Origin of the sequence: Burkholderia sp. Ax-1719, assembly GCF_011753055.1 — a bacterium.
Taxonomy (GTDB): Bacteria; Pseudomonadota; Gammaproteobacteria; order Burkholderiales; family Burkholderiaceae; genus Paraburkholderia.
On record NZ_VWWJ01000003.1, the window covers coordinates 288358 to 403258 of the forward strand.

Below are 114901 nucleotides of genomic sequence, written 5' to 3' on the forward strand. Positions count from 1 at the left end.
CTTCTTCCGCGTCGAGAACGCCGACGGCACGCTGGTCGCGCAGTTCTATCTCGACCTCTACGCACGCGAAGGCAAGCGCGGTGGCGCATGGATGGACGACGCGCGCTCGCGCCGCAAGCTCGACGCCAACGGCGTGCAGACGCCGGTTGCGTACCTCACCTGCAACTTCTCCGCGCCGGTGGGCGGCCGTCCGGCCTGCTTCACGCACGACGAAGTCATCACGCTGTTCCATGAGTTCGGCCACGGCCTGCATCACATGCTCACGCGTGTCGATGAACTGTCGGTCTCGGGCATCAATGGCGTGGAGTGGGACGCGGTGGAACTGCCCTCGCAGTTCATGGAGAACTTCTGCTGGGAATGGGACGTTCTCACCGAAATGACCTCGCATGTCGAAACCGCCAAGCCGCTGCCGCGCGAGCTGTTCGACAAGATGATCGCCGCGAAGAACTTCCAGAGCGGTCTGGGCACGCTGCGCCAGATCGTGTTCTCGATGTTCGACATGGCGCTGCACGTGGATTTCGATGCCTCGAAGGGCAAGAGCGTCAACGACCTCGCACGCGAGATCAACGAGCGCTATCACGTGATCGCGCAAGCGCCGTTCTCGCGCTGGCCGAATACGTTCAGCCACATCTTCGCGGGCGGCTACGCGGCGGGCTACTACAGCTACAAGTGGGCGGAAGTGCTGTCCGCCGATGCGTATGCGGCGTTCGAAGAAGCCGCGCAGGCCGCGAAGTCGAGCGTCCTCGATCCGGCCACCGGCACGCGTTATCGCCAGGAGATTCTGGAAGTGGGCGGCAGCCGCCCGGCGATGGAATCGTTCAAGGCGTTCCGCGGCCGCGAGCCGAATATCGACGCGCTGCTGCGTCATAACGGCATGGAGCAGCCGCCGGCGCAATAAACGCGCTGCGCTGTGTCGCTGCCAAATGAACCGCGCACTTCACCGTGCGCGGTTTTTTATTGCGTGGCGTTCTAGCGCTGCAGTTTGAAATCGACGCTATCGGGCCGCCCGTCGAGCGTCAACGACGCGCGTTGCGCCGGTTGCCGGCTCACGATCTTGCCGCGACTCACCACAGCCAGGCGCGCCGCGCGTAGCCGGATCGCTTCGATTGGATCGCGTGCGTCGAGCACCACCAGATTCGCTGCGCCGCCTGGCGCGACGCCATAGCCTTCCAGGCCGAGGATCTGCGCGGGATTCACCGTCACCGCATCAAAGCACGCACGCGACGCCTCCACGCCCGTCATCTGCGCAACGTGCAGCCCCATCTGCGCGACTTCGAGCATGTCGCCCGAACCCAGGCTGTACCACGGGTCCATCACGCAATCGTGGCCAAACGCGACCGTCACGCCCGCCGCCATCAATTCAGGCACGCGCGTCATGCCGCGGCGCTTCGGATAGGTATCGGCGCGACCTTGCAGCGTGATGTTGATGAGCGGATTCGCAATCGCGGCTACGCCCGATTCGCGCATCAGCGGAATCAGCTTGCTCACGTAGTAGTTGTCCATCGAATGCATCGACGTGAGATGCGAGCCCGTCACGCGCCCCTGCAAACCGAGGCGATGCGTGTGCGCCGCGAGCGTTTCGATATGGCGCGAGAGCGGGTCGTCGGATTCGTCGCAATGCATGTCGACGCGCAGGCCCCTCTCTGCCGCGAATTCGCACAGCAGCCGCACCGATTCCGCGCCATCGGCCATGGTGCGCTCGAAGTGCGGAATGCCGCCCACCACGTCGACGCCCATCGCGATCGCTCGCTTGAGATTGTCGAACGCGCCCGCGCTGCGCAGCACGCCATCCTGCGGAAACGCCACCAGTTGCAGATCGAGATACGGCGCGACGCGACGCTTCACTTCCAGCAGCGCTTCGACCGCCAGCAGTCGCGGATCGCAGACATCGACATGCGAGCGGATCGCCAGCAGCCCGCGCGCAACGGCCCAGTCGCAGTACTGCAGCGCACGCTCGACCAGCGCCTCCTGCGTGAGATGCGGCTTGAGTTCGCCCCACAGCGCGATGCCCTCCAGCAGCGTGCCGGATGCGTTCACGCGCGGCAGACCGTAAGAGAGCGTGGCGTCCATATGGAAATGCGCGTCGATGAACGGAGCGCTCACCAGCGAACCGGCCGCGTCGATTTCCTCGCGCGCCTGCGTATCCAGCCGTGCTTCGACGGCGGCGATGCGCCCCGCCTCGATGCCGATATCAACCGTGGCATGTCCAGCGGGATGGCCATGCGCGAGCACGGCGCGGCGAATGATCAGGTCCATGTGGGGCTCCTTGCGGGCGCGTTGTTCTGGCGTGTCGTTCTGGCACGGCATGTCGATTCTATCGGCGACAGAAATCATCGGCCAGATCGATTGTCCGCACTTGCACCCTTCACCGTATCGTGACAGCCCAGCGCAACCGTACCTGTACAGTCGACGCGCCACGCCTATACTCGTGCGGACACTTCAACCATTCGGTGCGGGCAATGAAGACAATCGGCGTGATTGGCGGGATGAGCTGGGAATCGTCCGCGGAGTATTACCGGCTGCTCAACAGCGGCATGAAGGCGCGCCTGGGCGGCCATCACAACGCGCGCAGCCTGATGGCGACCGTCGATTTCGCGGAGATCGAAGCCTTGCAGCGCAGCGGCGACTGGGACGCGCTCGGCGTGCTGATGGCGCAGGCCGCGCGGCAACTGGAGCGCGGCGGCGCGGGCATCGTACTGCTGGCGACGAACACGATGCATCGCGTGTGCGCGTCGATCGAAGCCGCGATCACGATCCCCTTCCTGCATATCGCCGATCCGACCGGCGCGGCCTTGCGTGCAGCAGGCGTCACGCGCGTGGGCTTGCTGGGCACGCGCTATACGATGGAGCAGGATTTTTACGTGGGCCGCCTGCGCGAGGTGCACGGCATCGAGGCCATCGTGCCCGAAGCCGATGGCCGCGACGACGTGCATCGCATCATCTACGACGAGTTGTGCCACGGCAAGGTGAAGGACGATTCGCGCGTGGTGTATCAGCGTGAAATCGACGCGCTGGCTGCGCGCGGTGCGCAGGGCGTGATTCTCGGCTGCACGGAGATTACCTTGCTGATCGGCGCGAAGGATTCGGCGCTGCCCGTATTCGACACGACCGCGTTGCACGCGCAAGCGGCCGTGGACTGGGCATTGCAGGACTGAGCGCAGCGGTTAGGGGTTCGTCGACACATCTTTCGACGCGCGCAGCGTGAAACGCTTGCCGTCGAATGCGTAGTAATAGGTGCCGTGTTCAGCGCTTTCGTTGCGGCTGCCGCGAATCACCAGCAGGCAACTATCGGCTTGATACTTTAGCGGCTCGGTCACGTCGAGCGGCCAGTCTGACACGCTGAACGGCAACGACGTCACGCGTCCTGTTGACTTGTCGATGGCGGCGGCCATGACGCAACCGCTGCCGCAGCCCCACTGCGCGAGAACATAGTGGCCCGCGAAATCGACCGGCTGCATAGATGCCTCACGAATCGCGCTGCGATATTGACGCGCACGCGCATCGGAAAACAGCAGAGGCGGCGTGGCGTGTTTCGCTTTGACGATGGCCGGACAATCGGAGAATTGGGGAGTGTGTGCGCACGCGATGCCTGACATCGCTCCGGCGGCCAGCACGGTCAGAATGCCGAATGTTCGGATCATGATGATCAGTCGCCGTAAGGGTGTTGGCGAAACACAAACTGGCGCGCAGAAAACAAAAAAGGGTTACACGCCGATGCGTTGTAACCCTTGATTGCTTCTGACAGAACAGCTTTGGTTGCGGGGGTAGGATTTGAACCTACGACCTTCGGGTTATGAGCCCGACGAGCTGCCAGACTGCTCCACCCCGCGTCCGTCAGAGAAAAGAATTATAGGGTGGCACTGTCATAACGTCAACACTTATTTTTGATAGGTCTTCTGGCGAGTGAAACATGCGCGCCTCCAACGACCGGCACGATTCACAATTACTTCGGATTCCAGACCATTATTTCGCGTCGTCGTTCAACAGCGCAGGCAACGCATCGGCCCATTCGAGCCACGTCTCCTGCGTGCGAATCCCCGCCTTGAGAATCGCATACTGCAACTGCTGCCCGCGCGTAAGCGATGGCGCGCCGAAGTCGCGTTGTTCGATGGCGCGATAGGTGTCGAGCCGCTCGCGCGCATCGGCGATCATCTGCTCCACTTGCGTGGCAAGACCCAGCGGCCCGATCACTGCATCGGCGCGTAGCTTGAGCAGCAGCAGATTGCGGTCGTCCACATCCAGACGCGTTTCGCGCGCCCATCGCGCCACCTCCTCGCGTCCGACCGGCAATACGCGATACACCTTTTTGCGCGTCGCCGCCGCGTCCTCTTCGACCACCGCCACCCAGCCCGCTTCCACCATGCGTCCGAGTTCGCGATAAATCTGCTGATGCGTGGCCTGCCAGAAGTACGCAATCGCGCGGTCAAAGCGCCGCGCGAGGTCGTAACCGGACGACGGCTTTTCCAGCAGGGCAATGAGGATGGCGTGGGGCGTAGACATGCGCCGATTCTAAACCACGCGTTCCGCGATACCGCCCCGGTTAAAACCCGAGCGCGCCTACTATGCAACCAGTTGCATAGTATTCGGCGCTTTGCTATGTTTGGCGACACCAACAACACGACGGCGGCCCGCCCAGACGCCAGGGCCGCCGGTTCCGTTCAGGAGATACGCATGTCCTTGCCCGCCGTCCTGCGCCGCGGCCTGTCGATTCCCGTCGTCGGCTCGCCGCTGTTCATCATCTCGAATCCCGATCTCGTGATCGCGCAGTGCAAGGCGGGCGTGGTTGGCTCGTTCCCCGCACTCAACGCCCGCCCCGAGCACGTGCTGGGCGAATGGCTCGACCGCATCACCACCGAACTCGCCGAATACAACGCGAAGCATCCTGACGCGCCGGCCGCGCCGTTCGCCGTGAACCAGATCGTCCACAAGTCCAACGACCGTCTGGAACACGATCTGGGCATCTGCGCGCAGTACAAGGTGCCCATCGTCATCACGTCGCTGGGCGCGCGCGCCGAAGTCAACGATGCGATTCACGCATGGGGCGGCATCGTGCTGCACGACGTGATCAACAACACGTTCGCGAAGAAGGCGATCGAGAAAGGTGCGGACGGCCTGATCGCCGTCGCCGCCGGTGCGGGCGGCCACGCGGGCACGCTTTCGCCGTTCGCGCTGATCCACGAGATCCGCGAATGGTTCGACGGTCCGCTGCTGCTGTCGGGCGCGATTGGCAATGGCAATGCGATTCTTGCGGCGCAAGCGGCGGGCGCGGATCTCGCGTATATCGGCTCGGCGTTCATCGCCACGCAGGAAGCCAATGCAGTCGAGGCCTACAAGCAGATGATCGTCGAGAGCAGCGCCGCCGATATCGTCTATTCGAATCTCTTCACCGGCGTCCACGGCAACTATCTGCGCCCGAGCATCGTGGCGAGCGGCCTCGATCCGGACGCGCTGCCGGAATCGGATCCGTCGAAGATGAGCTTCGCGTCGAGCGGCGCGAAGGCATGGAAGCACATCTGGGGTTCGGGCCAGGGCATCGGCGCGGTCAAGAGCGTGATGCCGGCCGCCGATCTGGTGGCGCGTCTGAAGCGCGAATACGAGGCGGCGCGCGAGCGGCTCGGTGTGGTGTCCGAAACGCAGGCGGCCGTTGCCTGATCGTCGCTAACGGGAGCGCCACACAGCGCTCCCGTCTTCCCGGACGCGAAACGCCCGGCCCACGCTGCGTGGCCGGGCGCGGCCCAAGCGGCTATAGTGCGGTATCCGCACATTTACCCGCTTGGCTTGTCCAACTGATCAACTCATGAAAATCGCGACCTGGAACGTCAATTCCCTCAAAGTCCGTCTGCAGCACGTTATCGACTGGCTCGGCGAAAGCAAGGTCGACGCGCTCTGCCTGCAGGAGCTCAAGCTCACCGACGACAAATTCCCGCGCGCCGAACTCGAAGCGCAGGGCTATCGCAGCTGGTTCGCGGGCCAAAAGACCTATAACGGCGTGGCCATTCTCGTGCGCGACACCCTCGCCGTCGACGACGTCACGGTCGTGCGCAACATTCCCGGCTTCGAAGATCCGCAGCAGCGCGTAATCGCAGCGACGGTAGACGGCGTGCGTCTCGTGAGCGCCTATTTCCCGAACGGCCAGGCGCCGGGCACGGAGAAGTTCGCCTACAAGCTGGCGTGGCTCGACGCAATGCACGACTGGCTCGCGCAGGAAATGCAGACGTATCCGAAGCTTGCGCTACTCGGCGATTACAACATCGCGCCGGAAGACCGCGACGTGCATGACCCGAAGGCGTGGGAAGGCCAGAATCTGGTGTCGCCCGAAGAGCGCGCCCAGTTCGAGCGGCTGATTGCGCTTGGCTTCGTCGATTCGTATCGACAGTTCGAGCAGCCCGAGAAAATGTTCACGTGGTGGGATTACCGCATGTTCGCGTTCCGCCGCAACGCGGGCCTGCGTATCGACCATATCCTTCTCTCGCCCGCGCTCGCACCCGCGCTCGTGTCGTGCGAGATCGACAAGGTGCCGCGCAAGTGGGAACAGCCGTCCGACCATACGCCGGTTATCGCGGATCTCAATCTCGCGGGCTGATCGCATCGATTGCGTCGGCAGTGCAATAAAAAACGGGCGGCCTTCAAAGCCGCCCGTTTCTCATTCATCGCGGTGAAATCACCACGTTCCGCCGAGCGTGGTCCACAGAAAGCGGAACACCAACGCGTCGTACTGCGCGCGCTCCAGCGCATCGCTGCCCGGCCCGTGGCCGCCATCCGTATTCTCCAGATACCAGACGTTCGCGTGCCCCTGCTCCTGCATGCGCGCGACCATCTTGCGCGCGTGCGCGGGATGCACGCGGTCGTCGCTCGTTGAAGTCGTGAACAGCACAGCCGGATACGCAACACCCGCTTTCACGCGCTGATACGGCGAGTACGCGGCCAGCGCCCGAGCTTCTTCGGCATCCTCAGGATCACCGTATTCGTCGATCCACGATGCGCCCGCGTGCAGCAGCGGGTAGCGCTGCATGTCGAGCAAAGGCACTTCGCAAAGCACCGCGCCAAACAATTCGGGGCGCTGCACCATGCACGCGCCAACCAGCAGGCCGCCATTGCTGCCGCCGCGAATGCCCAGTTGCGGCGCGCTCGTGAAGCCCTGCGTCACCAGTTCCTGCGCGACCGCGATGAAATCGTCGAACGAGCGCTGACGGTTCTCGCGCTGCGCCTCCACGTGCCACGACGACCCGTACTCGCCGCCGCCGCGAATGTGCGCAATCGCGACAATCCCGCCCTGCTCCAGCCAGCCGATCCCCGAGCCCACGAGATATTGCGGCGTGAGCGAAATCGCGAAACCACCGTAGCCTTCCAGCAAGCACGGCAGCGGCTTGCGCGCGCCGCCTTCGAGCGCATCACGCGGGCCGATCACCGTGAACGGTACCTGCGTACCGTCGGCGGAGCGCGCGTGCGAACGGATCACGGTAAGCGGCGCGGCGTTGAATTGCGTAGGCCAGCGATCGAGCAGCTCCCACGTTTGCAGATCGTCTTTCGCCAGGTCCGCGAGCCAATACTCGGGCGGCAGCAGGTAATCGTCGACATCGACGAACACTTCATCGTTGAGCGTGTCCTCGATGGGCGACACATCGACCTGCGAACTGGCGCGGCCCGGGAACAGGCGCGATTGCCACGTCCACGCGCCTTGCGCCTCCACCGGCTGCCACAGCATCGTGCGGCTTTGCACATCGTCGAGCCAGGACACGATCAAGACGTTCTTCGTATAGGTCCAGTCGCAGGCGGACGTGACCGGCGTGGGCGTGAAAAGCGCCGTTACATCGCGATTGCCCGCAACAAACGCGTCTTCGCGGATCGCCAGCAGCGAGCCGCCCGCATACGTCTGCGCGCCCAGGGTCCAGTCGAGACGCGGTTCGAGCAGCAGCCAGCCATGCCACGCGCCGACCGCCACATGCGAGGGCACGTCGTAGCATTGCCACTGTCCCTGCGCATCGAGACGATACGAATATGAATCGAAGAAGTCGACGCTGCGCACCACGTCGTGACGCTGCTCGATGGGATCGTAATCGCCTTCCACGCTGATATCGTCGAACTCGCCGCGGAACACCACGGTCGCGTCCGCCAGACGCGTGCCGCGGCTCCAGCGGCGCACTTCACGCGGATAACCCGAGCGCGTCAGCGTCTTCTTGCCGTGATCCCAGCCGACGTACACCGTGTCGCGGTCGATCCACGAAATCGTGTGCTTGCCTTCCTTCTCGATGGCAAAACCACCGTCGACGAACACGCGCCGTTCGAGATCGAATTCGCGCACGGTGACGGCATCGGCGCCGCCGTCGGAAAGCTGGATGAGCGCGCGGTCGCCATCGGGATAAAGAATGTCGATACCGGCGACGACCCAGGGCACGCCTTCTTCTTCACCGAGCGCATCGAAGTCGATCAGGCTGTCCCACTGCGGACGATGTGCGCGCCAGTCGGCCCATTTCGTGCGGCGCCACAGGCCCTTGGGATTGTCTTCGTCTTCCCACAGATCGTAGGCCCACTCCTGCCAGCGGGTGGGAATCACGGGCCGCTCGCGCGGCAGATAGGCCTGCGCCAGACGCTTCTCCAGCGCCTCGAAACGCGGGCCGCCCTGCCACGCGGCGCGCGTGCGCGCGTTCTGCTGCTCGACCCACGCCATCGCGGCGGGATCGTCGAGTTCTTCGAGGGACAGGTAGGGATCGGCCTCGGCGGGCCAGGGAGAAGTCACGGGCATATTCGTTCATCGACGGGAAAACAGCGTCGATTATGCCCCAGCGGGTTGGTACGCAGCGGTCTCACGGTTTGAAGTACCGTGAAGCCGCTGCGACCGTTGCGCTTACTCCAGGTTGAGTTCCTGGATCTTGCGCGTGATGGTGTTGCGGCCGATGCCCAGACGCTCGGCGGCTTCGACCTTGCGACCACGCGTAAAGTCGAGCGCTTCGCGAATGACAGCGGCTTCGAAGCGGCGCGACAGTTCGTCCATGACGTCGGCGCTATTCTCGCGCAGCAGGCGTGCGACTTCGGTACGCAGGCCGCTTTCCCAGACGCTGACCGGCAGCGAAGCCACGCCGTTCACAGCCGGGAATCCGCCCACGAGCGCACCGCCGACCACGCCACCCGCACCCGCCGCGCCGGGCAAACCGAGTCCGCTGGTCGCGCCCGTCGACAGGACACCAGCCGCGCCCGCGAGCACGCCATTGGCGGACGCACCGGCGGTAACGACGTCGCCCGCCATGGCATGGACGCCATCGGATGCGGCAACATGCGCGGGCACCAGATCAGGCGGCAAGTCCTTGATCTCGATGGTCTGTGCAGGCGCCATCACCGTGAGCCAGTTGGCGAGATTCTCCAGTTGGCGCACGTTGCCCTGAAACTGCAACGACGACATATACGCAAGCGCCTCGTCGGACACGCGCTTGGGCTCGACGCCCAGTTCGCGCGCGCTCTTCTGCAGGAAGTGACGCGTCAGCAGCGGAATATCCTCGCTACGTTCGCGCAGCGCGGGCAGACGCAGCCGGATCACATTGAGGCGGTGATACAAGTCCTCGCGGAACAGGCCCTGGCGCACGCGCGTTTCCAGATTCTGGTGCGTGGCCGCGATCACGCGCACATTGGCGCGCAGCGGGTTGTGGCCACCCACGCGATAAAACTGCCCGTCGGACAGCACGCGCAACAGACGCGTCTGCAGATCGAACGGCATATCGCCGATTTCGTCGAGGAACAGCGTACCGTTCTCAGCCTGCTCGAAGCGGCCCTGGCGCATCGCCTGAGCGCCCGTGAACGCACCGCGCTCATGGCCGAACAGTTCGGATTCCAGAAGATCCTTCGGAATGGCCGCGGTGTTCAATGCGATGAACGGACCGTTGGCGCGTGGGCTATGTCGGTGCAAGGCGCGCGCGACAAGCTCCTTTCCGGTGCCCGACTCGCCCGTGATGAGCACAGTCGCGGCCGAATGCGAGAGCCGGCCGATGGCGCGGAACATGTCCTGCATCGCGGGCGCCTGGCCCAGCATTTCGGGCGCTTCGGCGGGACGGTCGTCCCAGTGCTGCTCACCGCGCATGCTTTCGTCCACGGCGCGGCGGATCAGCTCCACCGCTTTGTCCACGTCGAAGGGCTTGGCAAGGTATTCGAATGCACCGCCCTGGAACGCGGCCACCGCGCTGTCGAGGTCAGAGAACGCCGTCATGATGATGACGGGCAGTCCCGGCAGACGCTCGCGCACGGTTTGCAGCAGCTCAAGTCCCGAGCCGCCCGGCATGCGAATGTCGGAGACGAGCACCTGCGGGCTATCGTGCTCAAGCGCGGCTGAGGCGTCGCGCACGTTCGAAAAGCTGCGGGTCGCGAAATTTTCGCGGGCGAGTGCTTTTTCAAGCACCCAGCGAATCGATTGGTCGTCGTCAACTATCCAGATCGGCTTCATAAGGTCGGTCAGAAGTCCTGGTGGCGTGCGGTAGCGTGAATCGGGAAACAGGTACAGCCTGGTGTTCTAACGGATCATGCTGCTTCAGGCATCGAGCGGCAGCAGGATCTGAAACTCGGTATGCCCTGGCCGGCTTTCCACTTCGATCAAACCGTCGTGCTGCTGCACGAAGGTCTGCGCGAGCGTGAGGCCGAGACCGCTGCCATCCTCTCGCCCCGAAACGAGCGGATAGAAGATGCGATCGCGGATGTCCTCGGGAATGCCGGGTCCGTTGTCGATGATATGCAAGTCCAATGCCAGCTTGCACAGGCGTTTTGAAATCGTGATCTTGCGCGCGACACGCGTGCGCAATTCGATGCGCGCATCGCCCTGCGAAATCCGTTCGCGCAGCGCCTGCGCCGCATTGCGCACGATGTTCAGCAGCGCCTGGATCAGTTGCTCCTTGTCGCCGCGCAGGTCGGGCACGCTCACGTCGTAGTCGCGCTCGATGGTGAGACCGCGCGGAAACTCCGCGAGAATCACGGCGCGCACGCGCTCGCAGACTTCGTGGATATTCACGTCGCCCACGATATGCGGATGCCGGTGCGGCTCCAACAGCCGGTCCACCAGCGTCTGCAGGCGATCCGACTCCTTGATGACCACCTGCGTGTACTCGCGCAACTCGCCGCGCTCAAGCGTGCCCAGCTCGAATTCGAGCAACTGGGCCGCGCCGCGAATCCCGCCGAGCGGATTCTTGATCTCGTGCGCGAGATTGCGAATCAGGTGTTTGTTGACGGTCGCGAGGTCGTGAATACGCTCCTCGCGATCGCTCTTGAGATGCCGCTCGTTCTCGAAGAGTTCGAGCAGCACGTAATCGGGTGCGCTCTCCAGAAAGCCGACGATCGCATGCACGTGCAACGATTCGCGGCCCGGGCGCTCAAGCGTGGCGTCCAGACGCGTCGCATGAAAGCGATGCGCGGCGATCGAGGCGATCGTCTCCAGCAGTTCGTCGGCGTTGGAGAACAGATCGGACCAGACCATCTGCGCAAGCTGACGACGCGAGAGATCGAGCATTGCTTCGGCCGAGGGATTCGCGAAGGCCACGCGCAGGCTGCGCTTGTCGAGCACGAGCACGACCGTGGGCAACGCCTCGAAGCCGGGCAAGAGGCCCGAGTCGACGAGCGGCGCATCGTCCGAGAGCGGGTCGGCGTGACCCTTTCTTGCCTTGATCAGATTCTTGAGCACCATGTTTCGGCGCCTGCGGCCAGAAGGCGCGCCGGCTGGCAGTCCATGTCGATGATGGTTGAACCGATGTTTACAGCAAATCCGCGGCGTCGTTGACGAACATGAAGCCAACAAAAAAGGGACGGCGCCGCCGTCCCTTCGTGACCAGTCGCCGACGTCGGACAGACGCTTCGCTGCGCACAGGCGAGCGAAGCGCCATCGTCGGTGACAGCGCGCTTTACAGCGAGTAGTACAGTTCGAACTCGACCGGGTGCGTCGTCATGCGCACGCGTTGCAGTTCGCTTTCCTTCAGTGCCAGGTACGCATCGATCATGCCGTCGGTGAACACACCACCGCGCGTCAGGAACTCGCGATCCTTGTCGAGCGCTTCCAGAGCCTGGTCGAGGCCGGCGCACACGGTCGGGATCTTTGCATCCTCTTCCGGCGGCAGATCGTACAGGTTCTTGTCAGCGGCTTCGCCCGGATGGATCTTGTTCTGCACGCCGTCCAGACCTGCCATCATCAGTGCCGAGAAGCACAGGTACGGGTTCGCGAGCGGATCCGGGAAGCGCGTTTCGATACGGCGGCCCTTCGGGTTCGAGACGTGCGGAATGCGGATCGATGCCGAACGGTTGCGTGCCGAGTAGGCCAGCTTGACCGGTGCTTCGAAGTGCGGAACCAGACGCTTGTACGAGTTCGTGCCCGGGTTCGTGATGGCGTTCAGCGCGCGAGCGTGCTTGATGATGCCGCCGATGTAGAACAGCGCGAATTCCGACAGACCTGCGTAGCCATTGCCTGCGAACAGGTTCTGGCCGTCCTTCCAGATCGACTGGTGAACGTGCATGCCCGAACCGTTGTCGCCAACGACCGGCTTCGGCATGAACGTCGCCGTCTTGCCGTACGTGTGCGCGACGTTGTGGACGATGTACTTCAGTTGCTGCGTCCAGTCGGCGCGTTGAACCAGCGTCGAGAACTTCGTGCCGATTTCGTTCTGGCCCTGGCCTGCGACTTCGTGGTGGTGCACTTCAACCGGGATGCCGATCTGTTCGAGCAGCAGGCACATTTCCGAACGGATGTCCTGGAACGTGTCGACCGGCGCGACCGGGAAGTAGCCGCCCTTCGTACCCGGACGGTGACCCGTGTTGCCGCCTTCGATTTCGCGACCCGACGACCACGGAGCTTCATCCGAGCCGATCTTCACGAAGCAGCCCGACTGGTCCGTGTTCCACTGGATCGAGTCGAAAATGAAGAATTCGGGTTCCGGACCAAAGAAAGCCGTGTCGCCCAGGCCCGTGCTCTTCAGATACGCTTCAGCGCGCTTCGCGAGCGAGCGCGGATCGCGTTCATAGCCCTTGCCGTCTGCCGGCTCGACCACGTCGCAGGTCAGCACGAGGGTCGGCTCTTCATAGAACGGGTCGATGAACGCCGTGTTCGCGTCCGGGACGAGCAGCATGTCCGAGGCTTCGATGCCCTTCCAGCCGGCGATCGACGAACCGTCAAATGCATGACCCGACTCGAACTTGTCTTCGTCGAATGCCGACAGCGGAACCGAAACGTGCTGCTCTTTACCGCGCGTATCGGTGAAACGGAAGTCGACAAACTTGACGTCTTCGTCCTTGACGAGTTGCATGACGTCGGCCACGGATTTACTCATAACCTATTCTCCTGATTAACGATTTCGGCGAACGCTGCCGCCTTCCCAATCTTCTGATCTCGCCGGTTGCCGCTGTGGCTTGCCCGCCATCACCTTTCGGGTGACGTCCGGCAGGCCGGTTGCGAAACGATCACGACATATAAAGCAGCTTCCGTGCCATGTTTGCGCCAGGCTGGCGCAAATTGCTTCCGGATGCGTCCCCAAGGGGCCAGCGTGGGGCAACCGCGAGCCAACCCGGGGCCAACTTCGGGGAACGCGCGGATAAATCCCGCCCCTCGCCCGAGCGTTTTCCCGGATCCCGGGCCGCTTCCGGGCACCAATTCCGTGCAATCCCGGATTTGGCGCGCGAAACTCACTCCATTATGGTGCATAAAGCCATCTACGCACCAATGCGGCGCAAATTTGCCGCGGCATGGGAGCCCGCCGCTCGCACCCATGCCGCGCGCTAGAATAAACCTTTCATCAGCCCCGGTGCGCCTACGCGCGCCGTGGACGCTTCAAGCCCCTACAACACGAGGAGATCCGCCGTCATGAGTACGCTCGAACAGTTGTACGCTCAGGCCGACACGCGCCGCGCCGAGAACCAGCTCCCCTACGCGGGCGCGGTCTCGCCCGCCGAGGCCTTCGAGCTTCTGCAACTCGATACGCGCGTGAAGCTCGTCGATGTGCGCACGCGCGCGGAACTGGACTGGGTCGGCCGCCCCGTGGTCGGCGACGGTCAGTATGCGCATGTCGAATGGACGCGCTACCCGGGCGGCGTGCCCAACGCCGAGTTCATCACGCAGCTCAAGAGCGTGGCCGACGCCGACACGCCCATCCTGTTCCTGTGCCGCAGCGCCGCGCGCTCGAAGCTCGCGGCCGTCGAAGCCGCCAAAGCCGGTTTCACGCACGCCTACGATCTGCTCGAAGGCTTCGAAGGCGACAAGAACAGCGAAGGCCATCGCAAGACCGTTACCGGCTGGTGTTTCCGCGGCCTGCCGTGGCTGGGCGCCTGAGCCCGCTCCATCAATAAAAAGCCCGCCAGCGCAATCCTGACGGGCCACTTTGAGCGCCGCATATGACAAGCCGATGATGCGGCTTGCGCGGTGGCGCGCGATTTACGCCGCCGCTTCCGGCGGCTCGACCACATCGCCGCCCAGCAGGTGCACGCCTTCGCGCAGCTTCACGAAGGCCACCGCCACGGCTTCCGGCTCGCCCTTCACGCCCAGATCGATGTGCCGGCGCGCATAGACGCCGCCACGCTCGCTGTCGCCCACGCTCGGCAGGCTGAACACGCGCACGCCCGGAAAATCGCGCTCGATGCTTTCCATCAGCGGTGTGAGCGTCGATTCGGGCAGCTCGAACACCAGCAGCGACTTCTCCGCATGCGGCGTCTGATGATGCAGATGCGCGTACTTCGTATCGAGCACCCATTCGATCATCGGCCACGCCATCACCGGAAAGCCGGGCACGAAATAGTGGTTGTTGATCGAAAAGCCCGGGATCTTGTTGTAGCCGTTCGGGATGATCTCGCAGCCCTGCGGGAACGTGCCCATCTGGAAACGATGCTGATTTTCCGGCGATTCGAAGGCGACCGGACCCTCGCCGGTGTGCATATCGCGAATGCGCTCGCTGATCGCCGTTTTCGCGTCCGGATGCAGCGCGAGCGGCACGCCCAGCGCCGCCGCCGCGCACTGGCGCGTGTGGTCGTCCGGCGTCGCGCCGATGCCGCCCGTCGAAAACACGATATCGCCCGAGGCGAACGAGCGCTTGAGCGTCGCGGTGATGCGTGCGGGATCGTCGCCGACGTATTCGGCCCAGTCGAGCGCGAGGCCGCGCGCGCCGAGCAGTTCGATGACCTTCGGCAGATGCTTGTCGGTGCGGCGGCCCGAGAGAATTTCGTCGCCGATGATGATGACGCCAAATGCCATGTGTTGCCTCGTCGTATGAATGTTCTTGAAATGGTCCGCGGGATCTCAGTGCACGATCGTCACTTCATGCCCCAGACGGTGCGCCTCTTCCGTGCGCAGGCGCTGCAGCGCGCGCAGGCAGTAATGGCCGAACCAGAGCGCCGTGAACACCAGAATAAAAGCGTAAATCCAGATCGTCAGCGCCGCGATCACCGGGAAGAACAGCAGCATCCACGCGGATGCGACCCAGATTGCGGTCGGCAGCGAACCGAGCAGGCCGCTTGCCACGCCAATCGCCAGCAGCGGCAGGCGATTGCGGCGCACCAGTTCGCGGCGCTCCTCGCTGCTCGCATGCAGCGCAAGCGCGTCGTAGGTCATGACGCGATACGTCAGCCAGCCCCACAGCAGCGGCGGCACCAGCACGCAGAACGGCGGAATGAACCACAGCGGCAAGGTCACGATCAGCAGCACGAGGCACAGCAGCGTGGTCCACAGCGAATGAAGCAGGCTGCCGTACCAGCTGCCGCCACGGCGCGCTTCGAGCGAGGCGTACTGGCGCGACGTCAGATGGCGAATGACGCGCGGCATCGCAATCGCCACGATCAATAGCAGTACGGTGATGACGATGAGCGGAATCGTCAGAATGATGACGACAAACGGCCCAATCACGCTGCGCAGCGAGCCGAAGCCCACCCAGTCGAACGCGTGATAGAGGTAACCCGTGGCGGGCCACGCGTCGAGCGTGCCGCGCACGCCGTCGATCAGCGGTTGCCAGAAGGCATAGAGGAGACCGCCCCACACGCCCGCCGCCACCAGAAACGGCACGAAGGTGAGGAACAGCATCGAGGGATGAAACGCGCTGGCAAGCGCGCGGCCAAACGAGCGCAACAGATCGTTCATGCGAGCGGAAAAACGGCGGAAAGACGGAGGACGTTCACGAAACCGGAATACCCAGTGTGGATTCAGCGCAGCAAAACCACAGCATAAACCACGGCGCGCCTGCCCGGCATGAGACGCCGCGAGCGCAATAAGCCGCAAGAGTCGGGGATAGCCTGATCAGGCAGCGCTGCCGCCGTCGCGCGATGCGGCCCTGCCCTGCCGGCGCGCCGCCAGCCGCCGCGCGATGCGGGAGAACGCCAGCGCCTGCTGCGCCCAGAAGCCCTCGCCGTAATGCGCGCCTTCCAGCTGGTCGCGGATACCGGTTGGCTCGATGCGCGCGTTGAAGGACGCGCTGCCGAACAGCATGTCCCACCACGGAAACAGCACGCCGAAGTTACAACCATACTTCGTGCCCTCGTGCCCGTAGCCGATGGCGTGATGACGCCGATGAAAGCGCGGGCTCACCAGCAGCCGCTCGCCCAGCCAGCCGAAATGCAAACGGACGTTCGCGTGCTGTATGTTCTGCACGAAGTTCGTGAGGGCCACCAGCACCACATACTGCGCGGGCGGCACGCCGATCACGAGCGCGACGCCCGCGAACATGCACGACTGCATCAGTACGTCGAGCAGATGATTGCGGTTATCGCACCAGAACGACATCTTGCGCTGGCTGTGATGAACCGCGTGCAACTCCCACCAGAGGCTATAGCGGTGCGAAAAACGGTGATACCAGTAGCCAAAGAAGTCGAGCACGACCAGATAGATCGCGAAGGCCACCAGCGGAATGGTGGTGACGCCGGGCCAGAGATTGTCGATATCGACGCTCATGACGCCGTGCAGGCGCAGCCAGCTCTGCGCGCGGTCGAACGCGGGCTGCATGGCGAAGAAAAAGAACAGATTGAGGATGCCCAGACGCGTGATCCAGGTATAGACGGCATCCACGCCCACACCTTTGCGGTCGGGCCATTGTTCGGCGGGAATGAGCGCTTCGAGCGGACGCAGCAGCGCGTACATCAGCACCATTTCCAGCACGCCGACGATCACCCAGTAGAGCGCGTCGAAGGTGTCTTCGTCGACGTCCATGAAACCGGCGTCAAACAGCGCCGGTTGCAGGACGTTGACGTAGAGGAGCGTCTGCAGCCAGGAGACGAAATCGTCAGTGCCGGAAGCCACCCAATGTGCGCAGGAACCGAGCAAGGCGAACATGGGCGGCGACGCTAAGAGCTTACTTATGCGCCGTTGGGCGACATGACCGGCGCGCGGTCGTAGAAGTAGATGCCGTGCGGCGAGCGGCCCACCGGAATCGTCTTCACGAGCTTCTTCGTCTGCATGTCGATCAGACCGATGTGTTTGGCGAAGCGGAACGTCACCCACAGCCAGCGCTTGTCGGCGGACAACTCCATGTCGTCCGGCCCAGGCATCAGGCCGTTGATCTCGCCCACTTTTTCGAGCGTTTCCTCGTCGATGATGCTGATGACGTTCGACACGCGGCTCGACACCAGCACATGGCGGCCGTCCACCATCGAGCGGAAGTTATGCGCGGCTTTGCCCACCTGGATCGTCTTGACGATCTTCTGGTTGCGCCAGTCCACCACGGCGACGTAATCAGCGCCGGTCATGCCCACCAGCAGGTATTTTTCGCCGGGCGTGAGCCACATGCCCGCGGGTGCGGGGCCAACTTTCATTTTCCACAGCACTTTCTGCGTCGGCAGATCGACGGCGGCGATCTCGCCCGAGACCTGCAGCGAGACGAACACCGTGTTGCTGTCCTTCGTGAACGCCAGGTGGCTGGGCATGGCCGAAAGCGGCAGGCGCTTGGCGACCGTGAAATTGCCCGCGCCGCCGTAGTGATAGATATCCAGGCGGTCCAGACGCAGGCCCGTGGTCACGAACCACTTGTTATCCGGCGAGAAACCCAGCTGATACGGATCTTCGATATTTTCGATCCAGCGCTGCGGCTTGCCCGTTTTCGGGTCGACGAACAACAGGTTGTTCGACACAGAATTCGCGACGATCAGCGAGGAATTGTCCGGCGTGGGAAACAGGTGATGCGGCTCCTTGCCGGTGGGCACGGTGCCAACGAGTTCATGCGTCTTGTCGTCGATGAGGCTCAGCGTGGCCTCGCCCGAATTGAGCACGATGATGTTGTTCGCGTGCGCGATGCTCGGCATCACCGTGGTGAGCGCTGCGCCGATCAGTGCGGAGCAGGCAAACATCGCGGCCTTTTTCGCAAAGCGTGCGGCGGTACGGCGGAATTCGTGTGTACGCATGAAGAGTCGTCCTGGGCAGATCTGTGATTGTAGAACGCTTGCCGCATCGCAAGGTTGACGTAGGGCCACTGAAATGTGGAAGGGGCGCAAGGTATCTCTCCGCGCGCCCCTTTTTTCGAACAAGTGTTATGGCCCGCAATGCGCGCGCCATCCAATTCCGCACTAACGCTGCATCGACTCCCAGACCTTGTAGAGCCGCTTGACCGACACCGGCATCGGCGTGCGCAACTCCTGCGCGAACAGCGAAATCCGCAACTCTTCGAGCAGCCAGCGGAACTCGCTCAGGCGCGCGTCGAACACCCCGCCGCGTTGCGAGAGCGCGCGTTGATACTGCTGCGCGAGCGGCTGGAATTCGGCGGCCTGGCGTGCGTCGCGGGCGGGATCGGCGCGCAGCTTGTCGATGCGCAGCGCCACGCCCTTGAGGTAGCGGGGGAAGTGCACCAGTTGCGCATACGGCGTTTCCAGGATGAAACGCTTGCTGATGAGCGCATCCACCTGCGCCTGCATGTCCGTGGCGGGCGCGCCGAAGGCCTTGGCCTGCACCAGTTTCTTCGCCAGCGACGCGTACTCGGCCAGAATCTGGCCGACGAGCCGCGCGATCTCCTGCGCCAGCAGCGAAAGCCGCCCGCGCCCTTCGTCCTTGCGCGCGTGGAAGCTCGCATCGTCGTCGGGCAGCGGGTCTTGCAGGCACGCGCGGTCGAGCGCGAGTTCGATCAGTTGATCGCGCAATTCTTCCTGCGTCGCGCGCGCCATGAACTGCATCGCCATTTCGCGCAGGCCCGGCAGGTTCCGCTCCAGATAGCGGATCGGCTCGCGCAGTTGCAGCCAGAACAGGCGCCGCAAACCCGCGCGATGAATGCGCGCGGCCTCCTCCGGCGAATCGAACACCTCGACATCGCAATGCGAGCCGCGATCGACCAGCGCCGGATAGCCAAACAACGTCTGTCCGCCGCGGCGGATTTCCAGCAGCTCGGGCAGCTTGCCGAAATTCCACGTCGTGAGGTTTTCGTAGAGCGCGGTGGCGCTTGCCTCGTTGTTCGTGGACGTGTGCGGCGCGTTGGGCTTCTTCGCCGCAGGCGCGTTCGGCGCCTGCGCCGCTGGATCCGCACTTTGCGCGCCCTCGCCCTGCGCACGCGTTTCCAGCGCCGCCAGCGCGGTCGCGCTCGCGAGCTTCTGGAACTGCTGCTGCGCCTGCGCGCCGAGTTCCGCGCGCAACTGCGCGAGATTGCGGCCCATCGCCAGCTGGCGACCGTGCTCGTCGATCACCTTGAAGTTCATGAACAGGTGCGCGGGCAGCGTCTCCAGCTTGAAGTCCGACGTCTTCAACTGAAGCTGCTTCTGCTCGCGCACATCGTTGATCAGCCCTTCGACCAGGCCGCCCGCACCAAAGCGTTCGCCGCCCACGCGATCGGCGAAACCGGCCGCGTAGTCGGGCAGCGGCACGCAATGACGACGAAGCTTCTGCGGCAACGACTTCAGCAGCAGATGCGCCTTCTCCTTGATCATGCCGGGCACGAGCCATTCGCAGCGCCGCGCATCGACCTGATTGAGCGCGTAGAGCGGCACCGCGAGCGTCACGCCGTCGCGCGGCGAGCCCGGCTCGAAGTGATACGTGAGCGCCATCGCCACGCCCGACATCGTCATGCGCTTCGGAAACAGCTCGGTTGTCACGCCCGCCGCTTCGTGGCGCATCAGATCGTCGCGAGAGAGGTAGAGCAGGCGCAGCTTGTCCTCGGACTCGCCGCTCTTCTTCACCTCATCGCGATACCAGCGCTCGAACGACGCGCCCGAATAGATGCCGTCGGGAATCGCCTGATCGTAGAAACCGAAAATCAGCTCGTCGTCGACCAGCACGTCCTGGCGGCGCGACTTGTGTTCAAGCTGCTCGATATCGGCGAGCAGCTTGCGGTTGTGCGCGAAAAACGGCAGCTTGGTATCGAATTCGCCTTCCACCAGCGCGCCGCGAATAAACAGCTCGCGCGCCCGCGCTGGGTCCTGCTTGCCAAATGCCACACGACGGCGCTGATACACCGGCAAGCCGTAAAGCACGCCGCGCTCGAACGCGCTGACCTGTGCCGCGCGCTTCTCCCAATGCGGCTCGGAGAGCGACTTCTTCAGCAGATGCGCGCCCACTTTTTCGAGCCATTCCGGTTCGATCTTCGCGATACAGCGCGCGTACAGACGGCTCGTCTCGACCAGCTCCGCGGCCACCACCCAGCGCCCCGCCTTCTTTACCAGCGCCGACCCCGGCCACAGATGGAACTTGATGCTGCGCGCGCCGAGGAAATGCGGTTCATCCTCGGCTTTCAGGCCGATATTGCCGAGCAGACCCGTGAGCAGCGCGTGATGGATCTGCTCATAAGTGGCGTCGGATTCGTTGATGCGCCAGCCGTGCTCGCGCACCACCGTCAACAATTGCGAATGCACGTCGCGCCACTCGCGCAGACGCAGATGCGAGAGGAAATTCGCGCGGCACGAATCGACCAGTTGCTTGTTCGACTTCTTGTGCGCGACGGCGTCCTCGAACCACGTCCAGATCTTGAGCCACTGCAGGAATTCGGAGCGCTCGTCGGCGAAACGGCGATGCGCCTGGTCGGCCTGCTCCTGCGCTTCGATCGGCCGGTCGCGCGGGTCCTGCACGGAAAGCGCGCTGGCGATCACCAGCACTTCGCGCAGCGACTGCTCGTCGCGCGCGGCCAGAATCATGCGCCCGACGCGCGGATCGAGCGGCAGGCGCGAGAGTTCGCGGCCGAGCGTGGTGAGCGCGTTGTCGTCGTCCACCGCGCCCAGTTCGTTGAGCAGCTGATAGCCGTCGGCGATGGCGCGGCCCGGCGGCGGCTCGATGAACGGGAAGGTTTCGATCGCCGTCAGATGCAGCGACTTCATGCGCAGAATCACGGCCGCGAGCGATGAACGCAGAATTTCCGGATCGGAAAAACGCGGCCGCGCGATGTAGTCGGATTCTTCGTAAAGGCGGATGCACACGCCATCGGCGACCCGGCCGCAACGGCCCGCGCGCTGGTTCGCGGCAGCCTGCGAGATCGACTCGATCTGTAGTTGCTCGACCTTGTTGCGGTACGAATAGCGCTTCACGCGCGCAAGGCCCGTATCCACCACGTAGCGGATGCCCGGCACCGTGAGCGAGGTTTCCGCGACGTTGGTCGCCAGCACGATGCGGCGCGCGTTCGACGCCTTGAACACGCGCTCCTGCTCCTGCGCGGACAGTCGCGCAAAGAGCGGCAGGATTTCGGTGTGCGGCGGATGATGCTTGCGCAGCGCCTCGGCGGCATCGCGAATTTCTCGCTCGCCGGGCAGAAACACCAGCACGTCGCCGGAACCTACGCGGCAGAGCTCGTCGACCGCATCGACGATCGCGTCCATCAGGTCGCGATCGGTGTCGCGTTGCGACTTCTTCGTCGGCGCGCTGCCCTGCGCGTTTTTCACCGCCGGACTGTCTTCCTGCACCGGGCGATAACGCACCTCCACCGGATACAGACGGCCGCTCACCTCGATCACCGGCGCGGGCTTTTCGTCGCTGCCGAAGTGGCGCGCGAAGCGGTCGGCGTCGATGGTCGCGGAGGTGACGATCAGCTTCAGATCGGGCCGGCGCGGCAGGATCTCTTTCAGATAGCCGAGCAGAAAGTCGATGTTCAGACTGCGCTCGTGCGCCTCGTCGATGATGATCGTGTCGTAGGCCTTCAGAAGCGGATCGGTCTGCGTTTCAGCGAGCAGAATGCCGTCCGTCATCAGTTTGACCGAGGCGCCGGGCGAGAGATTGTCGGTGAAACGCACCTTGTAGCCGACCACCTCGCCAAACGGCGTGCCAAGTTCTTCGGCGATACGACGCCCGGTTGCGGACGCCGCAATCCGGCGCGGCTGCGTATGGCCGATCAGGCCGCTGCCGCCCGCGCCCAGACCGCGCCCGAGCGAGAGCGCGATCTTCGGCAACTGCGTGGTCTTGCCCGAGCCCGTTTCGCCGCTGACGATCACGACCTGGTTATTGGCGATCGCGCGCGCGATTTCCTCGCGGCGGCCCGAGACGGGCAGCGCTTCGGGGAACGTGATCGGCGGGATCGGGTTCGGCGTGACGGGCGCGCGCGGGGCGCGGGGTTCGCGTGGCTCGCGCGGCGGACGCGGTGTGCGCGGCGGCTGTTCGCCAGTCGCTTGAGCCGTGGCACTTTCTGCGCGCGGCGGTCTTGCGGCTTGCGGCTTCGCGGGTCGCGGCGGGTTGGGACGCGTCTGCTTCGGCTGCTGTTGCTGCGCGCGCGGTTGCGCTTGCGGTGATTGCGGCTGCTGCGGATTGCGCGCGTGCTGCGGCTGCGTCCCGGCTTCGCGCGGCTTCTGACGCTGTTGCGGCGCATTTTGCGCTTCACGCGGCGCGGCGGGTTGAGGCGCGACGGCGGGAGCCTGCGCACGCTCTTCGCGCGATTCGCTGCGTGATTCGCTGCGTGATTCGTTACGAACCTGCGAATGCGGGGCCGGTTTCGTCGCCGCTTTCTCGACTTCGCGCGTTTCAACTCGCGTCACGGTTTGCGCTGCTGGCGCGGGCTTCTGCACCTGAGCAGGCGTCGTCTGGGCAGGCGTCGCCATGCGCTTATCCTGCACGCGCGCGCCACCGAGCGCGCCGCCCTTCATCAGCGCGGCCAGCCGGTCCGTCGTGGCGAGATTCTGCCCGTCGCCATACTTTTGCGACGCGCGCTTTTCCTTCGCGCCGCCGTGCTCCGCGTCTTTCCCGGCGGAGGTGTTGCTGCCCTGCGCCGAGGCAGGTCTTTTGGGTACATTCGACATGGGGGCGCATTATAATCCCGGGCATGAATTCCCAAACCGACCTCGTCCCCGCCACCGCGAATGCGCCGGCTTCCGCCGCCGCCGCGGAATCCGTATCTGAGCAAGCTTCTGAGCAAGCTGCCCAGCAGGCCGCGCAGCACGCGCAATTCGTCGACTGGATGCGATCGGTCGCGCCCTACATCCACGCATTTCAAGGCAAAACTTTCGTCGTCGGTTTCGGCGGCGAGGTGGTGCACCAGAATCTGCTCAACGCGCTGGTCGCCGACATCGCACTGCTGCAGGCCATGGGCATCCAGATCGTGCTGGTGCACGGTTCGCGCCCGCAGGTCGAAGAGCAGATGAGCCTGCACGGCGTGGAATCCGAGTTCTCGCACGGCATGCGCATCACCAATGCCCGCGCGCTCGAATCCGCCAAGGAAGCCGCCGGCGAAGTGCGTCTGGACATCGAAGCCGCCATCAGCCAGGGTCTGCCGAACACGCCGATGGCGCACGCGCACATCAGCGTCGTGTCGGGCAACTTCGTGACGGCGCGTCCGGTCGGTATTCTCGACGGCGTGGATTTCCAGCACACGGGCGTGGTGCGCAAGATCGACGCCGATTCGATCCGCCATTCGCTCGCCAGCCGCAAGCTCGTGCTGCTCTCGCCGCTCGGTTTTTCGCCCACGGGCGAGGCGTTCAATCTGTCGATGGAAGACGTGGCGTCGGCGGCGGCCATTGCGCTGCGCGCCGACAAGATCGTGTTCCTCACGGAAACGCAGGGTCTGATCGACGAGGAAGGCGAACTGATCCGCGAAATGTCGCTGGACGACGCCTACAAGCTGCAGGAAAGCGGCACGGTGCTGGGCGACGCCGGTTTTTATCTGAAGCATTCGATTCGCGCCTGCCGTGGCGGCGTGGGCCGCGCGCACATCATTCCCTATGTGCTCGACGGCGGTCTGCTGCTCGAACTGTTCCTGCACGATGGCGTGGGCACCATGATCTCGTACGAGAACCTGGAAAGCCTGCGCGAAGCCACGCCCGACGACGTCGGCGGCATCCTGACGCTGATCGAGCCGCTCGAAACCGACGGCACGCTGGTGCGACGCGGGCGCCACCAGATCGAGCGCGACATCGACCACTTCTCGGTGATTGAGCACGATGGCGTGCTATTCGGCTGTGCGGCGCTGTATGCGTATTCGCAGGAACGCATCGGCGAAATGGCGTGCCTGACGGTCTCGCCCGAAGCGCAAGGCTCCGGCGACGGCGAGCGTCTGTTGCGCCGTATCGAGCAACGCGCCCGCGCACGCGGCCTCACGCGCATTTTCGTGCTCACCACGCGCACCGAACACTGGTTCCTCAAGCGCGGCTTCGTCAAGGCTACGGTCGACGACCTGCCTGAAGACCGCCGCCGCCTCTATAACTGGCAGCGCAAATCGCTCGTGCTGATGAAGCAGCTCTGAGCGGCGCGAGCCACCCCACACATACGACTTAGGAGAAGCACAGCATGGCCCGTATGATCCAATGCGCAAAGCTCGGCAAGGAAGCCGAAGGTCTCGATTTCCCGCCGCTGCCGGGCGAACTCGGCAAGCGCATCTATGAAAGCGTCTCGAAGGAAGCCTGGCAAGGCTGGCTCAAGCAGCAGACCATGCTGATCAACGAGAACCGCCTGAACATGGCCGACCCGCGCGCGCGCCAGTACCTGATGAAGCAGACCGAAAAGTACTTCTTCGGCGACGGCGCCGATCAGGCGTCGGGCTTCGTGCCGCCGACGCAAGCCTGAGGCTTCAGAACGACCGCAAAAACCGCGCCTTCGAGCGCGGTTTTTTTATGCGCGCGCTGTGGAACCGGGTCCAAACTTCGATGAATCGCACGACCGTCCGATTCGCCGCAATCCCCCGTCCCATAAGGGCTGACGGCCGCGCGCCAGAACCCCGTCGATAGCGCGGTTTGCACGATCTTACGTCATCGTGCTATCATAACGCTTCGTTCAACAGGCAACCGCCATCAATTGCATTCAGGCCGGCACCCAAAACCGCCTTCAGTCTGAGTGTTTTCATACAAGAAGAACGATCCGCCACACGGACATTCTTTTTCGTTTCAGCGACGCTTCACCGGGCACCCTCGTGCTGGTCCAGCGTCACATGCGCCCTGCCCCCCAACAAGGCCACGCAGGCGCAACGCAATACGCACAATTTGATCGAGTGTCGTTTCGCGACATTCAGCATGCCACTCGCGCACCGCCTGCACGCCAACGCCGCAGCCGGACCGGACGTTCCTTTTTGCGGCGTTCACGCGCGACCCGCAGCCATCTTTCGGCCGCTATCGCGAAACGGCACTCTCCGGCAACCGTGGCGAGCTCTTCTGGAGTTCGTCGCAGTCATTGGAGATGCAGACCTTGACCGCTTCCACTTCCGGCTCGTCGGCCCAGTCCGACTTGACACTCGACGACATTACGATCGTCGACAACAGCCTCCTCAAACGCGCCGTCGGCGCCATGGCGCTCGGTAACGCCATGGAATGGTTCGACTTCGGCGTGTACAGCTACATCGCCGTCACGCTCGGCCAGGTGTTTTTCCCGTCGAGCAGCCCGTCCGCGCAGCTGATCGCCACCTTCGGCACGTTCGCGGCCGCGTTCCTCGTGCGCCCGATCGGCGGCATGGTGTTCGGCCCGCTCGGCGACCGTATCGGCCGTCAGCGCGTGCTCGCGATGACGATGATCATGATGGCCTGCGGCACGTTCGCAATCGGCCTGATCCCGTCGTACCACTCGATCGGCATTGCGGCGCCCGTGCTGCTGCTGGTCGCGCGTCTGGTGCAGGGTTTCTCGACCGGCGGCGAGTACGGCGGCGCAGCCACCTTCATCGCCGAATTCGCCACCGACAAGCGTCGCGGCTTCATGGGCAGCTTCCTCGAATGCGGCACGATGGTGGGCTACGTGTTCGGCGCGGGCACGGTCGCGGTGCTGACCGCTCTGCTCTCGCATCAACAACTGCTGGACTGGGGCTGGCGCGTGCCGTTCATGATCGCGGGGCCGCTCGGGATCGTGGGCCTGTACATCCGTACGAAGCTCGAAGAAACGCCGGCGTTCAAGCGTGAAGCCGAACTGCGCGAAGCCGAAGAAACCGCACGTCCGAAGCTCACGCTGCGCGCGCTGCTGACCGAACATCTGCGCCCCTTCCTGCTGTGCGTGGGCCTCGTGCTGATCTTCAACGTGACCGATTACATGGCGCTCTCGTATCTGCCGAGCTATCTGTCGGCGACGTTGCACTTCAACGAAACGCACGGTCTGTTCGTCGTGCTTGCCGTGATGGTGCTGATGGTGCCGATGACGATCGCCTTCGGCCGCCTCTCCGACGCGATCGGCCGCAAGCCGGTGATGCTCGCGGGCTGTGTGGGTCTGATCGTGCTGGCGATTCCGTCGCTCACGCTGATCCAGACGGGTGCGCTGGTGCCGGTGTTCCTCGGCCTGATGATTCTCGGCACGCTGCTTTCGTGCTTCACGGGCGTGATGCCCTCGGCGCTGCCCGCGCTGTTCCCGACCGCGATCCGCTACGGCGCGCTTGCCATCGGCTTCAACGTGTCGGTTTCGCTGTTCGGCGGCACCACGCCGCTGGTTGCGGCCTGGCTCGTCGAGCACACGCAGAATCTGATGATGCCCGCGTACTATCTGATGGGCGCGGCGGTGGTCGGCATTATCTCGGTGCTGGCGCTGCATGAAACGGCGCGCCGTCCGCTGCCGGGCTCGGGCCCGAGCGTGAGCACCAAGGCCGAAGCGCATGCGGTGCTGCGCGGCGTGCGTCTCGCCCGCGAGATGGACGATGACTACGCGGCCATGCCGGCACGCGTGTAAGTCGAACGTTTCCGATGAGGAAAGCGTAAAAAAGGCCAGCTTCGTGCTGGCCTTTTTTGCGTCTGCGCGCGGGATTCAGTTGAAATTCAGTCGCCATTCAGTCGACCAGGCGCGTGTGCTCGACATGCAATGCAGCGCCGTTTCCGATCGTCAGCATGGCGGCGGTAATCGGCAACTTGAAGCGGCGCGGGCCCGCGCTGCCCGGATTCACGTAGAGCACGCCATCGCGCGTGTCCTGCGCGGGCTTGTGCGAATGGCCGCTCACGACCACGCCGATGCCCTGCGTAGCGGGATCGCCCTGCAGATCGGGCAACTCATGCACCACCACGATCGACACGCCGCCGATGTCTACTACGGTTTGCACCGGCAGCGCTTCGGCCCATGCGCCGCGATCGTTGTTGCCGCGCACCGCCGTCAACGGCGCGATGCGTCCCAGTTGATCGAGCACGTCCGGGTCGCAGATGTCGCCTGCGTGGATGATCGCGTCGCTGCCTTGGACGAAGGCCAGCAGTTCGGGGCGCACGAGATTGTGCGTATCGGAAACGAGTGCGACGCGGAGTGAATTCTGGGACATGTCCGGGCTTTGCATAGCGAAGAAAGGCGCACGACGCGCGCTTTAGCCGCCGAAGTATACGGCGAGCCAGACTGTCGGCGTCTGCGGGTCCGTCCACGCCACGCGATGACGACAATGCGCGCGAATGTGCACATGATCGCCAGGCTTCAGGTGCACGCGGTGCGTCTCGAATTCCAGCTCCGCCGCGCCCGCGAGCAGCACCACCCACTCGTCGCGCGGGTCGTCGTACCAGAAGCCCGCCGGACTTGTCTGACCGGTCGAGACGATGCGCTCGATCAGCACGCCCTTATCCGCGACGAGGCGCTCGAACACTTCTTCGCCCGCACCCGGATCGATGCCCTCGAACAGATTCGCCAGGCATGCAGGCGCGTTCATTCAAGCGGCCTCAAACCGTCGAGCAAGGTCGGCACGAGTTCGCTCACGGTCGGATGTACGTGCATCGCAAATTGCAGCGTGGTGTACGGCGCATCGGCGGTCATCGTATCGATGAAGGTGTGGATCGCCTCGTCGCCTTCGATGCCGAAGATCATCGCGCCCAGAATGCGCTTCGTCTGCGCGTCGACCAGCGCCTTCATGAAGCCGTCAGTCTCGCCGCGCTCGCGCGCACGCCCGACACGCGCCATCGGCATGGTCGCGATCAGCGCGGGTTTGCCGCTTTCGCGCACCTCGCGCTCGCTTGCGCCCACGCGCGCGAGCGGCGGATCGACAAAGACGGCGTAACAGGGAATGCGCGTGTCGACGCTGCGGTTTGCGCCGTCGAGCAGATTCGCCGCGACGATCTGGTAGTCGTCGTAGGACGTGTGCGTGAACGCGCCACGCCCGTTCACATCGCCGAGCGCCCAGATCCCCGCCACGCGCGTGCGCAACTGGCCGTCAACGGGAATCAGGCCGTGATTGTCGCGCTCGATGCCGGCGGCCTCCAGACCGAGATCGTCGGTGTTGGGGATGCGGCCGGTTGCGAACAGCAAATGCGACACGTCGAGTGTTTCATTGCCGAGCGTGATGCGAATGCCATGCCCTGGCGTTGCGCCCAGCGGCTCCACGCGCTGCGGCGAGTTTCCGAAGCGAAACTCCACGCCTTCGCGCGCCAGCACGTCCTGCACGCTTTTCGCGACATCGTCGTCCTCGCGCGTGAGAATGCGCGAGCCGCGTACCAGCACCGTCACGCGGCTGCCGAAACGCCGGAACATCTGCGCGAATTCGAGCGCGATATAGCTGCCGCCGCAGATCGCCAGATGCTCGGGCAATTCGGTCAGCGAAAGAATCGTCGAATTCGTTTCGTACCAGATCCGTTCGAGCCCGGGCACCGGAGGCACCGCTGCGCGCGTACCGGTATTGATGAAGATTTCACCCGCTTCGAGTTCTTCGGTGTGACCGCCTTCGGACATCACACTGACCGTATTCGGCCCGCTGAAACGCCCATGTCCTTGCAGCACCGTGACGTTTTTCGCGTGGCGCAGCCAGCGCTCGACGCCGTCGCGCGACGCGCCGATGATGCCGTCCTTGCGCGCTTTCACGGCGGCGAGATCGACGCTCACGTCGGCCCCGCCTGCGCCGTTTCCGATCCGCACGCCGTAATCGGCCGCATGCCGCGCAACGTGTGCGGCGCGCGCGCAGGCCACATAGGCCTTGGTCGGCGTACAGCCGACATTCACGCAGGTGCCGCCGAATGCGGCGCGCTCGATAATCGCCGTCTTGCGCCCGCTCGCGCCCAGTCGCACCGCCAGCGGCGGTCCGCTCTGCCCCGTGCCGATCACGATTGCATCGAATCGCTGTGCCATGCCGTTCTCCCTGCCGAGAAGGACCCAAAGCGCGCACGGCCCTTGCCGCTCGCGGGGTGTGAGGTGTGCGTTGTGGCTACGTTCGCGCCATGTTACGCCCGTGGCCGCGCGCGCCACGCGAGCGCGTCCGGCGACCTTTCCGGTCGCGACAGGACACGAAGCAGGGGCAAAAAGGCGCAAAAAAAGGCCACCCCGGAACATGGGGTGGCCTACAGGGTGACAGCACAACAGCAAACGGGCGATGCCGCTGCGCGTCGGGGGGGAAACGTGAATTCTGTGGGTTTAAGTGAGCGCCTTCAGCCGGGAAGCCAATCAGTCGCTCAGTGCACGCTTTCGCCGGGCGCCGCGCAGCCGTGGCTCGCGCACCAGAGATCGCGCGAACGCTGGAACGCGGCGCGCGCACCTCGCGTGGCCACCAGCAGACCGATCTGGCCCATGTTGAAGTCGAGCGACACCATCAGCTGCATCAGGTCCACCATCGGCAGGACCAGCGCTGGCTGATAAAGTTGTCGTTCGATAAAGTCTTTCATGACGGCTCCCGCTGCGGCCGCCGCGTCGTCCTGACGCAGCGGCATTAACATGGAAGCCATTCTAGGAATGTAGCGTTCGCCGATAAATGGGCTACGCGTGAAGTCACTTGTCGCGAAACTCGAACAATCGCTGCTCGGGCGTCGGGACAAGGGTTTGCGGGCCGTGCAGCGCAGCTGCGGCGCGCGGTTTTATTCCAGCGGCGTCGCGATAAATTCGGGCAACGCCTCCGCGCGCAAGGACAGCGCAGCCATCGCAGGATATCGGGCCGGATCGACTGCGCCCGGCAGAACGAATTGCGTAAAGCGCCACGCCACTGCCGCCGTGATGTCGGCCTGCGTGATACGCCCGGCGCAAAGCCAGCCCCCTCGCCCTTCGATGAGTTTGTCGAGCACGCTCCACGCCGCGTGCATCTGCGCGTTGACGCGCGCAAACCAGGGTTCGTGCTGGCGCTCTTCGGGGCGCAACTGGCGCTCGTAGACCTGCTGAACCGTCTTCTCCATCGCCGCCAGCGCGAAACCGTTCACGCGCAGCGCAAAGGTGCGCTCCTGCCGCTCCTCGGGCAGCAGGCGCTGCGCCGCCGGCACCTTGTGGTCGAGATAATCGAGAATCAGCGTGGAATCGATCAGCACCGTACCGTCGTCATCGACCAGCGTGGGCGCTTTTACGACCGGATTGATCTGCGCGAATTCGTCGTACTGACCGAAGACCGACACGCTGCGATGCTCGAACGGCATGCCGAGCACATGAAGCGCAATCGCAACGCGACGCACGTAGGGGGAATCCATCATGCCAATCAACTGCATTGCTCACCTCGCTCGAAATAAGAGGACCGGACCGTCGATGGTGCAGCATCGGACGGCGCATTTCAAGATTCCTCATACGCCGCCAGCGAATCTCGTTATTGCCGGAAATTCCCGACGCCCAGGCATGCGAAACTGAGCTAAATCAATGAATCAAACCGAGGGAAAAGTGGCCACGGAGCGCCGTGTCGATCTGCCACGCACGATTATTTTTGTCTGGAATTAAATTGGTTAGCAGACAAACCGAGTGACGCGACGCGCCATTGCTGCGACGCAATGACCGGACTGTATGGCGCTCTCGGGAGGCACACGCCTGCTACATAAGGGAAAGCGGAACGGCCCTCATAACAGCAGGAGGACGAAGCATCTTTACGCTGAAAATCAAGGTCGATTTATGCGCCGCATGTGCTGCACCGCATCGCCGGGAAACTCCTGGATTCATCGCTTAAAAGGCTGAGCTAGTCTGAACGCACTAGGAGACGAAATCATGAGACAGGCATTCAACATTGGCATCGTCATCATCCTTGCACTCCTCGTCGGGAATCGCGTCCTGACCCGGGTACAGGCTCACGAGCACGGCACGGTGTCCTGTGCGAAGGGCTCCGAACTGGTTCGGCTCGAAGCGCTGGCGCGCGGCTTCAGTTCGATCGGCGCGCGTAGCCAGGGCGAAAACTTCATGTCGTCGTGCCTCGTTTCCGGCCAGGCACAAAGCGGCTCCGTCGTCGCCCACGACTGATTTTCGCTCTAGCGCAAGAACAGGCGCTCGCTTCGCCGATGTTGAGGGCGAGCGAGTGTGCCTGACGGGCGCGGCACCCTTCGTAACAGAGCTGGTTCGGCGTACAGACCGACTCCCACGGCGCTGCCTGAGCGACATTCCGTTGGTTCCGGCAGCGCGACCCAAGGTTGCGTATCGCTGCGCACTGACCGCCTGCGCACCGACCCCTTCCCTCCCTTCGCGGCGGTATGCTCCTGTCGCGCACGCTTAGCCCCTTCTGTCCCTAACGTCTGCTAACCTTTCTTTCGGGTTGCCAATGCCGATGTTTGGCGGCGACAATGGTGCGCAATCAAGGGGAATCTATGAAAGGTAGCATCCTGTTGCTCGGGCTCGGCATGTTGACGGCATGCACATCGGTGACCGGAATCAATTCGAGACAGGATGGCCACCTCTCTGTGACGAGCCGCGCGCGGTGGGACATCGTTTCATGGAATCGCGTTCGCACCGCCGGCATCAAGGAAGCGCAGGCCTATTGCCACAAGCGCAAACTCGAAATGCACGCCGTCGAAATTCACAGTGAAGGTTTGCGCGGCGTGACAGCGCAGACAGTAGAGGTGGTATTCGACTGCATCTAGCCGCGCACCCAGTCCACGCAGAACCCCGCTCAGCAAGCCCTCCAGCCTCGTATCCGATTCGTCCGAACTCAAACTTGCGATTGCGCAACAGTTTGTTGTCGTTCTCCCTGATACTCAATTTGCATCAGCGCGCTACACTGACGACACACTTTGTTACGGTTTGTCTCATCTCGTATCATGCTGACCGCTTTCTACATTGCCTCGCCGCTGGCCATCGCCGCATTGTTCGGATTTGCCCGGCTGGTGAACCCGCGCACCGGCCAGATCGGCCGCTGATCGCGCGACCGCTCAAGGTGCGAACCAATCGCATGCTGAGCGGCCCGATCCCAGCACCGGCACCGGCTCTCGTCATTGCCCGCAGCACCGGTTCGCCACGCTCATTTCTCGGCCGCCTCCGGCCATTCTCGCCTGTGTGTCACTGCTAACGTTTGCGATCACCGCCGACGCACCCGATTGGCGGATACGCGATAGCTCTTGTCGCTCGATCGACGTTCGGATCCCATAGCATCGAAACGTCGACTGCGCGAGACACGCCATGTACAAATCCCTCCAGGCATGCCGGGCAGGTGCCGCTTTGCTCGTCACGCTCTTTCACCTGAGCGCGCAATATGCGCTGCCAAAATATTTTGGCTACAGCCTGCCCGGCAAAATCTGGGGCTTCGGCGGCGCGGGCGTCGAATTCTTCTTTGTCCTGAGCGGCTTCATCATCGTGACCGCGCACCGCAACGATCTCTTCAAACCGGATCGCTTCGCGGCCTACGCGCGCAAGCGCATCATCCGCATCTACCCGACTTACTGGATCGTCTTCGGCGTCGTCAGCGTGTCGCTCGCGGCCTCGTCGACGTTGCGCGCTACGCTGCCCGATGCCGCCACGCTGGCCCGTTCGCTGCTGCTGCTTCCTCAAGACCAGAGCGTGGTTGGCGGCACGGGCGCGCCCGTGGTGATCGTCGCGTGGAGCCTGCAATGGGAGATCGCCTTTTACGCGTTGATGGGCTGTTTCATTCTGGGCCGCATCTACGCTGCCGCGGCGGTGTTGCTGCTGGCGCTGGCCTGGGGCACCTGCCTGAATCAGACCTGTACGTTTCCCGCCGCGTTTTTCGCCCAGCACTATGTCGCGCTGTTCGCGCTCGGGGCACTGACGGCGCTGGTGAACCGCGCGCTAACCGGACTGCGGTTTCCGATGGGCGTCGCCGTGCTTGGCATGATCGCGTTCGTGTCGATTGGCGCGGCGACGGATCTCGGCATCGTCGCGCGCGCGGCGGGCAGTTCACTGGGTTACGGACTCGCCAGTTGCGCGATCATCCTGGGGCTCGTCAAGGCGGAGGATCGTGGCGCGATCTTCGGGGCGAATCGCGGCGTGCAAGTACTGGGCGACGCCTCGTATGCGCTCTACCTGCTTCATTTCCCGATGATCAGCGTGCTGAGCAAGGTCGCCGTGAAAGCCGGTCTCACGGGCGTCGTGGGCGCGACGGCGGCCTATTTCGCGATTCTCGCCGCCTGCATCGCAACCGCCGTGCTGTTCCATCTGAAAATCGAGAAACCGCTGCTGCGCATCCTGTCGAAGCGGCCGCGGCTTGCGGTAGATGTCGCGCTGACGCAGCAACGGTAGTGACACAACACGACACCACAAAAAACCCGCGAGGCTTTACGCCTACGCGGGTTTCAGGGCTTCTTGCGAAGCGTGTTCAGGGTGGCCCTGGTGCCGGCGACCGGACTTGAACCGGTAAGCCGTGAGGCGGCGGATTTTCGTCACACTACGTCTTTAGACGCCGCGCGCTTTTGCAAACTGCTGCATACCACTCAAAGCGACGTTCGTGCGCTGGACTATGCCTTCGCCCTAGCCTGAGAATCCTCGCGCGCGTAACAGCCGCGCGGGCAATCGAGCCTTAGGCGCCCCCCGTCTAGTCTCTACACCTTCCGCGCCGACGCTTGCGCGCCAGCCGGCTTGGCTCGGCGTCGCCTCGGCACCGGGCGCTTTCGCACCGTCTGGTCCCAGGGGTTTCGCCGAATTTGAGGGGTTCTGCACCGGCCGTTTCCGGCTGGGCACTCAATTTGTGTTTAAGTCCGCTATGTTTACCAATTTCATCACGCCGGCAGGGCGGACGGCATTCTACCACTGCCGCCCACGCCCTCCCAAGCATCTCAGGGCCGCCGCGTCATCGCCCGGTCACATGCGCTTTCCATAATCGGCCGCATCGAAAACGTTTACAACGCTCGGGCCGCCCGCATGACGCCAACCATCAAGGATGTCGCCGCACACGCCGGTTTTTCGATTGCCACGGTTTCGCGGGCAATCAACGCACCGCATACGGTCAATCCCGTCACGCTCGCCAAGGTGCGCGAAGCGATCGATGCGCTCAAATTCCGCCCCAGCCCGATTGGCCGACAGCTGCGCGGCGAGCGCACGCGCCTGATCGGCGTGGTGTTGCCCACGCTCGCCAATCCCGTGTTCGCGGAATGCCTGCAGGGCATCGACGAACTCGCCTCGGCGCAGGGCTTTCGCCTGATGCTGATGACGACGCAATACGATGCGCAGCGCGAACGCCACGCCATCGAAACGTTGCGTGCGCAACGGGTCGAGGGCCTGATCCTGACCGTCGCCGATGCGGACACGCACCCGCTGCTCGACGAACTCGACGCCGACGGCCCGCTTTACGTGCTGATGCACAACGACACGACGCGCCGCCCATCGGTATCCGTCGACAATCACCAGGCCGCCTGCGACGGCGTGCGCATGCTGATCGCGCACGGTCACCGCCGCATCCTGATGCTCGCCGGCACGCTCGCCGCCTCCGACCGCGCGCGCCAGCGCTACGCCGGCTACGCCCACGCGATGGAGCAAGCCGGCCTCACGCCCGCACCCGCGCTCGAAATCGATTTCAACGCCGAAGCGCTCGCGCCCTCCGTGCTCGCGCATCTGAGCAGCGGTCCCGCGCGTCCCACAGCCCTCTTCTGCAGCAACGACCTGCTGGCGATGGTGGTCATGCGCGGCCTGCGCCGTGCGCGTCTGCGGGTGCCGCAGGACATGTCGATACTCGGCTTCGACGGTCTCGCGATGGGCGAACTGCTCGCGCCGCCGCTGGCGAGCATCGGCACCCCCAATGGCGAGATCGGCCGCGCTGCGTGGCAACGTTTGATGGCGCGCATCAGCGGCGAATACGTCGGCCCGACGCTCGATCTCACGCTGCCGCACACGCTGCGACAAGGCGGCACGATCTCGGCCATCGCCACGGGCAGCGGCACGGCGCGCGCGAGCGCGTCGGGACGTGGCGTCACCGTCGGCGACACGCTCATCTAGTCATCTCAGCAGCCCCGTAAGACTTCGCCGATCCCGCCGCGCGTGCGCAAGCGCGCGGCGCGGCTCGCCAATACACCTCGCCCCGCACCGCATCCGCACAGGAGTTCCGACGTGATACGCCGCTTCGCCCTCGCCGCCAGCACGGCGCTCAGTCTCGTCTGCGCTGTGGCAGCCAGTTTCGCCGCGCCGACGCCCGCCCTCGCCGACGAAACCGCCATCTGCTACAACTGCCCGCCCGAATGGGCCGACTGGGCGAGCCAGATCCAGGCGATCCAGCGACAGACCGGCATCCGCGTGCCGTTCGACAACAAGAACTCGGGACAGTCGATCGCCCAATTGATGGCCGAGCAGAAAAGCCCGGTCGCCGATGTCGTCTATCTGGGCATTTCGTCGGCCTTCCAGGCGAAGGACAAGGGCGTGATCGCGCCGTACAAGCCCGCGCATTGGGACGACATTCCCGCCAATCTCAAGGACCCGCAGGGCTACTGGTTCGCGATCCATTCGGGCACGCTGGGCTTTTTCGTCAACAAGGACGCGCTCGACGGCAAGCCGGTGCCGCGCTCCTGGGCGGACCTGCTCAAGCCCGAATACAAAGGCATGATCGGCTACCTCGATCCGTCTAGCGCCTTCGTGGGCTACGCGGGCGCGGTGGCCGTGAATCTCGCGCTTGGCGGCACGCTCGACAACTTCCAGCCGGGCCTCACGTGGTTCAGCAAGCTCAAGGCCAACCAGCCGATCGTGCCGAAGCAGACCGCCTATGCGCGCGTGCTCTCCGGTGAGATTCCGATCCTGCTCGACTACGACTTCGACGCCTATCGCGCGAAGTACAAGGATCACGCCAATGTCGAATTCGTGATTCCCGCCGAAGGCACGATTTCCGTGCCCTACGTGATGAGCCTCGTGAAGAACGCGCCGCACGCGCAGAACGGCAAGAAGGTGCTGGATTTCGTGCTCTCGGATCAAGGCCAGAAGCTGTGGGCCAACGCCTATCTGCGCCCGGTGCGCGCGAGCGCGCTCTCGCCCGACGCCGCCGCGAAGTTCCTGCCCGCCAGCGACTATGCGCGCGCCAGGCCCGTCGATTTCGCGAAGATGGCGGGCCAGCAGCAGAGCTTCGGCGAGCGCTATCTGCAGGTGATGCACTAATTTCGCTTTTCGTTTCCCTCGCTCATGCACGACCTTACCTTTCCGCTGCGCTGGCGCGTGGCGCTCGTTGCGCCCGCGCTCGCGGTGTTTCTCGCCTTCTGGCTGCTGCCGATGGTGGCCCTCGTGCAGGTCAGCGCCGACGGCCATCTGATCGCGACTTATCGCGCACTCCTGACGAATAGCCGTTACATGACGAGCCTGCTGGAAACCGTGCTGCTTTCGGCGGCGGTGACGCTGGCGACACTCGTGCTTTCCACGATCTGTGGGCTGCTGCTCGCGCGCCGCGAATTCCCCGCGCGGCGCCTGCTGGTTGCGCTGCTCACCTTTCCGCTGGCATTCCCCGGCGTGGTGGTGGGCTTCATGGTCATCATGCTTGCGGGACGTCAGGGTTTGATCGGCGCGCTGGCGCTGCGTCTCGCGGGCGAGCGCTGGGTGTTCGCCTATTCGATGGCGGGCCTGTTCGTGGGCTATCTGTACTTCTCGATTCCGCGCGTGATCGTCACGGTGATGGCGAGCGCGAGCCAGCTCGACGCTTCGCTCGAAGAAGCGGCACGCTCGCTCGGTGCGTCGCCGTGGCGCGTGACGCGCGACGTGATCCTGCCCGCGCTTACGCCGGGCCTGATCGCCGCGGGCGCGGTGTGTTTCGCGACCGCGATGGGCGCATTCGGCACCGCCTTCACGCTGGCCACCGATATCGACGTCTTGCCGATGACGATCTACACCGAGTTCACGCTCAACGCCAACATGGTGACGGCGGCGGGTCTGTCGATCGTGCTCGGCGTGGTGACGTGGGCGGTGCTGACGCTTGCGCGCAGCCTTACGGGCGCGTCCGTCGCGGCAACGGCATGAATACGCTGCTCACCAGCAAAGCGCCGGACGCTTCCGGCACGCGGCGTCGCCTGGCGTTGCCTTCCACGCGCGCCTGGCTCGCCGCCGCGCAATGGTTCGTCACGCTCGCTACCTGCGCGTTTCTGGTCGTGCCCGTGGTGATGTCGATCGTCGCGGGCCTCACCGTGAACTACTTTCGCGGCGTCGCGAGCGGACTCACGCTGCGCTGGCTCGACGAGGTGTGGACGCAGTATCACGACTCCGTGTTCCTCTCGCTCGAAGTGGCGGCGGCTACGCTCGCGATCACGCTGATCGTCGGCGTACCGGCAGGCTACGCGCTCGCGCGCAGTCGCACGCGGCTCTCGCGCCTGATCGAAGAACTGCTCGTGATGCCCGTCGCGCTGCCGGGTCTCGCCTCTGCGCTTGCGCTGCTGGTGGTCTACGGCGGCTTCTCCGCGTTTCGCATGAGCGCAGCCTTCATCGTGGTCGGCCATGTGATTTTCACGCTGCCTTTTATGGTGCGGCCGGTTTCCGCCGTGTGCGCAGCGGCGGACCTGCGCACGCTGGAGGAAGGCGCGGCGAGTCTGGGCGCGAGTTTCGTGCAACGCTTTTTCACCATCGTGCTGCCCAACGCGCGGCCCGGCATTCTGGCGGGTGCGCTCGCGGTGCTGACGCTTTCGATCGGCGAATTCAACCTGACGTGGATGCTGCACACGCCCGACACGAAAACCCTGCCCGTCGGTCTCGCCGATACCTATGCATCGATGCGCATCGAGATCGGCAGCGCCTACACGATCCTCTTCTTCGTGATGACCATGCCGCTGCTGGTGGCCATGCAATGGCTCGGCGTACAGACGCCGGGCGCGGGTGCACGCAAGGCACAAAAAGCACACACGGCGCGAACGCATCAGGATGCCCAATGAAACTCGATTCGATGCCGATCACGCTCACGCAGTGCGGCAAAACCTTTCGCGGCACGCGCGTGCTGGAGCCGCTCGATCTCACCATCGGCGCGGGCGAAACCGTGGTGTTGCTCGGCCCTTCGGGCTGCGGCAAAACCACCACGCTGCGTCTGATCGCCGGTCTGGAAACGCCCGACGCGGGCGGCCAGGTGCGCTTCGGCGATGACGATGTCACCGCCCTGCCGATCGAACGCCGCAAGGTCGGCATGGTGTTCCAGAACTACGCGTTGTTCCCGAACCTCAACGTGCGCGGCAACATCGGCTACGGTCTGAAGATTGCGCGCGTGAGCGCCGACGCTGCGCGCGAGCGCGTGGACGAACTGCTCGCCATGATGCGGCTGGAAGCGCATGCCGATAAGCCCATCAGCCAGCTTTCGGGCGGCCAGCGCCAGCGCGTCGCGCTCGCCCGCGCGCTCGCACCGCGTCCGCGCGTGCTGCTGCTCGACGAGCCGCTTACCGCTCTCGATGCGCGTCTGCGCGACGCGCTGCGCGGCGAGATGAACACGCTGCTGCGCGAACTCGGCGTCACGACCGTCTACGTCACGCACGATCAGGCCGAGGCAATGGAACTGGGCGACCGCGTGGTCGTCATGAGCGCGGGCCGCATCGAGCAGATCGGCACGCCGCGCGAGATCTACTACCGGCCCGCCAGCCGGGCGGTCGCGCAGTTCGTCGGCACGCTCAACCGCATCGCAGGACAATGGCGCGATGGCGTGCTCGTCACCGCGGGCGGCACGCTGGCGCCACAGTCAGCGCCTTCGCACGGTCCAGCCGAACTCTTCTTCCGCCCCGAAGACGCCACGCTCGCCGATCCGGCGCACGCGCCGCTGCGCGGCGTGATCGAACAATCGACCTTCCTGGGCGAGCGCACGCGGCTCACCATCGGCGGCGCGGCTCCCGATGCGCTTTTCATCGACGTAGCGGGCCGCATCGAACTCGCGCGCGGCACGGCGGTGGGTATTGCCATCGCGCCGGAAGCGCTCATCGCGCTCGCGTAATTTTTACAATCGACTCGCTAACATCAAGCGGGCTACACCATCGAGGCCACCCATGCTGCTCGCACAAATCAGCGATCTGCACATCAAGGAACCGGGCGCGCTCGCCTATCGGCGCGTCGACACGGCTGCGCGGTTGACGCGCACCGTCGCGCGCCTGAACGCGCTCACGCCGCGCCCCGACGCGGTGATCGTGACCGGCGATCTGGTCGATCGCGGCCACGCCGACGAATATCGCCACCTCAAGGCGCTGCTGGCGCCGCTGGAGATGCCCTGCTGGCTGCTGATCGGCAATCACGACGGCCGCGAGGGATTGCGCGAAGTGTTCCCCGAGCGCGCCGAACTTCAAGCAGGCGGCGAATTCGTCCAGTACATCGCCGATCTCGGGCCGCTGCGCGTGATCGCGCTCGATTCGATGTCGCCGGGACAAAGCGGCGGCACGCTCTGCGAAGCGCGCCTGGCCTGGCTCGCGCAGCAACTCGACGCGGCGCGCGGGCGGCCCGTGATCGTCGCGCTGCATCATCCGCCCTTTGATTGCGGCATCGGCCATATGGACGCAATCCGGCTGAACGACCGCGCCGCGCGCGCGCTCGAAGCGCTCGTCGCCCAGCATCCGAACGTCGAGCGCGTGCTGTGCGGCCACGTGCACCGACCGATCTTCGTGCGCTTTGGCGGCACCATCGCGAGTGCGGTGCCCGCTCCGGCGCACCAGGTGACGCTCGATCTTTCGCCCGATGCGCCCTCCACCTTCACGCTGGAGCCGCCCGCGTTCGCCCTCCATCACTACGACGCGGCGCGTGGCATCGTGACCCATCACTGCTATGTCGATGACGCCGACGGTCCGTACCCGTTCCACGAGCCGTCGGGTGAACTGATCGCCTGACCATGACGGCCACGCGCGTTGCGTGGCCGTCGTCAGCACGATCTCGCGTGCTCCGGTATGATCGGCACGCCCGGCGCGGCCTTGTGTGCGATCCGGGCCGTTTTCCGCCCCCGGCGGGCCTCGCCCGCACTCGTGCCCTCGTGCCCATGTCCACCACACCCGATTCCGCATCCGCTGGCGAGAGCCAGTCGCTGCGCGGCCTGCTGCTTCTGCTCGCGACCATCGCGGGCATCTCGGTCGCGAACATTTACTACAACCAGCCGCTGCTCGACGATTTCCGCAAGACCTTCCCGTCTGGCGCGGCGTGGATCGGCGCAGTGCCCGCCTCGACCCAGCTCGGCTACGCCGCGGGCATGCTGCTGCTCGCACCGCTGGGCGACCGCTTCGACCGCCGCCGCATCATCCTCATGCAGATCGGCCTGCTGTGCATCGCGCTGCTCGCCGCCACTTTCGCGCCCTCGCTGCCCGTGCTGATCGGCGCGAGTCTGGCGATCGGCATTCTGTCAACCATCGCCCAGCAAGCCGTGCCGTTCTCGGCCGAACTCGCGCCGCCCGAAGGGCGCGGCCATGCGGTCGGCACCGTAATGAGCGGGCTGCTGCTCGGCATTCTGCTCGCGCGCACGGCGGCGGGCTTCGTCGGCCAGTACTTTGGCTGGCGTGCGGTGTTCGGCGCGTCCATCGTCGCGCTGCTCGCGCTCGCGGTGGTCATCGTCAAGAAACTGCCGAAGAGCCGGCCGACCTCGACGCTCGGCTACGGCAAGCTGATCGGCTCGATGTGGCATCTGGTAGTGGAATTGCGCGGCCTGCGCGAAGCGTCGGCAACCGGCGCGTGCCTGTTCGCGGCGTTCAGCCTGTTCTGGCCGGTGCTCACGCTGCTGCTCGCGGGCGAACCGTTCCATCTCGGGCCGCAGGTTGCGGGGCTGTTCGGCATTGTCGGCGCGGCGGGTGCGCTTGCCGCGCCGTGGGCAGGACGTTCCGCCGACAAGCGTGGGCCGCGCGCCGTCATCACCTTGTCGATTGCGCTGATCGCGCTGGCGTTCGTGATCTTCGCGTTCTCGGGCAAAAGCCTGATCGGGCTCGTGATCGGCGTGGTGGTGCTGGACGTGGGCGTTCAGGCCGCGCAGATCTCTAACCAGTCGCGTATTTATGCGCTGCGCCCGGAAGCGCGCAGCCGCGTGAATACGGTGTTCATGGTGTGCTACTTCATCGGCGGCGCGACCGGATCGGCCGTGGGCGCGGCCACATGGCACGCGTTCGGCTGGATCGGCGTGTGTGTGGCCGGACTGTGCTTCAGTGCGCTCGCGGCATGGATTCACTTCGCCACGCGCGAGCGGCTGGATGCGAGCGCGCAGGCGCTCTAGGCTGCGCGACCCGCTGGGCCGTAGCGATTAACGGCCTGAATCGAGCAGATCGGTCATATCGTCGGCGTGCTCTTCCTCCACGGCGAGGATCTCTTCAAAGATGCGTCGCGTGGTCGTATCGGTATCGCCGAGATACTGAATGATCGCGCGATAGCTCTCGATCGCAATCCGTTCGGCGATCAGGTTTTCGCGGATCATGTCGTGCAGATCCTTGCCCTCCTTGTACTCCGAATGCGAGCGTTCGCTCAGGTGCGCGGGCGCGAAATCCGGCTCGCCGCCCAGTTGCACGATGCGCGCGGCAAGCATGTCCGCGTGCTGTTGCTCCTCGTTGGCGTGCTCGAGAAATTCGGCGGCCACGGCCTCCGATTCGATCCCCTTCGCCATGAAATAGTGCCGCTTGTAGCGCAGCACGCACACCAGCTCGGTGGCGAGCGAATCGTTGAGCAGCTTCAGCACGGCCTCCCGGTCGGCGTTGTAGCTCGGCGTAACGGAACCCTGATCCAGATGGCGGCGCGCTTCTTCGCGCACGCGCTTCAGGTCGAACTCAAACGCAGCGTGTGACTTGGACATCTGACTCTCCTTCGGACTGTGGGGATGAGAATGGCAGAACGCGCCCGCGGCTATCCGCGCAGCACGCCTAGCAGCAAGGTGACGACGAACACCACGAGGAAGAGATAGAACAGGATTTTTGCGATTTCCGCCGCCCCTGCGGCGATCCCGGTAAAGCCGAACACAGCGGCAATGAGGGCGATCACAAAAAATACGATTGCGTAATGAAGCATGGCGTCATTCCTCCTTGTGGGCGGTGCGCAGACGACGTGATCGAACGTGCCCGCGCTTTCGTATGCGCCATGCCTTGAGCAAAGGGTGGTCCTGAGATGTTTTTCGGCGGGTGGCCGGAGGTCAGGCACGCCACGTGCTGTAGCAGGGTTTCCCTCTTATACGTGGAGAATTCCCTATGAAACGCCTGATTGCCTTGCTTCTCGTTGCCGCGTCGGCGGCGGGTCTGGCCGCTTGCAACACTGTTGCGGGCGCCGGTCAGGATATGTCCGCGGGCGGTCACGCCATCACGAACTCGGCTGAGCAAGCGAAATAAGCTGTTTGGTTGACGTGGTTTTGCGCATCCGGCGTCGGCCGCCTTTGTGATTTGCAGGGCGGACGGCGTCGGAGTGCGTTAAACAGGATGTGAAATCGCTTTAGCGAATGGCGAATGACGCGCGGAAAATAACTCAGCGTTCCAAAGGATTTGCTCTAGTTACGACGCACGCTTTCTGTCGTCGAAAACAAAAGACAGGCCGACACTGCCCAAAATCAGCACGGTCGCGATGACCGTCGCCTGCGTGATCGGCTCGCCCAGTGTGAGCGCGCCTAGCGCCACCGCCACGACCGGATTCACATACATGCAGCTACTCGCCACGAGCGGGCTGGTGTTACGAATCAGATAGCCGTAGGCCACATACGCGGCCATCGTGCCAATCAACATCAGATACGCGAATGCCACGAACGGCAGAAAATGCATCGTGCCCATGCGCTCGCCGGTGATCCACGCCACCATCGTCGATATCGCCCCGCCCAGCCCGATCTGCAGCGCGGTCGCGATAAAGAGATCCGCCGGCAGTTCGAGCCGCCCGGCCAGGTGTGCGCCGATCGCCCAGAACAACGCGCCGCCCAGGATCGCTAGACAGCCGCCCGCGGTGCCGCTCGCCCCGCCGCCATGGCTCAGAATCGCAATGCCGATCAGACCAAGCCCAACCGCTGCCCATTCGCCCTTTGCGATGCGCCGCCCGGCGGCCGCCGCGATCAGCGTGGCGAACAGCGGCACGGTCGCCACCATCACCGCAGCCGTGCCGGTTCCAACCGTGCGCATGCCATAGGCGAGCATGCCGCTCGACAGCCCGACGAGCATCGTGCCGACCACACCGGCATTGCGCACCTGCGTGAGCGTCGGCATCACGGGCCGCCGCCGCATCGCGAACACGAACAGGCCGATGCCCGCGAGCAGGTTGCGCAGCCCGGAGAGCAGCAACGGCGGAAACGACTCCAGCGCCACATGCACGCCGAGATAGGTCGATCCCCACACGAAGTAGACGACCGCCAGCGATAGCGCGACGCGCCCGCTTCGCGACTGCGGCAGTCGCACGCCGCGCACGAGCTGCCAGGATCGCGAGCCGAGTGCGCCAAGTGAGCGCAGCAGGCCAAGCAGATAGGGGCTGAGCGAAGAACGGGGCGGAGTCGTCATTGCGCCACCTGAAAGTTGTGGCAGCAGAAGGAGAACGGGAAGGCAAACCGCGAACGCCCCGCCAGACAGGGGACGGGACGGATGAAGCGCGACGGCATGATGGAGGCGGTCAGAGAAGGAAACGCAAGAGTAAGCGCACCAGAGCAACGCACGAGACGCCAGCGCATGAATTTGCAAGCGGTTCGCAAGCTGCCCGAAATACCCGAAGCGGGCGCCACGCATTATGCAACAAGGCGATTCGTTACGGACGCCGCGAGCGTGCTTTATGCGTGGGCGCGCTGCGTGCGCGCAACGGTCGCTAAAACGCGGATGCGCGCGTGTCGCGTCAAGACAAAATCCTGACGCTTTGTCTCATGCCGATCTGTCCTGCCGAGGGCTTATTGAGACCGTGTTAGGATGGCACATTCTTTCGAATTCATTACTTCATCGTGCTTCCGCTGCTCGTGCCCGCTGCCTCCCTTGCCCCGCGCTTCGCGCGCGGGGCGATGGCGCGCGCGTGCACGCCGCGACGCCTCGCCGGCCAGCCGAACCCGCTCGCCTTAGCCCGGCGTCCGCACTGAAACGCCCTCCTGTTCCGGAGCCGTTCAGTCGGGCTCCGGGCCGATCCCCTCCCCTTTTTTAAGGCCTTCGCAGGCCTTGTTTATCTGGATCGCAAGGAGAATCCCATGCCGAAAAAAATTCGCTACCTGACCGAGCTCGACCTCGCTCGCCTCGAAAAATGCGCCGCCGAACCGGGCGCGGCGCCCGCGCGCCAACTGATGCTCGACGAACTGCTCGAACGCGCCGAAATCGTCGATGGGCGCAAAGTCGCCGCCAACGTCGTGACCATGAATTCGCAGGTCACGCTCATGAGCGAGCGCACCGGGGAACCCGTGACCTGGACGGTCGTTTATCCCGCCAACGCGAGCGTCGATGAAGGCCGCCTGAACGTTTTTTCGCCCGCGGGCCTGGCGCTGCTCGGTGCGAAACGTGGCGACAAAGTGCGCTTTACGCCGCCCAGTGGCGAAATCGAAACGCTCAAAATCGATCGCATCCTGTTTCAGCCCGAAGCCGCCGACGACTTCGCGCTCTGACGCCCGCCGAGGCGAATCTCGCCTCGCAGCCACGCCCCTCGCACAACTTTTTCCCGAAAATTTTTCGACATTTTTCGCCGTAAAAGCGCGCGGGCTCCTATATGGGTCGCGCGCGCGACCGGCGCTTTTTCCTGCCACATCCGCCGCGCAAAGGCACTTGCCAGAGTGTCGCAGCGCGGTGTATCGTTTGGCCTGCTTACGCGGGGGTCCTGCGTCATGCGCCGCTTTGAACTCTTCACACGAATGTTCAGGCAGCGTATTTCGCGGGTGAGAAATACCCTTTGAACCTGATCTGGATAATGCCAGCGCAGGGAAGCGTCCGGACTTCGCTGCATTGCCCAGCATCACCCGCAGCACTCCTCATTGCGAGGTCCGTCCACGTTCCGTCTCGTCTCCTGCGAAGCCGTTGTTCCCACTTTGCATTGCCTGGAGAGAGACGCATGAACGCCAATCCCAAGTTCATTTCCGCCAACGCGCACGTCGACGAAGCCGCGATCGCGCCGCTGCCCAATTCCCGCAAGATCTACGTCACCGGCTCGCAGCCCGACATCCGCGTACCGATGCGCGAGATCACGCAGGCAGACACGCCCACGGGCTTTGGCGGCGAAAAGAATCCGCCGATCTACGTCTACGACACCTCGGGTCCGTACACCGATCCTGAAGCGAAGATCGACATCCGCGCCGGCCTGCCCGCCGTGCGCCAGGCGTGGATCGAAAAGCGCGACGACACCGAAGCGTTGCCGGGCCTCTCCTCGGACTACGGCCGCGAGCGCGCCGCCGATCCGGCCACGGCCGAACTGCGTTTCCCCGGCCTGCATCGCACGCCGCGCCGCGCGAAGAGTGGCAAGAACGTCACGCAGATGCACTACGCGCGTCAGGGCATCATCACGCCCGAGATGGAGTACATCGCGATCCGCGAAAACCAGCGCCGCGCCGAATACCTCGACAGCCTGAAAAACAGCGGCCCGAACGGCGCGAAGCTCGCCGCCATGATGGGCCGCCAGCATCCGGGCCAGGCGTTTGGCGCCGCCGCTTTTGGCAAGGACGCGCTCAAGGAAATCACGCCTGAATTCGTGCGCGAGGAAATCGCCCGCGGCCGCGCCATCATCCCCGCGAACATCAACCACCCGGAAAGCGAGCCGATGATCATCGGCCGCAACTTCCTCGTGAAGATCAACGCGAACATCGGCAATTCGGCGGTCACTTCGTCGATCGGCGAGGAAGTCGACAAGATGACGTGGGCGATCCGCTGGGGCGGCGACACGGTCATGGATCTGTCGACCGGCAAGCACATCCACGAAACGCGCGAGTGGATCATCCGCAATTCGCCGGTGCCGATCGGCACGGTGCCGATTTACCAGGCGCTCGAAAAGGTCAACGGCAAGGCGGAAGACCTCACCTGGGAAATTTTCCGCGACACGCTGATCGAGCAGGCCGAACAAGGCGTCGATTACTTCACGATCCATGCGGGCGTGCGTCTGCAATACGTGCCGCTGACCGCCAACCGCATGACGGGCATCGTCTCGCGCGGCGGCTCGATCATGGCCAAGTGGTGCCTCGCGCATCACAAGGAGTCCTTCATTTACGAGCATTTCGAAGATATCTGCGAAATCATGAAGGAATACGACGTGAGCTTTTCGCTCGGCGACGGCCTGCGCCCCGGCTCGATTTACGACGCCAACGACGAAGCGCAGCTCGGCGAACTGAAGACGCTGGGCGAGCTGACGCAGATCGCGTGGAAGCACGACGTGCAGGTGATGATCGAAGGCCCCGGCCACGTGCCGATGCAGCTCATCAAGGAAAACATGGACCTGCAGCTGGAATGGTGCGACGAAGCGCCGTTCTACACGCTCGGGCCGCTGACGACCGATATCGCGCCGGGCTACGATCACATCACCTCGGGTATCGGCGCGGCGATGATCGGCTGGTTCGGCACCGCGATGCTCTGCTACGTCACGCCGAAGGAGCATCTGGGCCTGCCTAACAAGGACGACGTGAAGGAAGGCATCATCACGTACAAGCTCGCGGCGCACGCGGCCGATCTGGCCAAGGGTCATCCGGGCGCGCAGGTGCGTGATAACGCCTTGTCGAAGGCGCGTTTCGAGTTCCGCTGGGAAGACCAGTTCAACATCGGTCTCGACCCGGACAAGGCGCGCGAGTTCCACGACGAAACGCTGCCCAAGGATTCGGCGAAAGTGGCGCACTTCTGCTCGATGTGCGGCCCGCACTTCTGCTCGATGAAGATCACGCAGGACGTGCGCGAGTTCGCAGCGAAGCAAGGCGTGAGCGACGACGAAGCCCTGAAGAAAGGCATGGAAGTGAAGGCCGTCGAGTTCATCAAGCAAGGCGCGGAAATTTATCAACGTCAGTAAGCGGCACTGAGAGCAGCGCGGCTGTTTCGCTGCGCTGCACGATGCCATCGCATCCGTGCGGCGCAGCGACAGACTGCGATATCGCAGCACAAATCCGCCGAAACATTTTCTAACGACTCCCACAACTCGCTGACAAGCGCACACACCCGGATACGGAACGGGTGGCTAGCATAGGTGTACTGGAGGTGCGGACCGGGCCTGATTTATGCGTCTTGTTCTGCACTGCATACCTTTCTAGCTGGAGTCGAAAATGAAATCGCTCGCTCATGCCCGTACCCTGCTTACCGTGACTGCGCTGGTTGCCGTGCTCGGCAGCCTGTCGGCTTGCGACAACATGTCCCGACGCGATCGCGACACCGCCATCGGCGCGGGTGTCGGCGGCGCAGCCGGTGCCGTGATCGGCGGCAGCGCGCTCTCGACCGTCGGCGGCGCAGCCGTTGGCGGCATCATCGGCAATCAGGTTGGCAAGTAAAAACGCTCGCTGCTCCGCGTAACGTTTTGCAACGCGCCGCTCTGCTCAACTGATGCCATTCTTGTCGAGAGAAAGCCGCTAACCGGAACAAGCAGTAACAAGCCGAAAGCGCACGAAACAGCAGGCAAACCGGCGTTCGCGCCGGCGTCAGAGAGGAAACGAAAAAACGCGGCGCATGCTCTTGCGAGAGCATGCGCCGCGTTTTCATGTGGGCGTACCATGGCGAAACCGGCGTGGCGTGATAGCCTGAATAGTCCGCCTGGAGTTGCCATGAAATCCCCGTTCCCCATCGATGCACTGCGCCGTCCGTTTCGTTGGGCGGCATCGGCAGGTGCAGCCGGCGCGCTGCTCGCGCTTGGCGGCTGCTATTACTACACCCCTTACGGTTATTCGCCGTACCCGCCGTACTATTACGCGACTGTGCCCGCTACCACTACGCAACAGGAAAGCGCAGTAGCCGTTGCAGGTTCAACAACGACGACCTATACGAACCCGCCAAGCCAGCGTCCGAACCCCGCGCCCGCCGCCGTCGCCGACGCGCAGTACCCCGGGCCGCTTTACCCCTCGCCGCCTGTTGCTGTCGCGGTGCCGGCCTACCCCGCTTATTACGGCTGGCCCGGTTACTACGCGTATCCGGCAACCTATCCCGCGTACTACGGCTATTCGGGCTGGGGCTGGGGTGCGCCAGCCGTCTCGCTTAGCGTCGGTTTCTGGGGCGGCGGGTACTGGGGACGGGGAGGCTATTGGGGCCACGGCGGCTACTGGGGTCACGGCTACGGCGGCTATGGTGGCTATGGTGGCCACTGGCACCGATAGTTCTTCCTGACGCCGTTGCGCCCGCACGACCGTACTTTCCCTGCTTGACGCTTGCGCACCATTTTCTATGCTGCAAGTGGGCATCGGGGATTGAAACACTGCCTTACTGAATAAGCCCTCCTCTGCGCGTTGTGTCCTGGCCTGTGTGCCGACCAGCGCGCTGCCTGCTTTAACGCTCGTTTTAACGCTCGTATTAACGCTCGTTTCACCGCCTGCATCGCCGCGCCCTGCCCGGCCCGCCACGCGCGTCTGCGCCTTGCGCCCGCGCACACAAGCGCGCCGATACGAACCAGCAGAAAGGAGACGCCATGTTCCATCAGCTGTTAACCCCTATCGGCAATTCGCTGCTTCTGTCTTTTCTCGTCGCTGTCCTGCCGATCGTCGTGGTGCTTCTCATGTTGGGCTGGGCGCGCCGGCCCGCGTGGCAGGCGTCGCTCGCGGGGCTGGTCGTAGGCCTGATAGTCGCGATCGCGGGCTGGCAGTTTCCGGTCAATCTGGCGATCAGCGCGGTGCTCAACGGCGTGGTCTTCGCGCTCTGGCCGGTGATGTGGATCGTCGTCACGGCCATCCTGCTCTACAACATCGCGCTGCGTTCGGGCCGCTTCGCGGCGTTCCGCATGTGGCTGCTCGACAATCTGCCTAACGACCGGCGCATCGTGCTGGTCGTCGTGGGCTTTTCATTCGGCGCGCTGTTCGAAGGCATCTCCGGCTTCGGTACGCCGATCGCCATCACGAGTTCGCTGCTCATCATGCTGGGCTTTCCGACACTCGAAGCGCTCACCTTCACGCTGATCTTCAACACCGCGCCGGTGGCATTCGGCGCGCTGGGCGTGCCGATCACCGTGCTCGGCGCGGTCACCCATCTGCCCGCCGACGTCCTCGGCCAGATGGTCGGCCGCCAGTTGCCGTTCTTCGCCCTGCTGCTGCCGTTCTACGTGATCGCGATCTATGCGGGCGTGGGCGGCATGCTGCGCATCTGGCCAGTGCTGCTGGTGTCAGGCGGCAGCTTCGCGCTCACGCAGTTCGTCACCGCGAACTTCGTCAACTACAGCCTCACCGACGTGCTGTCCTCTCTCGTTTCGCTGATCCTCACGATCCTCTTTCTGCGCGTCTGGAAGCCCGCGCCCGATGCGCGCTTCGAGATCCACGTCGATCGCGCGAAGGAAGTGCGCGGAAGCGTGACGGGCGCGCAGGGCTGGTATCCGTGGATCATCGTCGCGGCGGTCGTGATCATCTGGACCGTCGCCAAGGTGTTCGCCATCGGCGACATCAAGGTGCCGTGGCCCGGCTTGAACAAGGCCGTATTCATCACGCTCTACAAGGCGCCCTATGGTGCGGTGTGGGACTTCCAGCCGCTCGCAACCGGCACGGCGATTCTGGTCGCGGCCATCATCACGGCCTTCGTCGTGCGTCTGAAGGCCGCCGATTTCGGCGGCGCGGTCGTCGATACGTGGGTGCAGACGCGCATCGCCATCCTGACCGTGGCGACCATCGTCGGGCTCGCGTTTCTCATGAACTATTCGGGACTGACCTACACGCTGGGGCTGGGCGTGGCCTCGGTGGGCGCATTGTTCCCGCTGGTGTCGGCGTTCCTCGGCTGGGTTGCCGTGTTCCTCTCCGGCAGCGATACCTCGGGCAACGCACTGTTCGGCAATCTGCAGGTCGTGGCCGCGCAGCAACTCAACCTGAACCCCGTGCTGATGGCGGCCACCAACTCGTCGGGCGGCGTGATGGGCAAAATGATTTCGCCGCAGAACATCGCGACGGGCGTGGCGACCACCGAACTCAAAGGCCAGGAGGGCCACGTCTTCGCGCGCACCTTTAAGCATTCGATCCTGATGACGGTGCTGCTCGGTATTCTGGTGTGGCTGCAGCAGAACGTGCTGACGTGGATGATTCCGCCACACTGAGCGCCCACTTTGTAGCGCCATAAAGAAAAAACCCGCCGGCTAGCGCCAGGCGGGTTTTTTACTGGGGGTATCGCTCGTCGGAGAACTTAGTGCAGTTCTTCGACCACGAGGCCCATGATTTCGCGTGCGGGACGCGAGGAATCGATCTGGCCGCTGTCGTCCACCACCGCAACGCGGGTCTGGTTTTCGGTGACGGCGCGCACGTTGACCTTGTACTGCTTCGCGACCTTTTCCTTGCGACCGTGGAAGATCTGGTTCCAGAAGCCCTGCTCAGCCGAGGTCATGTCCTGCGGATCGACGTAGCGCACGTAGTAAATGCCCTTCGAGCGATCGCGGTCGTCCACCGTGAAGTTGGCACGGTCGAGCGCGAGGCCCACTCGCAGCCATGCGCGGTCATACGGCTCGCCCAGCGTCAGTTCGGTCGAGGTGTACTGACCCGATGCCCCGCCAGCCGCCGCACCCTTGGACGAACCCGTCGCCGCAGCGCTCTGGCCCACAGCTGCCGCGTTCTGCGCCGCGATAGCCGCCGCTGCCGCATCCGGCTTCGACGAAGTAGCGCTGGCGCCCTTCGCGCTGGCGTCGGCCTTGGCGTCGGCTTGCGCCGCCACCTGTGCGTCAGGCACGCCCGGCTTGGCGCGCGCGAGCGTCACCATCAGGCGCTTGAGGTATTCCTGTTCGAGCGCCGGATCGTTGGGCTTGGGCACCCACTTGCTGGTTTCGTTGTTGGTGCCCGAGAGCTGTTCGCTCAGGCCCTTCTGGCTGATGAACACGTACGTGCCGCCGGAAGGCGAGGTTTCCAGGCGCGTACGGTACTTGTTGCGCTCCGCCGTCACGTAGGAATTGCCCGTGGCCCACGACAGCGTATTGCGGATCAGGCCGTCGTTGATCTTCGGATGGGTTTCGTTCCAGTCGGTTTCCATCAGGCCCTTGTCGCGCTGATCGACCACCAGCAGGAAGCCTTGCTCCTGCCAGAAGCGACGAACCTGCGCCCAGACGTCGGCGGGCGTGCGGCTGTCGATGACAAGCCAGCTTTCCGTACCGTCACGCTGGATATGCATGCCCGGCACCTGCGGCAGCACTTCGCTGTTTTCGTCGGCGGCCGGCGCGGCAGCCTGCACCTGCTTGAGCGCGGACAGCGAGGTTTCGCCGCCTTGCGGGGGCAGCGAGCGCTGATCGGCGGTTTCGTCGAGCATGTTCGGCGGAACGGCCAGCGAGGACTGTTTCGCCTTTGCGTCGCTACGGTAATCGATCTTGCCCGGCGTCGGCGAACTGCAGCCGGCGACCAGCCCGCCCGCCATCAGGAGCGCAATCGCGCGTGCGGCAAGACGTTGATGAAAATCACTCATGTTCGGGTAATCCCTTCGGCTACGGCCACGGCCAGTGTGTGCGTGGATCAACCAGCCATTTTACCGGCGAGAGGGCGCTGTGTGCAAAAACCGGGGTTAGGTGAAGCGTTTCCGTGTGTTGCCGAGGTAAGGAGCCGGCACACGCGGCGCGCTCGCGAAGCCACGCCAGGCGCGAATGGAAAGCCGCCGCGTAACGTTCATCAACATTCTAAAGACGCTCCAAAAGCGGCTTCCATCGGACAAATCCTATTTCAGATCAATAACTTGGCGAAACACAGGCGGCGTGCGCGAATTTGTTCGAGACGTCATTTCTGTCACGCGTGACTTGCCAAGGCGACCCGGTGCTAATTTTTCCGAAAAATTCGAAATAAAAATTCGAAAAACGTCGCACGGAGAGCGTCATGACAACTAGCAGCCTCAAACAGGCGGGCCGCGCCGCGGCCCTCGCCTGCCTCGCTTCGGCTTTTGCCTCTGCGGCGATGCCCGCCTTTGGGGCGCTCGGCGATATCGGCGCCGCGGTTGCGTCGGCCAAGGGAGTGACAGCGACCACGCCCGTGAATAACGCCAGCAGCGCGGGCGCCGCGCAGTATCTGCTGAGCGGCGGCGCAGTGCGTGTGACGCAGTCCGTCGACGAAGGCGGCACGCGCCTGCGCGAATACGTCGCCACTGCAAACGGCCGGGTCTTTGCGTACACCTGGCAAGGTCCGTCGGCGCCGAATCTCTACACCTTGCTCGGCCGTTACGCCGACGACTACCAGAGCGGCGCGCTCGCGCTCCACGTCGCCGGACGCGACGGCCTGCACGCCGCACGCGTCGACACGCAGAGCGTGATCGTCGAATCCGGCGGCCTGATGGGCAGCTATATCGGCCGGGCGTGGCTGCCCGACGCCCTGCCCGCCGGCATCACCGAAGGAGACCTGCGATGAGCGCGCGCCTTGCGCTGCTCGCGGGCGTACTGGCGTGGACGCTGTCGGCGTGCGGTGGCGGCAGCGGCGGCGGATCGGCATCCGGCGCGGCGACGCCCGCCAGCACCCCGGCTGCCAGCGCGCCTTCGGCATCCGGCGCTAGCAACGGCAGCGGATCGACCAGTTCCGCGCCATCGTCGACGACCGCGACCACCGGCACCGTGGCCCAGTCCACCACGCCGAATGTGCTGCCGGTCACGGTCGCTTCGACGCCCACATCGACCCGCAATATGCTGGTGGCGAGCGTCACGGTCTGCGTGCCCGGCACGAGCACCTGCGCGACCGTCGACAACGTGCAGGTCGACACCGGTTCGCAGGGCTTGCGCCTGCTGGCCTCGGCGTTGCCCGCGGGGTTCGCGCTGCCGGCCGTCGCGGCGGGCGGCGGCAGCGACCCGGCCGGCTCGTGCGCCGCCTTCGGCTCTGGCTACACATGGGGCGCGGTGCGCAGCGCGGACGTCAAACTCGCGGGCGAAGTCGCCGCTGCCCTGCCGATCCAGCTGATCGCCGACCCATCGGTGCCGACCACGCCGAGCGCCTGCAAGAGCTTTGGCCTCGCCATGCTGAACGGCACAGCGCTACGCTCGAACGGCATTCTCGGCGTGGGACCGTTCAGCGCCGATTGCGGCGCGGCCTGCGTGAACGGCCCGAACAGTTCGTGGTACTACGCGTGCCCATCGGGCAACTGCACGCCCAGCACCCAGCCGCTCGCGCAGCAGATCAGCAATCCGGTGGCGGCGTTTGCCACCGATAACAACGGCGTCGTGATCGACCTGCCCGCCATCGGCAGCACGGGCGAGAGCAACGTGAGCGGCTCGCTGATCTTCGGCATCGGCTCGCAGGCCAACAATGGGCTGGGCAGCGCGACCGTGCTGCGCGGCAATTCGGTGACGGGTTTTGTGTCGACCACCACCTCGGACGGCACGGTCTATTCGCAGAGCTATATCGACAGCGGCTCGAACGGCTTTTTCTTCGCCAATTCGACGCTCACGCGCTGCGGCGTGTGGTTCTGTCCGGGTTCCCCGCAAAGTCTCGGGGCGACGCTCAAGGGCGTGGATGGGGTCTCGGCGAGCACGTCCTTGTCGGTGGCGAACGCAACGTCGCTCTTTGCCACCGGCAACTGGGCGTTCAACGATCTCGCGGGCTATAACGGCAGCGCGTTCGGCTGGGGGCTGCCATTCTTTTTCGGACGGCGCGTGTACACCGCGATCCAGGCGCAGACGACGCCCGCGGGCGCGGGGCCGTACTACGCGTTCTGAGCGGATTTACTCGGCTTGAGCGTCCGAGGCGGGCGTGGTTTTCGCCAACGCCGCGGGCGCGAGCCAGTGGAAAGACGTCAGCGCGCCGGTGCGATCGTAGGTACATTCGGCCGCAGTTTGCGGCGGCGGCGCCTTATGCAGGCCGAGCCTGGCGGCGAGGATCGCGATCGGCGTGGTGGGCTTGGGCTCGTTCGCCTGCGGCGCGGAAGCCGCCGTTGTCACGCTAACGGCAGATGCGGCCGATGCACCCGATGCACCCGCGGCAAACGTGGCGTGCTGCTTCGCGCCCGCGCTGGATGCCGGCGATGCCGGTGAAGCCGCCGTCGCAGCCGATGCGGACGACGCCGCAGCGACGCCGGAAGCCGGCGCGCTCTCGACCGGCACCATGCCGCGTTCGAGTTGCCCTTCGATCACGACGCGCTGGCCGCGATACGCCACCGCCGTATGCGTCACCGAAAGATCGCCCAGCGAAGCATGGGCGAGCCGTGCGCGCATCTCCTGTTCGCAGGCGCTGGGGTTCTGGTACTGCGCAACGCAGCCCGCGAGCAGGGTGACGCCGGCCGCGAGGCCGACAAGACAGGCATTCCGTTTCTTCATCGCTCTTGTCGCTGTATCTGCTGTAGTCGCGCGTGGCGCGCACTTAGGTTTTCAGGCTGCGGCAATTGTAGCTTACGGGCCGGCTCAGCCCGGTTCCCGCTGGATTGCCGGGCAGCCCGGCGCGCGCGCCTGCTATCATCGCCGCTGTATATCCGTACAGTGCCGCGCGTGCTCCCCGACTCCCCCGATCCGTTCTATTACCTGGCGAATTTCGAGCGCGCGCTCGGCTGGCTCGACGCGCGCTGCGCCGACCTGTTCGACGCCGCCGAGCAACGCTTCGCGCGCGGCTTCGGCGCACTGCCGCGCGCCTCCCGGGCGCTGTTCGTGCGGATGCTGATGCGCAAGGGGCCGCAGTTTCGCGCCAGCAAGCTCGACTACGCTGAAATCGGCTGCCCGCGCGCGGCGGCCTCGCCATTGATCGAGGCGGGCTGGCTCGAAGGCGCGCCGGTGCTCGCATTCGACGAACTCGCCGCGCTCGTCACGCGGCCCGAATTGCAGACGCTCGCCACACGACTCGTGGCCGGGGCGCACGAAAGAACAGCGCAATGGGACGCGCTCCATGCGCTCAACCTGCGCACCGCCACGCGCGCGGCGATGTTCGACGCACTGGATGCAGCCGCCCCGTGCGCGCGCGAATGGGAGAAGTGGTTTCCGCACTCGGCGGACACCGTGTTCGACTTCTCCGCCGCAGCGCCCTTGTGCGAACGGTTGCGCCTGATGTTCTTCGGCAACCTGCGGCAGGACTGGAGCGAATTCGTGCTGGCCGATCTGGGCGTCTACCGCTACGAGCCGGTTCCGCTCGACGGTGCTTCACGCGCCTTCCAGCAGCGCGCCGATATCGATGCCTATCTGGCTTTGCGCGATTGCCGCGAAGCCTTCGACCTCGCGCCCGAGGATCAGCATGCCGGGGTCCTTGCCGCCGCGCTCGATGTGCTCGACGCCCTCGCTGCGCACACCCATCCCAACGCCTGGCTGCGCGCGCGTCATGACCGCGTGCGCCACGCGGCAGGCCAGGCGGCCGAACGGCTGGGCGACGCCGCGCTCGCGCTGCGCGCGTATCTGGACAGCGGCCACCCCGAATCGCGCTATCGCCGCGTGCGCGTACTGGAGCAACTGGGTCGGCGGGACGACGCCTGCGCCCTCGCCCTGACGATCGTCGCCGCGCCCATCAACGAAGAAGAAGCCCAGCGCGCCGCGCGCACGCTCGGCCGCCTGACGCGCCAACGGGCGAAGTCGCAATCCGCCGACACCACCGCAACCCACGCGCTGATCGAACTCACGCTGCCCGCAGCCCACGCCCATCTGCGCGTGGAAGAAGCGTCGCGGCTCGCGCTCGCCAGCGCTGAAGCGCCCGTGTTCTACGTCGAAAACACGCTGATAACCGGCCTCTTCGGGCTGTTGTGCTGGCCGGCGCTGTTTGCGCCGCTGCCCGGCGCGTTCTTCCACCCGTTCCAGCGCGGCCCAGCCGATCTGCACGCCGCCGATTTCGTCACGCGTCGCGATGCGCTGTTCGCCGCCTGCCTCGCCGAACTCGACAGCGGCACGTATCGCGCCACCATCGAGCAGCGTTTCGCCGATAAATACGGCACGCAGTCGCCCTTCGTCGCGTGGGGCGCACTCGACGAAACCTTGCTGGCGCTGGCGCTCGACTGCTTTCCCGCCGCGCACCTGCGGCTGTGGTTCGAGCGTCTGCTGCGCGAACCGGCCGCAAACCGCTCGGGCCTGCCCGACCTCGTGCGCTTCTGGCCGCGCGAGCGCCGCTACGAACTGCTCGAAGTGAAAGGCCCCGGCGACCGGTTGCAGGACAACCAGCGCCGCTGGCTCGCCTACTGCGCCGCGCACGGCATGCCAGTGACGGTGTTGCAGGCGCGTTGGGAAACGCTCGAACACGCGCAACTGGCAGCGACGCCATGACGTACACCGTCGCCGTGCGCACGCTCTGCGAGTTCACCGCCAAACGCGGCGACCTCGATCTGCGTTTCACGCCCTCACCCGATGCGAGCGAAGGCCGCGCGGGACACGCCGCCATCGCCGCGCGTCGTCCCGCCGGCTATGAAACGGAAATCGCGCTGAGCGGCACGTTCGGCGCGCTCACGGTCCGCGGTCGCGCCGACGGCTACGATCCCGCCCGTCAGCGCCTGGAGGAATTCAAGACCTATCGCGGCGATCTCGACGCCATGCGCGAAAACCAGCGCGCGCTGCACTGGGCGCAACTGCGCGTCTACGGCGCACTGATGTGCGAGCAGCTTGGCCTCGACGCCCTCGAACTCGCGCTGGTGTACTACGAGATCGCAACGGGCCGCGAAACCGCGCTCGTCGAACACGCCAGCGCCCAGCAACTGCGCGCCGGGTTCGAAGCGCAATGCACGCGCTTCGTCGCCTGGGCCGAACAGGAAAGCGCCCACCGCACGGCGCGCGATGCGGCGCTCGGGGAATTGCGCCTGCCGCACGCGACGTTCCGCCAGGGCCAGCGCGATCTCGCCGAAGCAGTCTGGCGCGCCGCCACCCAGGGCCGCTGCCTGCTGGCGCAAGCGCCCACCGGCATCGGCAAAACCATCGGCACGCTGTTCCCGCAGTTAAAGGCCTGCGCGCGCGGCAGCATCGACAAGGTACTGTTTCTCAGCGCGAAAAGCCCAGGGCGGCAACTCGCGCTCGATGCCCTCGATACGCTCGCCGATGCGCATGCGAAGGACAACGCAGTGCTTCCCTTGCGCGTGCTCGAACTCGTGGCGCGCGACAAGGCCTGCGAGCATCCGGAGCTCGCCTGTCACGGCCAGTCGTGCCCGCTCGCGCGCGGCTTCTACGACCGGCTGCCCGCCGCACGCGCCGCCGCGCTCGCGCGCGTCAATCTCAAGCGCGAGACCTTGCGCGAGGTCGCCAGCGAGCACGCCGTCTGCCCGTACTACCTCGGCCAGGAACTGGCGCGCTGGAGCGACGTGATCGTCGGCGACTACAACTATTATTTCGACGTGAGCGCCATGCTGTTCATGCTCGGCGCACACAATCAATGGCGCATGAGCCTGCTTGTCGACGAGGCGCACAATCTGCCGGAGCGCGCCCGCGCGATGTATTCCGCCGAACTGGTGCAGACGCGCGTGGACGCCGTGCGCCGCGCCGCCAGCGCGCCGGTCAAACGCGCCCTCACGCGTCTCGCCCGCCAATGGAATGCGCAGAACGCGCTGTCGCCCAACGCATGGCGTGCGAGCGACGCGTTGCCCGATGGACTGGTGCCCGCGCTCGGCGACGTGATTGCCGCCATCGGCGATCAACTGGCCGAACCCGCGCTCGTGCGCGACGCCGAACTCGAACGCTTTTATTTCGACGCGCTGCATTTCGTGCGGCTTGCCGAACGCTTTGACGAGCAGTCGATGTTCGACGTCACCCCTATCGCCGGCACCCAGGCGAAACGCACCCGCTCGACGCTGTGCATCCGCAATCTCGTGCCCGCCAACGCCCTGCGCCCGCGCGTAGCTGCCGCGCACAGCGTGACGCTCTTTTCAGCCACGCTCGCGCCCGCCCACTATTACGCCGATATGCTCGGACTGCCCGCCAACACCGTGCAGGTGGAAATCGGCACGCCATTTCGCGCCGAGCAGCTCGACGTGCAGATCGCGCGCGATATCTCGACGCGCTACAAGGATCGCGCGCGCTCGCTCGATACGCTCGTCGAGCGTGTGGCGCGCCAGTACGCGGAGCGGCCCGGCAACTATCTGTGCTTCTTCAGCAGCTACGACTATCTCCAGCAGGCCGCCGATGTATTCGTCGCGCGCCATCCGCACATCGACACCTGGATGCAGTCGCGCACGATGGACGAAGCGCAGCAACAAGGCTTCGTGGCGCGTTTCGTGGAAGGCGGCAGCGGGATCGGCTTTGCGGTGCTTGGCGGCGCGTTTGGCGAAGGCATCGACCTGCCGGGCACGCGCCTGATCGGCACGTTTATCGCGACGCTGGGCATGCCGCAGGTGAATCCCGTCAACGAAGCGATGCGCGAGCGCATGCAAACGCTGTATGGCGCGGGTTTTGACTACACCTATCTGATTCCTGGCCTGCGCAAGGTCGTACAAGCGGCGGGCCGCGTGATACGCAGCGAGGCGGATAACGGCGTGGTGCATCTGCTCGACGACCGTTTCGCGCGGCCTGACGTGCGCGCCTTGCTGCCTACGTGGTGGGACGTTTCGTGAAGCGCGATTTAAAGCACGATTGATACGGATTCCATATCAATCGCGCTCCGTCTAGCTTCCTCTATCACGCCGACTTCGACTTGCCCCCACCCTTGCCATTCTTCTTCGATGCAGGCGGCGGTGGCGGCGGATCGCCTTCGAGATCGTCAGCGGCGATTTCCGGCGCGATCTCCTTCACGTCGGGCTTCGCGCTTTTACCTTTCTTCGCAGACTTCGCCTCCGGAATATCGGCAGGCACGGCGGTCTTGTCGATGGTCACTTCGTCGTTGGCCTTGTCGTAGCCGATCTCCACCGTATCGCCCGTTTGCAGCGCATCGCCCAGAATCTCCTTGGCGAGCCGCGTCTCCACTTCCTGGCGAATCTGCCGCTTCAATTCGCGTGCGCCGAATTCCGGCTGATAACCGGCTTCGACCAGATGTTCGACCAGCGCATCGCTCATCTTGAGCGTGATGCCTTGCGCCGCCGCAGTACGCGTCACGCGGTCGAGCTGGATCTGCACGATATTGCGGATGTTGTCCTTCGACAGCGCATGGAACACGATGATTTCGTCGATGCGATTAAGGAACTCGGGCCGGAAATGCCCCTTGAGCACCTTCATCAGTTCCCCGCGCACTTCCTTGTCGCTCTTGCGCTTGTCTTCGGGCTGCTCCAGGTTCTCCATGATGATCGACGCGCCCAGATTGCTGGTCGCGATGATGATCGTGTTGCTGAAATCGACTACGCGGCCCTTGCCGTCCGTGAGCCGCCCGTCGTCGAATACCTGCAGCAGCACGTTATAGACGTCCGGATGCGCCTTCTCGATTTCGTCGAGCAGGATCACGCTGTACGGGCGACGCCGCACGCGCTCGGTCAATTGGCCGCCTTCGTCATAACCCACGTATCCCGGCGGCGCGCCAATCAAGCGCGCGACCGCATGGCGCTCCATATACTCGCTCATATCGATGCGGATAATGGCCTGCTCGTCGCCGAAAACGGTTTCCGCAAGCGCCTTCGCAAGTTCGGTCTTGCCCACGCCCGTCGGCCCGAGAAACAGGAAGGTCGCAATCGGCCGATGCTCCTGACCCAGACCCGCGCGCGACAGCCGCACGGCGTCGCTCACGGCCACCACGGCGTCGCTCTGCCCCACCACGCGCTCGCGCAGCTTGTCTTCCATCTTGAGCAGCTTCTGGCGTTCTTCCTGTGTGAGGTCGGCGACCGGAATGCCGGTGAGCCGCGAGACCACTTCGGCAATCGACGCGACCGTCACTTCCAGCGTCTCCGAACCGGTCTTGCGCTGCCAGGCTTCCGTGAGTTCTTCGAGCTTCGCCTGTTTGTCCTTGATGCGTTCTTCGAAATTCTTGGCCTCGTCATAGCGCTTGCGCGAGGACGCGTAATCCTGCTCGCGCTTGAGTTGCGCGATTTCCGCTTCGAGCTCCTGAATATCGGCCGGTCGCGAGGTCGCGCCGATGCGCACGCGGGCAGCCGCCTGGTCGATCAGATCGATCGCCTTGTCGGGCAGGAAACGCGAAGTGATATAGCGGTCCGATAGCTCCGCGGCGGCCACGAAGGCATCGTCGGCGAACGTGACCTGATGGTGCGCTTCCAGCTTGTCGCGCAGGCCGCGCAGGATCACGATGGTTTGCTCGACCGTCGGCTCCGGCACCAGCACGGGCTGGAAGCGCCGTTCGAGCGCGGCGTCTTTCTCGATGTACTTCTGATACTCATTAAGCGTGGTCGCGCCGATCAGGCTCAGTTCGCCACGCGCAAGCGCCGGCTTGAGCACATTGGCGATGTCGAGTCCGCCCTCGCCGCCGCCCTGCCCCGCGCCCACGATCGTGTGCAACTCGTCGATAAAGAGAATCAGCTCGTCGTGTTTGGCCGTCACTTCGTCGATCAACTGCTTGGCGCGCTCTTCGAATTCGCCGCGATACTTCGCGCCCGCCACCATCGAATTGATATTCACTTCCACGAGCCGCTTGCCGCGCAGCACTTCCGGCACATCGCCATTGACGATGCGCTGCGCCAGGCCTTCGACGATGGCGGTCTTGCCCACACCCGGCTCGCCGATCAGCACCGGATTGTTCTTCTTGCGACGCGCCAGCACTTCAATCGTGCTTTCGATTTCCTGCGCGCGGCCCAGCACCGGGTCGAGCTTGCCCTGACGCGCCATGGCCGTGAGATCGCGGCCAAACTTGTCGAGCGTGGGCGTGTTCGTGGGCGCATCCACCCGCCCATCTTCCGCGCCCTTGCCCACCACTTTCACGACCTTCTGGCGCAACGCCTCGGGCGTCACACCGTATTTCTTCAGCAGCGTGCCCGCGATGCTGTCCGGCACCGAGGCAAGGCCAATCAGCAAATGCTCGGGGCCAACGTAAGAGTGGCCCAGATCGCGCGACGCCTGAAACGCGAACTGGAACGCCTTCTTCAGCCGCGGCGATATCGTCATCTTGTCGATGGGCGCGTCGGGCTCCGCTTTGCCCTTTTGCGCGTGCTGATCGATATACGCCTTGATGTCCTGCGGCGACAGCTTCAGTTCCTTGAGCAGCGCCGCGCAAACGTCGGTGTCGGCCAGCACGTAAAGCAGATGTTCCGTATCGAGTTCGGTGCGCTGCAGTTCGTGCGCCTTTTCTGCGGCGCGCTGCAGGATTTCCAGCGTCTGTTCGCTGAATGCGTCGGTGGCGTCGACCGATTCGCGCGGGACTTCGGCGGCGAAGCTCATGTCATCGTCATCGTCGTCATCGCCGTGAGCGTGTTCGTGATCGCCGCCGAAGAAGCGCGACAGACCGCCGCCGCCCAGCAACGAATCGAACGGATTCATCATGCTCTGATGGCGCATCAATTGCCGGTAGTCGTAGTCGCAGATCGACATCGATTTGCGCTGGCCGTTTTGCACCACGGTCACGCGCGCGACGGCGGGCCGCGTATTGCAGATCTCGCAGAGAGTAGGCATGGTCGACTCGTCTCCAGTTCGGCGCCGTTTCGCGGCGTGCGAGACGGCACGGCGCATCGCGGGATGCGTCGGAAATGTGACAGGCGGCAGCGCGTCGCACAGATGGAAGCCGGTACCGGCTCATCGATACTGATCGAAACGACTACGCGGATTGCGCGAAACGTGCGACGCCGCGGCGGGCGGTAGTGGCTGCGGCGGCATGATGTAAAACATGCGCCGGTGGCACACGACGAATCGATTGTGGCAGGAATCGGAACGTCGCGTACCGAACGTGCAAGGCACAATTTGTGCGCACAGCGCGGCGTTTTCGTTCGTGAAGCGCGAGAAGAAAACGGGCGGGATGAGCATCCCGCCCGAAGTGCGCGCGAGCCCGCGCGCGAGGAGAACAACCCGGATTGCACAGGCGACTACATCAGATGAAAGTCGCGAGGTTTGCTATCTTCAGCGCCGGTTCGAACCCGACACCACGTCGACCCACACGGCGAGCACCAGGATGCCGCCCTTCACGATCATCTGCCAGTAGGCGTCGACATCGAGCATCGACATGCCGTTGTCGAGGCTTGCCATCACGAGCGCGCCGATCAGCGCGCCATACACGGTGCCCGAACCGCCGCGCATCGACGTGCCGCCGATAAAGCACGCCGCGATCGCATCGAGTTCGCCCATCGTCCCCGCCGAGGGCGATCCCGCCGCGAGCCGCGCAGTGTTGACCATGCCCGCGACCGCGCACATCAGGCCCATCAGCGCGAAAATCGCCAGCTTCACGCGGTTGGTGTTGACGCCCGAAAGACGCGTGGCTTCGAGGTTGGAGCCGACCGCGTAAATGCGGCGGCCAAATACGGTTTGCGTGGCAATCCACGTGAAGATGCCGAGCAACGCTAGCAGCAACAGCACCGGCACGGGAATGCCGCCGTAGCTGTCGAGCATCAGCACAAAGGCCAGTACGATCGCGCCCGCGCCGACGATCTTCACCCCGTCCTGCCAGAGCGGCACCACGCTCAACTGATAGCGGCGACGATTCGCGCGCTGGCGTACTGTCAGCACGGCGAGCAGCACGAACAGCGCGAAGGCCAGCACGTCGCCCGCGATACGCGGCAGATAGCCCTGACCGATAAATACAAAGGAATCCGAAACAGGGGCAATCGTCGATCCGCCCGTGATGCCGAGCAGCACCCCGCGAAACGCCAGCATGCCGCCCAGCCCTACGATGAACGACGGCACGCGCCGGTAGGTGGACCACCAGCCGTTGAATAGTCCCACCAGCACCCCGAGCGCGAGCACCACCGGCACCGTCACGCCGATCGGCCAATGTCGGTTGACGTCGAGAATCGCTGCGACGCCGCCGAGCAAACCCAGCAGCGAGCCAACCGAAAGGTCGATCTCGCCCGCGATGATGACGAACACCATCCCGCACGCCAGCATGCCGGTAATCGACATCTGCCGCAGCAGGTTCGAGACGTTGCGCGGCGTGACGAACGCGCCGTGCGTGAGCACCGAGAAGAACACCCAGATGGCGGCCACGGCCAGCAACAGGGCAAGAATCTTGTAGCGCGCGAACAGTTGCTGGAAACGCCTGCCGAAGCCGTTTCGGCCGGCCAGCTGGTCTTCGCGCGCGCCTTGAGTCGTGACGTCGGGGGTCATGCTGCACTCGCTGAAAGAGTTTGAGCGCGCGCGTTCTGGATCGCGGCGCCAAGAATGTGTTCCTGCGTCAGGCCGTCGTTGACGAAATCGCCGCGCACTTCGCCTTCGCCAATCACCAGCACGCGATCGCTGATGCCCAGCACTTCCGGTAATTCGGACGACACCATGACGATCGCCACACCGCGTTTGGCGAGCTGGAACACGAGCTTGTAGATTTCGTATTTCGCGCCGACATCGACGCCACGAGTGGGTTCGTCGAGGATCAGCACTTTCGGCTCGGTCAGGAGCATCTTGGTCAGCACGGCCTTCTGCTGATTGCCGCCGGAAAGGCTCGCGATGGACAGCATGGGATTGGCCGCGCGCACGGAAAGACGCTGCATTTCCGTGCGGATCGTGTCGAGTTCCGCAGCGGCATCGATGCGGCCATGTTTCGCAAAACGTTCCAGCACCGACAGCGTGATGTTGTGGCCCACGCCCAGTTGCGGCACGATGCCGTGGCGCTTGCGATCCTCGGGCACCATCGCGATACCGGCGCGGATCGCATCAAGCGGCGCGCGAATCTTGAGCGGCTTGCCTTCGAGCAGCACACTCGCCGTGCAGTTGCCGTCGTACGCGCCGAAAATCGCCTGCATGGTTTCCGTGCGCCCCGCGCCCACCAGTCCCGCCACGCCGAGAATCTCGCCGCGCCTGACTGCAAACGACACGTCGTTCACGCGCTTGCGACGCGGATTCGTCACGTCGTAGCAGGTCACGTTACGCGCCTCGAACACCACTTCGCCGATTTCGTGCGGCTCGCGCGGAAAGAGGTTCTTGATCTCGCGCCCCACCATCATGGCGATGATGCGGTCGGTGCTGAGCGACGCCATCGGCTCGGTCGCCACATGACGGCCATCGCGGATCACGCTGACCGTATCGCACACGGCTTCGACTTCGTCGAGCTTGTGCGAAATGTAGACGCACGCCACGCCGCGCCGTTTCAGGTCGCGCACGATGTCGAGCAGGATTTTCGTTTCCGCCGCCGTCAACGACGAAGACGGTTCATCGAGGATCAGCAGCTTCGCGCGCTTGTTCAGCGCCTTGGCGATCTCGATGAGTTGCTGGTGGCCGCCGCCGTAGTTCATCACCGGCTGCGCGACGTTGATCGCGTCGATGTTCAGTTCGCACAGCAGTTCGTCGGCGCGCTGATACATCGCCGCGTAATTCATGCGGCCGCCCGGCAAAGTGATTTCGTTGCCGAGAAAAATGTTCTCCGCTACCGAAAGCTCGGGCACCAGCATCAATTCCTGATGGATGATGACGATGCCGGCGCGCTCCGTATCGCGCACGCTGTGCGCTTCGAGCGGCGCGCCTTCCCAGCGGATTTCGCCGCTCCAGGTGCCGTGCGGATAGACGCCCGAAAGCACCTTCATCAGCGTGGATTTGCCCGCGCCGTTCTCGCCGCACAGGCCCACGCATTCGCCGGGCCGCACGGTGAGATCGATGCCGTCGAGCGCTTTTACGCCCGCGAAGGATTTGACGATGCCGCGCATCGTCAGCAAGGGTTCGGTCATACGCTTGTTTGCCCGCGTTGAAGGCCCGCGCACGAAGCAGGTTTCGCGCGCGGGCCGCCGGATTGCTGGACTTGCCGTGCCGGGATTACTGGCTGGCGAGCTGAGCCTGCGTATAGAAGCCGTCCTTGACGACGATATCCGCGTTGCTCTTCGTGAGCAGCGTCGGCTGCAACAGCACGGTGTCGACCTTCTTCTTGCCGTTGTCGTACTGCGCGTTATACGACGGCTTCTGCCCCTTCGCGAGATCGACGGCGAGTTTGGCCGCTTCGCCCGCGATCAGCTTGAGCGGCTTGTAGACCGTCATGGTCTGCGTGCCGGCCATCACGCGCTTGACCGCCGCGAGATCGGCGTCCTGGCCCGAAACCGGCACCTTGCCCGCGAGATGCTGCGCGGCCAGCGCCTGGATCGCGCCGCCTGCCGTGCCGTCGTTCGAAGCCACGATCGCGTCGATCTTGTTGTTGTTCGCCGTGAGCGCGTCTTCCGTGATGCGCAGCGCCGTGGATGCGCTCCACTCCGGCACCCACTGCTGGCCCACCACCTTGATGTCGCCGCGATCGATGGCGGGCTTTAGAACCTTCAGTTGTCCTTCACGTAGCATCTTGGCGTTGTTGTCCGTCGGCGCACCGCCCAGCAGGAAGTAGTTGCCCTTCGGCTGCGCATTGAACACGCCCTGCGCCTGCAGTTCGCCCACCTTTTCGTTGTCGAAGGAGATGTAGGCATCGACATCGGCATCCAGAATCAGGCGGTCGTAGGAGACCACCTTGATGCCCGCCTTCTTCGCTTCCGCCACCACGTTGCCCAGCGTTTTCGAATTGAACGGCACGATCACGATCACGTCGACGCCGCGCGAAATGAGGTTTTCGATCTGCGAAATCTGCCGCTCTTCGCTGGCGTCGGCCGATTGCACCGAGACCTTCGCGCCCATTTTCTCGGCGGCGGCGACAAAGTAATCGCGATCGCGCGACCAGCGCTCCACGCGCAGATCGTCGATGCAGAAGCCGATTTCCGGATGGTCCTTGCTTGCATGCGCGAGCGGCGCGGCCAGCGACAGGCTGGCGAGCACGGCGCCGCAAACCAGCGAACCCAGAACCGAACGACGTTTGGCGAACTTCATGTCTCCACTCCTCGTGTTATCGCGCGCTAGCCGGGCGAAGCGCGGCAGCAGCGCGTCGTTGCGTTATTGAATGGCATTGCGAATTTCGGTAGTACGCGGTGGTGCGGTAATGCGGCGCGCACGTGCCCACGCGCGCCAGCAAAGACGTGGCGGCGCGGCGTCGTGTGCGGTACGGCTTTGGACTGCGGTATTACGGGTCTTGCGATTCAGCCGTTATTCAGGCGCTTTCGCCGAATACCGGTTGCAGCGCGCGATAAAGCGCTCCAAAGATTGGGCGGCGGGCTTCGCGATACCACGCGTGACGTGCGGCATCGGGTTCGCGTACGGCCAGCACAGGGGGTTGCGGGCACACCGATTCGAGCGTCGCGCCAGGCTCGACAGCCAGTTGCGCGAGGCGCGCCGCGCCCAGCGCCGGCCCCACTTCACCGCCCGCTCGCAGCGTGAGCGGCCTCCCGCTGATATCGGCGAGCATCTGCGTCCAGTAAGCGCTGCGCGAGCCGCCGCCGATCACCGTGATCGTTTCGGGCACGAGACCCGCCGCGTGCAGCGCGTCCATGCCGTCGAGCAGCGCGAAACCCACACCTTCGAGCGTCGCATTGGCAAGATCGGCGCGCGAGGTTTGCGGCGTCATGCCGTAGAACACGCCCTTGGCGTTGACGTTGTTGTGCGGCGTGCGCTCTCCGCTGAGATAGGGGAGAAACCAGGGGCGACGCGCATCGAGATCGACATGCGTATGGGCCTGCGCATCGGCAAGCAAGGCGGCCACGTTTTCGTAGCCCGTCAATTGCGCGGTGAAGTCGAGACAACTGGCAGCGTTGAGCATCACCGACATCAAATGCCAGGTGTGCGGCAGCGCGTGACAAAAACTATGCACGGCGGAGTCGGGATTGGCGAGGAAGCCGTCCGACACCGCGAAATAGACGCCCGAGGTGCCCAGCGACAGCATCGCGTCGCCCGGTTTGACGATGCCCACGCCCACCGCACCAGCCGCGTTGTCGCCGCCGCCCGCCACCACGGGAATTTCACGCAGGCCGAATTCGCGCGCTATTCCAGCGCTCAACTTGCCGGTGACCTGGTTGCCTTCGAAGACTTCCGGCATCTGCGCACGCGTGAGTCCGCAGACGGATAGCAGCGCGTCGCTATAGTCTCGTCTGGCGACGTCGAGCCAGAGCGTGCCCGCCGCGTCCGAGGGATCGGTCGCGAACACGCCGGTGAGCAGCCAGCGCAGATAGTCTTTCGGCAGCAGCACGTGCGCGATGCGCGAGAAGACCTCCGGCTCGTGCTTCTTCACCCACAGCAGCTTGGGCGCGGTAAAACCCGGCATCGCAAGGTTGCCCGCCAGCGCATGCAATTCTGGCGCGGCGCGCTCCAGCTCGATACATTCGGCGTCCGAACGACCGTCGTTCCAGAGAATCGCGGGACGCAACACTTCACCCTGCGCGTCGAGCAGCGTCGCGCCATGCATCTGCCCGGTGAGGCCGAGCGCTTCAATGCCGTTTGTGTCGATGCCGTTACGACGCACGGTCTCCAGCAGGTCGTGCAGCGCGCGCTGCGTGGCGCGCCACCAGTCCTGCGGATTCTGCTCCGACCAGCGCGGCTGCGGGCGGCTCGCCGCGAGCGGCGCGCTCGCACTGCCGAGCACGTCGCCCGCGCGGTCGAGCAGCACCGCCTTCACGCCCGACGTGCCGAGGTCGATACCGATAAACATGTCTCCATCCTCTTTTTCTTGCTGCCGCGCTGCTGCGTTCAACTTCTGCGTTCAACTTCTGCGCTTAACGCTGGCCGTAAATCGCCTGATTGATGACGTTTTCCAGGCGCTCCTGCTGACCGCTCGCGTGCTGCGGATTCATGCCGCGCGCAGCCGCATCGCTCGCCAGCGAAGACAGCGAATAGCCGCCGGAAAGAATCTTGCGGCCGAATTCCGTATCCCAACCGGCATAGCGCTGGCGCTTGAACTGTTCGAGCCGGTCGTTCTCGACCAGCACCGCCGCACGTTCCAGCGCAATCGCCAGCACGTCGATCGCGCCGACGTGGCCGTAGAACATGTCTTCCGGATCGCTGCTCTGGCGACGCACCTTGGCATCGAAATTCATGCCGCCCGTGGTGAAGCCGCCGTGGCGCAGGATTTCGTAGAAGGCGAGCGTGAGTTCTTCGACGCTATTCGGGAACTGGTCGGTGTCCCAGCCGTTCTGCGGATCGCCGCGGTTTGCATCGACGCTGCCAAAAATATTCAGCGCGTAAGCCATCGCGATTTCGTGGTGGAACGAATGGCCCGCCAGCGTGGCGTGATTGGCCTCGATATTCACGCGGATTTCGTTCTGCAGTCCGTATTGCGTGAGGAAACCGTGGACCGTGGCCACATCGTAATCGTATTGATGCTTGGTCGGCTCCTGCGGCTTCGGCTCGATCAGCAGCGCGCCCTTGAAGCCGATGCGCTCCTTGTGCTCCACCACCATCGAGAGAAAGCGCGCGAACTGTTCGCGCTCGTGCACGAGATCGGTATTGAGCAGCGTGTCGTAGCCTTCGCGGCCGCCCCACAGCACATAGTTTTCGCCGCCCAGTTTATGGGTCGCTTCGAGCGCATTGCAAACCTGCGTCGCCGCGTAAGCAAACACTTCAGGGTTCGGACTGGTGGCCGCACCGCCTGCATAGCGCGGATGCGAGAACAGATTCGCGGTGCCCCACAGCAGCTTCATGCCGCTCGCCTGCTGCTTCTCGCCCAGATATCCCACCATGCGCGCAAAGTTCTCTTTGTAGTCCTTGAGATCCTTGCCTTCGGGCGCGACGTCGGTGTCGTGGAAGGTGTAGTACGGCACGCCGAGTTTCGTGAAGAATTCGAAGGCCGCATCGGCTTTCTGATGGGCGCGCTCCATGGCGTCGCCGGGCTGCTGCCACGGACGATGAAACGTGCCCTGCCCGAAGATATCGACGCCCGGCCACACGAACGAATGCCAGTAGCACACGGCAATGCGCAGATGTTCTTCAAGCGTCTTGCCGAGCACTTTCTTCGTGCGGTCGTAATGGTGGTATGCAAGCGGATTGTCCGATTGCGGGCCTTCGTAGCGAATCGCGGGAATGGCTTCGAAATACGACATGACGTCTCCGTTTAATGTTGCGGCGCATCAGCGCGGCGCCCTGCAAGGTGACGCCATACTGCCCGTCTGGCCGGTGGAGCGGCAATTGCGAAATTGCGCGAGACGAATAATGTTTCCTGCCAGACGATCGGATTTGTTGCGCGCATCTCGTGGACCCGGCCTAAAATAACCGGACGCTTAAAAGGAGCCGCCGCGCTGCACGAAAGAATGAACGCGCGCGCCGCATTCGAAACGGAGACACTTGCGGGACCACCCGCGAGCACCATTGCGCGCCACGCCATGAACCGTGCCCCCGCTTCCCCAACGCCGCATCACGCCCAGCCCGTTCACCGCATCGCGCTGCTGTTCAACGCGAACAAGGTGTACGACCGCGAGATCATCGCGGGCATCGGCCACTATCTGCGCTCGACGCGCGTGGCCTGGGATCTGTTTCTCGAAGAAGATTTTCGATGCCGGCTCGACGGCATCGAGCGCTTTGATGGCGATGGCATCATCGCCGACTTCGACGATCCCGCTGTCGCCGCTGCGCTGCAAAACTCCCCGCTGCCCGTCGTGGCTGTCGGCTCGTCGTTCGAGGATGACGCGCACTATCCGGCCGAACTGCCCTATATCGCCACCGACAACCGCAAGCTGGTTTCGCTCGCGTGGACGCATCTGATTGGCGCGGGGTTGCCGCATCTGGCGATGTACAGCCTGCCCGCCGCGCAGGAAAACCGCTGGGCGCAGGAACGCGAACTCGCGTTCGAGGCGCTCGCGCGCGAGGAAGGCATGGAAGCACCCGTGTTTCGCGGCCTGGCGACCAGCGCGCCGTCGTGGAATCAGGCGAGCGAACAGTTGCGCGAATGGCTGCATGCGCTGCCCAAACCGGTGGGCGTGATCGCCGTGACCGATGCGCGTGCGCGGCATCTGTTGCAGGCCTGCCTGATGCATGGCATCGCCGTGCCCGAGCAGGTGGCGATCATCGGCATCGACAACGATCCGCTCACCCGCACGCTCACGCGTATTCCGATCTCGTCCGTGATTCAGGGCACCGAGGAAATGGGCAAGACGGCCGCGCATTTGCTGCATCAGATGCTGCGCGGCGCGCGTTTTCCGGGGCGGCGCATTCTGGTGCCGCCGGTCGGCATCAACGTGCTGGCGTCGACGAAACACGAACCGCTGTCGAGCCCGCACGTGATGCGCGCGCGGCATTTCATCCGCCAGTACGCGTGCCAGGGCATCAAGACCGAGCAGGTCGCCGACTACGTGGGCGTGTCTCGCTCCTCGCTCGAAGAGTATTTCCGGCGCGAGTTGCAGTGCACCGTGCATCAGGAAATCCTGCGCCACAAGCTCGATGCGGCAAAAGCGATGCTCGCAAGCCGCGACGCCGCCAGCGCCGAAGTGGCGATCCGCTGCGGCTTTACCTCGCTGCAGTATATGTACGCGGTATTCCGGCGCGAACTGGGCTGCACGCCGCGCGAGTATCAGGACAGCGTGGCGCCGCCCTCGCCTGCGCGTACGACATCGGACTGATGCGGACAAACCGACCTTTATCCCTCACACGTCACATGAACAACCCACTGCACACGAGCCGCATCAGCGCCGAACCCTGGGGCGCGCTGCCAGGCGGCGATGCCTGTCGGCTCTACACGCTGCGCAACGCGCAGGACATGAAACTGACGATCAGCGATCTCGGCGCGACGCTGGTTGCCTGGCATGCGCCCGACCGCGCGGGCCGGCTCGCCGATATCCTCCTCGGCCACGACACGCCCGCCGGCTACATGAACGCCACGACCTATATGGGCGGCCTGATCGGGCGCTGGGCCAACCGCATCGCCGATGCGCGCTTCACGCTCGACGGTATCGAACACACGCTCGATCGAAACGAGAATGGCAATCTGCTGCATGGCGGCGCGAACGGCTTTCATCGCGCGCTCTGGCAAGTCGAGGAAGATCGCGGCGCGCTGCTGATGCGCCTGGATTCGCCCGAAGGCGACGGCGGCTTTCCGGGCAACGTGAGCGTGCAGGTGCGCTATGCGCTCGACGACGACGGCACCCTCACGATCGCCTATGAAGCCGTGACGGACGCACCCACCGCGCTCAACCTCACGAGCCACGGCTATTTCAACCTGAGCGGCGAGCCGGGCGCGGACATTCGCGGCCATATCCTGACGATCGACGCGGACGCCTTTCTCGAAGTCGACGAGCGGATGATCCCCATCGGCATGGCCGACGTTTCGGGCAGCGCCTTCGACTTCCGGCATGGCGCGCCGCTGGGCGCGCGGCTCGACTGGCCTGATGCGCAACTCGCGCGTGCGCGCGGCATCGATCATTGCTACGTGCTGCGCGGCGGCGAACAGGCGCAACAGGCGGGCGGGCCGCGTGCGCTGCGCCAGGTGGCGAGCGTGTACGAGCCGGGCAGCGGTCGCGAACTCACGGTCGCGACCGATCAGCGCGGGCTGCAGTGCTATACGGGGAATTATCTGGAGGGCCAGCCGGGACGCCACGGCGCGCCGTGCGTGAAGCATGCGGGGCTGTGCCTCGAAGCGGGCGGCTTCCCGAACCAGATCAATATGGCGTCGCCGGATTGCGACGACGCCGTGTTGCGCCCCGGCGGCACTTACCGCCAGGTCACGCAATACAAGGTGGGCGTGAAGCCGTGATTTACGAGACTTTGTCGTACTGATAGACGCCGCGGCCCGTCTTGCGACCCAGTTGCCCCGCCGAAACCATCTCGCGCAGCAGCGGGCAAGCACGATATTTCGAATCGCCGAAGTCTTTCAGGAACACGTCCATCACCGAAAGACACACGTCCAGACCGATCAGATCCGCGAGGGCCAGCGGTCCGATCGGGTGGTTCGCGCCCAGCTTCATGCCGGCGTCGATTTCCTCGGCGCTTGCCACGCCTTCGGCCAGCACGAAGAAGGCCTCGTTGATCATCGGCACGAGAATGCGGTTGACGACGAAACCCGGCGCGTTCTTCACGCCAATCGGCGTCTTGTCGAGACGCTGGGCGAGTTCGCGTACGGCGTCGGCGACATCGGCGCGCGTCTGCAGGCCGCGGATTACCTCGACGAGCGGCATCATCGGCACCGGGTTGAAGAAGTGCATGCCGATAAAGCGCGACGGATCGGCGAGCGTGGTGGCCAGCGCCGTGATCGAAATCGACGAAGTGTTCGACGCGATGATCGCGTCGGCGCGCGCGGCGGCCTCGATCTGCTTGAGGATGCGCGTCTTGAGCTCGACGTTTTCGGTGGCTGCCTCGATCACCAGATCGGCGCTCGCCAGACGCGCGTAGTCCGTCGAGGTTTCGATGCGCGCGAGCGCCGCGTCGCGCGCAGCGGCGTCGAGCTTGCCCTTCGAGACCAGCCGCTCCAGGCTGTGCTTGAGCGTTGCCACGCCGCGCTCCAGCGCCGCATCCGTGACGTCGATCATCACCGCCTTCAGACCCGACACCGCCACCGCCTGCGCGATGCCGTTGCCCATGGTGCCCGCTCCCACGAGCCCAACCGTTTCGATTGCCATGCCTTGCTCCTCACTCCTTTATCTGCGACGCCGGTACATCGTCTATGGAAATCCGGTGATGCGGTGCGCGTGGTGCACTGCATCATAAGCAGAGAGTGTAGCGGGTTGCGTGGCGGGAGGGGTACCGGCGCGGCGGGGGGGCATCGGCGTGCCGGCCCCCAACGCATTGCCTAGAAGTTGTACTGAATGTAGATCTGGCTGAAGTTGAGGCCGGGGTTAGGCGTCTTGATGTCGGCGTTGGAGATGTGCTGGAAGCGAAAGCCGGCCTGATAGTTCTGATGCTCGCCGAACTGCGCGCCCACGCCCACCATATCCGCGAACTGAAACGCGGAAGACATGGTGCGATCCGGCGTAAGCTCGACGTGCGTCAGCAGGCGTACGCCCACGCCCGCCTCGATAAATGGCCGGATCCAGCCCGAGTCCTTGATAAACCGGAAAACCGGCGTCACGCCGAATTCCCAGATACTCGGCTGCGTGGCGGCTCGTTCGTCCAGCTTCCAGTAGGCGGCGTGAAACTCCCCCACCACCGTGAAATGGAAACCTGCGATGTGCCACCACTGCAGGCCGGGATCCCAAACGAGGCCGAAATCGAGCTTCTTCACGTCATGATCCGCAACGCCCGCGCCCAACTGGATGCCGAACTGGTCGGCGTGCGCCGCTGCAGCGCCGAAGGCGAGCGCCGCCGCGCAGGCACAACGGGTCAACCGGGCCTGCCAGGCCCATTGTCTTTCTGTCATGAACATCCCCGAAAAGGAACGACACTTCACGACGCGGCCGTTTGACGGCCTGCTCTCCCTTGCTGCGGGTTCTGCTCCCTGCCCGATTCACTGACAGCGGTTTGCAAATCAATAATGCGATGTGTCGCCAAGTGTAGACGCGATTTAACAAGTGCGCTTGTACGCCCGCCCACGCTCAGGCCCACCCAGCAAGGCTGAAGCTGACTTAAAGCTTTCAACGGATGGCGCGTGCAACGCAGCAGCGAGCGTGCCTGGAAGACGCGGGCAAACATGAAATTGCATGCCCGGAGAGGAAACATCGTTGCGCGCACATCGATGTGCGCGCAACGATTTATGAGGAAATGAAGCGAGGCTCTACCGCATTGCTTTACTGTTTCGCGCCAGCGCGATCGGCACGCGGACCGAAACCTGGCAGACGCTTGATGAAGCCGGTTGCAAGCATGGTGCCGACGAGAATCGTGCAGCAGGCCTCGGCCATGCCAATCGATACGCGTTCGCCCAGGAACAACGCGCCCCACAGGATGCCGAAAATCGGAATCACGAAGGTCACGGTGATGGTGCGAGCCGGGCCGATCGCCGCGATCAGGCGGAAAAACATCAGATAGGCGATGCCGGTGCAGACCACGCCGAGTGCAATGGCCGCGCCATACGCGTGCAGCGACACCGCAGCGTGCGGCCACGTGACGACCGCGAACGGCGCGAGCACGATGGCGGCAGCGGTCATCGTGCCGGCCGCGACGGTGAGCGGATCGACGCCGGTCAGATGGCGCTTGGTCATGCTCGCGGCCACGCCATAGAGCGCCGACGCCACCAATGCGGCAAGCGCTGCCAGCAAGGTCGCGGACGTGCTCGCGCCGTCACCCGCACGCGTGGCGATCTGATCCCAGACCAAGGCCAGCACGCCCAGGAAGCCGATCACCAGACCGACTACGCGCGGGCCGCTCAACTTGTCCTTGAGCCAGACATAGGCGACCACGGCGCCGAACAAAGGCGTGGTCGCGTTGATCACGGACGTCACGCCCGCGGAAAGCGTGAGTTCGGCCCACGCAAACAGACAGAACGGCGCCGCCGAATTGAGGATGCCGACCACCAGCAGCGGCCAGGCGCGCTCACGCAGCGTGGCCAGTGCTTCGCGCGGCGGGCGGCGCGAGAACAGGACGATCAGCAGAAACAGCGCGCCGATACCGATGCGCAGCGCCATCAAAGGCGCCACGCCGAGATCGACCACACCGACGCGGATAAAAAGAAACGAGCTGCCCCATAGGGACGCGAGAAAAACGAGCTGAGCGAGTTGGATCGGATTCATGGGGATGGCGCGGGCGTGCGCTCTGTTATGCCGGTTTTGCCTTGTTCTTTTCGCGCCTGATGCTGTCTGGCCGAGGCGTCCGGGCATGCCCGCATCTGCCGAAAGACAGAATGCGCAAGACCCGCATGCTGCCGCCATAACGGCGCCATGCGGAACGTGACAGAAACACCGGCGGAATTGCGCTAATCGTAAGGTGCGCGGCGCATCTCTCCTAGCGAATGATTCTCATCGATATGTGAGAAAAACTAACAGCCGGATCTTGCGGAGTCATTCGGGGCTTACGTGACGCTAACCCCATGAATTCAAAGCGTTAACAACTGTTACGCAGGCCCGGCGCTGTGTGTACAAGCCCACATAACGGGCCCCATGGGCGGTGTAGATTGAGGCCTCGGCGGCCCTCCCGGCCTGCCGCTCACCGGTTGCCGGTCTACTTCTCGCCCCGTCCGCGGCAGATGCCCGGGCGTATTCGCCGGCGCCGCGTCCAAGGAGAATCGAGATGAAGACCCGGCTTGCCACCCTGCTCCTGCTGCCCGCTGCAATTGCCTTCGCTCAAGGCAGCGGCTTTCCCTCCGATGCCACCACGCCCAGCGCCGCCGATATCCAGCAGCATCTGAGTGGCAAGGCATTCGACATCAAACTCGCCGACGGCAGCATGTGGCACGTGCAGTACGACGGCAGCGGCAACTACGACTTCAAATCGAGCAAGGGATTCGCCGATCACGGCGACTGGCAGGCGCAGGACGGGAAGGTTTGCAGCAAAGGCAGCAAGATTCCCTATTCGTGCAACGACGTGCGTATGAAGGGCAACGATTTGTACCTCAAGCGCGATAGCGGTGAGGTGGTGGAGTTTGTTGAGGCGCGGTGAGGTTACCTGGGGCGAATGATCGCGATGGTGTCTAGTGGCTAGCGCCGTCGCGGAATTTACGCTCCATCAACCTCCTGCAGGCGGCGCGTCTGACACAGTTAAGAGCTTGATCCAGTTCAGGATGCGCCCCTATGTATTGCTGTAGCGTAGTAACAAATTTGTTACTACAATACCATGCGATACGAGATCGACTTCTATAGCGAGCGAGTGGAATGCAGTATCGCTGCACTGCCCAAAATGCTCGCAGTTCGCTTCATCGCACTCGCGGAACGAATGGAGCAGCACGGTCCAAACCTTGGCGAGCCGCACACGAAATCACTGGGCGGCGGCCTATTCGAACTTCGACTCAAAAGTGCGGAGGGCATCGCCCGGGTGTTCTATTGCGCGATTGTCGATCGACGCATCGTGATGCTTCACTGCTTCGTCAAGAAGACGCAGCAGATTCCGAGCAAAGAGTTGGAGATCGCCCGAAAGCGACTGCTGGAGATGAAAAATGGGAACGTTTAAACAGATGCGCGAGCGCGTTCTCGCCGATCCCGAAGCGCGCGCGGAATATGAACGCCTGAACCGTGAGGAATTTGCCTTATTGGACCAGATGCTTGCCGCGCGCCGTGAAGCAGGCTTAAGCCAGGCAGACGTGGCCCATCGAATGGGAACGAAGGCCCCCGCCGTTACAAGGCTTGAACGCGCGCTAGCGTCGGGCGAACACTCGCCATCCATCGATACATTGCGTCGCTACGCGGCAGCGTGCGGTAAATCGCTGCGAATTTCCATCGTCTGAATTGAGCCGTACGAGCGAATTGAGATCGTGCGCTTTCGCTCGCCACCAATGAAAAAACCCGCACGGTTTTAACACCGTGCGGGTTCTGACTTCTGGTCGGGGCGAGAGGATTTGAACCTCCTACCACCTGCACCCCATAAAGGCAACTCGCACTCTTTCCGAATCCAGTATACACTGCCCCGCTCTGGGAAATCCTTGTCAGACGGGGATTTGAGCCGTATTCGCACTCTGGCTCAGTCTGCCCCCATCTAAGCCAAACCAAAGATTTTCCGGTAACCAGACGGTAACGGGACGGTAACGGAGAAAACATGGGAAAGCTGACGGTGCGCGCCATCGAGAGCTTCAAACCGGCGGAGAAGCCGTATCACAAACCTGATGGTGACGGCCTACGGCTTCGCATCGCCACTGACGGCACAAAATCCTGGCAAGTCAAATATACAGCCAACGGAAAGGAAACGACTATCACTCTCCCGCGCCGATACGGGCAACGGACGGATGACGGCCATCTCTCACTTGAGGATGCTCGTATTAAAGCTGCGGGAATTCGTGCCCTCGCCCGAAGCGGCACGGACTATCAGCAAAAGATCGCAGACGACCGGGCCGCCGAAGAGCGAGCAAGGCAACGCGAGCGCGACGAACAAGAGGTACGCAATCGCCGCAAAACCGTCCGCCAACTGTTCGAGCAATGGGCGACTGCCGAACTGTCGAACCGGAAGGACGGCGGAGCAGAAACGAAGCGGGGTCTCGAAAAGGACGTGCTGAGCGCGGTGGGTGACCGTCACGCCGACGACATCACGCGCGCCGACATCATGGCGATCCTCGACAAAGTGAAGGCTCGAAACGCGAACCGGCTCGCAAACCGGCTGCTGGCTGAGATGCGGCAGATGTTCGGTTTTGGTGCTGTGCGGGAAATCGTCAATGTTGATCCTACCTACGGCATCAAGAAACGGGACGTAGGCGGCAAGGATGCAGAGCGCGAACGCACGCTATCGGAAGATGAAATCAAGACGCTCCCGGCAATGCTTGAGGCAGCAAACCTGCTGGCCTCAACCAAGCACGCCGTCTGGATCATGCTTTCAACGCTCGCCCGAATTGGCGAACTCACGAACGCGCGAAAGGCCGACATCGACATCGACGCCGGAACATGGGTTATCCCTGCCGAGCATTCGAAGAACGGGAAGCCGCACACGGTCTACCTGAGCGAATTCGCAGGTCGCCACATGGGCGAACTCTTGGCGCTTTCGGATGATCCAGTGTGGCTGCTTCCGGCACGCAACATCGATACCGATGAGCCATCACGTGCGGTTTGCTCGAAGTCGATCACTAAGCAGCTTCACGACCGGCAGCGCGGCAAGCAAAAGACAAATGGAACCGCTTTGACGACCGCCCTAACCCTTCCGGGCGGCGCGTGGACCCCACATGACCTCCGGCGCACTGGAGCAACCCTGATGGGCGAATTGGGCGTTCATGGCGACGTTATCGAGAAATGTCTGAATCACACGGAAGAAAACAAGATCAAGCGCACCTATCAGCGGGCGATCCGGCAACAGGAACAGATCGACGCGTGGCAGAAGTTGAGTGACCGACTCGACCTGCTCACACGCAATGATGTTGATAACGTCGTTACGCTGGCGGGGCGTGCGGCGAACGCATGAGGATGATGCAGATGACGGAGATGGATAAAAGAACCAGAGCGGCGATTCTTGCAATGGATCCGGAAAATCTTGAACTCGGCTTCGATATCATGGATATCGAGAATGCATCACTTTCCCGTACCGACGACGCGGACGGCGATATCAAGACGAAGAGTCACCGCATTGTGCGTGAGAACTGTGCGGCGGTCCTGCGGGACGAACGTGTACCGGTGGAGTTCTGGAAATTTTTGGCGCGGGGAATGCTCGCCTATCTCGATGGTGAGCACAAGAGCATCGAATCCGCACTACGGCTCAACGGAAAGCACGGCAAGAAGCCCTTCACGCCCGATCAAGAAGCCAACGCTATCGATGCCTATTTAGCACACATGCGTTCGCTCCCGAGCGACCAAGCGATGATCGAAGCGACGCCGCACGCCCTTAGCGCAGCATATGCGGCACTCTACGGGGAATCTCCGGCATGGCATCTCAAGAATCCAAACGAAGATGGGGAGCCAACCGTGAGGACTGTTAGAGATCGGCTGAGGAGACTTCGTCAACTTCTCCAGCAACACGGTTACCTGTGGCAACCAGACGATACCGAGCAGATTCACGCAATGAATCACGCGATTGAAGATTGCATCTTCAATCGTAAGTAGCCAGATTGTGCCAATGGAATACTCCCATTCGATTCAGCCGAAGCCATCCCGGTATCGGCAATTCATCGATTGAGAGCCAAATTGAACCCCTCCGAAGTAAGTCACAACAGGCGCGCCGCCACTCGTGCGGTCAAAATCCAACCGCGCGGCTTATCCGCTCGTCAAGCCGCCACGTATATCGGCATCGGCTACTCGACACTTTTCGAGTTGAGGAAAAGAGACTTAACGTTTCCTGTCGCCGTGCGGCTGTCAGCGAACAGAGTCGCGTATATGCGCGATGAGCTCGACGCATGGCTCGATTCAAAGCGCGTCACGTCCAGCAATCACTGATCGAGCGAGCCGAGATTCATGAATCCAGAAATCAAACGGCATTTCGACGCGACCGAAGAGCACTTGCTGGCGGCAATCGCTGAACTTGAGACGATTCCAGACTCGAACTTCAAATTCTTGGCACGACAGATGCGCGAGAAAATGCTAGGGCGTCTTCACGCCGAATGGAATTGCTACGTAGCGAGATACGAGTCTATTCGCGCCATCGCAAGAAAGGCAGCATGATCGACGCAAACCAATTCTACGCTGCACGCATCAACGAGCGGGCAGCAATGAACGATCCAGCCGCCTGGGGTCCGTTCACAGGTTCCGGCTATTACCCGGTTGACGATGCACAGCTTGCAGATGCCCTTGCAGGGGCTGAAATCGTAGTTCACGAAGTAGGCTTCGGGGCGTTCGAATTCATCGAAGGCTATCTCTCGTCGGAGCGTGGCGGCGTTCCATTCTTCGCCGTGAAAGACCGTACTTCGGGCGCGGTTCACATGCTGTCTGCGCCCGCTCTGGATGAGCAGTGAGCATGTTCGCGCCGTTGTCCACCCTCTTAGGCGCGATCGATTGCACGACGTTGAATCAAATCCGATCCAACGTTGCCGTAATGCCGCGCGAGCGTCTTCTTCTCGACTTTCGCGCGGCGTTCGACTCCCGGCAACGCCGCAGGGCTTTCCTGCTATCGGAAGCCCTCACGGCACACGGCATTCCGCCCTGCTTCCGCCGAGATGAGCGTTTCCGGCCCGGAGAGCTTGACGAGAAGCAACGCTTTGACATGTCTGCATATGACCTGCAATGGCTGGCGGCGCGTTATCCCCGTCATGCAGAGCAAGTGCGCGGCGGATATGCGCATTTGCTTTGTGCCGACGACTGGCGCTGGCTCGCTCGTGCCGAGTACTACTGGTCAACGCTGCATCAAGGAGAAACGTGGAAGACGGTCAAGCAGTTGGCGCTTACTGTCGATCAGCAATGGGAATGCAACGTCTTGCGTAGTCAGTCAATCAGGCTTGCGGCGCAAGGTCTCGCCCGCCGTCGTGTCAGCATTCGGAAGGCGATCATGGCTCACTTGCCTGAAGCAACGCGGCGGCGGCACGAAGGCGATGCGAGATTGACGCTGGAGCGCCGCTATCGTGTCTGGTTGTGCAGCGAGATGACCGGCAAGAGTCCGACGAAGACCGCGCACTTGTATGGCCTTTGGACGGGCAACGAAATCGCTCGAAGCATCGCGGATCGAGATGTCGAATGGGTGCGCCGACGTGTGCCGGAATCGCGCAAGCGCCGCCATGCCGACTACGGTAACACCGTCATGCAATGATGCAATGCATGCTGTGTCGGGGATACTTCGTATCCCCGGTTATTCCGTCACACCTTCCCGCCCTTACCCAGTAAGGGTTTGCGCTGTGACAAAACGCGATGAAATGCCTCCTCTTTTCGCGGCCGCTCGTCACACCTTAAAACGACCGCTCGTCACAGCATAAACCGACTTTTGGTCACAGCATTGAAACGAACCACTCGACGGAGTTGAGCTTGTAAACCTGTCACCTACCTGGCACGATCCCCGCCCAGTTCTCAATAGGGAAACGAAGCACGACGGGACGGTTGACTTCGTCAATCGTCGTTATTGAAGAACAACGAAGAAAGGAAGTAGCAAGACACATGCAGCAGATTCAAACGATCGACCTTGATGACTTCGCAGACATCTACAGCGAGTCGACCATCACCAGCACACATCGGATCGGAAGCACGAAGCTCCACAGCGCCACTCATCCCACTCGCGGTAACCTGATCCTGATCGATACCGGCACCCACGAAGCCGGACTCATCATCCTCAACTAACTCCCCAAACCCGCAACGGGTTGGCATCGTCATCGCGACGATGCCTGCAATTCAATACTATCAATCAACGTTGACCGATAGTTGCTCACTCCCAATGTACCAATTGTCACGCGACGAAGTAACAACCCAATCCCGGTTCGGCACGTCTCACGCCAATCCGCTGGCGGATGGTGCGCCCGATCTCGAATGATCTCCCCATGATCCCGGCGAGTGACAGCGCGCGGGCTCACTTCACAATATGAAATGTCTTAGACATTTTCGGCCTAGCGAGTGGGCACCGTCGCATTAATTATGGAGAAAAATCACCCGATCCTTACAGCCCAACTTCAAGCAACGATCCCCGCTGTTGACCTGTCGCTGGATCTACCAAGCCAATCAAAGACTCAACGCAGCAGAACTGCCCTTCGTCCGAGTATCCGGGAAGGCTCAAGCGGAGCTTAGCCGGTCGAAAAATGCTCAATCGCCTCGCTTAAGGGCTATAGTGCGAGCCACTTGAGGTTCATAGAGATCGAGCCAAGTCTTCTGGCCCGGGTGAACTTCGACAAATTTCCGCTTAGAGCTCAACTCAACTATTTCTGGCACCGCCTTTGTCAGACGACGAATCGCCGAAGCAGCGTGGCCTGGCAACAGACCTTCGCGGAAAAATAGAAGGTAGAAAACTGCTGGCCCAAAAATTATCTGCCGAGCAACAAAGTCGCGCTCTCCAAGAGCAGCGGCGTAACAAATCCGAGCGACGAAAGGGTTCAGCAGTGACGCGCCCTGAGACATGCGAATAAATGAATCTGCTTCTATCTGCGAAAGTCCAGCAACCTCGGGCCGCGCGAGATAAACAAGGGACGCGACATGGAAGCGCGACGGTGCGGAGGCCAATCCCCGAATGAAAGGAATGAAACGTTCGAAGAGATGACTGTGAGCGCCGTCAGTTCGCGATGAGTTGAAGGAAATTTTAAGGAGCCAACGAAGCAAAAGTGAGTAGTCGTACCGCAATGCCAGCCCCTGCTTCGTGTAGTTTTGAACAAGTAAGCCAGAATCGGTCAGCAGATGCTTGCCATACGAGTCAAGGTCACTCAAAACCCCGTTGTTACAGTCTTCGCAAACGTCTTTAATTTTTCCTTCGCCGCCAACCATACGTTGTGCGACCTCGTTCCAACCGATGAAGGTTCCTTCCTGTTGCTTCTGGAAGTCGTATATGAAGGCCGGAATTATGTGTTCGCGTGTAAGGGGGCGATCTTCTCGGCAATAGGCGCAGAGCGTCATAGGGGCGGTTCGTGTTTAAGGTTCAATACTGCACAGTATCGAGTTCCATTGCCCACGTCTGATCGAGGCCGGTATAGAGCGGATCGATGTTGTGCATGATCGCACGAGTTTGCGACGTTCCGGTAACCAGACGGTAACGGAAGCCAGAAATGGAAAACGGGTTACAGACTTTCATCTGTAACCCGTTGATTTTCCTGGTCGGGGCGAGAGGATTTGAACCTCCGACCACCTGCACCCCATGCAGGTACGCTACCAGGCTGCGCTACGCCCCGAGAGCTAGAAAGTATAACAGACCCTTTTGCCGATTTGAATGGCTGAAATGCAATTCGTCGGAAAGAATCTTTGCTGCGCGATGAAACGGCCCTGAAGAACCCACGCGCAACGCTCAGCGCCCGAGCAGATCCAGCACGTGCAGCAGTTCCTTGCGCAACTGGTCGACATCGACGTTCGCCATATTGCCTTCGCTCACCGGCACGTCTTCCATCTCGCCTGCTGCGTGCTCTTCCACCACCGCGCCATGCGAGTCGAGCCGGTTGCGTGCGCCGTTGATCGTGAAGCCCTGTTCATAGAGCAATTCACGAATGCGACGGATCAACAGGACTTCATGATGCTGGTAATAGCGCCGGTTACCGCGGCGCTTGACCGGCTTCAACTGCGTGAACTCCTGCTCCCAATATCGCAGCACATGGGGCTTCACTCCGCACAGCTCGCTCACTTCGCCGATCGTGAAGTAGCGCTTGGCGGGTATCGGAGGCAAGACGACCTTTTCGATTGTCGATGTCATCGCCGGGTTGCCGTCGTGGTGGTTGCGCAAAATGGCGTCGCCGCCAGAGTCCGTTGTTGCCAGTCACGCCCGCTGCATTCACCCGTGCGGGCGTGCGCGGATCATTCCGCGCAATGATGCCTTGTTCGATCGCTTCCGCTGATCAGCGCGGGAAGCTTGCCTCAGCGCCGCTTTCCACCAGAGCCTTGAGCTTCTGGCTCGCGTGGAACGTCACGACGCGGCGTGCAGCGATAGGAATCGCTTCGCCGGTCTTCGGGTTGCGGCCCGGGCGTTGCGGCTTGTCGCGCAACTGAAAATTGCCGAAGCCCGAAAGCTTGACGCTGTCACCGCTTTCGAGCGCGTCGCGAATCACCTCGAAGAATGCTTCGACCATGTCCTTGGCTTCGCGCTTGTTCAGTCCGACGTTGTCGAACAGCAGTTCTGCGAGTTCGGCTTTGGTCAGCGTGGGCGTATCGTTCGCGGCACTTGCCGACGGGGCAGGAATATCGCGAATCATGGCGCTACGCTGTGCCGCGAGAAGGGCTTCGAAATCACTCGAGTTCATTTCGTTCATCTATCTTTGCTATGGCGCGCTTCCGGTTGCCAAGGTATGCGCTGCAACCTCGCAAACCGGAAGCCACTGTCGGTACGTGATGAGCCGGGAGGCTTATCCGCGCAACCGGGCGCCAAACACTCGAGCCAGGCGATCCACCAGGGACTTGATGGCCGCATCGACCGTTTCGTCCTGAAGGGTCCCGCCAGTATCTTGCAGGGTCACCCGGAAGGCAAGGCTTTTCTCGTCCGCGCCAAGTCCGGAAGTGTTTGATTTTGCACGAAATTCATCGAACAACGCAACCCTCTGCACAATCCGCGCGGGCTCATCCGTCATGCCCTTGTGAAGCTCGTCGAGCAGCGCCTGGACCTCGATTTTCTGATCGACGACCACTGCGATATCGCGTCGCACCGGCGGGAATTTCGACACGTCCGTCGGCGTCGGCAGGTCGCGCGCCATCAGCGCGTCCGCTTCCACTTCGAACACGATCGGTGCGTGCGGCAGATCGTACTTCTGCATCCAGCGCGGGTGCAGCTCGCCAATCCAGCCCACTGCGCGGCCATCGACTTCCACGCGCGCGCTACGTCCCGGATGCAGCGCCGGATGCTCGGCCTTCACGAAACGCGGCGTCTTCGCAGCGCCCAGGTTCGCGAACAACGCTTCGAGATCGCCCTTCACATCGAAGAAGTCCACGCCGCGCGTTTGCGCGCCCCACTGCTCGTCGAGCGCGGGACCGTACGCGAGCGCGCCGATCATCTTCGGTTGTGCGAAGCCTTCCACCGTCATCTCGCTCGCCTTGATCGACGGATCGTGCAGGAACACGCGGCCCGCTTCGAACACGCGCACGCGGTCCGCGCGGCGGTTGAGGTTGTGACGCAGCACGTTGATAAGGCTGCCGATGAGCGTCGTGCGCATCACCGAGAGCTGGCTCGCGATCGGGTTCAGCAGCTTGACCGGATTCGCGTTGCCCGCGAAGTCCTGTTCCCACTCCGCATCGACAAAGCTGAAGTTGATCGTCTCAGCGTAATCGCGCGCGGCGATCGCATGACGGATCGCATGAATCGAGCGGCGCGTTTCGTTGGTCGCGCGCATTTCGCTGCGTGCGACCGGCGGCAGCGCCGGAATGTTTTCGACGCCGTAGATACGCGCGACTTCTTCGATCAGGTCTTCTTCGATCTCGATGTCGAAGCGGTACGGCGGCGGCGTGACGCTGAAGCTCTCGTCGCCCGCATTGTCGACGCTACGTTCGAACGTGAGACCCAGACGCGTGAAGATCTGAGCGACTTCATCGGCGCCAATCTTCACGCCGATAATGCGGTTCGCACGCGCGACGCGCATCTTCACCGGCGCGCGTTGCGGCACGTTCACGGTCTGATCGTCGATCGGGCCGGCTTCGCCGCCGCAGATGTCGAGGATCAGTTGCGTGATGCGTTCGATATGCTCGACGGTCGTCGACCAGTCCACACCGCGCTCGAAACGATGGCCTGCATCGGTCGAGAAGTTGTAGCGGCGCGAGCGGCCACGAATCGCATCCGGCCACCAGAAAGCGGCTTCCAGATAGATGTTTTTCGTGTCGAGCGTGACGGCCGTGCTGTCGCCGCCCATGATGCCCGCGAGGCTTTCGATCTCGCGTTCGTCGGCGATCACGCCCACGGTTTCATCGACTTCGACGGTATTGCCGTTGAGCAGCTTGAGCTGTTCGCCCGGCTTGCCCCAACGCACGTCCATCGAGCCGTGGATCTTGTCGAGATCGAACACGTGCGACGGGCGGCCGAGTTCGAGCATCACGTAATTCGAGATGTCGACGAGCGCGGAAATGCTGCGCTGGCCCGCACGTTCGAGGCGCTGCACCATCCACGCCGGCGTTTTCGCGTGCGCGTTCACGCCGCGGATCACACGACCCGAGAAGCGGCCGCACAGGTCCGGCGCCGAAATCTTCACGGGCAACGTTTCGTTGAGCTTGACTTCCACCTTCGGGAACACGGGCGCTTGCAGCGGCGCGCCGGTGATCGCGGCGGTTTCGCGCGCGACGCCGTACACCGACAGGCAATCGGCCTTGTTCGGCGTGAGCTTGATTTCGAAGATGGTGTCGTCGAGGTTCAGCGCTTCGCGGATGTCCTGGCCGATCGGTTGATCTTCCGGCAGGATCATCAGGCCGCTGTGGTCTTCCGAGAGCTTGAGTTCGCGCGCCGAGCACAGCATGCCCTGGCTTTCCACGCCACGCAGCTTCGAGAGCTTGATCGCAAAGGGCTTGCCGCCCTCTTCCGCGGGCGGCAGTTCCGCGCCAACCAGCGCGACTGGCACCTTGATGCCGGGCGCGACGTTGGGCGCACCGCAGACGATCTGCAGCGTCGCGCCGGTGCCGGCGTCGACCTGACAGACATTGAGCTTGTCCGCGTCCGGGTGCTTCACGACTTCCAGCACGCGACCGACGACGATCTTCGTGGTGGGCGGCGCAGCCGGGCGCAGGCCTTCGACTTCGAGGCCGGCCATCGTGAGCGCGTGGGCCAGCTCATCGGTCGTGAGCTTCGGATCGACAAAGCTTCTCAGCCAGGATTCGGGGAATAGCATGTGGTTTTACATTCCAGACAGATTGTGACCGTCGCGAAGCGGGTTGCCGCGCACCTCGTTGAAGTGCTGCGTCCGCCTCGCGCCCTGCAAGCGACGAGTCGCTGCGGCGTCGCTTCGATTTAAGCGAACTGGCGCAGGAAGCGCAGATCGCCTTCGAAGAACAGGCGCAGATCCTGCACGCCATAACGCAGCATCGTCAGGCGCTCGAGCCCGCTGCCGAACGCGAAGCCGATATAGCGCTCCGGGTCCAGACCCATGTTGCGGATCACGGTCGGATGCACCTGGCCCGAGCCCGAGATTTCGAGCCACTTGCCGGCGTTCTTGCCGTGCTCGAACATCATGTCGATTTCCGCCGACGGTTCCGTGAACGGGAAGTACGACGGGCGGAAGCGCACCTTGATGTCATCGCGCTCGAAGAACTTCTTCAGGAAATCCGTATAGACGCCCTTCAGGTCCGCGAAGCTGATGTTCTCTTCGATCCACAGGCCTTCGACCTGGTTGAACATCGGCGAGTGGGTGGCGTCGCTGTCCACGCGATACGTGCGGCCCGGTACGATCACCTTGATCGGCGGCGTGTGCGTGCGCGCATAGCGCACCTGCATCGGGCTGGTATGCGTGCGCAGCAGCAGTTGACGGCCATCGGCGTCCTTGCCGTCCACGTAGAACGTGTCCTGCATCGAGCGCGCCGGATGGTTTTCCGGGCTGTTGAGCGAGGTGAAATTGAACCAGTCGGTTTCGATTTCAGGACCGTCGGCCACGTCGAAGCCGATCGAGCCGAAGATCTGCTCGACGCGTTCCCACGTCTGCATCACCGGATGCAGGCTGCCCGTGCCCGTGCCGCGGCCGGGCAACGTGACGTCGATCGCCTCGGAGGCGAGGCGCTGGTTCAGGAGCGCGTCGGCAAGCGCCTGGCGGCGCGCGTTCAGCGCGGCTTCCACCTGCTGCTTGACGGCGTTGATGCGCGCACCTTCGGTCTTGCGCGTTTCCGGGTCGAGCTTGCCAAGACCCTTGAGCAGTTCGGTCAGCGCGCCCGACTTGCCCAGAAAACGAGCCTTTTCGTTTTCAAGCGTGTTGACGTCGGGTGCGGAAGCGAAGGCGGTTTGCGCGTCGGCGACAATCTGGTCCAGATCCATTGATCCCATCTTTTCAGCGTCAGTGTTTGAGACTTGAGCGGTGCCTGGCACGCCGCGGTGTACGAGTGTGACGAACGATCACGACGGCATGAAGGCACTGCATGAGGCGGTAGCAACGTGGTCACCGCTTGAAGCACGGAAGCGCGCAGGAAGCGCTTCACCAACAAAAACGGGGCTCGGTGAGGAGCCCCGTTTTTGTTGCAGCATCACCGAAACAACCGGACGCTGCTGCAACGAACCTGCGCAGTACCTGAACTTAGGCAGCGACGGCGGCCTTCACCTGCTTGACGATCGCAGCAAATGCAGCCTTGTCGAACACAGCCATGTCAGCCAGAACCTTACGGTCGAGTTCGATCGAAGCCTTCTTCAGGCCAGCGATGAACACGCTGTAGGTCATGTCGTGCTGACGCACCGCTGCATTGATACGCGTGATCCACAGTGCGCGGAACACACGCTTCTTGTTGCGGCGATCGCGATAGGCGTATTGGCCTGCGCGCATGACCGCCTGCTTGGCGATGCGATAGACGTTATTGCGACGGCCGCGGTAACCCTTGGCCAGGTTGATGATCTTCTTGTGGCGGGCCCGTGCGGTAACCCCACGTTTGACTCGAGGCATGAGTAGCTCCTTTGAGTTGTCGGTTGAGGATTACGCGAACGGCATCATTGCGCGCACGGACTTCAGATCGGAATCATGAACGGCCGTTGCACCACGCAGATGACGCTTGTTCTTGGTGGTCTTCTTGGTCAGGATGTGACGCTTGAAGGCTTGACCGCGCTTGACGGTACCACCCGGACGAACCACAAAGCGCTTGGCGGCGCTTTTCTTGGTCTTCATCTTGGGCATGACAAAAACTCCATTTATTTGATGGACATGGGTGTGCGGCTGGCTTGTGTGAACACTTTGCCCTAGACCGCCCTTCGAAACCCACTCCACTTGTTTTGGCGACCGGCTGCTCTATAAAAGACAAGCTTGCCGCCGCTTTCAGGAAAAGCGCCTGCCTGCCGCACTTGCGTGCGACGCGCGGGCGCCATTTCCGGAACCTGCTGCGTGTCTGCGCTTGCCACAGGGCTTGCGAGACATCGAGAACTGCTTGAGACGCCGCGCAGTGTACACAAGTGCAGAGCACTTCACACTGCGCGCCGGATCACTTCTTCTTCTTCGGCGAGAGCACCATGATCATCTGGCGCCCTTCCATCTTCGGCATCTGCTCAACCTGACCGACTTCTTCGAGGTCGGTACGCAGGCGCTCGAGCATGCGCATGCCGATTTCCTGGTGAGCCATTTCGCGGCCCCGGAAACGCAACGTGATCTTCGTCTTGTCGCCTTCATCGAGGAAGCGGATGAGATTGCGCAGCTTGACGTTGTAATCGCCGTCGTCGGTACCCGGGCGGAATTTGACTTCCTTGACCTGGATGACCTTTTGCTTGAGCTTGGCTTCGTGCTGCTTCTTCGATTCCTGGTACTTGAACTTGCCGTAATCCATCAGGCGGCACACGGGCGGCACAGCCTGGGGAGCAATTTCAACCAGATCGACGTCCTGCTGTTCCGACATGCGGAACGCATCAGCCAGCTTTACGATACCGAGCGGCTCGTTCTCGACTCCGACGAGACGCACCTCGGGTGCAGTGATTTCACCGTTGATGCGATGCGACTTATCCGTAGCGATGTTACGTTTCCTCTAAAAATTAAAAAAACGAGCCGCGCTGCCAGGTGGCTTACTTGAACGAACTGACGTCCTGCGCCAGACGCTCAGCGAACGCGTCGACGGGCATCACACCCAGATCAACGCCGCCACGGGCACGCACGGCTACCGTTTGCGCTTCACGCTCTTTGTCCCCGACTACCAGCAGGTACGGGACCTTCTCAAGCGTGTGCTCGCGTATTTTATAGCTAATTTTCTCGTTGCGCAAATCGGCCTGCACTCTAACCCCTTGTTTTTGCAACGATTGGGCCAGATTAGCGGCATATTCAGCCTGACTTTCCGCAATATTCATCACAACGACCTGCACCGGAGCCAGCCAGGACGGCATTGCACCAGCATGGTGCTCGATCAGAATACCGAGGAAACGCTCCATCGAACCGAGGATTGCACGGTGCAGCATGATCGGGCGACGGCGGCTGTTGTCTTCCGCCACGTACTCGGCGCCCAGACGCTCCGGCAACACCATGTCGAGCTGCAGCGTGCCGCACTGCCACGAACGGCCGAGCGCATCCTTGATGTGGTACTCGACCTTCGGACCGTAGAACGCGCCCTCGCCCGGCAGCTCTTCCCACTGCAGGCCGCAGGCCGTCAGCGCATCGCGCAGACCCTGCTCGGCGCGGTCCCACGTTTCATCCGTGCCGGCGCGCGAATCCGGGCGCAGCGACAGCTTGATGTCGATGTGATCGAAGCCGAAGTCCTTGTAGATGCTCATCGCCAGCGTATTGAAGGCGATCGATTCGGCGATGATCTGGTCTTCCGTACAGAAGATGTGCGCGTCGTCCTGAACGAAGCCGCGCACGCGCATCAGACCGTGCAGCGCGCCCGACGCCTCGTTGCGGTGGCACGAACCGAATTCCGCGTAACGCAGCGGCAAGTCGCGATACGAACGCAGGCCGTGGTTGAACACCTGCACGTGGCCCGGGCAGTTCATCGGCTTGACCGCGTAGTCGCGCTTTTCCGACTCCGTCGTGAACATGTTTTCACGATAGTTCTGCCAGTGACCCGACGCTTCCCACAGCGAGCGGTCCATGATCATCGGCGTCTTGATTTCGTCGTAGCCGGCCACGCGCAGGCGCGCGCGCATGTACTGCTCGACCTGCTGCCAGAGCGTCCAGCCCTTCGGGTGCCAGAACACCATGCCCGGCGACTCGTCCTGCATGTGGAACAGGTCGAGTTGCTTGCCCAGCTTGCGGTGATCGCGCTTTTCCGCCTCTTCGAGGTTGTGAAGATACAGTTCCTGATCTTCCTTCTTCGTCCAGGCCGTGCCGTAAATGCGCTGCAGCTGCTCGTTCTTCGCGTCGCCGCGCCAGTAAGCGCCCGCGACCTTCATCAGCTTGAAAACCTTGAGCTTGCCCGTCGACGGCACGTGCGGGCCACGGCACAGGTCCGTGAAATTGCCGTGCGAGTACAGCTTGATGTCCTGATCGCCGGGGATCGACTCAATGATCTCGGCCTTGTACTTCTCGCCGATGCTCTTGAAGTAGTCGACCGCCTCGCCGCGCGTGACCACGCGGCGCGACACCGGCTCGTCTTTCTTCGACAGCTCCTGCATACGCTTTTCGATCTTTTCGAGATCTTCGGGCGTGAAGGGACGGCTGTAGGCGAAGTCGTAGTAAAAGCCGTTGTCGATCACCGGGCCGATCGTGACCTGCGCTTCCGGGAACAGCTCCTTGACCGCGTAGGCCAGCAAGTGAGCCGTGGAGTGACGGATGATGTCGAGACCGTCGACGTCCTTGTCCGTAACGATAGCCAGCGATGCGTCATGATCGATCAGCGTCGACGTATCGACCAGCTCGCCATCGAGCTTGCCGCCGAGCGCCGCCTTGGCGAGGCCGGCGCCAATCGAAGCCGCTACTTCGGCGACCGTGACGGGGTGATCGTACTGTCGAACCGAACCATCGGGCAGACGTATCGCAACCATGTTTTTCTCCAGAAGCGCCGCACGCGGCACATCGTATTGTGTTCGGGGGAGATCGCCGCTAAACAGCTAGAGCGACCCGATAAAATTTCGCGGCGAAAAAAAATGCGGCCCCGCTTTCGAGGGGCCGCATTCACTTTTCAAACCAGATTGCAGGGCGAAAGAGGTCCTCGACTAGCGTCGTTCCGAAGCAGTATCGGTCAACGTTCGCGGTGTCATAACCGTATTCGCCTTGAGCGCAGAGCGCTTTTTGCTGCATTGAAGCTCCGATGCTAACACACACATCGCAACTTCGATTTCGTTGGTAGGCTCGATTGGACTCGAACCAACGACCCCCACCATGTCAAGGTGGTGCTCTAACCAGCTGAGCTACGAGCCTGAAGAAGCAAGACTATATGACACTTTCACGAACCTGGCAAGCACTTTTTTGCGTTGCGGCAAACGCGGCAGTCTGACGGCTCGCGCCTAGCCTTTGCGGAACGCCCGCTGCACCCCGCCCACTTCGCCTAGCAGCACACAGGCACGCTGGATCTGCGCCGAACTCGACACCTCAACCGTGAACTGCATATAAGCCGCATTGCGGCGCGTCTGCGTCTTTACGCCGATCACATTCATCTTCTCGCGCGCGAACACTTCGGAGATATCGCGCAGCAGCCCCTGGCGGTCGGTGGCCTCGATCGAGATGTCGACCGGATACACCGACTGCCCGCGCCCGCCCATCACGTCGGCGGACCACGTGGTCTGGAGCACGCGCTCCGGCGAGCGGCGCGCCATGCGCTGGAAGGTCGCGCAATCGCTGCGGTGAATCGACATGCCCTTGCCGCGCGTGACGAATCCGCTAATGCCGTCGGGCGGCGCAGGTCGGCAGCAGCGCGCGAGTTGCGTCAGCAACGCGTCGACGCCCACCACCAGCACGCCCGACGAACCGCCGTGGGCGACGTTCGAACCGCTCGCCCGCTTGGTCAACTGCTCGGGCGTTTCTTCCTCGGGTTCCGGCGCGGGGGCATCGCTCAAGGCCTGCTCGACGTAGCGCAGACTGAACTCTTCCTTGCCGACCACGCTGAAGAATTCGTCGGTCGACTTGAAGCCGAGCTTGGCCGCGAGCTGATCGAGATTGACCGACGTGCGCCCTTCGCGCTGCAAGGTCTTTTCGACCATCGCACGACCGTTGGCGATGTTTTCCTGCGCCTCGATGGCGTTGAACCAGGCGCGCACCTTCTGCCGCGCGCGATGGCTTTGCAGATAACCGAGCTGCGGGTTGAGCCAGTCGCGCGACGGGCCGCCCTCTTTCACCGAAATGATCTCGACGGTCTGGCCGTTCTGCAGATGCGTGTTGAGCGGCACCATCGCGCCGTCGACGCGCGCGCCCCGGCAACGGTGGCCAAGCTCGCTATGCAGGTGATACGCGAAATCGAGCGGCGTCGCGCCCTGCGGCAGCGCGATGACGCGTGCCTGGGGCGTGAGCACGTAGATGTGATCGTCGTCGAGCGTCGCCTGGCGCAGTTGCTCCCACGGCTGACGGCCATCGGCCACGTCGTCTTTCCACGCCAGCAACTGGCGCAGCCACGCAATCTTTTCGTCGTAGCTGCTGCTCGCGCTGAACTGGCCGCCATAGCCCTTCGAACCCGCTTCCTTGTAGCGCCAATGCGCGGCCACGCCGTATTCCGCGAACTGATGCATCTCCTGCGTGCGGATCTGCACTTCGAACGCGCGACCGTCGTCGCCCATCACCACCGTATGCAGCGAGCGATAGCCGTTCGGCTTGGGGCGGGAAATGTAGTCGTCGAATTCGCGCGGCACCGGCTGCCACAGGTTGTGCACGATACCCAGCACGCTGTAGCAGTCCTTGATGTCGCGCACGATCACGCGGAAGGCGCGCACGTCGTAGAGTTCGGCAAAGTCGATATCCTTGCCGCGCATCTTCTTCCAGATGCTGTAGATGTGCTTGGGCCGCCCGCTCACCTCGGCGTCGATATGCGCGGCGGCGAGTTCGCTCTGCAGCCGCTCGATCGCTTCGGCCACATAGCTTTCACGCTCGACGCGTTTTTCGTCGAGCAGTTTGGCGATGCGCTTGTAGGTGACCGGCTCCTCGAAGCGAAACGCCAGATCTTCGAGCTCCCACTTCAGTTGCCAGATGCCCAGACGGTTCGCGAGCGGCGCATAGATGTCGAGCGTTTCGCGCGAGATTTCCGGCGCGGGCGTGACTTTGGCCGCCGCGTAATAGCGCAGCGACTGAAGGCGCGACGCGAGGCGGATCAGCACCACGCGAATGTCCTGCGCAAACGCGAGCAGCATCTTGCGCAGCGATTCGACCTGGGCGCGGCGCGCGGCCTGCGCATCGCGGCTTTCGCGCCCGCTTTCCGCCGCCGCGTTCTGCGCGGCGGCGCGCAGGCTCACCGTGCCCAGACGCAGCAGCTTGCGCACATCGAACACGAGCCGCGTGACCTCGGCGCCAAAACGCGCTTCGAGTGTCGCTTCCGGATTGTCGAGATGCTGGGCGATGTTAAAGAGCGCCGCCGCCAGCACTGCGGGCGGATCGACGTTCAGACGGCTCATGATCGACGCCGTGCCCTGCGCGTGTTCGACGAGCGGTTCGCCCGTGGACAGGCGCGCGTCGCCGGCATGCTCGCGCACGAACGCCAGCGTGTCTTCAAGCGACGGCAGCGCGGCGGAGGCGGAAACTTCTGCGGGGACGGGAGGTAAGGTGTCGCTGCTCATGAGACATCGCCCGCCGGCGTACCGGACAGGCTGCTAACCACGGTAAAACAATTCAACGATAGTCCGGTCGGGTAATCTGGCCGCGCGCATTGGCCCGGCTTTCAGACCCGATCAGTTCGTTGCTTCAAGCCGCACTCAATCGCGCTGCGCGGCCACCACGACGATTTCAACCAGGCATTCCGGATTCGCGAGCTTGGCTTCGACGGTCGCGCGCGGCGGCGTAGCGCCCTGTGCGACCCACTTGTCCCACTCGGCGTTCATGCCCGGGAAATCCTTCATGTCGGCGATATAGATCTGCACGGACAGCAGCAGCGTCTTGTCGCTGTTGGCTTCGCCCAGCAGACGGTCGATGTGGCCAAGACATTCGCGCGTCTGGCCAAGGATGTCCTGCTTCGTGTCTTCGGCGATCTGACCGGCCAGATAAACGGTACCGTTGTGGATCGCGGTTTCCGAGAGGCGCGGGCCGACGTGGTGACGAATGACTGCCATGAATTTTCCTGTTGATTTGAGAGCCAGAGGGCGTTGCAGCGCACTGCGGGGCGCTCCTTTCAGAGCGCCGACACGCCGGACAATCCAGCATTATGACGCGCCGAAAGCTTATCCGGCGAAGAAACGGCGCGCGATCTCGATCTGGTCGGCGGCGAGAAAGGCCGGCGCATGCCCCACGCCAGCGATTTCAACGCCCGTCAACTGCTGGGCGCTCGCCTCCATCTTCTTCACCGTTTCACGCGAAAGCAGATCGGAAAGTTCGCCGCGCACGGCCAGCACCGGCCCCTTGAACGCCGCGAGCGAGCGCCACAGGAACTGTTCGCCCTGCTCGTTCTGCTCGGGCGTCACGCCCTTGAAGCCTTCGGAGATACGCGGGTCGTAGCGGTAACGCCAGACGCCCTCCACTTCGTGCAACAGGGGCGTATTGATTTCGCGCCACTCCTCGGCCGTCAGCGGCCCAAAGGAAGCCGCCAGCAGCGCGGCGTTGTCGATGCCTTCCTGCAGCGAGCCAAAGCTGACGTCGCGGCCCACGTATTCGCCGATGCGCTCAAGCGAAGCCGGTTCGATATGCGGCCCAATATCGTTGAGCAGCATGCGGCCGATGGGCGCGTCGGGCAGACCGGCCAGCGCCATGCCGATCAGGCCGCCCATCGACGTGCCGAACCAGTCCACTTTCTCGACGCCGGTGCGAGCGATCAGGGTGACCATATCCGCGACGTACTGGGCGACGCCATAGCCACGCGGGTCGACGAGCCAGGACGAAAGCCCGCGCCCAACCACGTCCGGACACACCACGCGATAGGTATCGGACAGCGCCAGTGCGAGGCGATCGAAGTCGCGGCTGGAGCGCGTCAGGCCATGCACACACATGAGGACACGCGGATTCGCGGGGTCGCCCCATTCTGTATACGCCACGCGGTGCAGGCCCGAAGGGCTGAGGCACTGGACAAAGTGCTGGCGCGGCTGGCGCGATTGAAGCGGCACAGCAGACGAAACGGTCATTGCGTGATCCTCGCTGAAGGCATTCATAGGCGTGGGGCCATTGTAGACGGCTTTGCGGGGCGGGAACGGCGCACGCGGCGGTCCCAAAGCGCTTCGGCGCGCGTGGGGCCTGCGCCAGGCAAGGCCGCGTAGACCGCACCATCGGCCATCCGGTCTATGCCGTCTGGCCGAGGTTTCAGGCACACGCAAACGCGCCAGAATGGTCACATCGAAAACAAAACGGGCGAAACCGAAGTTCCGCCCGCCTCTGTCATGCAACCTGCTGCGACTATTCAAGCAATCGCATCACCGCGTTCAGCTCACCGCGCTCACATCGAGCGGTGCGCCCGTTTTCGTCTTGATTTCGTCAGCCGTGACGCCCGACGCGAGTTCGGTCACCTTCAGGCCCGCGTCGCTCACTTCGATCACACCCAGATCGGTAATGATCAGATCGACCACGCCCACGCCCGTGAGCGGCAGCGTGCAGGCTTCGAGAATCTTGTGCTGGTCGCCCTTGGCCACATGTTCCATGAGCACGACCACGCGGCCGACGCCCGCAACCAGATCCATCGCGCCGCCCATGCCCTTGATCATCTTGCCGGGGATCATCCAGTTGGCCAGGTCGCCCTTCTCGCTCACCTGCATCGCGCCCAGGATGGCCAGGTTGATGTGGCCGCCGCGGATCATCGCGAACGAGTCCGCCGACGAGAAAATCGACGAGCCCGGCAGTGTGGTCACGGTCTGCTTGCCCGCGTTGATCATGTCGGCGTCCACCTGATCTTCGGTCGGGAACGGGCCGATACCCAGCAGGCCGTTTTCCGATTGCAGCCACACTTCCACGCCTTCCGGCACATGGTTGGCCACGAGCGTCGGCAGGCCGATACCCAGGTTCACGTAGAAGCCGTCCTGCAGTTCTTTAGCCGCGCGTGCGGCCATTTCATCACGATTCCATGCCATGATCGGTCTCCCTTCTTAGGCGCGCACGGTGCGTTGTTCGATGCGTTTTTCAGGTTGCGCATTGAGGATAATGCGCTGCACGAAGATGCCCGGCGTGTGGATCGCGTCCGGGTCGAGCGCGCCGTTTTCGACGATCTCCTCGACTTCCACCACCGTGATCTTGCCCGCCATCGCGCACATCGGATTGAAGTTGCGCGCCGTGCGGCGATAGACCAGGTTGCCCGACTTGTCGGCCTTCCAGGCCTTCACGAGCGCCACGTCGGCCGTGAGCGAATGCTCCAGCACGTAATGCTTGTCGCCGAACTGGCGAGTTTCCTTGCCTTCGGCGATCAGCGTGCCAAAACCCGTGTTCGTGAAGAACGCCGGGATCCCCGCGCCGCCCGCGCGCAGCTTTTCGGCCAGCGTGCCTTGCGGCGTGAATTCGAGCTCAAGCTCGCCCGAGAGGTACTGGCGCTCGAATTCCTTGTTTTCGCCCACGTAGGACGAGATCATCTTCTTGATCTGGCGCGTTTCCAGCAGCAGACCAAGGCCGAAGCCGTCCACGCCCGCATTGTTGCTGATACAGGTAATGCCTTTCACGCCCGAATCGCGCAGCGCGCCGATCAGCGCCTCCGGAATGCCGCACAGCCCGAAACCGCCGACCGCGAAGGTCTGGCCGTCCTTGACGATGCCCTCGAGCGCGGCAGCCGCGCTTCCATAGACTTTGTTCATCAGTGTGTCCCTTCCTCGAATGGAAATACGTCGATGCGTCGTTCGATCAATCTATTTGTTCAGCATGGCACGCGGGCACAACACACGCCCGGATGCCCCATTCTAGTCATGCCCCGGCGGCGCTGCCGTGAACCCGGCGCGCCGCCCGCGCGGCCCTCTGATGGTTCGCAAGCGTACGCTGGGCGGGTGATGCGGCACAATACGCAAAACTACATAAAGCCATACCCGTATTAACCGCCATGCCTGAACCCGCCACAACTGCAGCCCCCGCTCCCGCGCTCGATTACAAGACCGCCTTCCACCTTGCGCCTATCGGCCTTGTGATTGCGCGCGAGCGCATCATCGAGGACTGCAACGAGGCGGTCTGCGCGATCTTTCGCTGCCCGCGCGAAGCGCTGCTCGGCCAGTCGTTTCAGGTGTTGTATCCGTCTGCGGATGAATTCGAGCGCATCGGCGAGCGCATTCCGCCCATCATGACGGCGCAAGGCAGTTACGCCGACGACCGCATCATGAAACGCGCAAATGGTGAACTGTTCTGGTGTCACGTCACGGGCCGCTCGCTCGATCGCGAGGCGCCGCACGCGGCAGGGGTGTGGACTTTCGAGGATCTGAGCGCGACGCGGCGCGTGGCTGTCGAACTCACACCGCGCGAACGCGAAATCGCGGCGCAACTGGTGACGGGCAAGACGAGCAAGCAGATCGGGCGGATTCTGGACATCAGCTCGCGCACGGTGGACGTCTACCGTGCGCGGTTGATGCGCAAGTACGACACCGGCAACGCCACGGAGCTGCTGCAGCGTTTGCTCGGCCAGTAAGGGCGCGTGACGCGCGAGGAAGGCGTGCGGCTGGGATAAGCCGCACGAAGAGACATTCAGGCGGAATCAGCGCGCCTTGACGAGCGGCGCGCTTTCGATGGTCGTGCGCAGGTGATCGGGAATCGGCACAGATTTGCCTGCCTCGTAATCGATCCAGACGCAGCGCGCATTGCCGCGGGCGTAGACGGTATCGGGTTCGTCCACGCGGCGCAACTCGAAGCCGGTGTCGAAACTGCTGCGGCCGGGTTGCCCCACCGTCATCGTGCAAACGATGTCGCCCGGATAGTGCAGTTGCTTGAGAAACTCCATAGAGGCATTGACGATCACGGGGCCCTGCCCGTTACCGCTCTCGCGGCTTTCACCCGCCACGCCAAGCTGCTCGAACCAGGAGATCCGCACCTGCTCCATGTAGCGGAAGTAGACCGTGTTGTTCACGTGGCCGAACGCATCCATGTCGCCCCAACGGATCGGCATGGTCATTTCAAAAACGGGGTGGTAATCACTCATTGCACTTCAACTTCGGGTTGCGTTTGGAAAAACCGTTGGAAAACCGGTTGAAAAATCGCCGGATCAGGTCAGGCCGAAGCCGTCGTCGGCGGTGATGATCGAGCCGTTCATGAATGCCGATTCGTCTGCCGCCAGCAACAGCAGCAGACCGTCGAGATCGGCAGGCGTGCCCACGCGGTGGCGCGGCAGCATCGAAATCAGCTTCTGGCCTTGCTCGGTGGCCCAGTGGTGATGGTTGATTTCGGTGTCGATATAACCGGGACAGATCGCATTGACGTTGATGCCGTGGCGGCCCCATTCGAGCGCCATCGCCTTGGTCATATGCACCACCGCCGCCTTGCTGATCGAATACAGGCCAATCTGCGGCAGCACGCTCAGCCCCGCCACCGAGGCGATGTTGATGATGCGATACGCCGGTTTCGAGCCGCCACCGTTGCCCCGCATGATCATGCGCCTGGCCACTTCCTGCGCAACGAAAAACGCGCCACGCGTGTTGGTATCGAAAACGTATTCGAAGTCGGCGGGCGTGACATCGGCGAGCTTCTGGGTGGTGGAAACGCCCGAATTGTTGACGAGAATGTCGATGGTGCCGGCCTCGGTTTCCGCGTGCGCGACCGCAGAACGGATGCTCTGGTAGTCCGTCACGTCGAGCGAAACCACATGCGCAGCGCCACCATCGGCCTCGATCTCGGCACGCAGTTCCTTGAGCCGCTCTACCCGCCGGCTCGCCAGCACGACCTTCGCGCCCGCCTGCGAGAGCACCTGGGCGAAGCGCTTGCCGAGACCGCTTGAGGCCCCGGTGATCATCGCTACCTTCCCTTCGAGATTGATCGAACGGCCCATTTTCGCTTCCTCTTCAAGGGATGACGGGACGCCGGAATGCGCCACCGGCGGCGTGCCGGGCATTCTGGCATAAAATAGAACGATCGTGCTAATGCGGGTTTGTCGGGTTGCGGCAAGGTGAGCGTTACCCGACAATACGAACCCGAAAAAAGCATTCTAATGGCAAGAGGAGCTTTAATGACCCCCACAAGTCTCTTGGAGCAATACGGCCCACGCGAGTCGATGGAATACGACGTCGTGGTTGTCGGTGGCGGCCCGGCCGGGCTGTCGGCGGCGATCCGCCTGAAACAGCTGGCTGCCGAAAAAGGCGCCGACATTGGCGTGTGCGTGCTGGAAAAAGGCTCTGAAATCGGGGCACATATCCTCTCGGGCGCCGTCATGGACCCGCGCGCGCTCGACGAACTCTTTCCCGACTGGAAAGAGCAAGGCGCGCCGCTGAACGTCCCCGTGACGGAAGACAAGTTCCTGTTTCTGTCGGAAACGGGCGCTAAGTCCGTGCCCAACTGGGCGCTGCCGGACAACTTCAAGAACCACGGCAACTACGTCATCAGTCTCGCCAACGTCACGCGCTGGCTCGGTCAACAGGCCGAGGCGCTGGGCGTCGAGATTTTCCCAGGCTTTCCGGCAGCGGAAGTGCTCTATAACGACGATGGCTCGGTCAAGGGCGTCGCGACGGGCAATATGGGCGTCGGCAAGGATGGCGAGCCGACCGAGAATTTCCAGCTCGGCATGGAGTTGCATGCCAAATACACGCTGTTCTGCGAAGGCGCGCGTGGTCATCTCGGCCGTCAGCTGAACGAAAAATTCAAGCTGGGCAAGGACGCCGATCCGCAGGTCTACGGCATCGGCATCAAGGAACTGTGGGAAATCGATCCCGCGAAGCACAAGCCGGGTCTGGTGATCCACACGGCTGGCTGGCCGCTGGAGAGCGATACCTACGGCGGTTCGTTCCTGTACCACACCGACAACAACCAGGTGATGGTGGGTTTTGTCGTCGGTCTCGCGTACACGAACCCGTATCTGTCGCCGTTCGAGGAATTCCAGCGTTACAAGACGCATCCGGAAATCCGCAAATACCTGGAAGGCGGCAAGCGTGTGTCCTATGGCGCGCGCGCGATCACGGCAGGCGGTTTGATGTCGCTGCCGAAACTGGCGTTCCCGGGCGGCGCGCTCGTCGGCGACGATGCGGGCTTCCTGAACGCCTCGCGTATCAAGGGCAGTCACGCGGCGATCAAGACCGGCATGCTCGCGGCGGAAGCGGCATTCGACGCCGTGCAGGCGGGTCGTCAGAGCGACGAACTCGCGGCCTATCCGGAAGGCTTCAAGAAGTCGTGGCTGCACGAAGAACTGTACAAGGCGCGCAACTTCAAGCAGTGGATGAGCAAGGGCCTGTATCTGGGCACGCTGATGGTAGGCATCGAGCAGAAACTGCTGGGCGGCAACGTACCCTGGACGCTGCACCACCAGCATCGCGACAACGAAATGCTCAAGCCCGCGTCGCAGTGCAAGCCGATCGAGTATCCGAAGCCCGACGGCAAGCTCACGTTCGACCGGCTCTCTTCCGTGTTCATCTCGAACACGAATCACGAAGAGAACCAGCCCGCGCATTTGACGCTGAAGGATTCGAAGGTGCCTGTTGACGTGAATCTGCGCACCTATGCCGGTCCGGAAGCGCGCTTCTGCCCGGCAGCCGTGTACGAGTTCGTGAAGAACGATGACGGTAGCGACCGCCTGCAGATCAACGCGCAGAACTGCGTCCACTGCAAGACCTGCGACATCAAGGACCCGACGCAGAACATCGTCTGGGTGACGCCCGAAGGCGGCGGCGGACCGAACTATCCGAACATGTAAGGACGAAAGTCAGTCATTCGAAGGGCCGCGCGAGCGGCCCTTTTTTCGTCCTCATTCGTCTCTACGCGGTCAGTTCCGCCAGCGCCCGCTCCACCCGCCGCAGCACGTCATCCCACGCGTCGGGTTGAGTCTGGCGAAACACCCGCGCGCTCGGGTACCACGGTGAATCTTCGCGGTCCTTGAACCATCGCCAGCACGCCGCGTAACGCGACAGCACCCACACCGGTTTGCCAAGCGCGCCCGCCAGATGCGCCATCGACGTATCGACGGTAATCACCAGATCGAGATTCGCGACGATGGCCGCCGTATCCGCGAAGTCGCGGACCTCGTCCATCGGATCGAGTGGCTGTATCGCAGCGGGCAGATGCGCGATCTGCGGGCGCGTCGAGTCGCCCAGTTGCAGACTCACGAACGTGACATCGGGCATGCTCAAGAGCGGAACGAACGCTTGAGCATCCAGCGAGCGCCGCTGATCGATGGCGTTCGAACTCGCCTGATCCGCGCGAGGATTGCCCGCCCACACGAGACCGACTTTCAACGCCGCGTCGGGCAAGCGTGTTCGCCACCTTTCGAGTTCGCTCGCCTGCGCATGAAGGTACGGCACCGACGCCGGAATCGTCGCGACCGTCGTGCCGAAGCGGTACGGGAGACTCATCATCAGGCACCAGAAGTCGTGGCGCTCGATCCGGCCTTGCCCGTTCAGCGGAATCACCTGATCCGCGCCCGCCAGCGTTTCAAACAGGCGTTGCTGTGTCGGCGCGCATGCCACGCTCACGTGGGCCGCGCCCAGCGCTTTGAGCATCGGCACATAGCGGCAAAACTGCAGGCTGTCGCCCAAACCCTGCTCGGGCCAGACGAGGATGGACTTGCCGACGAGCGATTCGCCCTGCCATTGCGGATACGGCACCGGCGGCTGGAGCACGCCTTCCGTGCCAATCGACGGATCATGGCGCGCCTCATAGAAAGGCCAGGCGTTTTCGTAGTCCCCAAGGCACAGCAGCGGCAACGCCAGATTCGCCCGCGCGGCCGCGTAGTCCGGGCGCAGCGCAAGCGCACGGCGATAGGCGTCGATTGAAGCCTCGACGCGTCCGAGTTGCCAGAGCGCGTTGCCGAGATTGTTATGCGCCTCAGCAATATTGCCGTTGAGCGCCACTGCACGACGGCACGCGGTCTCGGACTCCGGCAGGCGGTTCATGTCCTTGAGCAGCAAGCCGAGATTGTTCCAGGCCTGGAAGTTATCCGCATCGCGCGCGAGCGCCGCGCGATACGCGGCTTCGGACTGAGCGAGCCGTCCCAGACGCCACATCAGCAGACCTTGATGGAGCAGCGCGTTGATATGGTTGGGATCAAGGTCGAGTGCGCGTGCCAGCATGGCCTCGGCTTCGTCCATGCGCGACTCATGCATCAGAACGACGCCAAGATTCGACAGCGCGGGAACATCATCCGCGCGCAGCGCGAGCACGCGCCGGTAGGCCTGTTCCGAAGCCGCGATCCGGCCACGCCGAAACAGCCATGCGCCTAGAGCGTAGTGAGCATCGGCGAGCGCGCCGCCGGTGAGCGGCGCATCGGCCACGCCAGATTGGCCCTTCGCTGCCAGCGCGCGCGCAGCCAGCTCCAGCGCGGCGGCATCAGCCGGAAGAGCGTCCAATAGCCGATCGAGCGCCTCAAGCGCAGCGTCGTATTCGCGCGCGGCGTACCGCGATTGCGCGGTCAGCCAGAGATCAGCGGATGAAGAGGAGTGGAAGGTGCAAGGATGCGGAGCGTTCATCGAAACTACCCGGAGACAGCGCGACATGCGCCTATCCGGGCAATTTATGCAACTCCGATGCGCCAGAACATTGGCTAAATCCTAAAAAGGCGCGGACAGGACCAAAATGCGACGCCCTGCCGCACACCTTCCGATACGGCGGGCAATCAGACGTCGCTGGCCGCGATCTTCGGCGTGTTCACGACAACATCGCCATTCTGCGCGCGATGACGCATGGCGTGATCGATCAGCACGAGTGCGAGCATGGCTTCGGCGATCGGCGTGGCGCGAATGCCCACGCACGGGTCGTGACGGCCGAAGGTTTCGACCACGGCCGGCTCGCCGGCCTTGTCGATCGAGCGGCGCGGCGTGCGGATGCTCGAAGTCGGCTTGATCGCGATCGACACGGTGATGTCCTGCCCCGTCGAAATCCCGCCGAGAATGCCGCCAGCGTGATTGCCGTGGAAACCGTTGGGCGTGAGTTCGTCGCCGTGGGTCGAGCCGCGTTGCGCGACGCTCGCGAAACCCGCGCCAATCTCCACGCCTTTGACGGCGTTGATGCCCATCATGGCGTGCGCGATGTCGGCGTCCAGGCGGTCGAACAGCGGCTCGCCCCAGCCTACCGGCGCGCCGCTCGCGACCACGTTGATGCGCGCCCCGATCGAGTCGCCGTCCTTGCGCAAGGCGTCCATGTAGTCTTCGAGCTGCGGCACGACATCGGCGTTGGCGGCAAAGAACGGGTTCTCATGCACGTGCTGCCAGTCGACGAACGGCACATCGATTTCGCCGAGCGCGCTCATGTAGCCGCGCACTTCCACGCCGAAACGCTCGCGCAACCACTTCTTCGCCACCGCGCCCGCCGCAACCGTAGGCGCAGTCAGGCGAGCCGACGAGCGACCGCCGCCGCGATAGTCGCGAATGCCGTACTTCTGCCAGTAGGTGTAATCGGCGTGACCGGGACGGAAGGTCTCGACGATGTTGCCGTAGTCCTTGCTGCGCTGGTCGGTGTTGCGGATCAGGAGCGCGATCGGCGTGCCGGTCGTGACGCCTTCGAACACGCCCGAGAGGATTTCGACCTGGTCGGCTTCCTGACGCTGCGTGACGTGGCGCGACGTGCCGGGACGGCGGCGGTCCAGATCGATCTGAATGTCGGCTTCGGTGAGCGCCATGCCGGGCGGGCAGCCGTCGATGACACAGCCGATGGCCGGACCGTGGGATTCGCCGAAGGTGGTGACGGTGAAAAGCGTACCGAGCGTGTTGCCGGACATGGCGGTCGTCCAAAGTGATTCGGGGAATCCAGCATTATGCCAGCCCGTGCGCCGCCGCGCCTGGGCGTCCGGAGAGTGCGCGACGCGCCACCCTTATTCACGGCGCGCTCAACGACGCTCCTAACGACGCTCGCCGCGCAGATCCGACACCGTGCGTTGCAGCCCTTCCACCGTCACGTCCGCGGGCGCGACCGGCTCCCCCACCGCCAGCGTGAGCCGGCTGGTCAGGCCGCGCCGGGTCGGGCGCTCCTGCCCCGACGCCGCATGCCGCGAGAACATGCTGCCCCACAAACCGCGCAGCGCCATCGGCACGACGGGCGCGGGATGGCGCTTGAGGATCTCGGTCACGCCGTGACGGAACGGATTCATCTCGCCGTCGCGCGTGATCTTGCCCTCGGGGAAGATGCACACGAGTTCGCCCTCGGCCAGCGCCGCGGCGCAGGCGTCGTAGGCCGCCGTGAGTAGCGCCGCGTCCTGATGCGCGGGCGCAATCGGAATCGCCTTCGCATGGCGGAACACCCAGCCGAGCAGCGGCGAACGGAAGATCTGGTGATCCATCACAAAGCGGATCGGCCGCGGGCTCTCGGCCATGATCACCACGGCGTCGACAAAACTCACGTGATTGCAGACCAGCACGGCGGGGCCTTCGGCGGGAATGCGCCCGGCGTTCACAAGCCGCACGCGGTACACCGTGTGGACCAGCACCCACGCCACGAAGCGCAGCAGGAACTCGGGCACGAGCGTGTAGATATAGGCCGCCACGACGATGTTGAGCAGCGCCGTCGTCAGGAAAATGCCCGGCACGCCCACGCCCGCCGCCGACAGCCCCATCGCCATGAGCGCCGAAGCAATCATGAACAGCGAGTTGAGAATGTTGTTGGCGGCGATGATGCGCGCGCGATGGCTGGGTGCGCTGCGGCTCTGGATCAGCGCATAAAGCGGCACGCTATAGAAGCCGCCGAACATCGCCAGCAGGAACAGATCGGCCAGCACGCGCCAGTGCGCGAGCGTGCCCACGAACTCGCCCACCGACAGCAGATGCGGCGCGGCGGGCAGCGCGTGACTCGCAAAAAACAGGTCGATGCCGAACACGCTCATGCCGATCGAGCCGAGCGGCACAAGGCCGATTTCGATACGGCGGCGCGAGAGCTTTTCGCACATCAGCGAGCCGAAACCGATGCCGAGCGAGAACATCGCGAGCAGCAGCGTCACCACATCGGGATCGGCGGACAGCACATCCTTCGCAAAGTTGAAGAACGAGGCGAGAAAGGTCGCGCCGACGAACCACAGCCAAGAAATCCCCAGCAGGCTGAGGAACACCGTGCGGTTCTCGCGCGCGAGGCGCAGATTGCGCCAGGTCTCGGAAAACGGGTTCCAGTTGATGCGCAGGCCAGGCTGCAGCGACGCGCACGGCGGCACGAAACTGCTGGCCACGCGCCCGATCAAGGCGATCGCGATGCACAGGCCGCCGAGCCACCACGCCCCGACTGGCGTGCCCGTCGCCGCGCCCGATGCCGCCTCGCTCGCGCCGATCCCAGCGGCAATCCCGCCCATGATCGTGCCGATCAGGATCGCGACGAACGTGCCCATTTCGACGAGTCCATTGCCGCCGACGAGTTCATCGTCCGAGAGTTTCTGCGGCAGATACGCGTACTTGATGGGCCCGAACACCGTGGAATGCACGCCCATCAGGAACGTGCAGAGATAGAGCAGCGGCGCGCTGTGCATCCAGAAGCCCGCCGCGCCCACCAGCATCACCGCGATCTCGAAGGTCTTGACCCAGCGCGTGAGCACGGCCTTGTCGTACTTGTCGGCGATCTGGCCCGAGGTCGCCGACAGCAACACGAACGGCACGATGAAAATCGCCGAAATCAGGAACGCCACGGTCTTGGGGTCCACGCCCGAGAATCGCGAGGCCTGATAGGTCACGAGCGACGTGAAACCGATCTTGAAGACGTTGTCGTTCATCGCGCCCAGAAACTGCGTCCAGAAGAACGGCGCAAAACGTCGCTGGCGCAGCAGCGCGAATTGCGAGCCGTGGCCGGTTTCTTCAGCGGGCGCCGCGTGCGTGGCGTGCATCGGTCTATCGTTCATCGGGTTATTTTTATGCGGTCGGAATCGGTCGTCAGACGTGAAAAAGCGCGCCTGACGCGCGCTTTTTCATGCTGTTTTTTCGGGCTGCCCTGCGAAAGCCACGGCCTATGAACGGCGATCAGGTCGCCGAATGACGCTCTTCTTCGGGCCAGTCGCGGATATACGCCTTGAGCAGCTTGTTTTCGAAGCCCTGCGCTTCCACCACCGCCTTCGCCACGTCGTAGAACGAGATCACGCCCATCAGCGAGCGGCTTTCCATCACGGGCAGATAGCGCACGTGATGTTCGAGCATCATGCGGCGCACTTCGTCCACTTCGGTTTCCGGCGTGCAGGTGATGGGATGGTCGTCCATCACCTTGCGGATCGTGGTGGTGCCGACGCTGCCGCCGTTGGTGCGCAGCGTCATGATGATTTCGCGGAACGTGAGCATGCCGACGAGGTCGCCATATTCCATAACCACGAGCGAGCCGATGTCGTGTTCGGCCATGGTATTGACGGCGTCGTGCAGCGCCGTGTCCGGCGTGACGGTGTAGAGCGTATTGCCCTTGACCTTGAGAATATCGCTCACACGCATGATGTGTCTCCGGGGAAATGCTGGTCTGGATTACGGCTATTGGGGGGAGATGCTGAAAAGATACCTACCTGTTTTCGATCCTAGCGGAAAGGCCGTCAAAAGAAAAGGCGCAGGAAAGCGGGCCGAAAGACGCACCCAGGCCCTGAAAAGCCCGGCCAACTGGGCGCAAGCCGCAAGCTCGCCCGGCTTGCGCGATGCAGCATCGGCCATTCGGGTTATACCGGACGGCCGGGCATCAGTCCGTGCCAAAGCCCATGCCATAAGGGTTTCGGGCGTGTGCCCGGCGCTGGAACGCCACCGGCGACGCGTTTGCTGACCGCCTGGTCGGTGATACGATGCCAGCACCTTTCACCCGTCGCCGGTTCGCGCCGGCTGTGCTGCCAGAATGTCCGATTCCCGCTTCGACACGCTCGCGCTGCATGCCGGCGCCGCGCCCGACCCTGTCACCGGCGCCCGCGCGACGCCGATCTATCAGACCACGTCGTTCTCGTTCCGCGACACCGACCACGCCGCCGCCCTCTTCAATATGGAGCGCGCGGGCCACGTCTACTCGCGCATCTCGAACCCCACGGTGGCCGTGTTCGAGGAGCGCGTGGCCGCGCTGGAAGGCGGCGCGGGCGCAATCGGCACCGCGAGCGGCCAGGCGGCGCTGCATCTGGCGATCGCCACGCTGATGGGCGCGGGCGCGCATATCGTCGCCTCGGCGGCGCTCTATGGCGGTTCGCATAACCTGCTCGACTACACGCTGCGCCGCTTCGGCATCGAAACAACCTTCGTGAAGCCCGGCGATCTGGACGCCTGGCGCGCGGCGCTACGTCCCAACACGCGTCTGCTGTTCGGCGAAACGCTCGGCAATCCGGGGCTCGACGTGCTGGACATCGCCGCCGTCGCGCAGATCGCGCATGAGCATCGCGTGCCGTTACTGGTTGATTCGACCTTTACCACACCGTGGCTGCTGCGCCCTTTCGAGCATGGCGCGGATTTCGTCTATCACTCGGCCACCAAATTCCTCGGCGGTCACGGCACGACCATCGGCGGCGTGCTGGTCGACGGCGGCACGTTCGACTTCGAAGCTTCGGGGCAATTTCCGGAATTCACGCAGCCGTATGCGGGCTTTCACGGCATGGTGTTCAGCGAGGAAAGCAGCGTCGCGCCCTTCCTCTTGCGCGCGCGCCGCGAAGGTTTGCGCGACTTCGGCGCCTGCCTGCATCCGCAGGCTGCGTGGCAGTTGCTGCAGGGGATCGAAACCCTGCCGCTGCGCATGGAGCGTCATGTGGCGAACACGCGGCGCGTGGTCGAATTTCTCGCGGCGCACGAGGCCGTGGACGCAGTGGCTTATCCGGAACTCGAAAGTCACCGCGACCATGCACTTGCGAAACGTCTGCTGCCGCGCGGCGCGGGTGCCGTGTTCAGCTTCGACCTCAAGGGCGGCCGCGAGGCGGGCAAGCGCTTTATCGAATCGCTCTCGCTGTTCTCGCACCTTGCCAATGTCGGCGATGCGCGCTCGCTGGTGATTCATCCCGCGTCCACCACGCACTTCCGCATGGACGAGGCGGCGTTGAAATCCGCGGGCATCGGCGCGGGCACCATCCGGTTGTCAATCGGCCTCGAAGACCCCGACGACCTCATCGACGATCTCAAGCGCGCCCTCAAGGCCTCGCAGAAAAGCAGCAAGGCCGCGTCGGGCAAGGAGGCGTCATGAACGTCGATGTCGCAGGAAACAGTGCCTACGCCTATACCGGTGGCCGCGCATTCGACCCGGCGCGCCCCACCGTCGTATTCGTGCATGGCGCGCAGCACGACCACAGTGTCTGGGGGCTGCAGTCGCGCTATTTCGCGCACCACGGCTTCAGTGTGCTGGCCGTCGATCTGCCGGGCCATATGCGCAGCGCCGGGCCCGCGCTCACGAGCATCGGCGCGCTCGCTGACTGGCTCGACGCCCTGCTTTCGGCGCTGCAGGTGGAGCAGGCAATCGTCGTGGGGCATAGCATGGGTTCGCTCGTCGCGCTGGAATTTGCGGCGCGTTATCCCGCACGCGCCAAAGCCGCCGCCCTGCTCGCCACGGCGTTTCCCATGACGGTGTCTCCGGCGCTGCTAGACGCCGCGCGCGAGCGCGAACCCGACGCCATCGAACTCGTCAACGCCTGGTCGCATTCGACGCTCGCGGCCAAACCGTCGAGTCCTGGCCCAGGTTTCTGGCTGCGCGGTATGAACCAGCGTTTGATGGAGCGCGTCGCTACCCGGGGCGAGCCACAGCTTTTTCATACCGACTTTGCGGCATGCAACGCTTACGCCGACGGCCTGACGAGCGCGGCGAAAGTGACCTGCCCGGTGCGCCTGATCGTTGGCAAACGCGACCTCATGACGCCGCCGCGCGCGAACGCCGCCATCGCCAAGGCGCTCAAGGATACGGGGGTGCGCTTCGATACGGTGTCGCTCGACGCTGGCCACGCGCTGATGACCGAGCAACCCGACGCCACGCTCGATGCGCTTTACGATTTCGCGGTGAATGGGCCACGGGTGGGAAACGGCTGAGCGGGCATGCACGTAGCTGGGAATGCCGTCGAAAAGCGATGCCAGACGCATCGCTTCCACAGGCTTTTCCCGGCTTGCACGGTCGTTCGATTAGCAAGAAAATGGTTCGCACGAGCCGCTTTGCTGACCAGCCCAAGTCGCGTCCGAATCCCCCACGCGCAAGGAGGAGACATGACACACGCCACCCACACCGAGCATCAGCACTTCGCGAATTTCGCGGAGTTTTATCCGTTCTATCTGAGCGAACACAGCAACCTCATGTCGCGGCGGCTGCATTTCATCGGCTCGCTGGGCGTGATCGGCTGTATCGCCATGGCGATCGCCACGGGCATCTGGCTCTGGCTGCCCGCCGCCGTGATCTGCGGCTATGGTTTCGCCTGGATCGGTCACTACATGTTCGAGAAGAATCGCCCCGCCACCTTCCGTCACCCTATTTACAGTCTGATGGGCGACTGGGTGATGTTCTCGGATATCTGTCGCGGCAGGATCTCGCTCTAACGTCGTCTGGCGACGCCCTCTCTGCGCAGCCCAAACGCGCCGGCGGCGGTCTTCACGCCGCCGGATGCGGCAGACCGGACGGCTGGCCGTTCGCCTCGGCCAGACGCGCCAGTTCACGGCGCGCCGCCAGCAGCGATGCCAGCGAAACCGACAGCTTGTCGTTCTCCAGCGCAGCCAGCAGCATTCCGGCGTCGATGTCGCTCGACTTCAGTTGATACGCCAGTTCCTTGCGGTCGATCACGAAGCGCGCGTAGATGCGCTCCACCGAAATGCGCGCCGGGTTGGCGATCAGCACGTAATGAGGCTTCGCGCCGTCGCGTTCCAGTTTCGCGATCAGTTCGTCTTCTTCGAGGCAGTTCACGAGCCGCGTCACCGTGGCGAGGTCGCGCCGCAATAGCTGGGCGATCTGCTCGGTGTTCAGACCGGGGCTGCCCGCGTCGCGCGTCTCTGCCAGGCCGCCGAGCAGTTCGAGCGCGTCCAGCAGATCGCTGCCCGGAAAACGCGGACGGTTGAAGCGCCCCGTGCGTATCTCGGGCAGAGCCGAAGTAATCATCGCTCCCACCAGGGTGATGAACCAGCTCAGATACATCCAGAGCAGGAACATCGGCGCTGCCGCAAACGCGCCGTAGACCGCCGTGTAGGTGGGAATGCGCCGCACGTAATAGCCGAAGCCGCGCTTGGCCAGTTCGAAGGCAACCGCCGCGGCAATCCCGCCGATCACGGCATCGCGCCATTCCACGCGGCAGTTCGGCAGGTAGACATACAGCATCGTGAAAGCCAGCGCCGTGAGCGGCAGCGATGCGCCCATCAGCATCCAGTCGAACAGCATCGAGACGTGCTGCTCTGTGGCCAGCGCCAGCGAACGCGTAAAGAGATACGACGAAATCGACAGACTCACGCCAATCAGAATCGGCCCGAGCGTGAGAATCGCCCAGTACACCAGCACGCGCTGCGCGAAGGGCCGCGCCTTGCGCACGCGCCAGATCACGTTGAACGCCGATTCGACCGTCATCATCGTCATGACGGACGTGACGAACAGCACGATCATGCCCATCGTCGTGAGGCCCTTGGCCTTCGACGCGAATTGATTCAGGTACAGGAAAATCTGGCTGTTGATCTGCGCCGGCATCAGGTGGTCGGCGAGAAAGCCCTGCAGCGAGTTCTGGAACGACGCGAAGATGGGGAACGCCGTGAAGAGCGCGAACGCGACCGTCGCGAGCGGCACGATCGCCAGCATGGTCGTAAATGTCAGGCTGCCCGCCACCTGCGGAATGCGATCTTCGCGGCTGCGCCGCGCCGCGAAGCGCGCGAGCCGCTTCACGATATCCAGATCGATCCGTACTCTCGACAACACATCCATTGTCCAGCCTTCTCCAGACAGCGCAGCGCGCCTTGCGTGGGCGCTGCGGTGGAAACCCCGTGGGCACGCAGCGAAAACCGCCTCGAACCCAGACCCTATAATATCCCGTCCACCGACGAGGCCCGATGAAACCGATTCTTGTGCTCTACTACAGCCGCCATGGCGCCACCCGCGAACTCGCGCGCGCCATCGCTCAGGGCATCGACAGCGTGCCGGGCGCCGAAGCGCGCATCCGCACGGTGCCGCCCGTATCCACGGTCTGCGAATCCACCGCACCCGATATTCCCGACGACGGCCCGCCCTACGCCGAATTGCGCGACCTCGAGGAATGCGCCGGTCTCGCACTGGGCTCGCCCACGCGGTTCGGCAATATGGCCGCGCCGCTCAAGTACTTCCTCGACGGCACCACGCCGCAATGGCTCGCGGGCGCGCTCGCGGGCAAGCCTGGCTGCGTGTTCACCTCCACCGGCAGCCTGCATGGCGGCCAGGAAAGCACGTTGCTTTCGATGATGCTGCCGCTGCTGCATCACGGCATGCTGCTCGTCGGCATTCCCTACACGGAGAGCGCGCTTTCGTCGACGGATGGCGGCGGCACGCCCTACGGCGCTTCGCATCATGCGCGCTCCGACGGCCGTGGCCACGGTTTGAGCGCCGACGAAAAAGCGCTCGCCGTTGCGCTGGGCGTGCGTCTGGCGCGCGCTTCGCTTGCCCTCGCGCAAGGCGAACGGCCATGAGCGGCGGGCCGCCCGACATCACTGGCGCATCACGTGAAGCCGATGGCGAGCAAGCCGCGCGCACGTCGCGTACGCCAGACGGGCGGCACGCTGCCGATCACCACGCCGACGCTACGCAGCCGCGCACTTTACCGTCATCGCAAAACTCACGGCGCGAGCGCGCCCTCGCAGCGACCGCCCCTACGCCGCCTGCGGGTCGCCGCTTCGCCGCGCTGGGCGCTTTCGTTCTGCTCGCCGCGCTCACCGCGCTCTGCCTCGCCTGGGAGTGGCGCATCGCGCCACTGCGTCCCGGCGGCAGTGCACTGGTGCTCAAGGCCGTGCCGCTCGCGGCGGCGTTGCCTGGCGTATTACGGCGTCGGCTTTACACCTTTCAGTGGGCTTCGATGCTGGTGCTGCTGTATTTCGCCGAAGGCATCGTGCGCGGTATGACCGACCCCGCTCCGGGCGATGTGCTCGGCTGGATCGAAGTCGGCCTGTCGCTTGCCTTCTTCGGCTGCGCGCTCGCGTATGTTGCCCCGTTCAAGCGCGCCGCCCGACGCGCGAAACGCGACGCCGCGTAGAAGCGCGAATGTAAAGCCACATAGCTCGCCGCAAGGCAGGCGCGAGGCGTGTCAAACTAGGCTTTTCGCCGCCCGTCCTGCGACTCATGCAGGCACGCGCAGGAAAAGCAAACGCACTCCGCATGCCAGGCTGCAGCCATCGCACCGCCAACACCCCACCAAGCCATGACCCAATCCGCCCCGCAAGCTTTCCTCGACGCCTGTGCCGCCGCCATCGGCGCGCAGCACGTGCTGACCGACGCCCATGACACCGCGCCCTATGTCGCCGACTGGCGCAAGCGCTATCAGGGCGCGACCTGCGCGGTGCTCTGCCCGGCCAGCGCCGAGGAAACCGCCGCCGTCGTCAAGCTCGCGCACACGCACCGCGTCGCGCTCGTGCCGCAGGGCGGCAACACCGGTCTCGCGGGTGGCGCGACACCCGACGCCAGCGGCCAGCAAGCCGTGCTGAGCCTGCGCCGCCTGAACCGCGTGCGCGAGATCGACGCCCACAACAACACGATTACCGTCGAAGCCGGCGTGATTCTCGCCGAGGTCCAGGCACGCGCCGCCGACGCCGGCCGCCTGTTCCCGCTCTCGCTCGCCGCCGAAGGCAGCTGCACGATCGGCGGCAATCTGTCGACCAATGCGGGCGGCACCGGCGTGCTGCGCTACGGCAACACGCGCGAACTGTGTCTCGGTCTGGAAGTCGTGACGCCGCAGGGCGAACTGTGGGATGGACTGCGCGGCCTGCGCAAGGACAACACCGGCTACGATCTGCGCGATCTCTTTATCGGCGCGGAAGGCACGCTCGGCGTCATCACCGCCGCCGTCATGAAGCTGCACCCGCAACCGGCGGCCAGCGTCACGGCGCTCGCGGCGCTGGGATCGGCGCATGCGGCGCTCGACTTTCTCGCGCTGGCGCAGCGCTACGCGGGGCCGCTGCTCACCGGCTTCGAGTTGATGTCGGACTTCTGCATGCAACTGGTGGGCCGTCATTTCCCGCAACTGCGCTATCCGTTCGCCGAACGCCACGCCCAGGTCGTGCTGCTCGAACTGTCCGACAACGAAAGCGAAGAACATGGTCGCGCGCTGTTCGAGCGCCTCATGGAAGCGGCGCTCGAACAGGGTCTGGTGGAAGACGCGGTGGTGGCGGAAAGCCTCGCGCAATCGCAGGCGTTCTGGAATATCCGCGAACACATCCCGCTCGCGCAGGCCCAGGAAGGGTTGAATGTGAAACACGATATCGGCGTGCCGATTTCGCGCATCGGCCATTTCATCGAGGAAACCGGCGCCGAAATCGCGCGCGCGGTGCCCGGCGCGCGCATGGTGACGTTCGGCCATCTGGGCGACGGCAATCTGCATTACAACGTGCAGGCGCCCGAAGGCGGCGACCCGAAGCAGTTCCTCGCCGATAACGAAAAGCTGCTCAACCGCATCGTGTATGACAGCGTCGCGCGCCATCGCGGCACGATCAGCGCGGAACACGGTCTGGGCCAGTTGAAGGTCGACGAAAACGCGCACTACAAGAGCGAAGTCGAGCTGGGCATGATGCGCGCCATCAAGACGGCGCTCGATCCGCTCAATCTGATGAATCCGGGCAAGGTGATTCGCTGAGGCGAATCTCGCCAATCGCGAGGAGGCAACGCCGTGAAAATCCGCGTGCTGTCCGATCTGCATCTGGAGCTGGACGAACCCGTGCTGATTCCGCACGCCGAGGCCGACCTCGTCGTGCTCGCGGGTGATATCCATAATCACGGGCTGGGCCTGCGCTGGGCCGCCGAAACCTTCGATGCGCAGGTGCCTGTGATCTACGTGCCGGGCAATCACGAGTACTACGACGGCGAACTCGGCGCACTGGAAACAGCGATGCGCGACGCCGCCGCGTCGCTCGACAACGTGCACTACCTGAATAACGGGACTTACGTCGATCCGGCCGGCCGCTTCCGCGTGCTGGGCACGACCCTATGGGCGGATTTCGCGCTGTTTGGCGCAGACGATGCAACCCGCGAAGCTGCGATCACGGAGGCGCGGCGCGTGATGCTCGACTTCAAGGGGATGATTCAGGTGTCGTGGCCGTCAAGCGTCGAGGCCGGCGCGCGCGACTTTACGCCGGCGGACTCACTGGCGCTGCACGCGCACGCGCGCGCCTGGCTGGAAGCGGAACTGGCCACGCCCTTCGCGGGCAAGACGATTGTGGTGACGCATCACGCGCCGCATCGGCTCAGTCTTGCGCAGCGGTATGCGAGCGATCCGGTATCGGCGGGATTCGTGAGCGACCTCGGCGCGCTGGTGGGCGCGCCCACGGCGCTCTGGGTGCACGGCCACACGCATACCGGCTTCGATTACACCGTCAACGGCACGCGTGTTGTGTGCAATCCGCGCGGCTATCGCGACCGCCGCAGCGGTCTGCCGGAGAATCCGGCGTTTGCGTGGGACAAGGTGGTGGAGATTTGAGGGTGCCGTGCACGCACTCGCGATGCGCTCAGCGCAGGCCGCGCGAGCGGTCCACCGGTCGCTGCACGCGCAGCGTGACAGGCTGAAGCTGCGTGCGGCGCATGCGCAGAAGATCGCGTGATGCGGCGATGCCGATCAGGCCCATCATCACGGCGATGCCGATCATCAGATGCGTATCCATGGAAATCCTCGGGTTCTGGCGAATTGACGTTTCAGAGGCGCTACCTTATCAATCCGCCGCCCGCTTGTGCGTAAGGAAGTGTTGCCAGAAGGCGAAGCTGTAACAGCCTGTCACAGCACGCGCCCGAGGCAGCCAGATACTTACGTGCGCGCGAACTGGCGCAGCTCGGTCTGATCCTTCGCGAGCGTTGCTGGCAGCGTCTCGCGCAACATCTCCACCCACGTGCGGATCTTCGCGTCCAGGTACTGGCGCGACGGGTACATTGCGAACACCGTCATCTCCTGCGAGCGGTATTCCGGCAGAATCCACACGAGTTCCCCGCTGCGCAGGCCGCTGATGGCCGAATAGATCGGCAGCAGCCCCACGCCCATGCCTTCGCGCACGCCCACCGCCATGGCTTCGGCCACATTCACCTGAAAGGTCGCCGGCCCGAGGTCGATGGTCTCGATGCCCTGCGGTCCCGCGAACTGCCATTGCGAGGCGGGAAACACCGGCGTCACCAGCTGC

Annotated in this window: 101 protein-coding genes, 3 tRNA genes, 1 pseudogene and 1 riboswitch (2 of these 106 running past the window's edge); of the genes and pseudogenes, 48 read left to right on the forward strand and 57 right to left on the reverse strand. The window is 63.6% G+C overall.

Annotation, left to right across the window (positions count from 1 at the left end):
- Positions 1-898, forward strand: partial view of a M3 family metallopeptidase gene (locus F3J17_RS08755; RefSeq protein WP_167056212.1) — the final stretch only. Its footprint begins 1199 nt before the window's first position; 898 of the gene's 2097 nt are visible here — the last part of the coding sequence; its start codon lies off the left edge, out of view; the stop codon is at positions 896-898.
- A gap of 71 nt (positions 899-969) precedes the next feature.
- Here the strand turns inward: F3J17_RS08755 and F3J17_RS08760 are convergent, their stop codons facing one another.
- Positions 970-2256, reverse strand: coding sequence for an amidohydrolase family protein (locus F3J17_RS08760; RefSeq protein ID WP_167056215.1), 1287 nt, complete (start codon positions 2254-2256; stop codon positions 970-972).
- Between the two features lie 203 nt (positions 2257-2459).
- On the opposite strand from F3J17_RS08760, the gene F3J17_RS08765 reads away from it, so the two are divergent.
- The gene (locus F3J17_RS08765; protein ID WP_167056218.1) at positions 2460-3155 is read left to right on the forward strand and encodes an aspartate/glutamate racemase family protein; all 696 of its coding nucleotides are present in this window, start codon (positions 2460-2462) and stop codon (positions 3153-3155) included.
- Between the two features lie 9 nt (positions 3156-3164).
- Here F3J17_RS08765 and F3J17_RS08770 read toward each other — a convergent pair whose 3' ends face one another.
- The 3 genes from F3J17_RS08770 to F3J17_RS08780 all read right to left on the reverse strand — a co-directional run bounded on the left by F3J17_RS08770 (position 3165) and on the right by F3J17_RS08780 (position 4500).
- Positions 3165-3641, reverse strand: coding sequence for a hypothetical protein (locus F3J17_RS08770; protein WP_167056221.1), 477 nt, complete (start codon positions 3639-3641; stop codon positions 3165-3167).
- A 112-nt stretch (positions 3642-3753) separates the two neighbouring features.
- Positions 3754-3830 (reverse strand) — tRNA-Met (locus F3J17_RS08775).
- Between the two features lie 133 nt (positions 3831-3963).
- Positions 3964-4500, reverse strand: coding sequence for a PadR family transcriptional regulator (locus tag F3J17_RS08780; protein ID WP_167056224.1), 537 nt, complete (start codon positions 4498-4500; stop codon positions 3964-3966).
- Positions 4501-4671: 171 nt separating this feature from the next.
- On the opposite strand from F3J17_RS08780, the gene F3J17_RS08785 reads away from it, so the two are divergent.
- Entirely contained in the window at positions 4672-5652 is a 981-nt protein-coding gene (locus F3J17_RS08785; RefSeq protein WP_167056227.1) for a nitronate monooxygenase family protein, read from the forward strand.
- 145 nt (positions 5653-5797) lie between these two features.
- Positions 5798-6583, forward strand: a complete 786-nt coding sequence (gene xth, locus F3J17_RS08790; protein WP_167056230.1) for an exodeoxyribonuclease III — start codon at positions 5798-5800, stop codon at positions 6581-6583.
- 78 nt (positions 6584-6661) lie between these two features.
- On the opposite strand, the gene F3J17_RS08795 is transcribed toward xth, so the two are convergent.
- The 4 genes from F3J17_RS08795 to glnA all read right to left on the reverse strand — a co-directional run bounded on the left by F3J17_RS08795 (position 6662) and on the right by glnA (position 13286).
- Positions 6662-8743 carry a prolyl oligopeptidase family serine peptidase gene (locus tag F3J17_RS08795; RefSeq protein WP_167056233.1) on the reverse strand — a complete coding sequence of 694 codons (2082 nt, stop codon included), beginning with the start codon at positions 8741-8743 and terminating at the stop codon, positions 6662-6664.
- A 102-nt stretch (positions 8744-8845) separates the two neighbouring features.
- The gene (gene ntrC / locus F3J17_RS08800) at positions 8846-10429 is read right to left on the reverse strand and encodes a nitrogen regulation protein NR(I) (RefSeq protein ID WP_167056235.1); all 1584 of its coding nucleotides are present in this window, start codon (positions 10427-10429) and stop codon (positions 8846-8848) included.
- An 84-nt stretch (positions 10430-10513) separates the two neighbouring features.
- A complete protein-coding gene (glnL, locus tag F3J17_RS08805; protein ID WP_167056236.1) occupies positions 10514-11656 on the reverse strand; it encodes a nitrogen regulation protein NR(II) in 1143 nt (380 codons plus the stop codon).
- A gap of 214 nt (positions 11657-11870) precedes the next feature.
- Positions 11871-13286, reverse strand: a complete 1416-nt coding sequence (gene glnA / locus F3J17_RS08810) for a type I glutamate--ammonia ligase (protein WP_167056238.1) — start codon at positions 13284-13286, stop codon at positions 11871-11873.
- Positions 13287-13816: 530 nt separating this feature from the next.
- Between glnA and F3J17_RS08815 the strand changes: the two genes are divergently transcribed.
- Positions 13817-14281, forward strand: coding sequence for a rhodanese-like domain-containing protein (locus F3J17_RS08815; protein WP_167056241.1), 465 nt, complete (start codon positions 13817-13819; stop codon positions 14279-14281).
- Positions 14282-14383: 102 nt separating this feature from the next.
- Here the strand turns inward: F3J17_RS08815 and F3J17_RS08820 are convergent, their stop codons facing one another.
- From F3J17_RS08820 to hrpA, 5 genes are all read right to left on the reverse strand, one after another.
- Positions 14384-15196 (reverse strand): molybdopterin-binding protein, encoded by an 813-nt coding sequence (locus tag F3J17_RS08820; protein WP_167056245.1) that lies wholly within the window; start codon positions 15194-15196, stop codon positions 14384-14386.
- Positions 15197-15241: 45 nt separating this feature from the next.
- Positions 15242-16075: an EI24 domain-containing protein gene (locus F3J17_RS08825; RefSeq protein ID WP_167056248.1), complete on the reverse strand. Its 834-nt coding sequence runs from the start codon at positions 16073-16075 to the stop codon at positions 15242-15244.
- A 156-nt stretch (positions 16076-16231) separates the two neighbouring features.
- Complete coding sequence (locus tag F3J17_RS08830) at positions 16232-17260, reverse strand: sterol desaturase family protein (RefSeq protein ID WP_167056251.1); 1029 nt, start codon at positions 17258-17260, stop codon at positions 16232-16234.
- Between the two features lie 23 nt (positions 17261-17283).
- Entirely contained in the window at positions 17284-18324 is a 1041-nt protein-coding gene (locus F3J17_RS08835) for a beta-propeller fold lactonase family protein (RefSeq protein WP_167056253.1), read from the reverse strand.
- A 162-nt stretch (positions 18325-18486) separates the two neighbouring features.
- Positions 18487-23112, reverse strand: a complete 4626-nt coding sequence (gene hrpA / locus F3J17_RS08840) for an ATP-dependent RNA helicase HrpA (protein ID WP_205194690.1) — start codon at positions 23110-23112, stop codon at positions 18487-18489.
- A 23-nt stretch (positions 23113-23135) separates the two neighbouring features.
- On the opposite strand from hrpA, the gene argA reads away from it, so the two are divergent.
- The 3 genes from argA (at position 23136) to proP (ending at position 26941) form a co-directional block, all read left to right on the forward strand.
- Positions 23136-24551, forward strand: coding sequence for an amino-acid N-acetyltransferase (gene argA / locus F3J17_RS08845; RefSeq protein WP_167056256.1), 1416 nt, complete (start codon positions 23136-23138; stop codon positions 24549-24551).
- A gap of 44 nt (positions 24552-24595) precedes the next feature.
- Complete coding sequence (locus tag F3J17_RS08850) at positions 24596-24871, forward strand: oxidative damage protection protein (protein ID WP_103704040.1); 276 nt, start codon at positions 24596-24598, stop codon at positions 24869-24871.
- Positions 24872-25477: 606 nt separating this feature from the next.
- Positions 25478-26941 (forward strand): glycine betaine/L-proline transporter ProP, encoded by a 1464-nt coding sequence (gene proP, locus F3J17_RS08855; RefSeq protein ID WP_167056258.1) that lies wholly within the window; start codon positions 25478-25480, stop codon positions 26939-26941.
- A gap of 97 nt (positions 26942-27038) precedes the next feature.
- On the opposite strand, the gene F3J17_RS08860 is transcribed toward proP, so the two are convergent.
- The 5 genes from F3J17_RS08860 to F3J17_RS08880 form a co-directional block, all read right to left on the reverse strand.
- Complete coding sequence (locus tag F3J17_RS08860) at positions 27039-27515, reverse strand: metallophosphoesterase family protein (protein WP_240160867.1); 477 nt, start codon at positions 27513-27515, stop codon at positions 27039-27041.
- 42 nt (positions 27516-27557) lie between these two features.
- The gene (locus F3J17_RS08865) at positions 27558-27890 is read right to left on the reverse strand and encodes a cupin domain-containing protein (RefSeq protein ID WP_167056264.1); all 333 of its coding nucleotides are present in this window, start codon (positions 27888-27890) and stop codon (positions 27558-27560) included.
- Entirely contained in the window at positions 27887-29296 is a 1410-nt protein-coding gene (locus F3J17_RS08870) for an FAD-containing oxidoreductase (protein ID WP_167056267.1), read from the reverse strand. The genes F3J17_RS08865 and F3J17_RS08870 overlap by 4 nt, the downstream gene beginning before the upstream one ends.
- Positions 29297-29616: 320 nt before the next feature.
- Complete coding sequence (locus F3J17_RS08875) at positions 29617-29826, reverse strand: hypothetical protein (RefSeq protein WP_027814986.1); 210 nt, start codon at positions 29824-29826, stop codon at positions 29617-29619.
- A 189-nt stretch (positions 29827-30015) separates the two neighbouring features.
- Positions 30016-30630: a glutathione S-transferase family protein gene (locus tag F3J17_RS08880; RefSeq protein WP_167056270.1), complete on the reverse strand. Its 615-nt coding sequence runs from the start codon at positions 30628-30630 to the stop codon at positions 30016-30018.
- Positions 30631-31114: 484 nt separating this feature from the next.
- Here F3J17_RS08880 and F3J17_RS08885 point away from each other — a divergent pair, with 484 nt between their 5' ends.
- From F3J17_RS08885 to F3J17_RS08930, 10 genes are all read left to right on the forward strand, one after another.
- Positions 31115-31363 (forward strand): hypothetical protein, encoded by a 249-nt coding sequence (locus tag F3J17_RS08885; protein WP_167056273.1) that lies wholly within the window; start codon positions 31115-31117, stop codon positions 31361-31363.
- A 341-nt stretch (positions 31364-31704) separates the two neighbouring features.
- A complete protein-coding gene (locus F3J17_RS08890) occupies positions 31705-31977 on the forward strand; it encodes a hypothetical protein (RefSeq protein WP_167056276.1) in 273 nt (90 codons plus the stop codon).
- Positions 31978-32512: 535 nt separating this feature from the next.
- Positions 32513-33586 carry an acyltransferase gene (locus tag F3J17_RS08895; RefSeq protein ID WP_167056278.1) on the forward strand — a complete coding sequence of 358 codons (1074 nt, stop codon included), beginning with the start codon at positions 32513-32515 and terminating at the stop codon, positions 33584-33586.
- A 618-nt stretch (positions 33587-34204) separates the two neighbouring features.
- Positions 34205-35275: a substrate-binding domain-containing protein gene (locus F3J17_RS08900; protein ID WP_167056281.1), complete on the forward strand. Its 1071-nt coding sequence runs from the start codon at positions 34205-34207 to the stop codon at positions 35273-35275.
- Between the two features lie 165 nt (positions 35276-35440).
- Complete coding sequence (locus F3J17_RS08905; RefSeq protein ID WP_345891155.1) at positions 35441-36418, forward strand: ABC transporter substrate-binding protein; 978 nt, start codon at positions 35441-35443, stop codon at positions 36416-36418.
- Between the two features lie 24 nt (positions 36419-36442).
- Positions 36443-37267, forward strand: a complete 825-nt coding sequence (locus F3J17_RS08910) for an ABC transporter permease (protein WP_167056286.1) — start codon at positions 36443-36445, stop codon at positions 37265-37267.
- A complete protein-coding gene (locus F3J17_RS08915; RefSeq protein WP_167056289.1) occupies positions 37264-38169 on the forward strand; it encodes an ABC transporter permease in 906 nt (301 codons plus the stop codon). The genes F3J17_RS08910 and F3J17_RS08915 overlap by 4 nt, the downstream gene beginning before the upstream one ends.
- Complete coding sequence (locus F3J17_RS08920) at positions 38166-39206, forward strand: ABC transporter ATP-binding protein (RefSeq protein WP_167056291.1); 1041 nt, start codon at positions 38166-38168, stop codon at positions 39204-39206. Before F3J17_RS08915 ends, F3J17_RS08920 begins: the two co-directional genes overlap by 4 nt.
- A 52-nt stretch (positions 39207-39258) precedes the next feature.
- Positions 39259-40086, forward strand: a complete 828-nt coding sequence (locus tag F3J17_RS08925) for a phosphodiesterase (protein WP_167056294.1) — start codon at positions 39259-39261, stop codon at positions 40084-40086.
- Positions 40087-40232: 146 nt separating this feature from the next.
- Positions 40233-41447, forward strand: a complete 1215-nt coding sequence (locus tag F3J17_RS08930) for an MFS transporter (protein WP_167056298.1) — start codon at positions 40233-40235, stop codon at positions 41445-41447.
- A gap of 27 nt (positions 41448-41474) precedes the next feature.
- Here the strand turns inward: F3J17_RS08930 and F3J17_RS08935 are convergent, their stop codons facing one another.
- Entirely contained in the window at positions 41475-42017 is a 543-nt protein-coding gene (locus tag F3J17_RS08935; protein WP_167056300.1) for a ferritin-like domain-containing protein, read from the reverse strand.
- A gap of 50 nt (positions 42018-42067) precedes the next feature.
- On the reverse strand, positions 42068-42229 hold the full coding sequence (locus F3J17_RS08940) for a DUF1328 family protein (protein WP_103704055.1): 162 nt from the start codon (positions 42227-42229) through the stop codon (positions 42068-42070).
- A 176-nt stretch (positions 42230-42405) separates the two neighbouring features.
- On the opposite strand from F3J17_RS08940, the gene F3J17_RS08945 reads away from it, so the two are divergent.
- Entirely contained in the window at positions 42406-42543 is a 138-nt protein-coding gene (locus F3J17_RS08945) for an entericidin A/B family lipoprotein (RefSeq protein WP_027815039.1), read from the forward strand.
- A gap of 159 nt (positions 42544-42702) precedes the next feature.
- On the opposite strand, the gene F3J17_RS08950 is transcribed toward F3J17_RS08945, so the two are convergent.
- Complete coding sequence (locus tag F3J17_RS08950; protein WP_167056302.1) at positions 42703-43686, reverse strand: EamA family transporter; 984 nt, start codon at positions 43684-43686, stop codon at positions 42703-42705.
- 665 nt (positions 43687-44351) lie between these two features.
- Here F3J17_RS08950 and F3J17_RS08955 point away from each other — a divergent pair.
- From F3J17_RS08955 to F3J17_RS08975, 5 genes are all read left to right on the forward strand, one after another.
- The gene (locus tag F3J17_RS08955; RefSeq protein WP_167056304.1) at positions 44352-44759 is read left to right on the forward strand and encodes a GreA/GreB family elongation factor; all 408 of its coding nucleotides are present in this window, start codon (positions 44352-44354) and stop codon (positions 44757-44759) included.
- 192 nt (positions 44760-44951) lie between these two features.
- Positions 44952-45091: riboswitch (TPP riboswitch) on the forward strand.
- A gap of 108 nt (positions 45092-45199) precedes the next feature.
- Positions 45200-47131, forward strand: coding sequence for a phosphomethylpyrimidine synthase ThiC (gene thiC, locus F3J17_RS08960; protein WP_167056307.1), 1932 nt, complete (start codon positions 45200-45202; stop codon positions 47129-47131).
- Between the two features lie 250 nt (positions 47132-47381).
- Positions 47382-47603, forward strand: a complete 222-nt coding sequence (locus tag F3J17_RS08965) for a glycine zipper 2TM domain-containing protein (protein ID WP_167056310.1) — start codon at positions 47382-47384, stop codon at positions 47601-47603.
- 270 nt (positions 47604-47873) lie between these two features.
- On the forward strand, positions 47874-48419 hold the full coding sequence (locus F3J17_RS08970; protein WP_240160868.1) for a hypothetical protein: 546 nt from the start codon (positions 47874-47876) through the stop codon (positions 48417-48419).
- 308 nt (positions 48420-48727) lie between these two features.
- On the forward strand, positions 48728-50329 hold the full coding sequence (locus F3J17_RS08975; protein ID WP_167056312.1) for an L-lactate permease: 1602 nt from the start codon (positions 48728-48730) through the stop codon (positions 50327-50329).
- Positions 50330-50415: 86 nt separating this feature from the next.
- Here the strand turns inward: F3J17_RS08975 and bamC are convergent, their stop codons facing one another.
- Positions 50416-51675 (reverse strand): outer membrane protein assembly factor BamC, encoded by a 1260-nt coding sequence (gene bamC, locus F3J17_RS08980; protein WP_167056314.1) that lies wholly within the window; start codon positions 51673-51675, stop codon positions 50416-50418.
- Between the two features lie 401 nt (positions 51676-52076).
- Here bamC and F3J17_RS08985 point away from each other — a divergent pair, with 401 nt between their 5' ends.
- Both F3J17_RS08985 and F3J17_RS08990 read left to right on the forward strand, forming a co-directional pair.
- Entirely contained in the window at positions 52077-52601 is a 525-nt protein-coding gene (locus F3J17_RS08985; RefSeq protein ID WP_240160869.1) for a DUF2844 domain-containing protein, read from the forward strand.
- Positions 52598-53896: a DUF3443 domain-containing protein gene (locus F3J17_RS08990; RefSeq protein WP_167056317.1), complete on the forward strand. Its 1299-nt coding sequence runs from the start codon at positions 52598-52600 to the stop codon at positions 53894-53896. Before F3J17_RS08985 ends, F3J17_RS08990 begins: the two co-directional genes overlap by 4 nt.
- Before the next feature lie 6 nt (positions 53897-53902).
- Here F3J17_RS08990 and F3J17_RS08995 read toward each other — a convergent pair whose 3' ends face one another.
- A complete protein-coding gene (locus F3J17_RS08995) occupies positions 53903-54493 on the reverse strand; it encodes a hypothetical protein (protein WP_240160883.1) in 591 nt (196 codons plus the stop codon).
- A gap of 168 nt (positions 54494-54661) precedes the next feature.
- On the opposite strand from F3J17_RS08995, the pseudogene F3J17_RS09000 reads away from it, so the two are divergent.
- Together F3J17_RS09000 and F3J17_RS09005 are read left to right on the forward strand one after the other, a co-directional pair.
- Positions 54662-56406: pseudogene (locus tag F3J17_RS09000) on the forward strand (VRR-NUC domain-containing protein); the annotation flags it as partial.
- Entirely contained in the window at positions 56404-58674 is a 2271-nt protein-coding gene (locus tag F3J17_RS09005) for an ATP-dependent DNA helicase (protein ID WP_167056325.1), read from the forward strand. The pseudogene F3J17_RS09000 and the gene F3J17_RS09005, both read left to right, overlap by 3 nt.
- Positions 58675-58738: 64 nt before the next feature.
- Here F3J17_RS09005 and F3J17_RS09010 read toward each other — a convergent pair whose 3' ends face one another.
- The 6 genes from F3J17_RS09010 to xylA all read right to left on the reverse strand — a co-directional run bounded on the left by F3J17_RS09010 (position 58739) and on the right by xylA (position 69003).
- Complete coding sequence (locus F3J17_RS09010; RefSeq protein ID WP_167056328.1) at positions 58739-61603, reverse strand: AAA family ATPase; 2865 nt, start codon at positions 61601-61603, stop codon at positions 58739-58741.
- Positions 61604-62044: 441 nt separating this feature from the next.
- A complete protein-coding gene (locus F3J17_RS09015; protein ID WP_167056330.1) occupies positions 62045-63244 on the reverse strand; it encodes a sugar ABC transporter permease in 1200 nt (399 codons plus the stop codon).
- Positions 63241-64794, reverse strand: coding sequence for a D-xylose ABC transporter ATP-binding protein (gene xylG / locus F3J17_RS09020; protein ID WP_167056333.1), 1554 nt, complete (start codon positions 64792-64794; stop codon positions 63241-63243). Before xylG ends, F3J17_RS09015 begins: the two co-directional genes overlap by 4 nt.
- Positions 64795-64879: 85 nt before the next feature.
- Entirely contained in the window at positions 64880-65908 is a 1029-nt protein-coding gene (xylF, locus tag F3J17_RS09025) for a D-xylose ABC transporter substrate-binding protein (protein ID WP_167056336.1), read from the reverse strand.
- A 217-nt stretch (positions 65909-66125) separates the two neighbouring features.
- Positions 66126-67616, reverse strand: a complete 1491-nt coding sequence (xylB, locus tag F3J17_RS09030) for a xylulokinase (RefSeq protein WP_167056338.1) — start codon at positions 67614-67616, stop codon at positions 66126-66128.
- Between the two features lie 64 nt (positions 67617-67680).
- Positions 67681-69003 carry a xylose isomerase gene (gene xylA, locus F3J17_RS09035; RefSeq protein WP_167056341.1) on the reverse strand — a complete coding sequence of 441 codons (1323 nt, stop codon included), beginning with the start codon at positions 69001-69003 and terminating at the stop codon, positions 67681-67683.
- Between the two features lie 279 nt (positions 69004-69282).
- On the opposite strand from xylA, the gene F3J17_RS09040 reads away from it, so the two are divergent.
- Positions 69283-70515, forward strand: a complete 1233-nt coding sequence (locus tag F3J17_RS09040) for a DNA-binding transcriptional regulator (protein ID WP_167056344.1) — start codon at positions 69283-69285, stop codon at positions 70513-70515.
- A 35-nt stretch (positions 70516-70550) separates the two neighbouring features.
- Entirely contained in the window at positions 70551-71645 is a 1095-nt protein-coding gene (locus tag F3J17_RS09045; RefSeq protein ID WP_167056347.1) for an aldose epimerase family protein, read from the forward strand.
- 1 nt (position 71646) lies between these two features.
- Here the strand turns inward: F3J17_RS09045 and F3J17_RS09050 are convergent, their stop codons facing one another.
- The 3 genes from F3J17_RS09050 to F3J17_RS09060 form a co-directional block, all read right to left on the reverse strand.
- A complete protein-coding gene (locus tag F3J17_RS09050) occupies positions 71647-72507 on the reverse strand; it encodes a 3-hydroxybutyryl-CoA dehydrogenase (RefSeq protein ID WP_167056349.1) in 861 nt (286 codons plus the stop codon).
- Positions 72508-72677: 170 nt separating this feature from the next.
- On the reverse strand, positions 72678-73244 hold the full coding sequence (locus F3J17_RS09055; protein ID WP_167056352.1) for an acyloxyacyl hydrolase: 567 nt from the start codon (positions 73242-73244) through the stop codon (positions 72678-72680).
- A gap of 367 nt (positions 73245-73611) precedes the next feature.
- Positions 73612-74550: a DMT family transporter gene (locus F3J17_RS09060; RefSeq protein ID WP_167056355.1), complete on the reverse strand. Its 939-nt coding sequence runs from the start codon at positions 74548-74550 to the stop codon at positions 73612-73614.
- A gap of 496 nt (positions 74551-75046) precedes the next feature.
- Here F3J17_RS09060 and F3J17_RS09065 point away from each other — a divergent pair, with 496 nt between their 5' ends.
- The 9 genes from F3J17_RS09065 (at position 75047) to F3J17_RS36015 (ending at position 80640) form a co-directional block, all read left to right on the forward strand.
- Positions 75047-75415 (forward strand): hypothetical protein, encoded by a 369-nt coding sequence (locus F3J17_RS09065; protein WP_167056358.1) that lies wholly within the window; start codon positions 75047-75049, stop codon positions 75413-75415.
- A gap of 174 nt (positions 75416-75589) precedes the next feature.
- Positions 75590-75922, forward strand: a complete 333-nt coding sequence (locus tag F3J17_RS09070; protein ID WP_167056361.1) for a type II toxin-antitoxin system RelE/ParE family toxin — start codon at positions 75590-75592, stop codon at positions 75920-75922.
- Positions 75909-76196, forward strand: a complete 288-nt coding sequence (locus F3J17_RS09075) for a helix-turn-helix transcriptional regulator (RefSeq protein WP_167056364.1) — start codon at positions 75909-75911, stop codon at positions 76194-76196. The genes F3J17_RS09070 and F3J17_RS09075 overlap by 14 nt, the downstream gene beginning before the upstream one ends.
- Positions 76197-76504: 308 nt before the next feature.
- Entirely contained in the window at positions 76505-77851 is a 1347-nt protein-coding gene (locus F3J17_RS09080; protein ID WP_167056367.1) for a site-specific integrase, read from the forward strand.
- Between the two features lie 11 nt (positions 77852-77862).
- Positions 77863-78486 carry a hypothetical protein gene (locus tag F3J17_RS09085; protein WP_167056370.1) on the forward strand — a complete coding sequence of 208 codons (624 nt, stop codon included), beginning with the start codon at positions 77863-77865 and terminating at the stop codon, positions 78484-78486.
- A 348-nt stretch (positions 78487-78834) separates the two neighbouring features.
- Positions 78835-79041 carry a hypothetical protein gene (locus F3J17_RS09095; RefSeq protein ID WP_167056375.1) on the forward strand — a complete coding sequence of 69 codons (207 nt, stop codon included), beginning with the start codon at positions 78835-78837 and terminating at the stop codon, positions 79039-79041.
- On the forward strand, positions 79038-79331 hold the full coding sequence (locus F3J17_RS09100; RefSeq protein ID WP_167056378.1) for a hypothetical protein: 294 nt from the start codon (positions 79038-79040) through the stop codon (positions 79329-79331). The genes F3J17_RS09095 and F3J17_RS09100 overlap by 4 nt, the downstream gene beginning before the upstream one ends.
- Positions 79332-79333: 2 nt before the next feature.
- Positions 79334-80119, forward strand: a complete 786-nt coding sequence (locus tag F3J17_RS09105) for a hypothetical protein (protein WP_167056381.1) — start codon at positions 79334-79336, stop codon at positions 80117-80119.
- A gap of 341 nt (positions 80120-80460) precedes the next feature.
- Positions 80461-80640, forward strand: coding sequence for a hypothetical protein (locus F3J17_RS36015; protein WP_205194691.1), 180 nt, complete (start codon positions 80461-80463; stop codon positions 80638-80640).
- A 456-nt stretch (positions 80641-81096) separates the two neighbouring features.
- On the opposite strand, the gene F3J17_RS09115 is transcribed toward F3J17_RS36015, so the two are convergent.
- The 16 genes from F3J17_RS09115 to F3J17_RS09190 form a co-directional block, all read right to left on the reverse strand.
- Positions 81097-81897 (reverse strand): HNH endonuclease, encoded by an 801-nt coding sequence (locus F3J17_RS09115; RefSeq protein ID WP_167056387.1) that lies wholly within the window; start codon positions 81895-81897, stop codon positions 81097-81099.
- Between the two features lie 195 nt (positions 81898-82092).
- A tRNA-Pro gene (locus tag F3J17_RS09120) sits at positions 82093-82169 on the reverse strand.
- Positions 82170-82282: 113 nt separating this feature from the next.
- Positions 82283-82681: a MerR family transcriptional regulator gene (locus F3J17_RS09125; protein WP_167056390.1), complete on the reverse strand. Its 399-nt coding sequence runs from the start codon at positions 82679-82681 to the stop codon at positions 82283-82285.
- A gap of 142 nt (positions 82682-82823) precedes the next feature.
- A complete protein-coding gene (locus F3J17_RS09130; protein ID WP_167056393.1) occupies positions 82824-83234 on the reverse strand; it encodes an integration host factor subunit alpha in 411 nt (136 codons plus the stop codon).
- A 93-nt stretch (positions 83235-83327) separates the two neighbouring features.
- On the reverse strand, positions 83328-85784 hold the full coding sequence (gene pheT, locus F3J17_RS09135) for a phenylalanine--tRNA ligase subunit beta (protein ID WP_167056396.1): 2457 nt from the start codon (positions 85782-85784) through the stop codon (positions 83328-83330).
- 119 nt (positions 85785-85903) lie between these two features.
- The gene (gene pheS / locus F3J17_RS09140) at positions 85904-86917 is read right to left on the reverse strand and encodes a phenylalanine--tRNA ligase subunit alpha (protein ID WP_167056399.1); all 1014 of its coding nucleotides are present in this window, start codon (positions 86915-86917) and stop codon (positions 85904-85906) included.
- Between the two features lie 256 nt (positions 86918-87173).
- Positions 87174-87533, reverse strand: a complete 360-nt coding sequence (rplT, locus tag F3J17_RS09145) for a 50S ribosomal protein L20 (RefSeq protein WP_167056402.1) — start codon at positions 87531-87533, stop codon at positions 87174-87176.
- Between the two features lie 30 nt (positions 87534-87563).
- On the reverse strand, positions 87564-87761 hold the full coding sequence (gene rpmI / locus F3J17_RS09150) for a 50S ribosomal protein L35 (RefSeq protein WP_167056404.1): 198 nt from the start codon (positions 87759-87761) through the stop codon (positions 87564-87566).
- A gap of 301 nt (positions 87762-88062) precedes the next feature.
- A complete protein-coding gene (infC, locus tag F3J17_RS09155) occupies positions 88063-88584 on the reverse strand; it encodes a translation initiation factor IF-3 (RefSeq protein ID WP_167056659.1) in 522 nt (173 codons plus the stop codon).
- 49 nt (positions 88585-88633) lie between these two features.
- Complete coding sequence (gene thrS, locus F3J17_RS09160) at positions 88634-90541, reverse strand: threonine--tRNA ligase (protein ID WP_167056407.1); 1908 nt, start codon at positions 90539-90541, stop codon at positions 88634-88636.
- Positions 90542-90840: 299 nt separating this feature from the next.
- Positions 90841-90917: transfer RNA gene (locus F3J17_RS09165), tRNA-Val, on the reverse strand.
- Between the two features lie 86 nt (positions 90918-91003).
- On the reverse strand, positions 91004-93256 hold the full coding sequence (locus tag F3J17_RS09170; protein ID WP_167056410.1) for a bifunctional (p)ppGpp synthetase/guanosine-3',5'-bis(diphosphate) 3'-pyrophosphohydrolase: 2253 nt from the start codon (positions 93254-93256) through the stop codon (positions 91004-91006).
- Positions 93257-93391: 135 nt separating this feature from the next.
- Positions 93392-93745 (reverse strand): RidA family protein, encoded by a 354-nt coding sequence (locus F3J17_RS09175; RefSeq protein WP_167056413.1) that lies wholly within the window; start codon positions 93743-93745, stop codon positions 93392-93394.
- Positions 93746-93853: 108 nt separating this feature from the next.
- Positions 93854-94747: an alpha/beta hydrolase gene (locus tag F3J17_RS09180; protein WP_167056416.1), complete on the reverse strand. Its 894-nt coding sequence runs from the start codon at positions 94745-94747 to the stop codon at positions 93854-93856.
- A gap of 294 nt (positions 94748-95041) precedes the next feature.
- Complete coding sequence (locus F3J17_RS09185; RefSeq protein WP_167056419.1) at positions 95042-95683, reverse strand: CoA transferase subunit B; 642 nt, start codon at positions 95681-95683, stop codon at positions 95042-95044.
- A gap of 15 nt (positions 95684-95698) precedes the next feature.
- Positions 95699-96394, reverse strand: a complete 696-nt coding sequence (locus tag F3J17_RS09190) for a CoA transferase subunit A (protein ID WP_167056422.1) — start codon at positions 96392-96394, stop codon at positions 95699-95701.
- A gap of 239 nt (positions 96395-96633) precedes the next feature.
- Between F3J17_RS09190 and F3J17_RS09195 the strand changes: the two genes are divergently transcribed.
- Positions 96634-97209 carry a PAS and helix-turn-helix domain-containing protein gene (locus F3J17_RS09195; protein WP_167056425.1) on the forward strand — a complete coding sequence of 192 codons (576 nt, stop codon included), beginning with the start codon at positions 96634-96636 and terminating at the stop codon, positions 97207-97209.
- Positions 97210-97275: 66 nt separating this feature from the next.
- Here the strand turns inward: F3J17_RS09195 and F3J17_RS09200 are convergent, their stop codons facing one another.
- Both F3J17_RS09200 and F3J17_RS09205 read right to left on the reverse strand, forming a co-directional pair.
- On the reverse strand, positions 97276-97716 hold the full coding sequence (locus tag F3J17_RS09200; protein ID WP_167056428.1) for an acyl-CoA thioesterase: 441 nt from the start codon (positions 97714-97716) through the stop codon (positions 97276-97278).
- Between the two features lie 63 nt (positions 97717-97779).
- On the reverse strand, positions 97780-98559 hold the full coding sequence (locus F3J17_RS09205) for an SDR family oxidoreductase (protein WP_167056432.1): 780 nt from the start codon (positions 98557-98559) through the stop codon (positions 97780-97782).
- Positions 98560-98736: 177 nt separating this feature from the next.
- Here F3J17_RS09205 and F3J17_RS09210 point away from each other — a divergent pair, with 177 nt between their 5' ends.
- On the forward strand, positions 98737-100410 hold the full coding sequence (locus F3J17_RS09210) for an electron transfer flavoprotein-ubiquinone oxidoreductase (protein WP_167056435.1): 1674 nt from the start codon (positions 98737-98739) through the stop codon (positions 100408-100410).
- Between the two features lie 61 nt (positions 100411-100471).
- On the opposite strand, the gene F3J17_RS09215 is transcribed toward F3J17_RS09210, so the two are convergent.
- From F3J17_RS09215 to F3J17_RS09230, 4 genes are all read right to left on the reverse strand, one after another.
- A complete protein-coding gene (locus F3J17_RS09215; RefSeq protein WP_167056438.1) occupies positions 100472-102178 on the reverse strand; it encodes a tetratricopeptide repeat-containing glycosyltransferase family protein in 1707 nt (568 codons plus the stop codon).
- A 146-nt stretch (positions 102179-102324) separates the two neighbouring features.
- Positions 102325-103425, reverse strand: a complete 1101-nt coding sequence (aroC, locus tag F3J17_RS09220) for a chorismate synthase (protein ID WP_167056440.1) — start codon at positions 103423-103425, stop codon at positions 102325-102327.
- 120 nt (positions 103426-103545) lie between these two features.
- Positions 103546-105519 carry an MFS transporter gene (locus F3J17_RS09225; RefSeq protein WP_167056443.1) on the reverse strand — a complete coding sequence of 658 codons (1974 nt, stop codon included), beginning with the start codon at positions 105517-105519 and terminating at the stop codon, positions 103546-103548.
- Between the two features lie 118 nt (positions 105520-105637).
- Positions 105638-106093, reverse strand: coding sequence for a CBS domain-containing protein (locus F3J17_RS09230; protein ID WP_027815088.1), 456 nt, complete (start codon positions 106091-106093; stop codon positions 105638-105640).
- 385 nt (positions 106094-106478) lie between these two features.
- Between F3J17_RS09230 and F3J17_RS09235 the strand changes: the two genes are divergently transcribed.
- From F3J17_RS09235 to F3J17_RS09245, 3 genes are all read left to right on the forward strand, one after another.
- Positions 106479-107795 carry an O-acetylhomoserine aminocarboxypropyltransferase gene (locus F3J17_RS09235; protein ID WP_167056446.1) on the forward strand — a complete coding sequence of 439 codons (1317 nt, stop codon included), beginning with the start codon at positions 106479-106481 and terminating at the stop codon, positions 107793-107795.
- Positions 107792-108628, forward strand: a complete 837-nt coding sequence (locus F3J17_RS09240) for an alpha/beta hydrolase (RefSeq protein ID WP_167056448.1) — start codon at positions 107792-107794, stop codon at positions 108626-108628. Before F3J17_RS09235 ends, F3J17_RS09240 begins: the two co-directional genes overlap by 4 nt.
- A 171-nt stretch (positions 108629-108799) precedes the next feature.
- Entirely contained in the window at positions 108800-109126 is a 327-nt protein-coding gene (locus F3J17_RS09245; protein WP_167056451.1) for an Mpo1-like protein, read from the forward strand.
- A 52-nt stretch (positions 109127-109178) separates the two neighbouring features.
- Here the strand turns inward: F3J17_RS09245 and F3J17_RS09250 are convergent, their stop codons facing one another.
- On the reverse strand, positions 109179-110486 hold the full coding sequence (locus tag F3J17_RS09250) for a YihY family inner membrane protein (RefSeq protein ID WP_205194692.1): 1308 nt from the start codon (positions 110484-110486) through the stop codon (positions 109179-109181).
- Between the two features lie 125 nt (positions 110487-110611).
- Between F3J17_RS09250 and wrbA the strand changes: the two genes are divergently transcribed.
- The 4 genes from wrbA (at position 110612) to F3J17_RS09270 (ending at position 114213) form a co-directional block, all read left to right on the forward strand.
- On the forward strand, positions 110612-111220 hold the full coding sequence (gene wrbA / locus F3J17_RS09255) for an NAD(P)H:quinone oxidoreductase (protein WP_167056454.1): 609 nt from the start codon (positions 110612-110614) through the stop codon (positions 111218-111220).
- Between the two features lie 212 nt (positions 111221-111432).
- Positions 111433-111780 carry a DUF2069 domain-containing protein gene (locus F3J17_RS36205; RefSeq protein WP_240160880.1) on the forward strand — a complete coding sequence of 116 codons (348 nt, stop codon included), beginning with the start codon at positions 111433-111435 and terminating at the stop codon, positions 111778-111780.
- Positions 111781-111945: 165 nt separating this feature from the next.
- Positions 111946-113373 carry an FAD-binding oxidoreductase gene (locus F3J17_RS09265; protein ID WP_167056460.1) on the forward strand — a complete coding sequence of 476 codons (1428 nt, stop codon included), beginning with the start codon at positions 111946-111948 and terminating at the stop codon, positions 113371-113373.
- Positions 113374-113406: 33 nt separating this feature from the next.
- Complete coding sequence (locus tag F3J17_RS09270; protein WP_167056462.1) at positions 113407-114213, forward strand: metallophosphoesterase; 807 nt, start codon at positions 113407-113409, stop codon at positions 114211-114213.
- A 28-nt stretch (positions 114214-114241) separates the two neighbouring features.
- On the opposite strand, the gene F3J17_RS09275 is transcribed toward F3J17_RS09270, so the two are convergent.
- Positions 114242-114394, reverse strand: a complete 153-nt coding sequence (locus F3J17_RS09275; protein ID WP_167056464.1) for a hypothetical protein — start codon at positions 114392-114394, stop codon at positions 114242-114244.
- 140 nt (positions 114395-114534) lie between these two features.
- Positions 114535-114901, reverse strand: the 3' end of a protein-coding gene (locus tag F3J17_RS09280) for a LysR family transcriptional regulator (RefSeq protein ID WP_167056467.1). Its footprint extends 572 nt past the window's final position; 367 of the gene's 939 nt are visible here — the last part of the coding sequence; its start codon lies beyond the right edge, outside the window — the gene reads right to left on this strand; the stop codon is at positions 114535-114537.

Excerpts from the sequence above, each read along its gene's own strand:
- F3J17_RS08760 (WP_167056215.1), bottom strand. The coding sequence starts at position 2,256 with ATGGACCTGATCATTCGCCGCGCCGTGCTCGCGCATGGCCATCCCGCT.
- F3J17_RS08765 (WP_167056218.1), top strand. The coding sequence starts at position 2,460 with ATGAAGACAATCGGCGTGATTGGCGGGATGAGCTGGGAATCGTCCGCG.
- F3J17_RS08770 (WP_167056221.1), bottom strand. The coding sequence starts at position 3,641 with ATGATCCGAACATTCGGCATTCTGACCGTGCTGGCCGCCGGAGCGATG.
- F3J17_RS08780 (WP_167056224.1), bottom strand. The coding sequence starts at position 4,500 with ATGTCTACGCCCCACGCCATCCTCATTGCCCTGCTGGAAAAGCCGTCG.
- F3J17_RS08785 (WP_167056227.1), top strand. The coding sequence starts at position 4,672 with ATGTCCTTGCCCGCCGTCCTGCGCCGCGGCCTGTCGATTCCCGTCGTC.
- xth (WP_167056230.1), top strand. The coding sequence starts at position 5,798 with ATGAAAATCGCGACCTGGAACGTCAATTCCCTCAAAGTCCGTCTGCAG.
- F3J17_RS08795 (WP_167056233.1), bottom strand. The coding sequence starts at position 8,743 with ATGCCCGTGACTTCTCCCTGGCCCGCCGAGGCCGATCCCTACCTGTCC.
- ntrC (WP_167056235.1), bottom strand. The coding sequence starts at position 10,429 with ATGAAGCCGATCTGGATAGTTGACGACGACCAATCGATTCGCTGGGTG.
- glnL (WP_167056236.1), bottom strand. The coding sequence starts at position 11,656 with ATGGTGCTCAAGAATCTGATCAAGGCAAGAAAGGGTCACGCCGACCCG.
- glnA (WP_167056238.1), bottom strand. The coding sequence starts at position 13,286 with ATGAGTAAATCCGTGGCCGACGTCATGCAACTCGTCAAGGACGAAGAC.
- F3J17_RS08815 (WP_167056241.1), top strand. The coding sequence starts at position 13,817 with ATGAGTACGCTCGAACAGTTGTACGCTCAGGCCGACACGCGCCGCGCC.
- F3J17_RS08820 (WP_167056245.1), bottom strand. The coding sequence starts at position 15,196 with ATGGCATTTGGCGTCATCATCATCGGCGACGAAATTCTCTCGGGCCGC.
- F3J17_RS08825 (WP_167056248.1), bottom strand. The coding sequence starts at position 16,075 with ATGAACGATCTGTTGCGCTCGTTTGGCCGCGCGCTTGCCAGCGCGTTT.
- F3J17_RS08830 (WP_167056251.1), bottom strand. The coding sequence starts at position 17,260 with ATGTTCGCCTTGCTCGGTTCCTGCGCACATTGGGTGGCTTCCGGCACT.
- F3J17_RS08835 (WP_167056253.1), bottom strand. The coding sequence starts at position 18,324 with ATGCGTACACACGAATTCCGCCGTACCGCCGCACGCTTTGCGAAAAAG.
- hrpA (WP_205194690.1), bottom strand. The coding sequence starts at position 23,112 with ATGTCGAATGTACCCAAAAGACCTGCCTCGGCGCAGGGCAGCAACACC.
- argA (WP_167056256.1), top strand. The coding sequence starts at position 23,136 with ATGAATTCCCAAACCGACCTCGTCCCCGCCACCGCGAATGCGCCGGCT.
- F3J17_RS08850 (WP_103704040.1), top strand. The coding sequence starts at position 24,596 with ATGGCCCGTATGATCCAATGCGCAAAGCTCGGCAAGGAAGCCGAAGGT.
- proP (WP_167056258.1), top strand. The coding sequence starts at position 25,478 with ATGCAGACCTTGACCGCTTCCACTTCCGGCTCGTCGGCCCAGTCCGAC.
- F3J17_RS08860 (WP_240160867.1), bottom strand. The coding sequence starts at position 27,515 with ATGTCCCAGAATTCACTCCGCGTCGCACTCGTTTCCGATACGCACAAT.
- F3J17_RS08865 (WP_167056264.1), bottom strand. The coding sequence starts at position 27,890 with ATGAACGCGCCTGCATGCCTGGCGAATCTGTTCGAGGGCATCGATCCG.
- F3J17_RS08870 (WP_167056267.1), bottom strand. The coding sequence starts at position 29,296 with ATGGCACAGCGATTCGATGCAATCGTGATCGGCACGGGGCAGAGCGGA.
- F3J17_RS08875 (WP_027814986.1), bottom strand. The coding sequence starts at position 29,826 with ATGAAAGACTTTATCGAACGACAACTTTATCAGCCAGCGCTGGTCCTG.
- F3J17_RS08880 (WP_167056270.1), bottom strand. The coding sequence starts at position 30,630 with ATGCAGTTGATTGGCATGATGGATTCCCCCTACGTGCGTCGCGTTGCG.
- F3J17_RS08885 (WP_167056273.1), top strand. The coding sequence starts at position 31,115 with ATGAGACAGGCATTCAACATTGGCATCGTCATCATCCTTGCACTCCTC.
- F3J17_RS08890 (WP_167056276.1), top strand. The coding sequence starts at position 31,705 with ATGAAAGGTAGCATCCTGTTGCTCGGGCTCGGCATGTTGACGGCATGC.
- F3J17_RS08895 (WP_167056278.1), top strand. The coding sequence starts at position 32,513 with ATGTACAAATCCCTCCAGGCATGCCGGGCAGGTGCCGCTTTGCTCGTC.
- F3J17_RS08900 (WP_167056281.1), top strand. The coding sequence starts at position 34,205 with ATGACGCCAACCATCAAGGATGTCGCCGCACACGCCGGTTTTTCGATT.
- F3J17_RS08910 (WP_167056286.1), top strand. The coding sequence starts at position 36,443 with ATGCACGACCTTACCTTTCCGCTGCGCTGGCGCGTGGCGCTCGTTGCG.
- F3J17_RS08915 (WP_167056289.1), top strand. The coding sequence starts at position 37,264 with ATGAATACGCTGCTCACCAGCAAAGCGCCGGACGCTTCCGGCACGCGG.
- F3J17_RS08920 (WP_167056291.1), top strand. The coding sequence starts at position 38,166 with ATGAAACTCGATTCGATGCCGATCACGCTCACGCAGTGCGGCAAAACC.
- F3J17_RS08925 (WP_167056294.1), top strand. The coding sequence starts at position 39,259 with ATGCTGCTCGCACAAATCAGCGATCTGCACATCAAGGAACCGGGCGCG.
- F3J17_RS08930 (WP_167056298.1), top strand. The coding sequence starts at position 40,233 with ATGTCCACCACACCCGATTCCGCATCCGCTGGCGAGAGCCAGTCGCTG.
- F3J17_RS08935 (WP_167056300.1), bottom strand. The coding sequence starts at position 42,017 with ATGTCCAAGTCACACGCTGCGTTTGAGTTCGACCTGAAGCGCGTGCGC.
- F3J17_RS08940 (WP_103704055.1), bottom strand. The coding sequence starts at position 42,229 with ATGCTTCATTACGCAATCGTATTTTTTGTGATCGCCCTCATTGCCGCT.
- F3J17_RS08945 (WP_027815039.1), top strand. The coding sequence starts at position 42,406 with ATGAAACGCCTGATTGCCTTGCTTCTCGTTGCCGCGTCGGCGGCGGGT.
- F3J17_RS08950 (WP_167056302.1), bottom strand. The coding sequence starts at position 43,686 with ATGACGACTCCGCCCCGTTCTTCGCTCAGCCCCTATCTGCTTGGCCTG.
- F3J17_RS08955 (WP_167056304.1), top strand. The coding sequence starts at position 44,352 with ATGCCGAAAAAAATTCGCTACCTGACCGAGCTCGACCTCGCTCGCCTC.
- thiC (WP_167056307.1), top strand. The coding sequence starts at position 45,200 with ATGAACGCCAATCCCAAGTTCATTTCCGCCAACGCGCACGTCGACGAA.
- F3J17_RS08965 (WP_167056310.1), top strand. The coding sequence starts at position 47,382 with ATGAAATCGCTCGCTCATGCCCGTACCCTGCTTACCGTGACTGCGCTG.
- F3J17_RS08970 (WP_240160868.1), top strand. The coding sequence starts at position 47,874 with ATGAAATCCCCGTTCCCCATCGATGCACTGCGCCGTCCGTTTCGTTGG.
- F3J17_RS08975 (WP_167056312.1), top strand. The coding sequence starts at position 48,728 with ATGTTCCATCAGCTGTTAACCCCTATCGGCAATTCGCTGCTTCTGTCT.
- bamC (WP_167056314.1), bottom strand. The coding sequence starts at position 51,675 with ATGAGTGATTTTCATCAACGTCTTGCCGCACGCGCGATTGCGCTCCTG.
- F3J17_RS08985 (WP_240160869.1), top strand. The coding sequence starts at position 52,077 with ATGACAACTAGCAGCCTCAAACAGGCGGGCCGCGCCGCGGCCCTCGCC.
- F3J17_RS08990 (WP_167056317.1), top strand. The coding sequence starts at position 52,598 with ATGAGCGCGCGCCTTGCGCTGCTCGCGGGCGTACTGGCGTGGACGCTG.
- F3J17_RS08995 (WP_240160883.1), bottom strand. The coding sequence starts at position 54,493 with ATGAAGAAACGGAATGCCTGTCTTGTCGGCCTCGCGGCCGGCGTCACC.
- F3J17_RS09005 (WP_167056325.1), top strand. The coding sequence starts at position 56,404 with ATGACGTACACCGTCGCCGTGCGCACGCTCTGCGAGTTCACCGCCAAA.
- F3J17_RS09010 (WP_167056328.1), bottom strand. The coding sequence starts at position 61,603 with ATGCCTACTCTCTGCGAGATCTGCAATACGCGGCCCGCCGTCGCGCGC.
- F3J17_RS09015 (WP_167056330.1), bottom strand. The coding sequence starts at position 63,244 with ATGACCCCCGACGTCACGACTCAAGGCGCGCGCGAAGACCAGCTGGCC.
- xylG (WP_167056333.1), bottom strand. The coding sequence starts at position 64,794 with ATGACCGAACCCTTGCTGACGATGCGCGGCATCGTCAAATCCTTCGCG.
- xylF (WP_167056336.1), bottom strand. The coding sequence starts at position 65,908 with ATGAAGTTCGCCAAACGTCGTTCGGTTCTGGGTTCGCTGGTTTGCGGC.
- xylB (WP_167056338.1), bottom strand. The coding sequence starts at position 67,616 with ATGTTTATCGGTATCGACCTCGGCACGTCGGGCGTGAAGGCGGTGCTG.
- xylA (WP_167056341.1), bottom strand. The coding sequence starts at position 69,003 with ATGTCGTATTTCGAAGCCATTCCCGCGATTCGCTACGAAGGCCCGCAA.
- F3J17_RS09040 (WP_167056344.1), top strand. The coding sequence starts at position 69,283 with ATGAACCGTGCCCCCGCTTCCCCAACGCCGCATCACGCCCAGCCCGTT.
- F3J17_RS09045 (WP_167056347.1), top strand. The coding sequence starts at position 70,551 with ATGAACAACCCACTGCACACGAGCCGCATCAGCGCCGAACCCTGGGGC.
- F3J17_RS09050 (WP_167056349.1), bottom strand. The coding sequence starts at position 72,507 with ATGGCAATCGAAACGGTTGGGCTCGTGGGAGCGGGCACCATGGGCAAC.
- F3J17_RS09055 (WP_167056352.1), bottom strand. The coding sequence starts at position 73,244 with ATGACAGAAAGACAATGGGCCTGGCAGGCCCGGTTGACCCGTTGTGCC.
- F3J17_RS09060 (WP_167056355.1), bottom strand. The coding sequence starts at position 74,550 with ATGAATCCGATCCAACTCGCTCAGCTCGTTTTTCTCGCGTCCCTATGG.
- F3J17_RS09065 (WP_167056358.1), top strand. The coding sequence starts at position 75,047 with ATGAAGACCCGGCTTGCCACCCTGCTCCTGCTGCCCGCTGCAATTGCC.
- F3J17_RS09070 (WP_167056361.1), top strand. The coding sequence starts at position 75,590 with ATGCGATACGAGATCGACTTCTATAGCGAGCGAGTGGAATGCAGTATC.
- F3J17_RS09075 (WP_167056364.1), top strand. The coding sequence starts at position 75,909 with ATGGGAACGTTTAAACAGATGCGCGAGCGCGTTCTCGCCGATCCCGAA.
- F3J17_RS09080 (WP_167056367.1), top strand. The coding sequence starts at position 76,505 with ATGGGAAAGCTGACGGTGCGCGCCATCGAGAGCTTCAAACCGGCGGAG.
- F3J17_RS09085 (WP_167056370.1), top strand. The coding sequence starts at position 77,863 with ATGACGGAGATGGATAAAAGAACCAGAGCGGCGATTCTTGCAATGGAT.
- F3J17_RS09095 (WP_167056375.1), top strand. The coding sequence starts at position 78,835 with ATGAATCCAGAAATCAAACGGCATTTCGACGCGACCGAAGAGCACTTG.
- F3J17_RS09100 (WP_167056378.1), top strand. The coding sequence starts at position 79,038 with ATGATCGACGCAAACCAATTCTACGCTGCACGCATCAACGAGCGGGCA.
- F3J17_RS09105 (WP_167056381.1), top strand. The coding sequence starts at position 79,334 with ATGTTCGCGCCGTTGTCCACCCTCTTAGGCGCGATCGATTGCACGACG.
- F3J17_RS36015 (WP_205194691.1), top strand. The coding sequence starts at position 80,461 with ATGCAGCAGATTCAAACGATCGACCTTGATGACTTCGCAGACATCTAC.
- F3J17_RS09115 (WP_167056387.1), bottom strand. The coding sequence starts at position 81,897 with ATGACGCTCTGCGCCTATTGCCGAGAAGATCGCCCCCTTACACGCGAA.
- F3J17_RS09125 (WP_167056390.1), bottom strand. The coding sequence starts at position 82,681 with ATGACATCGACAATCGAAAAGGTCGTCTTGCCTCCGATACCCGCCAAG.
- F3J17_RS09130 (WP_167056393.1), bottom strand. The coding sequence starts at position 83,234 with ATGAACGAAATGAACTCGAGTGATTTCGAAGCCCTTCTCGCGGCACAG.
- pheT (WP_167056396.1), bottom strand. The coding sequence starts at position 85,784 with ATGCTATTCCCCGAATCCTGGCTGAGAAGCTTTGTCGATCCGAAGCTC.
- pheS (WP_167056399.1), bottom strand. The coding sequence starts at position 86,917 with ATGGATCTGGACCAGATTGTCGCCGACGCGCAAACCGCCTTCGCTTCC.
- rplT (WP_167056402.1), bottom strand. The coding sequence starts at position 87,533 with ATGCCTCGAGTCAAACGTGGGGTTACCGCACGGGCCCGCCACAAGAAG.
- rpmI (WP_167056404.1), bottom strand. The coding sequence starts at position 87,761 with ATGCCCAAGATGAAGACCAAGAAAAGCGCCGCCAAGCGCTTTGTGGTT.
- thrS (WP_167056407.1), bottom strand. The coding sequence starts at position 90,541 with ATGGTTGCGATACGTCTGCCCGATGGTTCGGTTCGACAGTACGATCAC.
- F3J17_RS09170 (WP_167056410.1), bottom strand. The coding sequence starts at position 93,256 with ATGAGCAGCGACACCTTACCTCCCGTCCCCGCAGAAGTTTCCGCCTCC.
- F3J17_RS09175 (WP_167056413.1), bottom strand. The coding sequence starts at position 93,745 with ATGGCAGTCATTCGTCACCACGTCGGCCCGCGCCTCTCGGAAACCGCG.
- F3J17_RS09180 (WP_167056416.1), bottom strand. The coding sequence starts at position 94,747 with ATGACCGTTTCGTCTGCTGTGCCGCTTCAATCGCGCCAGCCGCGCCAG.
- F3J17_RS09185 (WP_167056419.1), bottom strand. The coding sequence starts at position 95,683 with ATGGCATGGAATCGTGATGAAATGGCCGCACGCGCGGCTAAAGAACTG.
- F3J17_RS09190 (WP_167056422.1), bottom strand. The coding sequence starts at position 96,394 with ATGAACAAAGTCTATGGAAGCGCGGCTGCCGCGCTCGAGGGCATCGTC.
- F3J17_RS09195 (WP_167056425.1), top strand. The coding sequence starts at position 96,634 with ATGCCTGAACCCGCCACAACTGCAGCCCCCGCTCCCGCGCTCGATTAC.
- F3J17_RS09200 (WP_167056428.1), bottom strand. The coding sequence starts at position 97,716 with ATGAGTGATTACCACCCCGTTTTTGAAATGACCATGCCGATCCGTTGG.
- F3J17_RS09205 (WP_167056432.1), bottom strand. The coding sequence starts at position 98,559 with ATGGGCCGTTCGATCAATCTCGAAGGGAAGGTAGCGATGATCACCGGG.
- F3J17_RS09210 (WP_167056435.1), top strand. The coding sequence starts at position 98,737 with ATGACCCCCACAAGTCTCTTGGAGCAATACGGCCCACGCGAGTCGATG.
- F3J17_RS09215 (WP_167056438.1), bottom strand. The coding sequence starts at position 102,178 with ATGAACGCTCCGCATCCTTGCACCTTCCACTCCTCTTCATCCGCTGAT.
- aroC (WP_167056440.1), bottom strand. The coding sequence starts at position 103,425 with ATGTCCGGCAACACGCTCGGTACGCTTTTCACCGTCACCACCTTCGGC.
- F3J17_RS09225 (WP_167056443.1), bottom strand. The coding sequence starts at position 105,519 with ATGAACGATAGACCGATGCACGCCACGCACGCGGCGCCCGCTGAAGAA.
- F3J17_RS09230 (WP_027815088.1), bottom strand. The coding sequence starts at position 106,093 with ATGCGTGTGAGCGATATTCTCAAGGTCAAGGGCAATACGCTCTACACC.
- F3J17_RS09235 (WP_167056446.1), top strand. The coding sequence starts at position 106,479 with ATGTCCGATTCCCGCTTCGACACGCTCGCGCTGCATGCCGGCGCCGCG.
- F3J17_RS09240 (WP_167056448.1), top strand. The coding sequence starts at position 107,792 with ATGAACGTCGATGTCGCAGGAAACAGTGCCTACGCCTATACCGGTGGC.
- F3J17_RS09245 (WP_167056451.1), top strand. The coding sequence starts at position 108,800 with ATGACACACGCCACCCACACCGAGCATCAGCACTTCGCGAATTTCGCG.
- F3J17_RS09250 (WP_205194692.1), bottom strand. The coding sequence starts at position 110,486 with ATGGATGTGTTGTCGAGAGTACGGATCGATCTGGATATCGTGAAGCGG.
- wrbA (WP_167056454.1), top strand. The coding sequence starts at position 110,612 with ATGAAACCGATTCTTGTGCTCTACTACAGCCGCCATGGCGCCACCCGC.
- F3J17_RS09265 (WP_167056460.1), top strand. The coding sequence starts at position 111,946 with ATGACCCAATCCGCCCCGCAAGCTTTCCTCGACGCCTGTGCCGCCGCC.
- F3J17_RS09275 (WP_167056464.1), bottom strand. The coding sequence starts at position 114,394 with ATGGATACGCATCTGATGATCGGCATCGCCGTGATGATGGGCCTGATC.